The sequence below is a fragment of the Candidatus Protochlamydia phocaeensis genome (genome assembly GCF_001545115.1).
Lineage (GTDB): Bacteria > Chlamydiota > Chlamydiia > Chlamydiales > Parachlamydiaceae > Protochlamydia_A > Protochlamydia_A phocaeensis.
In genome coordinates this window covers 1-115,343 of the sequence record NZ_FCNU01000022.1, presented here as the reverse complement: position 1 = coordinate 115,343, position 115,343 = coordinate 1, and the positions used below count along the sequence as shown (strand labels likewise).

Genomic DNA, 115,343 nt, shown 5'->3' with positions numbered 1-115,343 from the left:
CGAAGGCAGCTTGAATAAATGGATGATAAAGGCAATCGCTCCCAATCCATACAAACTTAAGAAATAGTACATGCTTCCTCCTGAAATACGATTGCTTAAATACACTGATTTTGAGATTTCTTTAAAGCTCTTTTAGCAACATTTTTTTTAAACGCAAGGCGTCTTTAATTGCATAGCCTTTTTCATCATTATCAAAATAGCAATAGACTGTTAAATGCGAAGCCCATTGAGCGATTTGATGTTGCCACTTTTCCAATTCTTGCGCGCTATAAGAGCCTTGATAAGCCTTATGAGGCCCGTGTAAGCGGATATAGGTAAAAGGGACCGTTACTTCCTTAGGCGTACACTGACCGTTAATTTCCGAAATGCATAGGGCCAGGCGTCGCGTATGCAAGATTTCATAAATATCATCGGCGAACCAAGACGGATGGCGAAACTCAAAAGCATAGGTGAAAGGTTCTGCTAAAGAACGAACAAATTCTTCTAACCGCTCCGCGTTCTTTTTAAAAGCAAAGGGAAGCTGAAAGAGCAAAGGTCCCAGCTGTTTGCGCAAAGGTCGAATGCTATCAAAAAAACGGGCTGTACTTTCTGCCGCATCTTTTAACTTTTTGCTATGCGTGATAAATTGACTAGCCTTTACAGAGAAAATAAAGTCGTTAGGAACTTGTTCGATCCAATTCTGCAGCGCTGTTGCTGCTGGAAGCCGATAGAAGGTAGAATTGACTTCTACTGTTTTAAAGTGGTTAGCATAAAAACGCAGGCTTTCTTGCCATCTCACATTAGAAGGATAAAAAACAGCCTTCCAATGGGCATAGTGCCATCCTGATGTGCCAATTTGAATATGAGGAGGAAGTTCCCGCTTATCCGGCATGCCCAGCTCGGAAAAAAGCCAAGGCCCTTGTTTGCTGCATTGATTACCCGCCTGTTAATATTTTTATTTTTTTGTTAAATTAGGCGAATGGACGAGCTTTTTTCAAGCACAAAACACGGATGGAATCTGCCTAGCCGTCTCTTAAAACTGTAAATGGCCTAGCTAGGAGCTCACGTAATATAGTGGATTTACATGCAATTAATTATCATTTACTAAATAAATAAGGATAAATAAATGATGCAGACTACCTATTCTTCCCTATCGCCTGCCCAAGCCCCCATTCTCCCCGACGTTTCTAAAACGTCCTATTCCCACTTCTTTTCTGCATTGCCTTCCGCCTTAATAAACAATATTAAGGCAGCGAGCCAAGAAGCCCTTTCCCAAACCGCTGATTTTGTCGTATCTGAAAGCATGTACCTAGGTTCGCAGTATCCTACAACAGGCAAAATAATTAGCGGAACGATTTGTACAGCCACGGGCGTCTATTGCATTGTTAAAAGCAACGTCCCTTCCCGTCTTTTCTCTTTTTTCACCCGCTCAACTGACCCCTCTTCCACTCCGCCGGCTCAAGCCTCTTCCAAACAAAATTTGGCCGTTTTCACTCTTGGCGTACTGTCTGCCACATATGGAGCGTATAATCTCATTTCTGCCTTTAATGACTTATTTGATCTCTATTCTGAAGACTCTTCTCCTCATCCGGATTTTAATCATAGCCTCCATGCTTCCGACACCCCTCGTCAATTAACTTGCCGCCCTGGAGAAAAAATTATGAATCTCACCGAAGCGCTGGCTGCCATTCAAAACTGTCCCGCCAGTCAGGCAGTCCTTAATGAGATACACCAGCGAGGAGAGGGAATGATCAGGGTTCGAGAACTGCGTGAAGAGCATTTTCCCTATGACAATTTCTATGGAAAATGGGTGCCGGAGGCAAGAACCATTTTCGTCAGGCAAAGCCTTTGCAAGCAAAAGATTTCTGTCATCCTATTTGAAACATTAAATGCTTCTAACCAAGAAGAGCTCTTATATATTTTCGATCAAAGTGATCAGGGTAGATTAAACCGAGAAACGTATGCCAGACGCCTAGAGCAGCTTGAATTTGAAAATCGACTCACTCATCATCGCATTGTCAATGCCTGCATGGGAAGCAGCGGATGGGATCCTGAACTTGATATCTTTGCTGAAATGATCAAGGATTTTAAATCATTCAATGCATTTTGGAAAGCTATTAAAAATTCCCCACATGTCGATTTATTTAGAGAGCAGTGGGATAAAACAGCTCGGCCTGCCTATTGCCAGCGCTATCCGAATAATAAGGTATGCGGGTCCGATTATAATCCCCGGTATCAGCCAGGCTCAAGCTATTATTGGACTGCCGAAGATGTAGAAAAAGATGAACTCTAAGAGCTTGTCTTCAAATTCACAATGCGGATAAGATTTCCAAGGCCGATAGCCAAAAACTGTCTTGCCTTGGCTTATCTTCACCGCATTGCCTTCCCCTGAACTTTAGATCCGGAACTGATCACAAAGCGCTTGATTTGCTGTCTTCCGGGAAGCGCGGCGTCCACTTATGGCAATAGGGCTGGTGGCCGGTTTTGTCATAATAATCTTGGTGATAATCTTCTGCCCGATAGAAAACGCTGGCTGGAACAATTTGCGTGACAGCCTTGACTCCCAGATCAATCAGCCTTTGCTTGAGAGCTGAGGCTATTTGCTGTTGCTCTTTGGTTAAATAAAAAATGGCGGAGCGATACTGATTGCCTATATCAGGGCCTTGCCGTTGCTCTTGGGTAGGATCATGCAATTCATAAAAATACTTAGCCAATTCTTCATAGCTTATTTGATGCGGATCAAAGATTATTTCTACGGCTTCGGCATGTCCCGTTTCCCCTGTGCAGACTTCTTTATAAGTGGGATTGACGACCGTGCCGCCAATATAACCGGAAGTCACCTCTCGGACACCGGGAAGCTTTTTCATTAAATGCTCAACGCCCCAAAAACATCCTCCGGCAAAAATGGCCCGCTCATTTCCCTCTTTGGTAAAGGCGGGAATGAATCTGAGAGAGATGGAATTGACGCAGTGCCTCTGGTTTTTTTTAGTAAAGCCTTCCCCCATAAAGACATGGCCCAAATGCGCGCCGCAACGGTGACAAAGAATTTCCGTCCGCTCGCCGTCCTCATCCAGCTTGCGATCGACGCTTCCCTTCATTTCATCATCGAAGCTTGGCCAGCCGCAATGAGAAGAGAACTTATCTGAAGATAAATAAAGAGGCGCATCGCACCGGCGGCAGGCATAGATTCCCGGCTCCTTTGTCATATTATATTCTCCTGTCCCAGGCCGCTCCGTCCCTTTCCAGTTAATGACGTCATTTTCTTTGGCGGATAGTTCATGATATCTTTGCATGGCCAGCTCTCCTCTTAAAACTTCATCTTGCCTCAGCCGCTTTCTTTTGTTCAATGAAAACTCTCTTGCTCAAGTCTTTTCACAATTATTTTATTTTAAAATTTTTCTGTAAGCTCTATAACTAATTCTTTTTCATAATGGCTGCTTGCCAACAGTGGCGTTTAGGAATATTGCGTGCATGTTAGAAAAAGGAATCAATCTCATCGGTTATTTTGATAAGGCATTCGGCTTAGGAGAAACAAGCCGGTTATTTATCAAAGCCTTACAAGCACGCTCTATCCCGTTTGCCCTATTGTCTGCCGATGATTTAGCCCCCTTTCACCAATCCGCTTTTTTTCAAGCCGATCTGTCAAAAGATTTCGCTTTTCCCGTTAATCTCTTTTGCATCGATCCTCACCACATCGCTCCTTTTATTGAGAAATTTCCCTGGAAAAAAGTAAAGCATTGCTACAATATTGCCGTCTGGTTTTGGGAAACGAATTTGATTCCCGAAAGCATGAAAGACGGCTGGTGTTACTTAGATGAAATGTGGGTGACAAGCCGCTATATTCAAGAGCATTTATCCTCCCATACCTCTCTTCCCATTCATTGCCTTTGCCACCCTTTGCAGCGATCTGCTTCTTTAGATATCCCCAATAAACAACGCTTTAATCTGCCCAATAAGTTCACTTTTCTTTTCTTTTTTGACTTCTATAGCGTCTTTGCTCGCAAAAATCCTTTAGCGCTGATTCAAGCTTTTCAAAAAGCCTTTCCAACTCAGCAAGATGTGCAACTCGTTATTAAATCTCAAAATGGACATCAGTTTCCGCATCAACTCGAACCTATGCGAGAATTGACCCGCTCCGATCCCCGCTTGATCTGGATCGACCGTTCTTTAGAATCCAACGAACGCTATGCCCTCATGAATGCCTGCGACTGTTACATCTCTCTTCATCGTTCCGAAGGATTTGGATTAACCATGGCAGAAGCGATGCTGTTGGAAAAGCCCGTCATTGCAACGAGGTATTCGGGTAACTTAGAATTTATGTCCGATCAAAACAGCTTTCTTTGTTCTTATCAGTTAACTCAAATCGGCCCAGGCCACGCTCCCTACCCAGAAAATGGCTTATGGGCTGACGTCGATATTAATCATGCCGCTCATTGGATGCGCTATGTGGCTTCCCATCCCCACGAAGCCTCCCAAAAAGCGCAACAAGGCAAAGCAACAATCCTGCAAAATTATTCCTGCGAAAAAGTAGGGCAGCAAATTCAGGCGCGTTTGAATGCCATTTACTCTCATCCTGTTTCGAAGCGCATGCCTGTGCGTTTTATGAAAAAGAAAATGAAAGACGCCGCTTATGCCACCCTTTTTTTCTTGCGCCGATCTTTTTGGAAATCGTTAATCAATAAAATGCTTCCTCTCCCAAAACCCTATAAGAAATAAAATAAAATTATGATCCAACTCATTCTTTGCGGAGGAAACGGAACACGCTTATGGCCGCTTAGCCGGGAGGAACATCCCAAACAACTTCTTCAATTTTTCTCTCAGTCTTCTTTACTGCAAAGAATCCTTCATCACAATCAGGCTTTCTGTTCAGAATTTGTTGTTGTCTGTAATAACAGTCATTTCACAGCTATAAAAAAACAATTGAAAAAAGCCGCTCTTAATCCAAAAAGCTATTTATTGGAGCCGCTTGCAAGAAATACCGCCGCAGCCGTTTGCTTGGCGATGCTCTCCCTCGATCCGGAAGAAATTGTTCTCATCACGCCTTCCGATCACTATATCGACTACTCAGAGGATTATGCCAACGCTCTAGAACAGGCTAACAAGCATGCTTCTCAAGACCGCTTAGCTCTTTTCGGCATTTCTCCCTCTTCTCCAGAGACAGGATTTGGCTACATCCAAGTCGATTCCTGCTATCAGATCAAATCCTTTCATGAAAAGCCCTCTTTAGAATCTGCCAAAGAGTATTTAACAAAAGGAAATTATTATTGGAATGCAGGAATGATCTGCGTTAAGCCGTGGGTTTTCTTAGAGGCCATGCAATGCCACGCGCCGCATATTCTGGCCCCTTCCCAATTAGCCTATCAAAAAGCTAAAGTGCTGATGGAAAATCCGGAGACCTATCAGATTTTCCTAGAAGACATGTTATCTATTCCGGCAGAAAGCATTGACCATGCGCTCCTTGAGAAGATGCCTCGCATTCATTGCGTTCCGTCTTGCTTTTCTTGGAGCGATATGGGGAGCTTCGCCTCTCTTTTTTCCCATTCTCCTAAAGATGAGAATGGAAATGCTATTCACGCGAATCAATTATGTGCGCTTAATTCAAAGAATAATTTAATTATCGGCAAAGACCGCCTTCTTTCCCTAATTGATATAGAAGGCTTGGCCATCGTGGACACGCCCGATGCTTTGCTCATTTCGAAGCTAGACAGCACGCAAAAAGTCAAAGACCTCGTTCATCAAGTCCAGGCTTTAAAGCCAAACTTAGAAGACAATAAGACAAAGGCATGGAAAGCGCCACAAGATCTCTCTTTTGGCTATATGGAACATTGCGAGGCTACACGTTTTATCCTCCTTCCCGGCAAACAAGCAGAGATGGAAAATCCTCATTCATTTCCTGAAACTTGGATTGTTTTGGAAGGCACCGCCTTAATAACCACGGATCAAGACAAGCAGATGGTATATGCGCTTCAATCTATCGCTATTTCCCCTCAACAATCTTTTACGTGGACTAATCTTGGCATAACTAACTTAGTCCTTTTAAAACTTTCTTCTAACCAGGCCGGCCAAGATCATTCTCTTCTTATGTCTTCTAATTCATCCTTAAAAGATTCCAATCCTCCTTCAATTAATTAAGGAAACCCTATCCTTTCTGCTTTCCCGGATTGGCTAGGCCTTTGATTTCCTGCTTAGAATCTTCCCTTAGAGGGTTCTTAAAACCCATAATAGCCTATATTTGAGCTCTTTTCCCCTACAAAAAAACAATCTTAAATCCAGACAATTAGTAATTCAACAGTAGTCATCAACACTAAATAAAAACAAAACAAATAAATTAACAAAAATTAACATGACTAAAATTAAAACCTATATATAATTAAAAAACTAAAAATAAATTAATTAAAAACAAACTATTTATTAGGAATTAAAATGACATTGAAATTTGTTGGAACAGAAGATCTTCGCCTCATTCATGCCAACGCCTCTTTGACTCATTTAACTTCTATTTCAGATTCTTCAGAAGCGGCTAGTGCAGAAGAAGTGGAAGAGGCACCTGCCTTGGAAAAGCTCAAGCAAGCAATAGCCGATCCTGACGATGAAACCTTAAAACATTCTTGCGAAGTTGCGATTGCCTCCTATTTAAAGCAAATTGAATCAACCGATCAAATCGAAAATCCCTCTGCTATCGAAGCGCTTGAATCTTTGCAACGAGCCGTCGTTGATGCCATTGAGAAAACAGTTTCTTATGGCGGACATGAGATCCGTAAGCTAGACGATTGCCGGCATCCTTGTACGTGTTGCTACGTGATTCCTTCCTATATCCAAGAGAAAGTGCATCAAATTGACGCCATACGCAGCGATAGCCTAAACAAGGATTTGATCCGTCCGCAATCAGATCTTAGTAACAAGACCTTTACTATTTATGCCGGCAATCCCAATAAAGAACCGCTTATTAGCGTTTACAATGCTCAGAATAAAGCAAAACTGCCAGGCAAGTTTGTCGCTTCCAATCAAAATTCGCATTCTGCTTCAATGAGCCCGACAGCAAGCAAAGCCTTAAAAGCCGCTCAAGATGTGTATCAATTTTGGATGAAAACCTATGGTTTAAACTCTTTTGACGGCAAAGGGACTGAAATCCGTTCGACCGTCCATTTCGATAAACTTTATGCCAACGCCTTTTGGAACGGCGAGCAGATGGTCTATGGCGATGGTGACGATATCTTTAAAAATTTTACCGAGCTCTCAATCGTTGGCCATGAATTTGGACATGCGGTGACTGGAGATAAGCTGAACTACGAGGGAGAGGCCGGAGCATTAAATGAACATTTGTCGGATGTCTGGGGATCTTTAGTCATTCAATACAAAAATAATCAGACAGTCGATCAAGCCAGCTGGTTAATCGGAGAAGGGACCATTCAATTGGGAGGAAATAGCTATGCCCTGCGTTCTATGAAAGCACCGGGAACGGCTTATCATTCTCATATCCTAGGAAAAGACCCTCAGCCTGATCATTACAGTCAGCGCTATTTAGGAACGGAAGATGAGGGCGGCGTTCACATTAATTCGGGTATTCCCAATAAAGCTTTTTGTTTATTTGCACAGGCGCAAGGAGGCTATGCGTGGCAAAAAGCCGGCCTTCTATGGTTTTTGACTCTTAAAACAGACGGATTGATCAAGCCGAATTGCACCATGCCTGAATTTGCCTATGCCACACTTTGCACGGCCCTTAAGCATTTTCCCACAGACTATAAAATGCATTATGATCTTATCAACGCCTGGAAGGCGGTTGGCTTGGCCTAAAATTTTAACAGAATGTATTACCCCCTAAGGAGCCCATATGTGCGATGCCTTTTGGATAGAAGCAACAGACCTATCATTCTTTCATGCTAACCATTTCTCTTGCCATATGGAAAAGTCCATCTGCGATCTAGAAACCCAAGACGCGTCCTATTTTTACTATGAGGAATGCCCTTGTTCAGCCGATCAGCCCACCATTTTGAAAGAAGAGAAAGAACAGGCAGGCCTAACTAGCAAGCCTGCAAAGAATACGCGTCAAATTATTCCTGATTATCTGCTGAAAAAAGTCCAAGACTATCATGAAAGAGAAGGCGCAGAGCCCGCTCAGGTGGAGAAAGACCGGCATGACCGCGAAGAATCTGAAAAAATGCGCCAATACAGGCAGCAAATCCAACATCCAGCTGAAGCGCTCTTAATTAAGAATAAGGATTTTGACGATGATCAATAATTCTGACAGAGATTCCATTAATAAATAATAATAAAAAGGCCAGCGGGAAAAAGACTAGAATCCAAAAACAAAGCCAGAAGCGCGAGCCATTATATTGAAAATCATAAGTCGTTTGATTGAGTTCAAAAGCACTTGCCGTAAAGAGCAAAACGAGAGCAATGGGAAAAAATACGATTAGCCAGAAAATAAGCCAAACCAATGACCCGCGATATTGAAGCTTAGCACGTCTTGTATCCATAAATTACCTTATCCGTCCTATTTTTTTTATTGGGCCAATTTCCATGCCACGCATTAACTTGACCCTTATGCTCTTCATTATAAAGGAAAAAGGCTTTTGTATCCAGGGCGTGCTGACAATTAGGCAATAAACGTATAGGCGAATTCTTTTCTGTTTGGCGGCACGCCTTGGGTGTGTCCCTAGTCTCCATCACCCGTCCAAGGAACTAACCGGCTCTTGTAAGCGACGAGGATCCAAGCAAAAAAGGTGACAGCTAAATCAAAAGAGACTAAGGGCGATAGAAAATCCATGTGAAAATGAGATAAGAGAGCATACGTTGCCAAGGTATAGATGCCAAGTGGGAAGACGGCAGCCCATAGAGAAGGATGATAGCGAAAAGGCATATTAAAATAGCCGTATTTCCAGCCTCCCATTATCAACAAAATGGGAATCCAAGCCGATCCCCATGCCCATAGAAGGAGAATCATTCCTTCAATGAAGGGCTTTGCCACTTGGATAAAAACCGGCATATGTTCAACCAAAATTAATTGGCTCCCATCAAAAACAGCAATTGCTGCCGCTCCCATGCACGTCCAGTAGGCGGGATGAAGATCCTTCCCTCCAAAAGGTAAAAAGAGCATGCGGTAGATATTCAAGGCCATAAAAATAATGTAAATAAATACCCCGAAAGACCAAAAACTGAACACAAACAACAAAAAAAATGGATGAGCGAGAGCCCCGTCCATCCAAAGGGCTGTTAAGCTTATTCCGCAAGAATGACAGGCAATCGCCATGAGAAGCCAAATAGGACTAATCTCTTGGATCGAGGCTTTTCTATGGAAAAACATGCGGCAAAAAATGGCATAAATTAGTCCAAGACAAGAAATAATCCCAATAAATGCCAAAATGAAACCACTTTTCACATAGCCGTCTATCACTAGACGCGTCGCTAAAGAATTTGAACCGGCGCTAAAAGTCAAATATTTGAAAAGAGGAGGAATTGCGGATATTTCGGATAGGACAAGTTGGGAATACGCAATTCCCCGCCAGCTAAATAATCCAACTAAAAAAAGATAGCCCAAAAGAGCAAAGAGCAAAAAGATATCTGAAAGAACAAACCAACCCGTGACATATAGAGCTGTGGAGAGCGCTCCTGTCGCCATGACATAGCCAAAGCTGACCGGATTTAGCCTTGCTAAGTGTTTGTGAAACAGTTCTTTTATTGGATGTCTTTTTATGATCATCGCCTATCTAGTAAAAAAATTATTCATTTTAAACTCTCATTAAATGACAGATGACTAAAAACCTGTCCATTACTTATTTAACGCGTTAATGAATTCAAATAGGAGAAATCCGAAACTAGAGGCTAGAGGAGATTCAATAGCTTTGAGAAAGCGCCGTCGAATTGCTATATTCGAGTAAGAAAATAATATATCCCACTTTAATGAAGTTTTACCTTCTCCTTTATCTACTAGAACGTATCGTCACTTACATTTGGAATAACTCGCCAAAGAAGCCAGTTGCCTTTCGTGTAAAGGTTAATGGTCTAGAATATCCATCTAAAAAAATTTGTCGCCTGTGAAAAATGTCTAGGCTTTTTAAGGCAAGTAGACAGGATGGATCTTTGCATTACCTTCTATTTTTTCAACTGTCTTTTTCAGCAGTTCATAAATGTCTTGATTTGCTTTCTTTTTGGACTTAAATTTTTGCTTAAATAAATGAGGATGCGAGATATGCAAACAATTATTTTGTTAACCCTTTCGAATATTTTTATGACATTTGCTTGGTACGGCCACTTGAAATTCCGCCAAGCTCCCCTTATTCTAACCATCCTAGCCAGTTGGGGAATTGCCTTATTTGAATATTGCCTTCAAGTGCCAGCCAATCGCATAGGCAGTTATCAGTTTTCGACGGTCCAGTTAAAAACAATTCAAGAGATTATCACGCTTATCGTCTTTTGCTTTTTCTCTTATTTTTATCTTAACGAGGGAATCAAGCTTAATCATCTGATTGGATTTATTTTTATTGTGCTGGCCGCTTTCTTCATTTTTAAAGGCTGAGCAAAGCGGATAAGGGCACTTTCATCGAAAGCTGCCCTCCAATTATCTGCCACTCTCTTCTTTAATCGCTCATTAAGCCTTTTCAATAATCCAATAATCCTCATCCCAGTCCGATTCAGACAGGGGCTTCATCATGAGATATTCTCCAAAAAAATTGGCGCGCTTGCTCAACCTTGCCGGAACATACTGGAATAAATCCAAGTACACATGGTTCTCCAAATAGATGCGGTCGCCGCCCTGAATAGGAGCGCCTACATACGGATACTCCATGCTTTTGACTGTCCACCATTGCCCGCTTGATTGCTTTCTTTTATCGTACACGCAATCGAGATGGCTCAGTAAGGCCTCCAGCAGATTTGAATTGCCAAGCTTTGGATCATCGGCCTGAATAAACACAAATGAGCCATGTGTCACCTTGCCGCTTCCGCCAACAAATTCAAGAGCCACTCTGTCTTCAATTGATCCTAATGGCGCTTGCTTCAGCCAGCCATTTCCCGTCTTTATCAAATAATGTCCGTCTTTATCGCGCAAATAGAATTTGTTTCCCATAGAAATGGCCTGTTGCTCATCGTCAATGCGCTGCGGAGCCGCACTGGGGATAACCGCGCTATCCTCTCGCGCTTGTGTTAAGGTAATCACACTGCCGAAAGTGGGCGCATTGTCCACACGTCTGCCCATATTCCATTTTCTTTTATTAATTCCCTTCCATTGCAAGAGGGTTGAAATGAAAGATGTATGATCAAAAGGCACGTCTGGATTTTCAGAGCGGATGACCGTTCCTTTGCTGATTTTAGGCGAAATGAAAAGAGCCGGCACTCTTACCCCATAACGATCAAAGCCAAATCCATTTTGCGCATGTTCATCCGGCGGGATCGCTTTAGGAGGCGGAACGTGATCAAACAGGCCGCCATGCTCATCAAAAGTGATAATCAGTAAGGTTTTGCTCCACGCTTCCGGATTGGCAATCAAGCTCGTGTAAATATTGGCTAGCAGGTTTTCTCCTGTCCGCACATCTCCCGGCGGATGCAAATCATTCCCCTGCAATCCAATAAGAAGGGATTGAATGCCTAGTTCGTCCATGAACTTAACTTTGGAATCCAAGTCAATGGAGACTGTCCATTGCGGCTCTATAAAGCTAAAATCAGGCAGCTGGCCGTTTCTAGCCATCTCATGAAAGCGGTCTATTTTAAGATAATGTTGATCTAAATTGGGAATACGCCTCAGGCTTGCAAACGTATTTTTTCCACTATAGGGACCGCGGATAATGCCTGGAAGGATATCGGATTGCCAGAAAATCATCCAAGTCGTCTCGGGCGATTCTTCTGCGAGCCTATTCCAGATCGTATCCGCACGGAATAAGCTTTTTCCCAAAGGTCCGTTGATCACTTCTCCTTCCGATGTTCCGCAAATCGAAAAAGCGCGGTTTGGATTTGTCTGAGTCGGGACGGAGGAAAACCACAGATCGCTAACAGCATAATGCCTAGCTAAGCTATATAGCACAGGCATTTCCTCATCGGTATACGTCTCCATGATCGCACAAATATTAGCCTTTTGATTGAGCCATTCATGCTCCCACCAAATGGAAGCAAAATCTTGCAAAAATCCGGTCATATTTGGTGTCGATCCATTTTGATCTTCGCCAAATATTTGCTTCATGACATGCAAAAAAGGCTCATGTGGATCAAACTTGGGGGAATTACGATAAGGAGTGGAAGAGACAGAAGGAATCCCTTTGATGGGAGGGCAGCTAAATAAAACTTCGCCATTAGAGCTTTTAAGAACATTGGTGTATTGATGCAGCGTATCTTCTGATAATCCATAGTAGGCTTCGTTTTTTTCTTTCGGGATGAAATAAGCGGGGGGATTATCTTGGTTGTAAAGCCAAGCGAGCACATTATCAAATGAGCGATTCTCAAGCATAAGGAAAACAACATGCTTGATTTCACTCGCCATTAAATCATCTTCAATTGTTTTGCCATCGGCAAAAGCAGCCGTTAAGCTAATCGCACTCGCTGCAGTCCAAGTCAGAAAGCGGAACCATTTTCTCATTATCAAAAACCCCTCAAAAATTGTTTTGCTTGCCTAGTGTTTTTTTTATAGGATTTTTTGACAATCTTTTTTTTAGAAAATGCCTCCCTATTGGATCGCAGGATGCCCCAAGCCAGGCAGCCGCTCAGCCGGGTCGCCAAAAAGATAATTAAAGTAGAGTCGATCAAATGGCCAATCCACACCAAACAAGATCATAAAAAGAGCGGTCAAAGACGAAGCAAGCGCCATCCAATCCAGCCTGCAAGCGTTAAAGCTGCAACCCCCGTTAAACTTATGGACAGATCCTTTGCCCTGCAATTTTTGAATCAATTGCCCCGAAAACAGGCTAACGATAGAAAAGATGCCAAAATGCAGCCTTGATGAAAAGTATACAGCGGCGTGGCTGCTAATAGCAGTTCTCTGGATGACACTTAATTAAGAGCGCTTTAATTACTTTCTGATGGGTTTCTAGCGCTTAGCTTTTTACTTTTTTAAAATCAGTCGGTTCATAAGCAAACTTTCTTAAAAAAAACACTTAGCTAATTTCTGCGCGCGTCGCATGCGCTTCTTCGATATCCAATTCGCGTTCAAGCTGAGTAAATAGATGGTCGCCCACTTCTCCGCTTTCCCACAGTTGTAAGAGAAAACGGCGTTGAGCTTGAATAATCTTAATTCGAGCAGACTCCAATTTTTGTTTTTTTTCATCGACCGTAGAATGAGTCTCAAAAATGTGATGATGAGCGATGAAGTAGTTCATTAAAAAATTTTGTTCTTCTTCAGTTAAATGATTAGTTTCATGCAAATAATTAATTTGCTTAGAAGCTGCCTCTAAGAGTTTTTTTCTAATTTTTTTCACCATTATTGCTTCAGAGCCAGGGTGAATGTGCAACCAGCGAATGAGAAAAGGCAAAGTCAATCCAGGGATTAAAAGACTTAGCAAGATGACAATGAAAACAATAAATATGGCAATTTCACGGCCTTCTACCAAAGAACCATCGCCATGAGTAATAGGCAAGGCCAGGGCAGCAGCTAAAGAAACAATTCCCCGCATTCCCGACCAGCCAATAATAGCGGACTCTCGAAAAATGTATTGGCACTGTGCTTCCTTTTTAGGATCTTGGCGTGCCTTAAAATAAGCATAGCTTTTCCGGGCATAGACCCACACTAGGCGAAGAACAGTGAGGACTCCCATGATCAATATTCCATAGCTCGCATAAAGAATGATTTGTTTTCCCGTCATGCCGGCTGTCAACCCCCTAAGCTGAGAACCGATCAAAATAAAGACAAAACAGTTTAAGAAGATAATAAAAATATCCCATGTTGTATAGCCAAGCACGCGCCTAAGCGAAGAAGCATGCTTAATAATAATGCGTGCGCCCATTAGGCCATTTACAACAACAGCTAGAACGCCGGACACGCCTAGCGAATCGGCAAGAATATAGGTCAAATAGGGAACGATAAAAGAAAATAAAAGCCCTACAACAGGATCTAAAAATTGTCTGGAAAATATTTGAAGCGCTAAGCCTGTAATTACGCCTATTAAAATTCCTCCGCTGGCAATGAAAAAAAATTGCTCGACCCCTTCTACAAAAGAAAAAGAACCGATTAAAAGCGCGTTAACAGCTAAGCGATACAGAACTAAAGCCGAAGCATCATTGACCAAGCTCTCTCCTTCTAGAATCGTAGACAAGCGCGTGCCTATATTAAAATGCCTAAGAATGGCGGTGGCAGCCATGGCATCCGGCGGAGAGATAATCGCGCCAACGGCAAAAGCCAACGACCAGGAAAGCTCAGGAAAAAGCGCTTTAAAGATGATTCCAATGACAATTGTGGTAGCAATGACTAAACCAAGCGCCAAGGAAAAAATTTCTCTTAGATTTTTCTTAAACTCCCTAAAAGAAATCCAATAAGCCCCATAATAAAGAATAGGAGGAAGAACCAAGACTAAGATAGAATTGGGATTTAAAAAAACGGGATTCAAGCCCGGAAGAAATCCTAAGCATGTTCCACCTAACACTAAGGTAATCGGATAAGGAATGCGAAACCTCTGCGCCACATCGACAAGCAAAGCCGCAATTGACATCATAATGACAAGACTAAGAAGGCTATTCATGCGACTTCATTACGCTTAATTCTTTTTCACACACTTATTGTGACTAGAGACGGTAAGATAGAGCTTTAAATTCAAAAACTCGCTTAAATCAAATCCTTAACACTTTAAAGATACTCTCTTGTATACGGTCAATCCTTCAAACATTCAATTATTTTTTAAAAATTCTTTTCCATTTATCACCTGCAAATAGTTGAAAAAATAAAACGCGGAAAATTATAATTTTGAGTCTATCACTGAAATTTAGTCAGTAAACAATCGTTCCTTATTCAATAAATCAAACCCAACTAATTTTTAATAAATGCAAATTAAGGTATTCTTTTGAAACGCGATAATTATTTATACCAACTAAAAGACGTTTACTTCTCTTACCAACTCGGTTCGGTAAAAATGGAGGCGTTACGGGGAATCTCTCTTACTATTCCAAAGTATGAATTAGTTACTCTCTCGGGGCCCTCCGGATCCGGCAAGTCCACCTTGCTTAATGTTTTAGGACTGATCGAAGACAGCCAATCCGGACAGGTGTTATTTTTGAATGAAGATCTGTCTACAATAAATGAGAAGCAAAAAAATCACATTCGCAAATACCAGATCGGATTTATTTTCCAACAATTCCATTTAATTCCTGTTTTTACAGCGGAAGAGAATATTGCTTATTTTCTGGCACGCCAAGGGCTTTTTAAAAATGAAATTAAGCAAAGAGTTCAAGAGGCGCTCGAAGCGGTAGGCTTATGGGAACACCGCATGAAAAAGCCCGGGGAATTAAGCGGAGGGCAAAGACAGCGGGTGGCCATCGCCCGGGCTATTGCAAAAAAACCAGAAGTCATCATTGGAGATGAGCCGACGGCGAACCTAGACCAAAAGACCGGCCGGGAAATCATGGATATCTTTCATCATTTAGTGGAAAAAAAACAAGCTTCTATCATTTTGACAACCCATGATGCCATGGTCCAATCATTTGCTAGCTGCAATTTTCAGATTAAAGATGGAGCGTTGTCTTCCATTTAAACGATTTCTATTGAATGCCATTTCATAGGCTAAAAATAGCTTTTCTATTCAACAAATTAGGAAACAGACATGTTATTTCTCTCTTTTATGAATCTCTTTCGCAATTACCGCCGCACCTTGGCTATTTTGCTAACGATTGCTTTGGGAACGGGAGTCTTGTTCTCGTTCAAGGGCTTCATTAATGGGGTGCTCAATCAATACAGAGAAAGCACGATTCATTCTCTTTATGGCCATGGCCAGATCAATACCAAGCATTACCGAGAGACTGTTCAAGAAAAACCATGGATGCAGTGGATGGCAAACTGGGAAGATCTGCAAGCTTATTTATCTGCACAGGAAGAGGTTGAGCACGTATTTCCCCGCATTAATTTTCCGGCCTTACTGAAAAAAGACAGCCAAACGGTCAGCGGTTATGGACAAGGCGTCGATGCCGGACAAGAAGCGACTTTTTTTTATGAGCTCAATATTGTCTCGGGCGAGACATTGTCCTTTCAAGAAGATGGAATCCTGCTGGGAATCGGACTGGCGCAGGCCCTGAACGTTCAACCGGGTGATTCCCTAACCGTATTAGCCAATTCAATCGAAGGAAAGATTAATCAAGCGGAACTTAAAGTAACCGGTATTTTTAATACAGGCTCTATCGATTCCGACAACCGCCTTTTTCGCATTCAACTCAAGCAAGCGCAATCCTTGATGCAAACCTCTCAAATAGAATTGATCGCTTTAGGTTTAAGAAGCCATTTGGATTGGGATTCATTTGCATCGAATTTTGAAAAAGCATTTCCCGAATTGGAGGCCACTTCTTTTGCGGTTTTAGACAAAGTCTATTATCAGCATTCAGTCGATTGGCTGCATGCGCAATATAAAGTTGTGCAGGCCATCATTCTCTCCATTGTTCTACTTGGTATTTTTAATTCCGTATCTGCTGCAATTTTAGAGAGAAAGCAAGAGATCGGAAATTTCCGTGCAAATGGCGAGTCAATTGCGGATATCATGATCCTCATTATCGCTGAAGGATTATTTCTAGGTATAATAGGAAGCGCGTTCGGCATTGCCTTTACTTTTTCGATCTTAAAGCTTTTCCTAGACAATCAATTACTGATGCCTCCGGCACCGGGAAATACGCTTCCTTTTTATATTTCATTCGAATTTGAGTGGCAGATGGTATACTTTACTATGCTATTAAGCGTGACGGCATCTATCGCCGCCTCCTTGCTAGCCGGTTTAAAAGTCGCCAAAATGCCAATTGCCAAAGCATTAAGAGCCGCCTAGCCCTATAGGCTTCTTAAGGCATTTTCTGACTGCACATACTTTTACAAAGGCTGTCAACAAAATGCCTTGCTCCTCTCGTTTGTTTTCTTGCTATAAATTAAATTTATTTCTATTAATTAAATCAAGCCGGCTTGCCTCTAAAATCTTTGATTTTCACCACCCACACTTGTTTCACGCTTACACCGGTTATTTCAGGCAGGCTTATGCATGCGTATAAAATCATAACTTTTATAGATGAATAGCATGGATATTCAAACAGAAGAGCCTTCGCGCTTAAATATGGAAAACCATTCGTCTGTTAACATTTCCCAACCAAATCAAGTATTGGAATATCTTAGAAAATGGGGAGGATCGACTTCTGACGCCATTCTCGATCCGGCGACTCAGACCTTTAGCTTGCCCGCTATTCAGGGATTGATCGGTTATCGCATCAAAGCTGGCTGTGCCATAGTCTTTGGGGAACCGGTCTGTGCGCCTTCCGCTCTTCCGACGCTAGTCCCCGCTTTTCATCTTTATTGCCGGCAGAACGGCTGGCCGGTCATTTATATCATTGCATCGAAAAACTTTGCGGATTGGGCCCTTCAATATGTTTGCAAGGCAAAAATTGAATTTGGAGAAGAAATCTGCATCGATCCTCATTCAGACCCTAGATCGCATGAAGGAGTAAATGGCAGTTTAGTGCGAAGAAAGGTCAGACATGCCCTTAAAGAAGGGATGACTGTGCAAGAATATACCACACCCGATCCGAAATTAGAAAAAGCCATTGAAGAAGTAGGAGTAGCGTGGTTAAAAGGACGCAGAGGCCCACAATTTCACATTTCACACATCCATCTTTTCGAAAACCGTCCAGGAAAGCGTTGGTTTTATGCTAGGCAAAATGATCAAATAACCGGCGTAGCCATCCTCAATCAGTTGCAAGCTAAAAATGGCTGGCTCCTTAATCATCTCATGTTTAAACCGACTGCTTCACATGGGACTCCGGAATTGCTTGTCGTAACAGTCTTAGAGGCGCTTAGCAAGGAGAATTGTTCATATGTCACTTTTGGCGCCGTACCTTCCCGCCATCTCGGCGAAATCGTCGGACTTAGCCCCTTTGCCGCATGGATTGCGCGTCAGACATATAATGCCGTAAGGGGAATTTTTCATTTGGATGGCCGCAAGAAATTTTGGGAGAAATTTCACCCTTCCTCTCAAACATCTTACGTCTTATTTAGTGAACCTAAAATTGGCTTCCGCGAAATAACCGCTCTTTTAAAGGCCCTTAATGCGCTTTAATTCACTAAAATTTGCGCGCGGGATTAAACACTGAAACCCGGACCGCATAGAGAAACGCCTAAAGAAGTAATAAGCAGCAATTATTTTTGCTTCGGCTAAGGGGCGTCCTTAGCGAAAGCCAAAGAGTCTTGAAAAAAAGCTGGCAATTCCCCTAAAAAAGGCCTTTACATGCTGAAAAAGCGTGACAGGTGCTGTTGAAGGATTGCTAGGTCTCGAAGCAAGAGGAGCAGGCGTCCTATTATCTTCCTGAGATAGGGAGCCTATGCCGGAAGCGGGAATGGACACAGAGCCTGTCTGCAAGGCAGACATCGCTCGAGCTCGCACCCTCTCTCTTGTTGCCATTTCTTGGGCCGCTTGGATTGCTCTCTCCAAATCCTCTCTCAACATTTGTCTTTCACTCGCTGTCATCAATAACGTATCGACGTATTCTGCAAACTTTTGCCGGATAGTCGGCAAAAAAGGATTTGCATTCGCGCATTGGGTTAAGATTCCGTCTAATTTTTCGGCAAAGCTTTTCTTTGAGCCAGCATCCCATCCTGTTACGGAGAAATGGCTCATCATTTTAGCCCTAAACGATCTATTCGGCTGTGTATGCTGAAAAGGAGCTGAGATGACCTGAGAAAGCGTTGACGGAAGCGGATTATTCGACAAGACTGTCGCTTGAAAGTTCAATTGCGTTGCCAGCAGCTGATGGTCACTGACAGGAACAGACGGATGAGGAACGGCAAGCGAAGCCAGCTGAGCGGAAGAGCGAACCCAAATCCAATCAATATGCCGATTTTTACCCGGTTCAGTCGGACTTAAATTGCCATCGAATGCGTAATTTGCCTGTTTTAAAGCTTGAAATTTTGAGTTCGTCTGGTTCAATTGCTTTTCATCCGCATTAAAATCTCCGACAATAATGCGAGCATCAATGGGATGATTAGCCTCTTTATCGACCTCTTTAACCAGTGCTTCTATCTGTTCAGTTCCTTGATTCGACTTTGGCCCTCCCAAAAGATGGCAATTTGCAACGCGAATCATCTTTCCCGTTGTCTGATCTTTTAAATCCACATAGCAAGACTCTAATCCATGCTTTGATAAAACGCGAAAATCCTTGGGCTCTAATTTTCCTTTCTTATATAGGATGGCCAAGCCATCTATTCTGCCTGAATGCGGAACATGGACGATTTCATATCCTTGCGCTTCAATCGCCGCCTTCATATCATTCAAAGAACGCGCGCTTATTTCTTGCAGACAAATGACATCTAAATGGGAACTTTGAATTAATCGAACGATTCCCTCTTTCCGGCTACCCCAATTACTTTTCCCCGGTGCTGATAATCCTTCTGCCTGATTATGGCTCACGGCAAAATTTGGATCCAAGATATTAAATGTTCCAACGCTAATTCCCATAAAACCTCAATTCAAAAAAAAACACTCTTTTATTATAATTATTATTTAAATATAATATAAAACTAAAATAAAAAAAATATTAAAATTACTTAAATAAGACGTTAACTGCTCGTTTGAACAGCAACTCCCAAACTTAACAAATTATATTGCACAATTAAGTCTTTTATTTATCCTGTAATCGGAGATAACTCTGTCTGTCTCAGACTATCTAGAAATTTTAAAGGACCTTTAAATCTTTAAGGATTGATAATGACGGCTATAACAGGCGCTTCTAGTCAGTTGGTAAACATGACGATTAACTTGGACGAAAATTGTCTAAGCAATGTTTTTGAAAAATTTTTCATAAAAGATTTATCCTCTATTCGTTTGGTATGTAAGTTATGGAATGAGACACTCAATAAAAATAAATCTAGGATTTATAAAAATGCTGCCAAAGCCACTTTCTTTGATACAAAAGAATGGAAAAAATTTATACAAGCTTTAGAAGGACAAGAGATATTTAAAGGATGTGATTTCGATTCAGAATGTGAAAAAATGCTTTCAGATGATGAAATCTTAGCTGTGCTACAAAAAGTATTTCAAGGAGAGGAAAATAAAGGAATAACATTTTTAAAGATTCCTAAAGGTCTTACAATAAACACATTGAGAAGTATTGAGCAAATCTCTACACAGCATTTAGCTTCTTTATCCGGTCCTTATCTTCATATCCATGTCGGTTATTGCGATATCCCTATTCAAGAAACGTATGTAGTCGCTATGCCCCATTTTGCTATGAAAAATAGTCAAAAATTATCTTTTGAGCAGCAAAAGGCATTGATAAAAGAGCGTAACAGTTCTTTGCCAAGAATAATAGAGATGATAGCCTTGCGATTTTTAACCCCTATTCCGCATTCTCTGCCTGGGTTCTCCCGTGTTTCAATGTTTACACGGTGTGAAGAAACCGTACGTGATGTAGGAGGGATTGGCTCCGAAGAATCCCGTCATTTTAAAGCGTCTATTCTTGATGTGCATCCAGATAAAAAGTATCTAGTTATAGTAGAACCGACCCCTGATCCCCATGCTTCGGAAAGTTTAGGAGCAATGGCCGTTCAAAGATTTGAGCCTATCAATGGAAAGAAAGCTTAAATTTATCTTTAAAGATCTCATCAGCCTGAAAACGGAAAGTGTCATGGGTCAGTAAGTGTATCAAAAGTGTTTTTCAGTATTTTTTAATTTCACTCAGGTTATTCGTCTTCACAGACAGGTAAATCGGCAGGATTGCAAAATCGCCTACCGGATTCTAATTGAGCGATTTGTTGCCGATCCTCTGCGGACAACTCAAAATCAAATAAAGCTAAATTATCTTTAAGATGCTTAGCTGAAGCCGCTTTGGGGATAACGACGATATCCTGTTGAACGAGCCAATTTAGAGCAACCTGCGAGGCTGTCTTTTTATATTTAGCTCCGATTGCCTTTAAAATTTCATTTTGTTCGAACGCTCCTTTTGCTAAAGGGCGATAAGCGGTAAGAGAGATTTCGTGTTGGCGGCAATAATGGACTAAAGGCCTTCTTTGCAGATAAGGGTGCATTTCAATTTGGTTGACTGCAATGGGAAAGCGATAAGAAGCCAAGCATTCGAAATGCGAGCGGACAAAATTGCTGACTCCAATTTTTCGCACAATGCCTTGCTTCTGAAAGGCCTGCATAGCGAGGAGCGTTTGGTCTAAAGAGACGTTCGGATTCGGCCAATGAATGAGAAGCAAATCGAGATAATTGACATGTAAGTCTTCTAAAAAGCGTGGTACCGCAGCCTCGACCTGATGAGGCAACAGGCTATCTATCGAAAGCTTGGTCGTAAGGAAAAGCTGCTCGCGCTGGGGGCAGGATTTGATCACTTGCCCAATTGCCAAATGGTTCTGATAGGTATCGGCCGTGTCAATATGCCGGTAACCCAATTCTAAAGCCGTATGCAGAACCTGTTCACATTCTTTCCCATTTAATTTCCATGTTCCGAGTCCAATAAGCGGCATTCCTGTTTTCTTTTGCAAAGGGATATTAGGCATACAGTCTCATTTGTTGCTTTATGGCGAGCGGCCCTTTCCTCGCACCCACGCCTCTTCTTCTTGTAAAATGCGTACATGCAAGGGGCCAATCTTACGATAGACGTCTTTAAATTCTAATGTTTTTCCTTCATATTCGAGCAAACGCGCAATCGGAATATTAAAAAGACGGAAATTTTCTTCCAAATAAAGTAAAATAAGTTCCCAATCATGGTTGGTCATCTCCTGGAATTCGCCTCCGTTAAGCTGTTCTTCGCCCACTTTGCGGCCCGGATCTCGCAGATAAATGGCGCCGCCTGACGCTAGCGAAAATAAATTGCTTCCCGCATAAGGCGTGTCTAGTTCCGTAATCCCCCCTTCTTCATTTAGCAAAATTCCGTTGATAATGACAAAGCCGCCACCTTTTAGCGGATCTCCGGCCATGAAAGACTCGGCCAAATAATCCAAACAAGTGCCATTAATGACAACGCGCGGTTTTCCAACAGCATTTATTAAGGGGCGTCCCGCTGCGTTGCCTCGCACGAACGCCTTACCTCCTTTTGCCCCATACATGAAAGTCTGCCCGATATCCCCATGCACGACAAGCGTTCCTTCCTTCATAATTTGAGCAAGCTGATCTTGAGCAGATCCGTGCACGAAAATGGTGGCTCCATCAATGCCGGATGCTAAATAGTCTCCCGAGGAGCCATACACATCTATTCTGATTCCTTGCGAACCGGCTCCTAATCCATTGCCTATGAAGCGCTGCCCTTGGCAATGAACGATCATAAATCGCTTGAATCCCCTTTTAACCATTTTAACAATTTCCAAGGCAAGCGAGTTCTCTCCCTCTGCCGGAAAACCGCGGGCATCGATAATCAACGTTTGCGTATCGATTAATGGGTAGGGACGCTCGCTTTTAAAATTTAAATATGCATAAGAAAAAGTCGGCTGGCGGGCAATTGTCTCAATCAGATCGGACAAGCTCTGATGAAACAAAGCCTGAAGACAGCTTTGCCGCATGTATTGGGTTGAGCCCGCATAATCAATAAGCTTTGAAGTGACTTCTATTGCCCGCTGAATATGATAGTCGTCAACCGCATTTTGATTTAAAGCGGCAAGAAATTCCATCATTTGCTCATATGTCCATTCAAAAGACTTTTGCTTGACCCAAGCAAAAAGCTTATCGGAGGGAAGATCTATAAAGGCTTGAGTAGGAAAACGCGAACCTAAAATGGCTTTAAAATCGGCATAAGGTTTTTCCTGACGCTTATAAATCGCACGTCCAAATTTATCTGTACAAGTGAGCGTCGCCTTGCCATTCGGCTGAGGTTGGACGGTAAAAATAAAAGCGCCTCCATCTGTATAGCTCCCTCCTCTTGCATTCCAGTAATAGTCTGCACAAGGCCAGAACCGGCCATCTTCTTCAGCTAAACTTTTTAATGCCGCATCAATGGCTTGCTTTTCTGACGCAGCCAGTCCAATGGACACCTCTCCTTTCTGCAAGGCGAACACCTGCGGACGAAGCATGCTGGTATCTGTAATCCCAATAAGCCTGTAAAAGGGAGTGGCGTTCTCGATTAGCGACTGGGCAATCAAGAAGAACCACGGACCGTCCGGAGAACCGTGAATATGCGTTTTTTGGATCATTTCATAAATGACCTGCTTTTCTTGAGACAGGAGAGCGAAGTCGCGCTCTGTTGTAGGGGCCAATGCTTCAATGACATATTCTAAGGGATAATTGTAATTGCGGGCAAAGAGATCAAAAATAAGCGCGGCGGCTTCCGTATCTGTTAAGAAAAGAGGATGAATGTTTCTTTGCGCTAAATATTCGCACATGGAGAAATAATTGGCAAAGTCGCCATTATGGACAAGCGCTTCGTTTAATCCGACAAAAGGATGGGCTCCTCCAGGATGCCAAACCCGTCCTTTAGTGGGATAACGGTGATGGCCGATCCAAACATGAGCCGGAAACTCTTCAAGCTGATAATAGCGGATGACGTCGTCGCCATAACCAACCATCTTTAACACCAGCAAGTTTTTGGCATGTGAAAGGACAAACGCGCGCTTTTCTCCTATCGAAGCATAAAAGGCCAGATTTAAGCGATAAGAGTTCTGATAGACCATCTCATCTTCAATCGCGGATTGAGATAAAGAAGCCAAATTATGCTGATCGCGAAACACTTCATAAGCGCTGGATTTGACTCTAACAAAATAAAGACAGACCTCAGGCGGAAGGATATCAATGCCGGGAATGCCTTTAAAGTCTTCGACGTGCGGCATCCCATGCATATGATCAATTTCAAATAAGGGATGAATGTAGTCCCGTTCGACTTCCACTTGGCATTGTTTATCTAAATAGGCGATGGCCAATAAGTAATTGTTATCTAAGATAGCTTGGGTTGTGCCTAAATGCTGGGCGGAAAGCCCCACGGCTGCAATCCCCCCTCCCTTGCCATTTCCTCGGTTGCGCATTTGATATAAAGCGCTCAGCAAATGCCTCCCCGGGAGTCTTTCTGTTGAAGCCAATCCGATCACTCCACAACCACCCTCGGCTTCGACTTTGCGGATCTCCGCAGAAGAGAAGGGACTAAGAGCCGCTTTGGAATTTAATAATTTTTGAATTTTATCGGACTGGCTGTTCATAATGAGTTGGTTCTTTGGCATAAGTCAATAGATCTGTTCTTCCCCTCAGCTCTTGAATGGACTTCAGTCCCAATTTTCTGAGGATGTCCTGTAGTTGATGGGCAAAAGATGCATAAAGGTTGCTGATACGTTCGGCCCCCCAGTCGGGATCAACCAACTGCATGAGTTCGGGATCCGTCGTCGTCAAGCCAAAAGGACAGCCGCGCCCTCTTTCGCAATTCGCACATCGTGTGCAGCCAAGGGCGACTAGCTCAGCCGTCCCCAGCACACATCCATCAGCTCCCAATGCGATGGCCTTGGCTATATCATAAGCTGTTCGAATGCCGCCGCTTGCCATTACGACAATTTCATCGCGAATGCCTTCGGCAACCAGATAGCGATGAACTTTGGGGATAGCCAATTCAATTGGCATGGCAATATTCTTTTTTGCAATCTGCGGGGCCGCGCCCGTTCCCCCATACCCTCCGTCAATTTGCAAAATATGGGCATTGGCATAAAAGCTTCCGACCGCCACCATATCGACATCAATGGGAGTAGAGACTTTGACAGCAATAAGGGCTTGCGGATTAACCGTTTTGATCCAATCGATATGTTTTTTATGATCTTCTACCGAATAGACGCTATGAAAAGGAAAAGGGGAAAATAAGCTAACCCAGGGGACAGCCTCTCGCATTTTAGCGACAGCCACGGTTGCTTTATCTCCCAATAAATGTCCGCCTAAGCCAGGCTTCGCACCTTGTGCATATTTAAATTCCACGATAGGGGCATATTGAATGGTTTCTTCCCGTACACCAAACATCCCCGTCGCCACTTGGGTAATCACATGATTCTTATATGGAACTAAGCTATTCGGATATCCCCCTTCGCCTGTACAGGTAAAGGTTTGCCATTTTTGGGCGGCCTTTGCCCGCGCAAGCATGATATATTCGCTAATTGATCCATAAGACATGCCGGCCCCATAAAAAGGAATGGGAATGTTCATTTTTTGATCATATGAGCGCCGATTTAAAGCCAGCGAAAGAGAAGGGCTGAAGGAAGAAGGCAGCCATTGCTCTTTTGCAAGAAAGCGAAAATCTAAACAATCAAAGCCTCCTCCTGAAGCTCCTTTTTTATAATCCAGCCCTCCCAGTGGCGGATAGCCCGTCTCCGCCTGTTTCCAAGTTGCCAGAATCAAATCCGTTGTCCAGCGGAAGTCTCCCATAGCCGGCATTTTTCCGTATTTCAAAGTCGGCCAGGCATGAAAGCCTTGGCGCAAAGCAACAGTATGCTTATCGATAATAAGCTGTTCATTCGAAGGTTTATCTGTCATAGCCGGCAATTCCTGAAAAAGCCTCTTTTTCCAAATCCTCTTGAAACATCGCTCGTCCTATTTCCCCGCGTAAGCGCCTAACCTCGCGAATGCCCATGGCGCCTAGGATTTCCAAAAGCTGGTCCCGCCAGGATTCTATTAAGTTAATCAAGCGCTGTTTTCCCCATTCAACATTCAAAGAGCCGGGAAGTTGAAAATTGCTCTCTTCTCGATTTAAGCAACACCCCTGAAAGCGCGCTTGTAGGGCTACTAGTATAGGGGTGTCTAGGGCAATGGCGTCTAAACCGCAAATGATAGCCTTGGGAATATGCTCAGCCGCAATCATTCCGCCGCTTCCAATAAAGGACACTTCATCTCTGCATTTGGCCTGTACAAAAGTTAAATGAGCTTGCCGAATTAAGTCTTTAATAAATCCGCCTTTCCGCCCTCGTCCATGATAATCTGCCGTTAGATGAAAATTGCGTATGCCCGCTTGGAAATAATGCAGCAAATCTTCCCCTTCGCCGTTTATTCGCAAGACAGGCAAAGACCCCGGAAATTCTTTTTGAATGGTTTGATAGAGAGTTTCATCCCAGGCAGAAAGCTCAATCATGCAAGGATCAAATTTCAGCTCTTTAATCGCCGATTCTTCGCCAGGATGAATAAGAGGGATGAGATGCCGTCCTTTTAAAGAAAAGTTCAATAAGGACATCAAAGGCAAAATGGCCAGGGTTTGGAGTTGATGCGCCGCGTCGCTTAAGAGGCGGCATACAGACTCTTGCGCAAGTGTATTGCCAGGTAAAGCATCAAATAGAAAAGGAACAGGAAGGCTAATTGTCTTATGAGGCGTATCGACCGGGAGGCCAGATGGATTAAAGGTCAAATAAGGTTTTTTGCCGCCAAGATCAATTTCCGTAGAAATGAACTCTCGTCCATGGATTCCATCTCGCGTCGGCCTGACAATTTCCGACATATCCGTCCACATGGCATCCCAACCCGCACCTCCGAATTTCCCCCTATATCCCGCTCCTTTAACAGGCACTCGTCCGCTCTCGGCCTCATAAACGACCGTATCCACAAATTCCGGCGTAAAATAGCCATCGCCCAATTCTTGGCGAGCAGGGTTTGGCAGAATGTGCACCATTTCTGGATATTGCGTTGTACAGCGCAAACAACCGACACATAGATGTTCGCGGGGGGCAAAGCCGCCAACAGGCCCTGAAAAGACGCCATAGACGCAAGGCCGACTAAGGATAACGTCTATCTTGCCTCGATACAGCAAGATCTCTTTTAATAAAAACTTCGCCAGCTCCCCTCTCTTGACTTTGACTTGGAAACGATAGGGATGAGGAATGATGTTTGGAGCATGCTTGGCTTCAATGTGGTATTTCTTATAATTTTTATAACCTTTCACTCGCTTTTCCTAATACATCGATTCTAAAGTAAGCTCCCAAATATCCCTTCCTCATCAAATAACCGACGATGAGGCAATCTGATATTATGCCTGGTTCACTTCCGTCATTTTTATAAAATACTGATCGAAAAAGCGGCCTAATTCTTCCTTCGGAAAACCTCGCTTGAAAAAAGCAATATATTGGTCGGGCCTAATTAAGCATAGGCCGGGCCCATTCGCTTGATAGCGTTGGTGAATGGAAGATTGTTCATCTAAAATGACATTTTGCAATCCTAAAAGGGAGGAGCTCGGACTGACGACAAAGCACTTAATGAGCGAAGAATACTCTTGCTCTATCCAATGCTGAAGAAGTTCTATCTCCTTTAACTCATCCCCGCTTGGATTGCGCCCGGTGAAAATCAATAAATTGTGCTGGAGATTTCTTAAATAATCGTAGAGCCGCTTCGATGATGAGCCGATGACGACATCCGGGGCTCTTTCTCCCGGATGGGGAGCTTTAGAAGGAATATTGGTTTGATAGTGAATAAAGGGACTTTTTTTATATCTAATGCTTAATTGGGCCATCTTCATGGCGATTTTATCTATAATAAAGCGCTTTCTCAATAATGTTCGCGCTAAAAAGTTCCGCAGCTTAAATAAGAAGATATTCTTAACAATAGCAGCTTTGGTAATCCCTTCCGTCATGCGGACAATTTCCTCGATGACGGGATGCCGTTCATCTTGATAACTATCAAGCAAAGAAGGTTTCGCCTGTCCATGAATGACTAAGGCCAGCTTCCAAGCTAGGTTATAGGCATCTTGAAATCCCGTATTCATTCCCTGCCCGCCAGCCGGAGAGTGAACATGAGCCGCATCGCCTGCAATAAAAACGCGCCCCTTATGCATAGTCTTAGCAATCATGCTGTGAATCCAGAAAGGCGCGGACCAAAGGACTTCCTTCGCTTGCAATTGGTGATTGGAGCGCTCTTCAATAATTGCTCTGATTTCTTCTTCAGGGATTGTTTTCCTCGTATCTTTAGCGCCAAGATTGGCTACAATGCGGTACAAGCCATCTCCTAAAGGGAAGGCCGCAAAGATTTTTTGGCTGCTAAAATAAGCTTGCATTTCCTCATTGGGAAGCCGGCTTTCTATTTTTACATCAGCCACTAAATACGTTTGCGGAATATCTTGTCCGATGAAAGGAATATCGGATTTCTCTCGGACAAGGCTTCTGATGCCATCACAGCCGACCAGCCAATCAACAGTCAAGGTCTCTATTTGTCCATCGGCATGTTTAAGCGTCGTTTGGACTTGTTGATCAAGCTGCTTGAAATCCATCAACTCAACTTGCCTTTCTATATGCCCTTGCAACTCCTGCAAGCGTTCCCGTAAAATTCTTTCTGTTTCATATTGAGGAAGCAAAAAGATAAATTTATAAAAAGAATCCAAATGATCGAACGAGATTTTGTTTAAAACCTCTCCCTCACTGTGCAGACAAGCTGAACGGCATTTTATGCCAATTTCAAGAAACCGGTCTATTAATTCAACTTGGTCAAATAGTTCGAGCGTCCGCGTTTGAATTCCTACGGCATTGGTTGTTTTGATTCCTTCCGGTTTACGATCGATTAAACGGAACGAAATTCCCCGTCTCGCCAACTCGCACGCCATCATTAATCCTGAAGGGCCTGCGCCTACAATTAAAACGGAGGAATTTTTATTCATAAGATTACTTTGTTAACCAGTCTGTTTATTTAAATATTCCCACGCCTTTTTTTCAAAAAATTGCTTATTTGTCAATCAAAGGATAAGTAGTTTTTATTTTATTTTTTTAATTTGCATCAAGATTTCCGAGTTGCTAAAATAACAAAATTAAAATTTAAATCACCAACCCTTATTAGGTTAACGATATGAGGCTATTTAAGTTTATCTTAAGCATTTACTGGATTATTCTTATCGGCCAATCGCCTCTTTGCGCCCAAGACAGCCTTTCACCTAAGCGAGTCCTTGTAGCAGGTGGAGCCGGTTTTCTAGGATCTCACTTATGCGATTATTTGATTGATCAAGGCTGTGAAGTGATTTGTATGGATAATTTATATACCGGCAATCTGGGCAATATTTCCCATTTGATTTCCAATGAGCGCTTTACGTTTATTCATCATGATATAGGCGATGCGATGCTTGATCTGCCTTCCATCGATGAAATTTATAATTTAGCTTGCCCGGCTTCTCCCCAACATTATCAACGGGACCCTCTTTTCACCCTTAAAACGTGTGTCATCGGTTCTTTGAATTTATTGGAACTGGCTTGCAAGAATCAAGCAAAGATCCTTCAAGCCTCTACCAGCGAAGTTTATGGAGATCCTTTGGAACATCCTCAATCAGAAAGCTATTGGGGGCATGTCAATCCCATTGGCATACGGGCCTGTTATGATGAGGGAAAACGATGTGCCGAAACCTTATTTTTTTGCTATCGCCAGCAACATGGTACACGCATTAAGGTTGCACGCATTTTTAATACCTATGGCCCCCGCATGAGCATAGAAGACGGTCGCGTGATTTCCAATTTTATCGTCCAAGCGCTCAATCATGCACCCATTACTATTTATGGGGATGGAGAGCAGACACGCTCGTTTTGCTATGTCAGCGACCTCATTGAAGGCTTAGTCAGATTGATGGCTTCCCCCGAGGAGGTGACAGGCCCTGTCAATTTAGGAAATGATCATGAATTTACAATTGCAAGCCTAGCCCATACAATTTTAGAATTAACCGGTTCACGCTCGCCTCTTTGCTTTAACCCGCTTCCTCAAGACGATCCTCGCCAAAGAAAGCCTAACATCTCTTATGCTCGCAGCCTATTGGATTGGGAACCTAAAGTTTTTCTAAAAGAAGGCCTCGCTAAAACAATCGGATACTTCGCACGCTTAGCCGATCCCGTAGATGAAAAACTGACCGTCGAGCAATCTCCCTCCCATTAAGAGGGGGGCGAGCATGCCAAATCTGATCTATACGATAGGACATTCAAATAGAAGCTTGGATGCCTTTTTAGATTTATTAAAGGCATATGAAATTGAAATGCTCATTGATGTGCGGAGATATCCCTATTCCAAGCACAACCCACAATTTAATCAGGACTGCTTAGCGAGCAGCCTTCCTCTTGCGCATGTGCTTTATACCCACCTTATTCAATTAGGAGGCCGACGCTCTGCCCACAAAAACTCTTTGAATAGGGAGTGGCGCCATCCGGCTTTTCGAGGATATGCCGATTATATGCAAACGGATGGCTTTAAAGAAGGATTGGAGCAGCTGGAAAAATTAGGAATAGCTTACAAGTCCGCCATTATGTGCTCTGAGGCCTTACCCTGGAGATGCCATCGCTCGCTTATTGCGGATGCGTTGACCATTCGCCATTGGCAAGTGCTCGATATTTTTAGCTCGTCTCAAGCTAAGCCGCATCAACTGACTTCTTTCTTAAGAATGAAGGAAGGAAAATTGTTTTATCCTTCTTTAAAAGATCAAGATTAAAGCCTATTCAAGTTTGGAAGACGAAAAAGATAAAGAAAGCTCTCTTATCTGAGAGCTTTCCCGAAGATTACTGCAAAAATGGCGGAATAACAGGCGCTCCTGTATTGGGATCGAGGATGAGCTGACGCTCTTTAGAACGCCTAAAATCAAACATATTTAAAAGAGTGCCGGCAAATACATCGAATGAAAAATTGCCAATTGAACCTAATTTCCAATTTTCCTCAATAAAGCGTAGAATAGACGTTTGGTCGATTAATGTGTGATCGACATAATTTTCTTTTGCCCAGGGAGAAATCAGAATGAAAGGAACGCGGAAACCATAAGCAGGCCGGCCCTGGTATCCCCCAAATGGCGGAGATGTCCCTGCATTTCCAGGCCCTATCAAAGCATCTTCGGGGATTTGCGATTGATTAATAATGGGAGGCAACTCGTGATCATACCATCCCCCGGAATCATCATAGGCAATAATGATAGCCATCTCTTTCCATTGAGGAAGCTTTTGCAAAGCGTTAATAGTGGAAACAAGAAATTGCTGCTCTAAAAAGGGGTTCGAATAGCCGGCGTGCCCATCTTGATAAGCAGGCGCTTTTAAAAAAGACACGGAAGGAAGGTTGCCATGCTCAGCAGATGCCCAAAAATCGGACAAGTCATAATTGTGATTGGCCTGGTCTGTCTTGCCAACCATATGGATAGAAGAGGGAGGAAGATGTTGAGGATTACAGGTGGATAGATAGTATTGAAAAGGATTATGGTGAGGAATATAATCCGTAACTAGTTGGCCGCCAGCTCCAACATGCATGGAAGCACAGTTGGCAAATCCCCCTTGAAACCATCCCCACGTTACCCCTTTGGCGTTTAAAAGGTCTCCAATATTCATTCCTGTAAATGCGACAGCTTGCGAAGGGGTGGAGCACTGGTCAAAAACAGGATCGGCGTCATTAATCAATGTGCCTTGAACCGCAACAGGTGTCGAGCCTATGGAAAAATTTTCAGGAATTACGCCATGAGATTGTCCTGAAATCAAATTAATCGCCCCTACAGTGGAAGCTCCTATATTCGTCGTATGAAAATTATCGCTCATGGCAAAGCGCTGCGCATAGTTCCAAAGCGCTGTCACGGTATTTCCATCGAAATACCCCATAACAAGATTAGGGGGAACAACGCCTATTCCGGTCGTCTCAACAAACCTATCCATCAACCCAGAATCGCAAGCAGCTTGAAGAGCGGTATATTCATGGTCTGGATCGCTTATATTTAATACAGCATCCAAAGGAGATAGGCGGAAAGGCTGGCTAAGATTTTGATTCAATGCCAAAAGAGCCCATGAGAAACCATTAACAGAAGGCGTATTTTTCTTAGCTATAAAAGGCGTCTCTCCCGGATTATTTTGGGCATAGGGGTAAGAGCCAAAGTAATGATCGAAAGTGCGGTTTTCTTGGAAAATGACAACTAAATGCTTGATCGGCGTGGTAGTGGACGGCCCCTTGGCCATCGCATTGAATGCCGAGCATAGACATAAAAAGCAGGTTGCCAAAATTGACTTATTAAAGATCTTCATTTGAATCTCCTAATCTTAAATGACGAGGGATATTAAAACTGCTAGACCCGAATTCCGTTTTCCAAGAGAAATAATCTCAAATATAGGTTATTACGCGTTTAATACACCCTCTGAGAGCATCATGCAAATGCAAATTTTACATCCCACTATTACCATTATTTTTAATTTCAAAGTGCATAAAAAACACTGCTATCAAAAATATTTTTACTCGCTGTACTTAAGGCTTTTGATAAGCTTTCTCAAAAGCCTCTATTAAAACAGGATCAAAAAGGCATTCTTGGAATTGCTTGATCTTTTCTATGTATTCGATCTGTTTTTCAAGAAAAATATCCCTAACAATTCCTTCGGCTAAACGGGAAGCTCCTATGCTAATACCTGGAATATCTCCAGTAAGCAGGCCATGACTAAGAAAGGCGCCATAATTAAAACAATAAATTCTTTTTAAAAAAGGCGCTGCGCCCGGCTCTTTTTCCATCAATTGAAAATGAAAGCCTAAATAAGGAAACAATCCTAGCTTTGGCCGTTGTTGGAGATAATGATCCGAAATGCAATGCTTCCATAGCAAAATGTCGTCCTTGATGGCAATCAACTCGGGACGGCACGATAAATCCACTTTATAGCCAGTCGCTAAGACAACAAAATCACAAGCAAGCCTTTTCTGGGGAGTCCGGATAAATATCTGCTCTCCATTGTCCCATATTTCGCAAATGGGATGATTTAAATGGAGGCGAAATTGATGATAGCCTTGAAGGCGCTTGATTGATGCGACAGGAGGCGGAATGCCGGCCTCGGCTGCATCTAAAAATAGCTCAAAGCGAACAGAATCGGGCAAATAATAATACCCTTTTGCCATGCCTGGATAAGATAGCTGCGCAAATTTAGACACTCTGGGAATTTCAGAGCGGCGAACGATCATTTCTACGGACTCAGCTCCATTTTCCAAGGCAACGGCTGCCGCATCAAAAGCGGAAGGACCGGCCCCTATAACGGCAATTCGCTTATTTGCAAACCGAGCGGGATCGATGCTTTCGCCTGTATGCGCATAGACCGTTCTAGACACATGTTGCATAAACTCCGGGATTTCCATTCCGCCTGCCCCCTCGCGTCCTGTGGCCAATACGACTCGGCGGGCATAGATCGCATGCTCATCTTGTCCATCTTTAAAAATCAGTTCAAAGGCCTCTTCACAAGGGTTTAATCGCATTAAATGCATGCTATTGGCAATAGGTAAATTGAGAACTTGGCGATACCAGCACAGGTAGTCATTCCACATCTCTTTTGGAATGGTTTTCAAAGATTCCCAGCTTTCCCTACCATATTGCGCTTCATACCAACTCCAAAAAGTCAAGCTAGGCAAGCCAAGGGCTGGCCCCATATATGTTTTGCCCGATCTCAAAGCATGCATTCTAGCGCTTCTCATCCAAGGCCCTTCAAGTCCCGGCGGATTTTCATCGAAAATGCGAATATTGGTTATTCCTTCCTTTATCAATGCAAAACCGGCGGTTATTCCGGCCATCCCTCCGCCAATAATCGCTACCTCAAGCCTATCCGTGTGTTCGGAAGAAGGACATACAATCCAAGGTTTTGCCGGAGCGTTGATTTTTTCCAGATCTGTGTTTAATTGATGCTCTAATTGACCAAGCCCGTTAATTTGTGCAATTTGATCCGGCCCACTTTTATTGTTGACCGTCCCTGCCTGCCCTCCATTTAAAAAAGAGGCAGTAAAATGACAGACAAGCAGCACATATCCCGTCCATTTAGATGCCATCTTTCCCATGAATCCCCTCATCTGCTTCGCTATTCGTTCATCCGGTTATTAAATATTTGTTCCGCACAATTCAAAGCAAAGGCCATTTTTTTTCAACTTATTTAATGATAAACGCTTGAAATAAGTGGATTAAACTTATTTCAACCTTATGCTAACTAGGATGAACGGGAAGGGGTTACGCATAGCTCGACTATCAAATTAAGAGCGATTATTAAACGGCTAGATTCATTTGAATTTAATATAATCCCAATAAAAATTATAATCCCGCTCGTTCATTTTGAGATTAGCAAGCCTGAGTTAGAACCTATTTACAAAGGATAGATTTATGTTGAAATTGCTATTTTCTATGGCCTTGTTTGCCACTGCTTCTTTAGCTGCGGAAACCAATGTTTTAGTTTTATCCGGCAGTACAAGGGAAGATTCCACGAATAAAAAGCTTGCAAACGATGCAGCTGAAATAGGGCGTCAGATGGGGGCTAAAGTAAAGGTCATCGATCTTCGCGATTTTCCTATGCCTTATTACGATGCCGATGTCGAACAGCGCGGCATGCCGGAAAACGCTAAGCGTTTCAGAACCTTATTGACTGATAGCCAGGCTATCATTATTGCTTCTCCTGAATACAATAGCTCTGTTTCAGGCGTCTTAAAGAATGCCCTTGACTGGGCCTCGCGCAATGAAAAAGGCGAACCTTCCAGAGAAGCCTTTCAAGGGAAAAAATTTGCCATTATGAGCGCTTCTCCTGGCGCTGGCGGCGGCGTCCGCGGTTTAGGGCATCTGCAATCCATTATCCAAAATGTCGGCGGAGAAGTCGTTGCCACGCAAGTATCCGTGCCTAATTCCTATACAGCTTTCGATGAACAAGGCCATTTAAAAGATCCCGCTTTACGGGAAAAATTAAAACAAGAAATTCGCCAACTTCTAAGCCAATAAGATTTGCCTCATTTATTTGCCGCCTTCCTTTACTAGCTGACAAATAGCTAGAAAAGGAAGGCTTATTCATTTTGTCTTCTCGTCAAAAAGGCAAATCGGGCAAATCGGCAAGTCTCCACAAAACAAGACTTTTATCGCTAAATATGCCATTTCCTTCCGTGCAATTTTCATTAATAATGGCCAACGGCTGAGGAAAATTAAAAGGAGCTAACATGAAATTAAGCGGCCTCCAGCTACCGGTCGGAATATCATAATTGAAGGGTAAAGCTGTAAAAGATGTTGTGAGGAGATAAGTCGTTCCGCTTTGCTTAAAATGCTTTATAGCTCTTGCAATATCGGCATAAGATAAATGCACTAAACAGTCCCGGCACAAAACCAGGTCTACCTTGGGAATGCTTTGACGAGTAAGATCCAATTGGATAAAAGAATAAAATTCATTGCCAAATTGGCTTTGATTATAATCAATCATGGCTTTAACGACATCTACGCCAATATATTGCCTTAAAGGCAAGTCCACATGCCGCATCCAATAAAAATCCCCGCAGGGGGCATCTGCCATCGTTTGGCATTGATATTCCTGTAAAAGAACCGGAAGCGCCTCTCTTATTGTAGCCGTCTGAACCAGATCCGAACCTGCCCCTGAAAGGGAAATTCCTCCCCACGTATTATTGAGCCAATAATCCGTAAAAACTTTTTCACAATCATTTTCTTGTTGAGAATAGCATCCTTGAGATAAAGCAGCGAAAGCTGTTAATAAATAAGCTAAAACTTTTTTCCTCATTTTACTCCCTTCCTAAAATATTTTAATTAGCCGCATGCCATTCCAAATGAAAGGCAAAGCGGATCAAAATTTTCAAAGAACTATTTATCAAAATAGAACGGAAAACCTAGCAGTCCTTCCCCTGTTTCAAATTGAATCCGGCAGCGGCCTACTTGCGCATAGTCTTCAAAAGAAATGATAATTGTCCAGCTAGTTTTCCTTGCTAGAAGCTTAGAAAAGAGTCAATGCGGATAGAGATTAAAAAGAGCAGTGACTCAGATTTATTTGAAACAGGGACAAAAAATTTGATTAATAAATGACATGTAAATTTTAACTTGATTTTTATCATTTTTTTCTACAAATCCTAGTTAAAACTCAAACTAGAGGAATCATGAAACGCGTCTCTTCTTTTTCTTTTTTGTTTTGCCTATTTGTATTAGGCGCTTGTGCAACTAATGCTAATCATCCAGCTGATGATAATGCTAATCATTCAGTTGATGATGCAGTTCATTCAATTGTTTGGAAAGGAGAAGTGAACTCCGATGGAACGCCTAGTAAAGTGATTAAATTAGAGCTAGGCAAGCATTATCAAATTGAAGTGAGCAAAGTCGTCAATTTGGGAAAGTGGTGGCAGCAAGGGGAACCTTTTGCCGAAGATGCTTGTTACGAATTTAATCCAAAGATTCCCCCTAAAAAATTGAATACTTTACGAAATAGCATGAATATTACTATTGGGGACGGCCAATACCATCCCGATCACGTCTATACCTCTCCTGTTTTTACGGCTTCTCAAACTGGAATTCATTTTTGGGTGTATGATTCGGATTACAACGATAATTCGGGGTCCTTTCAAGTCAAAGTCTTTAAAATTAACGTGGACCCTTCCAATGGAACTTTAAAAGAATGAGGAAGTAGTTAAATCGCATGCAACATGGAAAATCCGATAGCAATTAGCGCCGTTCCGAATATTTTCCTTAATACTGCCGTTGGCAACCAATAAGCCAACTTGGCTCCATAGGGAGCGGCAAAACAAGAAGACAAACCAATAAAAATAAAGGCAGGAACATATAGATAACCTAAGCTGTCCGTCCCCGTTTCTTTACCTAGCCCTGAGTAGAGAAAAGATAAAGCGCCAACCAAAGCAATCACAAATCCGGTTGCCGCAGATGTGGAAACAGCATTTTTTATAGGTATACGCAAGGCTGTTAAAAAAGGAACCGTTATAATTCCGCCTCCTATTCCCAAAATAGAGGAAATGGCTCCAATGATCATTCCCATTAGGAGAAAAAGCCATGCGGAGCTATATGTCGGCATATGCTCCTTTTTTTGCGCTTTTGGAATTAAAAAGTAGAAACCGATCGTGCACTCACAAATGCCAAAAATTGCTTTTAGTTCTTTACTCGGCAGATAGGAAGCGATGATAGCGCCTCCTATTGCCCCTATTGCCATACCGGGAGCAAGCGAACGGAAAAAATGCCAATTGACTCCTTCCTTTTTATAATGGGCCCAAGCTGAGGCAGCAGCTGTAAATACCATCGCTCCCAAGGATGTTCCTATCGCAAGCTGCATCCGATAAGCAGAAGGAAAATCGAGCAGATAGTAGACGACCAAAAGCGCCGGCACGGTGATAAGTCCACCCCCTATACCTAATAATCCGCCAAAAAATCCCGCTGTCAATCCAATAAAAATATATGAAATAAGAGCAAGAATATGCATGAAACCCAGAAATAAAAATTAAAAGCTAGGCGTACCCGTATCGTCTTTGCCTTTTTTCAAATTTTTTTGCACCTTAGTCGCTAATTTTTCATAGCGTTTATGCAATATCTCCAATTCGTCATCCGTCAGTTCTTCAATCTTTAAGAGTTGATTATGCGCTCCTTGGATAGAACGAATAATTTCATCTAATTTAAGATGTAACGCTACCGTATCGCGATTTTGCGTATTTTGAATAAGGAAGACCATTAGAAATGTCACGATGGTTGTGCCTGTATTAATCACTAGCTGCCACGAGTCGCTAAAGTTAAAAAAAGGCCCTGTCACTGCCCAAATAAGGACAGTCAAACAGGCTAATAGAAATGCTTTTGAATTTCCCAATTTAAGTGAAATCCATCTTGCTATTTTTGAAAACATACACTCCCCTTATCCGCTGATTTCCAAATAGACGCTTCCCAAAGGGAATAATACCTGCTTTTTTTAGGCATTTATTTGTATAGCGCAAGGAGAAATAATCAAAAATAAAGATTTTTTATTTAGCCGGGAAGGCTAAGCCTATTTGACCAATGCTCGATAGGATTTAAAGGTAGGATTTTTATATAATTCCGGCCATTGATTTTCAAAATCATCTAAGACCTTTGCCAAAAATTGAAGAGAAGCCATTTTCATCTCTTCATAATCCACTTCTATGCTTTTTTCCAAGGGAACTGTCGTATACTTAAAATCAATCTTTAAAGCAGAATCGACTAATTCAAATCGGATTTGATCATCGGACTCCGTAAAGATATACTCATCCGTTTGCGTTTCGGGCAAATCCTTCAGAATGGAATAAAGCGTTTCGGCAAAACCCAAAATGGGAATCCATCCCCATTCAGCATCAAAAACGGCTTGGTTAATCCGGAAGAAAATATCCCCGCAAAATAAATAATAGAGAAAGCTTGTCTCATCTGCAGTAGTTAGATCTACTTGCTCAATTGATTCAAATTCTTCTTCATTTAATCGGTAATCTAATCCAATCATTTTATTTATTCCTTTTTCGCTTAGAGGGCGTATTAAAACCGCTCAGACAGGTTTTGAAAAAAGTTTTCATATTTTCTGCAACCAACTTAAGCGGCGCCACTCACGTGGCTTACTTAGCCTAGCAGGCCCTTTTCTTATCTATGCCTGTCAAATTTGAGTTTTAATGCCCCTTTCCTAAACCCTTGTTTCTTCATTTAGCATTGTAGTGCAAGGAGACTAAATGATCCATTATTGAATAGGAAAAGCTGTTACAACTTCTCCAACTGAGTTTGTCACGACGCGTAATGTATTGACTTCTTTTCCGCCATTCGTTGTTCCAATAGATTCCGAAAAGGTATATTCCTTGACACTATTGGCTGGATTGGTTGACTTGCCAGGACGGCCTTGATTAAGGGTTGTTCTAATCATGCCCTCTAAGCGTTCTTCATTTGTGGCAGGAGAAAATTTAGATGTTTTTTCTTTGCTGTCATGCCAATGCCGTTGCTTAATATGCTCTATTCCCTGGGCCGTATATTTCACACCTGAGCTTGGCTTTGACTGAGAAGAAGGAATAGAGGCCGGTACGCTGGGATGAGCAGGAGCTGAAGCCGGGGTGACCGCTGGAACAGAAGGGATGGTAGGAATGGGAGCAGCAGGTGCGGGAGCGGTAGCCGGAACAGGCATTAAACCAGGATTAGAATGCGGCCTCTTCCCTTTTTTATTGCCCCCTTTTCCATACTTATGCTTAGGCCGGCTTTGCTTGATTTTTTTATGTTTGTTGTGAAGCTTATGGCTGCTTTTCGACTTGCTCTTATGAGACTTCTTACTTCCTTTTTTTGAGGATTTTGTTGCCTTATGCGACACTTTGCGCTGTTCATGCGCTTTGGTTGAACGATGCCGCGAATCTGCCCGTTGGGAATGAGATTTTTTTTCATGGCTACGATGTGAAGAGTGATGAGCGGCTTCTAAGGAACCAAAAGAAGAAAAAGAGAAAACGCATAAAACAAGGATCGTTAATAATTTTTGTATATATTTCATATAGATATTCCTATAAATATTTAAATACAAAAACCATTCTAATATTTAATAAAAAACAAAAATTAAATATTAATTTAAAATGCAATTAAAGAATTTTAGATAAAAATTGTAGATTTTGAGAATTTTTTGTTAAGAAGGAAAGGAATTTGAATCTCGGTTATTAGCCATTTGAAGACAAAATCTTAAGACTCTTTAAAAAGATCATCGAACGAGCGCTTCGCATTTTGCTTAGGAGGCGCAGGAGGTTGGCCAAGAAGGGTGAAGTCTTCACAAAAATTATTAGCTTCCCGATCAGCGATATAATCGGTGCCGGGCACTGCGCAGTCATTGGGCAGTCCCGGCCTATAATTTTTACAATTTCTGCAGCAATGTAAAGAAGATCCGCACTTATCGCAAACCTCTCGAAATGAGAGCTTTCCATATAAAGGATCTGAAAGAGACGCTCCGCAATGCCAGCAATACAAATGATCACCTCTTTTTTCTCTATCATAAAAGGAAAAAGGGGTTTAAGTCGAGCAATCCGTTTGATTGGCATGATTTTTGTAACAGATAAATAGCCTGATATTTTCTATTGTCATTCGATAAAGGCCTTACATTTATTTCCATTTTGATCTTAGCGATAGGGAAAGGTCTTACCGGTGACGGTTGGGATTAATAATTTATCTAGAACAAACTGTCTTTTTAGGAGGCACTATGGAAAATGACGTAAACTTATTCAATGCAACCGTTATTGCAGAAAATCCCGATTCTTCTTTTATAATTTTAGAAGGAGACCGGCTGCACGCAGTTGAACCAAGCGTCGCCAATTTTCGAAAAGAGCATATTGATCAAGAGCATGTCGTTTCTTTAATGTGCGACGGGCTAAAGGCTTTAATTGAATTTGCCCAAGGCAAGGCCGAAGCACACTTCTTAGAAGTAGATTGGGATGCCCTTGCCTCGCGAGATGATGAACAAGCGATATTGATTAATAAAATCCATCATATCTTTTCCCATCTTCCCCATCATTTTCGGAATGACTTATCGAGTTTAATCCATCATAAGCAAGCGATCTCTTAAAACGTTCTTCTCTTTAAACAGGAAGCCCTATAAGAATAGGGGCTTCCTTATTTTTTAGAGGTTTTCTTAAAACGCCTAAGATTGCTTCTTGAAAAGAGGGGTTTCTCTTTTCCAGGCCAACTCTCCGCCAATATAGCAAGCGTGCACTTCAAGTTGTTCATCTAATACAATGAAATCAGCATCTGCTTCTATTTGCAGGGTTCCTTTATTTTTTTCTATTCCCAACACTTGAGCCGGCTTTAAACTGGCCGCTTCTAATGCATCAGCAATCGAGCATCCGCTGCTCTCAAAGAAAATGCGTACCGCTTGGTCTAAGCCAATGATACTTCCAGCCAATGTTTGAGTGCCAGAAAGGCGCGCGCTTCCCCCTTCTACGATGACACTAGAAGCTCCCAACTGATAAGAGCCCGGCGGTAATCCAAAAGCTTCCATAGCATCGCTAACTAAGATTAAGCCTTGGGGCTGGCTTCTCCATGCCAGCTTGATTGCATCTGCATGCACATGAACTCCATCGGCAATTAAAGAGTAAAAAAGTGAATCGTGCGTCAGCACTGTTCCGACCACTCCAGGCTCGCGGTGGTGAAAAGGTGCCATGGCATTGAATAAATGAGTAATCATCTTTACTCCTGCCTCTAGAGCCTTTTCCATGTCTTTAACAGTTGCCTGCGTATGGCCGGCAGCAACCACGATATTTTGACTTTTAAGCTGGCGAATAGCTTCCAATGCCCCCGGCAATTCCGGCGCTAAAGTGACCATTCGCACACCTTTCAGGCTTCCATAACAGCCCTCGAGCGAAGTCAAGGCTTGATTGAGAAAGGATGGAGAATGAGCGCCTGCTTGTTTCGCATTGAGAAAAGGCCCTTCCAAATGGATGCCCAAAATAGCCGCTCCCTCTATTCCCCCAAGGGTAGGCTGCAAATAAGGCAAAAGAGACGGATACTCTTCGGACGGCCTAGAAATAAGGGTGGGAAGAAAGGCTGTTACACCGAAACGAGGAAGCTGCTTGGCTACTTGATGCACTTGACTTGGCGCGGTGGCAAAATCAATGCAAAATCCACCATTGACCTGTAAATCGATATAACCAGGAGCAAGGATAAGACCTTGAGCATCTATTTCTTCGTCCGCCTTCGCCTGCGGCGCAATAATTTTGCCGTTGGCCACCCAAATCTCTCCCAGTTTAATTTCATGGGACTTCAGCACTTGGGCATTATAATATCGGCTAATTCTTTGTCTTCTCATCGTTCAATCCGTGAATGGGGTAATCATGACTTTCTTCCCTTGCTTTGCCGCTCTTTATTCCCCTTTTCATTGAAAAGATTCTTTAAAATGTGTAAAAAATTATTTTAGATAATACATGAATTAGGAGGGACAGTTGAAGGGATTTTATTTTTTATTTTTACTGGCTGTTTTAGTTGGCGGCTTTACTCTTTTTCAAAGATTCCAGAATGTCTATCTTACTCCGAATAACTTAAGAGAAGGAAAGACATCCCTTTCCCTGATTGCCAATCAAGATATCTATCCGTCTCCCTCAACTATTGATTATGCCTTATATGCCCATCCTTTAGGAGCTTTTGGAAAAGAGCTTGCTAATTATGTAAAAAAAGTTCAATCCCTCAATGAGGGAATAGAGATCGCTCGCTCTCCCTCTATTGTTCTGATTAATTCTTTTCAATCCCAGTATTCAGAGACAAATTGCATTGCGGCCTTGAGAAAAGCCTTGGATGAAATCGCCTCAGTTCCGCGGCACGTGCATGTCGAAGCCCTCTATCGCACCCCTAGCGGATATGATTATATTTCGATTGAATCCCCTTTTTTTCACCAATTGGCCCAACAATTTGCTTCCCTTTTGAATTTGGATAACCGTTTAGTGAATCCAGCTTATCAGCTTCCCTTAAGCCTTAAGCCTTCTGATGACGATAAAATAAATGCCCTTATAGATCAGTGGCAAAATGACATCCAATTGGGAGCGTCTGCCAAATGGGCCATCATTTTGTACCGTAGGCAAAATGGAAAGGTAAAAGCAATCAAACGCATTTATTTATAGCTTATCTCGCTTCATCTATCGTCTCTAGAGGCGATGCAACTGATGAAGCGTCCGCTCCATTTCTAAGACTAAATGCTCTATTAATTGGGCCGCTGACAATTGTCGGATCAATCCTGCTGCTTGACCGGCCCATATAGAGAGAAGATCAAAACGCCCCTGCTTGACAGCCGCTTGCCTGATTTCCTTTGTCAATGCGTTTTGAATGGGATAAGGAGGAATGTCTGCTTCATGCTCTTCCATTTCAATAATAAAGCGGTTTTTAATTCCCCTGGCCGCCCGTCCGGAAAACGCACGCGTCACCGCCGTCTCATACGCTTTCTTGGTATTTAACAGTGTGCGGTAGCCGGCATTGGACCCCGATTCCGGACAAAGTAGAAAAGCAGTTCCCATTTGAACGCCCGATGCTCCCAAAGCTAGAGCCGCAACAATTCCCCGTCCATCCATAATCCCTCCCGAGGCCAAAACCGGAATGCGAACAGCATCGACAAGCTGAGGAATGAGCGATAGCGTTCCTATCAAAGCATCTTTAGCTTCACCGATGAAGGTTCCGCGGTGCCCGCCCGCTTCTCCACCCTGCGCGCAGATAATATCAATCCCGGCCTCTTCCAGTGCTTGCGCCTCTTCTATGTGCGTAGCCGTACCAATTAGGATGATGCCAGCTTCTTTGCATTCCTTAATGATTTCTTTCGCGGGAATTCCAAAAGTAAAACTAAAAATAGGAGACTGTTCAGATAGAACAGCCTCTATTTGCTTCTCATAATCTTCAGCAAATGGTTGAGGGAAAGACAGGGAATTTGAAAGACCCAGTTCTTTTTTATAAGGATCTAAAAGATGAAGAGCTTTCTCAAGCGGTTCGTCCTCTATTGCTATTTTATTAGGTTGGATGAAAAGGTTAACGGCAAAAGGCGCCGAAGTCAACGTGCGCGTTTTCCGGATTTCTTGCCGTATGTCTGCCGGACTTAAATAGCCGACTCCCAAAGAACCTAGTCCGCCTGCATTGGAAACAGCAGCAGCTAAAGCAGGAGTAGAAGGCCCACCGGCCATTGGGGCTTGTACGATAGGATATTTAATGTTTAGTTTTGAGACTAAATGATTAGCCTTAATCCCCATTTCTTATTCTCCTTTCTTAGAGAGTATATTTAAACTCATAATCGCTCATATTTGAGGTGATGTTCTTCCTAAGGCAAAAAGAACTCGAGTCTCGGTCATTAGCGGTTTTAATATCCCCTCTAAGAAAAGCTATCTACGCGCTTAAATAAGATGGTTTGCCTGCTAAATTGAGTTATAAATGCGGAAAACTTTTTCGTCATATTAAAAATATGGCTAAAATTTTTCCGCATTTCTGACAAAATTCAGTAGCCAAGTATTCTATTTTTAAGACCGAACATAGTCTCTAATCTTTATAAATTTAGTATTTTTTTAAACCTTGTCTTTAAACCTACAAAATCATAAAATATTTATTTAATTAATAACCATTTTTAATCTCAAAATTACTTTATTAAAATTATGACAATAAAATTTATTGATATTATAGAAACTCTTAATCCTTTACCTACAGCCTGTATCCAACGCGAAGAGGCAAGCAGCCTCAAAGAAAAAAATCACGAAGGCCGCCTCTATGTTAAAGTAGGCACCACACTTACTCAGCATTCGCTTTTATCTTGGTGGCGAGTTTCGCATCTCGTTAAAAGTGTCGCCGCAACCGCATTTGCGCTTATTGGCATTCCCTTGATTTTTTCTTCTTATCGTCATTTTCTTGTGCATAGTTGGAAGCAAAGTGTAACTGGTCAAGAATTGACCAAGCTTTATTTACTAAAAACAGTTTACTTAAATTTTTTAGAATCAAGCCGTCCTCAAAATCCGGTATCGGTTCCCCTTAATCCAGTTTTGCCCCACCCAACCCCTTCCGATCCGGGACCTGAGCAATCCTCCCCTTCCAGCTCTCAGCCTTCCGAAAATCAAGGTACGCCTACGTTCGATTTAGATCTCACAGATCCAACGCTCACTCCAGACCAGATTAAGGCAGCTTTTATCAGCTTTTTGCAAGCCAATCCAAACAATGCCGATGTTCATGCCCAATATGCCTCTTTTTTACATCGTAGCGGAGATTTAAATCTGGCAGATGAAGAATATAGACGGGCAACAGAGCTTAATCCCGACGATCACTTGATTATAGAAAACTATCTTAGATTTCTTGTTAGCCAAAACAAAATGGAGGAAATAAAACAGTTTCTTCAAGAAAGGTTAAGCCAACAGCCCAATCATTTATTTTGTCTAAGTATGTATCTTAGCCTTTTAATCCACCTCGAAGAATGGGACGTTTGCGATGATCTTTGTCAAACAATTGCAGCTTTAACGCCTAATGAAAAGGATATCTCAGACTATGTCGAGCTTGTCCAAATGTGTGCTAAACATTTAATAAAACGAAATAAAGAAGAAGAGGCTGAGCGGATTTATCAAAAACTGGTCGCTTCATTCCCCCATAATAGCCATGCTTTGGCCTATTACGCTAGATTTTTAGAAATTGAAGGTAAGGCCGATTCCGAAAATTTAAATCTCGATCAGTTAAATCAAGCCCTTGCCCTTTATAAACGAGCAATAGAGACAGAAGACGCTTCATCCACTATCAAAGACAATTATTTCGATCTCATAAAAGACCTTGGAAAAGAAAAGGAAATTGAGCTTTCTTATCTCGCTCAATTAGAGCATAACCCAAATGATGTCCAGGTTTTGGCTAATTACGCGTATTTTTTAGAAAAACAGGGAGAGGACAGATGGGAAGAAGCTGCTCAGCAATATCAGAAGCTGCTAAGTATCACCCCTCAAAATTTTGATGCCTCAGAAAACTACGTTGCTATTCTAGAGCAGCTAGGGCATTTTTCCAAAATAGAGCAATATTTCCAAGAGCAACTGCAGCGCAATCCTCAAGATGAAGAGCTTTTATACAATTTTATCCATTTTTTAAATAGATATGCACAAGTATTAGAAGACCGAGGCCATACAGAAGAAGCAGCCCAAACATATAAAAGGCAGCTAACGCTTTATCCTAACCGCGATAACTATGATTATGATTGGACCTTAAATAAATATATGAATCTCTTAAAACAGATAGGAAAAGAAAATGAGATCGAACAATACTTTGAAGAGTTGCTGAGGAGCAATCCAAGCGATGAAAAAACTTTAAATAATTTTAGCCATTTTTTAGATTATTATGCCCAGTCATTAAAAGACCAAGGCCATACAGAAGAAGCGGCCCAAAAATCTAAAAGGCAGCTAACGCTTTATCCTAACCGCGATAGCTATGATTATAAGTTGACCTTAGATAAATATATGGATCTCTTAAAGCAGATAGGAAAAGAAAATGAGATCGAACAGTACTTTGAAGAGTTGCTGCAGAGCAATCCAAGCGATGAACAGATTTTAAATAATTTTAGGCGTTTTTTAGATTATTATGCCCAGTCATTAAAAGACCAAGGCCATTTAGAAGAAGCAGCCCAAAAATATAGAAGGCAGCTAACGCTTTATCCTAACCGAAACAGCTATGATTATGATTGGACCTTAGATAAATATATGGATCTCTTAAAACAGATAGGAAAAGAAAATGAGATCGAACAATACTTTGAAGAGCAGCTGAGGAGCCATCCGGAAGATAAAGTTCTTTTAAATTACTTATCCAACTTTTTAAGCAACCAAGCATGGTGTTTAGAAAGAGAAGGCAATGCAGAAGAGGCGGTTCAGCAATATAAAAAATTATTGGCGCTTAATGTTGATTATGATGAGTGGCCTTATATTCAACTATTAAAAAATTTGAATAAGCTGGACGAGATTAATCTCTACTACCAAGAGAAACTCAAAAAAGATGCTAAGAACGAGCGAATTTTATTCCGTTACGCGGATTTCTTAGAGGATATAGGCCAAAAAGAACAAGCGATTGACATATATAAAAAACTATTGGAGATTGCTCCGACTTATGAACGGGCTATCCGTTCTTATATGACTCTCTTAAAAGAGTTAGGTAAAGAGAAAGAAGCCGAAGCATTCTGCTTATCCGGGTTGCAAAAAAACCCTAGCAGCGAAGAACTTTTATACAACTACGCCAATCTTTTAGAAGAGCAAAAACGACCAGAAGAAGCCATCCAGCATTATAAAAAATTATTGGAGCTCGTTCCCGATCATCATTCTGTAAACACCTATATTCGCCTCTTAGGGCAGTTGAAGAGATGGGATGAGGTCGAACGCTACTATCAGGACAAGCTCAGCCAAGATGCTGACAATGAAAACATTTTATCCGGCTACGCTAATTTTTTAGAGGAAAGCGATCAAACAGACCGTGCGATTGACATATATAAAAAATTATTGGAGCTTAAACCAGATGATGAATGGACGATGCACTCCTATATTAACCTTTTAGGAAAATTAAATAAAGAAGGGGAAATCGAACGGTTGTGCCAAGCAAGATTGCAAACAAATCCGAATAATACATGGTTTTTACATGCGTATGCAAAGGTTTTAGAAAAGCAAAATCGCTTCGTAGAAGCGGCCAAGCATTATAAAGACCTGTTAACAATTGATCCCCTTCACGGTTATGGCTGGACTTTACAATCCTATATTGACGTTTTAGATAAATCGAATCAATTTGACGAAATTGAACGCGTTTATGAAGAGCGGCTGCAAAGTGATTCTCGAAATGAACATTTTTTAGGAAATTATGCCCGTTGGCTAGAAAAGCAGAAAAAATGGGAAAAAGCTCTGGAGTATTATAAAAAATTATTAATTGTTAATCCAAGCCTCTCCCACATTCAAAATCGGTGCAACAATCTGATCAAGCGTTTATCGTCCAAACAGTAGAATAAGAAAGACTCTTAAAAGCGGCCGTTTATTCCCTAAGCGGTCGCTAGATAGCGCCTTTCCACTCCCAATAAAAAAAGAGAAACGGATAAAAGAATACATGAAACTGGGCAAGCGCACTTGCCCAGAAATGAAGGGATTTGGCTAAAAGCCCGATTAAAGACCCAAGAGGAATTTGCCATATTTAAGCACTAATTCGAATTGCTCTTTCGTTTGCACAAATACATCTCCCGCCTGTTCTCTCAGCTGCGGAATTAACTTAACTAATTCCGACTCTAAATTTCCCTGATGAATAATCTTGCGTTGGATAAGCTCTTCTAGAATAGCAGATGCAATAATGGCGCCTGTTCTGCCTTGTCCAGCCCGACAGTGAATAATTCTTTGCTTATCAAGGTTATTCTTTAAATGCGAAACGCATACTTGCAACTCCTCTATGGAAATGACGCCTCCATCCGGCCATTGGGTAAAATGTCCCCTTTGCACATTCACGGCAATTTCAGGCTGATTTTTATTGCAAAGAGAATAATGATAGATTTTCAATTCCTTTAAATCAGGATCTTCTTCTTCCTTGACCATTTCCACTCTCATATGCTCAAATTCCGCCGCCTCTTCGCTTATCGGATAATAAGGAGTCACGCCTAGCTTCTGATCCCTGGCATTAGTTAAATCAAGAATGAATGTCGGCATACTAAAGGCTAACTGCCAGAAGAAAGGTTTCTCAAAAGAAGTCGGGGCTTGGGAAGCAATAAAAGAGCTAGCGCTTATTCCTTCACCCACTCTATTGGCATGAAGAGTCATGGAGCAAACCTCAATAATCGTCTTTTTAGGGCAATGTACATCGGAAAACCGATCCCAATATAAGACTTGAAAATGCTCAGGATGCGCGTCAAAAGAAATCGTACTTTCCCGCACCATTCTCCATAATTCTTGAATGGAACTTTCTGCTAAGGGATCTCTTACATGAGTCGCTAAAGCGTTTAAATTTTCTGCTTTATTTTCACAAATCTCTTTCTTTTTTTTATTCATCTTGCCGGGAAGCGGGCTCATTAAATGCATCTGAAGAGAAGGAACAAAGCTTACAAATGGCTCGGAATCGATAGGTTCAGTTAACTCTCGTGACCCATCATTCTCTAAAGCTTCTTTAAATAATTTCGTCTCTTTGGCCATGGGGCCGGATTGCAAGCTTAATTCACCGTCTGTTCTTCTTTCCATGTGCGAATTAGTACTTAAACAGTTTGAATTACAAATTAAACTAGAAGTAGAAAACATAAATCTCCATAAATAAAATTAAATAAATAAATCAAAATTTATTTAAAAAAAACAATAAATAATATAATATAAAAACGCAAATTAATTATTAATGGTTAAAAAAATGCATACTTTTGAAATTTCTAAAGGATTTAATTTATCTAAATTAACTACCATTCAATCTAATGTTCCCTCTTTTATTAAGGCGGGGCATGCAATTTTAAATATTCATCATTTTGGTTTAAAAATTTTAGAACGACTAAATCATAACAAACCCTCTTTATCTTTGTCTTGTCTTTTTGGCTCGTCTTCTTTGCAAAAGACATGGAATCAGGAATTCAAGCTTCTTTCCTCTTCTGATTTCGCATCTGTCAGTAAAATTGCCAATTTGCATGCAGAAAATCCGGTCAATCCTATGCAGGATTTTATGAAATCTCTATCCGCCAAAACACAAGATAAAGGCCAAATGATTCAGAGCATTGAGAAAAAAGATCTTTCAACCTATCAATTCTCTTCTCAAATTTTAGATGTTGTCAGTGAAAATGGCGAATTTCGGACAATTCGGCTTCAGCGTCCCAAAGACTGGGATTTCCAGCCTGGACAATATGTGGAGATAAGAGGCAAAGAAGGCAGCAAGCCGGCTATTCTAGCGATTGCTTCAGGGATAGGAGACGATTACATTGAAATTACGGCTAAACCAAACATTAATCCGGACCATGCGAATTATTGCCTTAATCGCATTCCTGGAGAAGAGCTTCTTATTACAGGACCATTAGGAAGCAATTTCCCCGTTCATCTGGTCTCTTCCGAAGCCCCGGTTCTTTTACTTGGCGGAGGTTCCGGGTTGACGGCACTGAGAAGCGTCATGGAGAGTTTGCCTATGGATGCAAATGCCAAACTGATTTATAGCACAAAGAATGCTCAAAACCTTCTTTATCACGATGAAATTGAACAATGGAAATCGGAGGGGCATATTATTAGCTTAACACAGGATAAGCAGGCTGATTTTGCTGAAGGCCGTATTACCGATCACCTTAAAACTTACGACTTCAAACCCAATACCCTTATTTTTATTTGCGGTCCGAAAGAAATGGTCTTGGAAACAGCCAATATGCTGGCTGCGCAAGGCATTCCTCGGGAATATATTTATGGCAGCTTGCCTGCCACTGCTAAAGATGGGGGACCTGTCTACCGAGGCGATCACCCCAAAATGATGATGGTTTAAAGCGAATCGCGTTGCAAAGTCAGCCGCCTGTTAAGCAGCCGGCTTTGCAACCAATTGTGCCAATCAACTGTTAGGGAGGGCTTTTAAACTGCTAATCGCTTAGATTCGAGTTTTTTTTCCTAGAGACACTTCTAGGGAAAATAATCTCCAATACAGGCTGAGTTTAATACCCTCTCTAGCTCTGTCCTAGACCCTGTAAGAAATTTATTGGCCGCAAGAAGTCAATATATAAAATAATTCTCTCTTGATCGGAATTATTCCAAGCGCTGTGGATTAAATTGTCATTGAAGATGATGGCTTCTCCCGCCTCTCTCCAGATATGCGTTTGCTCGCCGACCTTTATTCCACAGGTTTCTCCCGGAGGAATGATCAAGCCCAAATGAAAAATCAAAGAAGTGGGATTGTAGTGGCGGTGAGGAGCTAATGTGCTTTTGGGATGCAGACGGGAAAAACCGGCAAAGTTGATTCTAGGAAAATGCTTTAATAGCTCAGTAGAAGCCGGAAAGCGCTCTGGAAGGGAAGCCATTAATTCTTTTCTCTGTTCATTCGTCAATTGCGCCTTAACCTCCATACCCTCGCTTGGATAATTGCCAAAATAAAGAGGACAAACGGTCCAATCTCCATCTAAAAATTTGCAATGTCCGCTTTGATCGTAATCATCGCTTCCCCAGTGAAGCCATATTTTATTTTGACTGAGTTCCTTTTGAATAATCAAATAATTCTGTTGAATCTCTTTCATGTCATAAAAATCGGCTACATTATAAAACGCCACACCTTCATTGAATTGAAGATAATTCATATTTAACTCCTACATTGACCAAGGAAATTCCTTTATTTTTTATTATACCATATCTCTTTCTGAAGTTTAAATTTTTATTTTAATTTATAAAACCGACCTAAAAAACGCCCTTTTCCTTTAAAGACCTCAAATTCATAACGGCCTAATTCGATTTCTTTTCTGCGGCAAAATAATCCGCAAGGATGAGTTTTAAACTGCATTTTTGGGAGGCAGATAAATCCGCCTTTACTGCCAAGCGGATGAAATTAAGCCTCTCAGTTTGCATAAAACCGTCAAATATTTGAACAAATCCTCTCTAGCATGCTATACTTGTTAACCTAAGTAAAGACTCCGGTTATAAACCTGAGTGTGGAGTGTTTTTTGCCCTTTGGACTAACGGGAAAGCTCTTACCATTTGTTCATCTCCAAGACGTTGACGCGGTCGAAAGGGTAAAAAACACTTCAAACCAGGTTATTAATTAAAACAACTTCTTTTCACCATTGAAGGTCTTGTATGGCAAGAATATTAGCCTCTGATTTATCGCATTATCTGAATCAACCTGTTGAGTTGCGGGGGTGGTTGAATAATGTCCGCGCCTTTGGAAAACTCAATTTTCTTATTTTGCGCGACCGTTCCGGTTTTGCCCAAATTGTCATAGAAGACAAGGCAGAATATCAAAAAATTGCCTCTCTCCAAGCCGGGTCTGTTTTAAGAGTAAAGGGAACGGCCGTCCCCTCTTCGCATGCAGAACTTGGCGTAGAAGTGATTCAACCGTCTTTGGAAGTGGAAGTTCCCGTTCAAGAGGCTCCTCTTGTGGAATACTATAAGCCCGAGATCCCTTCCGATTTAGAGTTTATTTTAGACCACCGCCCCATTGCCCTGCGCAATCGGCAGCTGCAGGCTGTTTTCAAAATCCAAGCCGAAATGACCCACGCCTTCCGTCTCTATATGCATGACGTCGTGAAAGCTGTAGAATATTTTGCTCCCAATATGATTGGCGCATCGTCTGAAGGGGGATGCGAATTTTTTAATGTCGACTTTTTCGGCTATCCCGCCACTCTGGCGCAAAGTAGCCAGCTTTATAAACAGATTATGGTCGGCGTCAATGAGCGCGTGTATGCTTTAATGCCTTTCTTCCGGGCCGAAAATTCCAATACGACACGCCACTTGACAGAAGGCAAGCAGTTTGAATTTGAAATGGGTTTTTTTGAAGATTGGCATGAAATCCTCGATGTGCAGGAAGGCTGCTTGAAATTCATGATCAACCATCTTCAAACAACATGCGCGCCTGAGATTAAAACGCTTGGCAACCAGCTTGTCAGAGCGCCGCTTAATGTCCCCTTTCCCCGCCTGACTTTTGCCGAAGCGCAGGAGATCTATTTTAAGAGAACGGGTATCGACGAACGCCAAGAGCCGGACTTAAGCCCTGCAGCGGAAAAAGAGCTTTGCCGATACGCTTTTGAAGAATTTGGTACGGACCTTATTTTCATTACAGACTGGCTGACAAGCAAGCGCCCTTTTTATGCTTATCCGACAGATGGCCACCCTATTTTAAGCAATACCTTCGACTTATTATGCGGCGGCACGGAAATTACCTCCGGAGGACAGCGCCGCCATATGTATGATTCCATGATTGAAGGGATTAAATCCAAAGGAATGGATCCTGCGAATTTTACGGATTATCTAAGCATATTTAAATATGGCATGCCTCCCCATGGCGGTTTTGGTATGGGCCTTGAGCGCTTGACCATGACGCTTTTAGGATTGAAGAACATCCGGGAAGCTTCCCTGTTTCCATCCGATCCGAAGCGCATTGCAGGCAATCGCATTAAGGCTAAGATCTTTTTTGGCAGTGAAAATATTCGCAATGAGATCATTCGCTTAATTAAAAAGAACGAAATGGAATTTCAACATCTCGTTCACAATCCAGCAGCAACCGCAGAGGCATCGACAGCTGCTAGCGGCGCTGCAAGAGAAGGGGGCATCAAATCACTCATTTTAAAGGGAAAAAATACAAGAAAGAACTACCAAATCAGTATTCCTTCCACGCTCAAATTAGATATGAAGGTTGTCGCCGAAATGGTCGGGGAGAAATGCGAATTTGAAGATCCTGCGATTGTCAGCGAGCGCTTCGGGCTGATCGTAGGAGCTGTTCCTCCCTTTGGACATCTGCTCAATTTGGATACCTTCTTTGACGAGCGCATTTCTCAGGCAGAACATGCCATTTTCAGTTGTGGACTGCAGACAGAGTCCATAAAAATGAGATCCAAAGATTTGGTCGCGCTTGTCCAACCCAAATTTGGACGCTTGGCCAAAGAATAAAGGAGAGACAAATAGCAGGCAGCTTTACAGCTGTCTGCCGTTTATTTGAATAAAACCTTTGGCCTCTTACGTTTCCTAAAAGAATGAGTAAATCCTAAAAATAATCAAGGCTTATTTAAACGTGATTTTCCAGCAGCGATGGATTTTTTGATCTTGAAAATCGATGGGAATGGTCTGATGGGAAATCTCCGCAAACGAACAAGCCGGAAAGCGTGTTTCATCCAAAACAAATTTGCGAGAATTTGTACTAAAGAAAATTATTCCCTCTTTAGATAAAAGCTGAAGCGCTTTAGAAATGAGAAAAACATAATCTTCTTGAATATCGAACAGCTGGTCCATCTTTTTTGAACGCGAAATAGTCGGCGGATCAATGATGATCACATCATAGTTTATTCCGGTCCGCACTTCTTCTTCCAAAAACTTTAAGCAATCGGCGCGAACCACCGGATTGTTTTTTAGAGAAAGCGAATTAAGGGTAAAGTTTTCCCTTCCCCATGCTGTATAGGTATTGGACATATCCACGCTTTTAGTGAAAATTGCTCCAGCTGCTGCTGCCTGAACGCTAAAGGAACACGTATAGGCAAAGAGGTTGAGCACCCGCTTTCCTTGCGAAACAGACGCGACCAGCCGACGGGTTTCTCGGTGATCAAGAAAAAGACCTGTATCCAGATAATCGGTTAAATTAATGTAAAATTTAATGCCATATTCATATGCGGTAAAAAATTCCTTAGACTCGCCAATTTTCTCATACTGGCGTGTCTTTTTATGCTTGGCACGTATGCGCCAATAAATTTCATCGCCTTGAATGCCAAATACCATTTGCAATGCTTTTGTGATTTCTTCTACTAATTCTAAGGGAGGGTCTTCCTCTTCTCTTTTAGGAGAAAAATAGTTGACGCTGAAACGCCCAGCATAAAAATCAATGGCCACCGGATATTGCCGAATGTCGCGATCATACAAGCGAAAACAGTCTGTATTAGAGCGCTTGGCCCATTTACGCAAATGCCGGTAATTCTTTCTGAGGCGATTGGCAAGGGGCGAGCTTTTATCTTCTCCATCCGCAATCCCAGGTAAAATCAAATTAACTTCGTTCATAGCAAAAATAGATCTCTTATTGATTGAGAAAAGAAAACATCTTAACACATTTATTGATAAGAACCTATTGTTTCATCACCCTATCGCAGACATTAAAACCTTATTGACTCGCAACTCTTATCCATATATTAAAATTTTATTTTAAAAGGAGAAGGAAATGAAAGCTCTCGTTTTTCATAGCCCCAAAAAAGTTAGCATTGAAAATGTTCCGGATCCCACTCTACTCAAACACGACGATGTCATTGTAAAAGTTACCTCTACCTCTATTTGCGGAACAGACCTTCATATTTTTAATGGATTGCTTCCTCAAAAAAGAGATCTGATTTTAGGCCATGAATTCATGGGCATTATCGAAGAGGTGGGAAAGGGAATTACCCAATTTAAGAAGGGTGATCGCGTGATCGTTTCTTGCATTATCTCTTGCGGCCATTGTTTTTTCTGCCAGCACGGGCAGCCCCCTCAATGTGAGAATTCAAATAAAGACCACTATGGACCAGAAGGACGTCCACCCAATAGCGTAGGAGGCGGCGTATTTGCCTATACGGATCTCTATGGCGGCTATGATGGCGGTCAGGCTGAATATGTTAGAGTGCCTTTTGCAAATCACGGATTGCGTAAAATAGAAGAAGGCTTCAAGGACGAGGAAGTCCTCTTTCTTACCGATATTTTTCCTACCGGATGGGCAGCCATTGACCGCGCTCAGCTTAAAGGGGGAGAAACTGTCGTTGTATTTGGCTGCGGACCGGTCGGCATTATGTGCCAGAAAGCTGCTTGGCTGAACGGAGCCGGTCGAGTGATCGGCGTAGACCTTCTTGATTACCGGCTTGAATTAGCTCATAAATGCGCTAGAGTAGAAACATTGAATTTGAACGACGTCAATGTCATTGACGTCATTCGGGACATGACTGGCGGAAGAGGCGCCGACGTCTGCGTAGATGCCGTTGGGATGGAGGCCAATCGAAGCATATGGGAAAAAGCGCTCGATCTCGCCCATGCCCAATCCGGGACTATTAACGCCCTTAAAGCCTGCATCAGTGCTGTCCGCCGCGGCGGCACAGTCTCCATTATAGGCGTCTATGCAACTGACTATTCCAATTTTCCACTAGGACAAATTTTCGACAAAGGCCTTTCTATCCATACAGGCCCCGTTCCTTTGCAATTTTATCTGGATCACCTTATGCAACTTGTCAAAGATAAAAAAGTCATTCTGGATGATATTATTACGCATAATTTTACTCTCGAACATGCCGCACAGGCTTATGACCTCTTTTGCCACAAAAAAGACAATTGCCTCAAAGTCGTCCTAAAGCCTTAAAGATTTAAGCTTGTCAAAGCCTTTTGCTGCTTGCAAAGGCTATATTAGAGGGCGTATTTCCCCCTAAGAACGGTTCTTGAAAAAAGCATTGTCCGCGGGTCCCCTGCTGTGCCTTCACCCCGGCAAGTGCCCATGCGCCACTCACGTGATTTGTCTAATTCAGCAGGCTTTTTTCTTATCTATGCCCTACAAAATTGAGTTTTAAGCAATACTGCCGTCAAATTCATAATGGTCCAGATTTCAAGACTATTTAACCTAAGTTTGGAGTTTTTTTTGCTCTTTCAACAGCATCAAAGCCTCGGAGATGAATAAATGACAAAGCGGTCAAATTTAAAAATAGGGACCGCCTAGCCATTTGTTCCTCTGCAAGCGCGTTCACGTCCGTCCAAAGGGCAAAAAAAACTCCAAACTCAAGTTATTTATTATTTCGCTTGATTCTATCCTTAATTTACACTATTATCTCCTGATTATTTATCTATTATAAAGCTTTAAATTATGTTAGCTATTAATTCCTATTTCCCCGCTAGTACATCTATCTTTAACACATTAAATCAACAGAATAAAAAATCCATTTTTATTATTAAACCTAGCGATCATTTCTTATTAAAAGGTTTAAAATATATGGGAAAAGGAGCAGAAAAGGGCGTTCTTATTTTAGCCTTTTCTGTTATGGCTGTGGCTTTTCCTTTATTTGCTTCGATAGAAGGGGTTATAAGAGGAGCTGTGTGTTTAAGCAAAAAGGTTTGTTCTTTATTTAATCAGAAAGCGGATGCAAGCTCGCTTCGAACCAATGAGCAAGCGGCTCCTCAACCGGTTGCCCTTTCTTCTGAAAAGGCTATGCCGACAGAAAGCATGGTCTCTTATCTCTTTAGTGGGGGAAGGTTTGGAGATTGCTTGATTACTTATCTGCATGCGAAGTGGCTATCGTATAAGTATCATTTACCTTTGGCTTATGTACCTTTTGAATATTCCGACCAGCTTTTGATAAGCGACATAGAGAAAGAATATGACTTGACCAAATTTACGGCTTGCCATGCGCATGGGGATGAAGCAGCATTTACACAATTGAGTGAACAGTCTCAAGAAGAAAGAGAAAGAAGAAAAGAACTTCATTCCATTTATTATTTTCCGGAATCCCCATCCGAGCGGGGCCCCTTCTACAGAGGCGCCTATGTCGCTATTGATTGGAAAGACCTGAATTTTAAGGCACAAATCCGTGAAATTATTAAACCCAAACAAGATTTAAATCTTATTGTCCCTCCAAAAGACCGCGTTTCCGTTGCCATTCATTGGCGCGCAGGATCAGGACCGGATAATGCCACATCGCAAAACTACTATCCTTGCAAGCTTCCTCCAGAAGATTATTATATTGCGCAAGCTATTCGAGTCTGCCAAACCTATGCTGATCAACCGCTTTATTTTCACCTTTTTACGGACGCGCGCAATCCAAAAGCCCTTCAAGAAAAAGTGCTAAGAAAAATTAGAGAGGCTGGCTTTAAACAAGATATTATCTTTGGAGACGATCATCCAAATCGAACAAATCCCGTTCTAGAAGATTTCTTTTCGATGTCGAATTTTGATTGCTTAATTCGTTCTGAATCCCATTACTCGATAGCTGCTCAGCTGATCGGAAATCACAAACTGGTCATTGGGCCCAAGCATTTTCACTCCGAAATCAATTATGGAGTAAAGAAAATGGATATTGTTATCGATCAATTAGCCATTTTTGAGAATGGAGCGGAGCGGGAAGAAGAAACAGAGATCCGCTTCCCCTATATTCTTCAATCCTCTCCTATAGAAAAGTATCTATGGCATCATGTCGATGTTTTCGGACTACCCAAAATTTTTCCTTAGAGAGTATTCCTCCTCTGAAATAGGAGGAGTTATCTGTTGAGTTCAGTTAGAAGCGTGTAAATGTTTTTTGCCATATAAAAAAAGCTAAAATTTTTCCAAATTTCTAATAAAATTGAGCATTCAGAAAGGTTAAGAAAAGCCCACTTGAAAAGAGGCTATTCAACAGTTCTAAATTTGAATACCCTCTCTTCACCAGTTAAACTCTATTCACTTTATTGTAAAAATTATTGATATCCTGATTGTAAGAACTATTGATATCCTGTCGGAATTTCATTTCAGACGGATTGGATGGCTGAAAGGACCGCCTATCGTCTTCTTGAATAAATGAATGCAATGTTCCTGCCTTATTTTCAGAAGGGATAGAAGGCATTATTTCCTTTCTCAGTTTGTGGTGGGCTTCTTGATTTAGCATAGGAAACAATTCATTGAGTTCTGTGTTTATTTGATTAGTCAAATTTCCATACTCTTGCTCAAATTGCTGCTGAACTTGCTTGTGGATATCTATGACTTTTCTTATTAAAGCACGCATATTATAGTGCAAATCTTTCTCTGCAAGCTGATTGACAAGCACCTCTTCTTTCATAGACATTTGTAAATACATTCGCGTCTTTTCGGGCATATACTTCCGAATAAACATCCTCGCATCTAGCTTTGTCACATACGGAAAATGGAAGGAAGGAGGTTCTATATAACTTGCTTCTTCCTCTCTAAGATCGCTCTCTAAGAAGGGTAATTGCTCCTTATGCTTTTTGATTTTTTCATTACATTCCCAAAGATTAAGAATGAGCTTTTCTAAATAGTCAGGCATCAAGATAATTTTCTTATCTGGCTCCCGATTCTGAGTAGCCGGCATAAATCCCGGATGAGCCGGTTGATTAAGCGGAAAAGAGGAAGCAGGAGCATAAGGATTATGATCAAGCGTAGACGGTCCATTTCCCTGATGGTCAGGCAGATTAGAATAAAAAAAGCACATTATTTCTCCATACCTAAATTAATTGAGAGATCGCTTTAAGAGGGTGTAACCCCCTCATAATCGATAGTTGAGATTATTTTTCCCCTAAGGAAGCAAGAGGAGATTGCGGTTTTTAATATCCCCTCTTAGAGTGCTTATAAAGATTTAATATTTTAAATTTCACTTCAAAAATAAAAAAATAATTGATATCCCTTAATTTCATCTCTTACAGAAGATATCAAAACGTATAATAGCGGTTTTGATATACGCCCATTATTATTAAGGAAGATTGACCATGCTAGGCCGACCTCTTTTATTTTCTTTGTTCCTCTCCTTCATGCCAGGCCTTTTTTTAAAGGCTTCCCCTACACCGACATCTTTGCCGGAGCCTATCCTTAGCCTTATGCACCAACCTAAATATCAACATGCTTTTTGGGGAGTATATGTAAAGGACTTAGAAACAGAAGAAATCGTATTCAACCTTAATGACGACCGGTTTTTCCTTCCTGCTTCCACAACAAAAATGTTTTCCGTTGCTGCCTTGTTGCATACTTTTGGAGATGATTATCGCTTCAAGACTCCGGTTTTTGCCATCGGCTCCCTTAAAGAAGGACGCCTTACGGGAGATTTGATTCTTGTCGCTCAAGGAGATTTGGCTTTTGGCGGAAGATCTAAAGGACCAGATGAACTCTCTTTTACCAAACTAGACCATACATTAGCCAACAACCTTCCCGGCGTCCTTTTGACACCTGAAGATCCCTTATATGGCTTAAATGATTTAGCCAAACAGATAAAGCAACAAGGAATCCATGAGATCAATGGCAATATTCTCATTGACGACCGTCTCTTCGAGATAACGGAAAAGCGGGAGATGACCCTATCCCCTCTTTTCATCAATGAGAATGTAATCGATTTAATCCTTAATCCAACCGCAGAAGGTCAAAAAGCACAAATAGATTGGCGGCCCAAAGTCGAGGGATACACCATCATTAACGAAGTCCGAACAGTCGGCGATAAAGAGGCGCTTGATCTACAAATGGATTCGGATGAATCAGGAAAGCAAATCACCATTAAAGGCTCTCTGCCTATTGGCGAGAAGGATATTATTCGCACGTTTGCCATTAAAGATATCAATCAATTCGCGCAAACGGCTTTCATCCAGGCGCTGCGCTCCCAAGGCATCGCAGTTAATCTTGACCGGCATCACGCCCCGTCTCTTCCTCCTTCCGACATTTTGCAAAAATTAGCTCCTATCGCCGTATGGACATCCCCTCCTCTTTTCGAATATGCCAAGCTGATTCTTAAAGTCAGTCATAACTTAGGGGCTGATTTGATTCCCCTACTGTTGGCTGCCAAGAAGGGGAAAAAAACCTTTGATGACGGGATGGAAGAATTAGGACAATTTCTCATCCAGGACGTAAAAATCTCTCCCGACTCTTTTGTCTTTATTGACGCAGCAGGAGGAGATGGAAACCGCCTGACTCCCCTTGCAGAAGTCCAGCTATTAGAATATATGAGCAAGAAGCCACAAGCTCAATTTGAGCATTTTTTTAATGCCTTGCCCATTCTCGGCGTTGATGGATCATTGGCAGATGTGGCCAAGAATACGGCCGGAGCAGGGAAAGTCTGGGCTAAGACAGGATCCGGACTCTCTTTTAATTTAGCGACACGGACTTATTTTTTAACAACAAAAACATTTGCAGGCTACATTAAAAGCAAGAACGGTCATCTGTTAGCCTTTATGGTGTCTGTCAATAATGGGACAATGCCGGCATTGAAAGATGTCTTTGCCATTATGGAAGATGTTGGGCAAATTACCAGCCTTATTTACGAAGCAGCTCCTTAGCCCATCATAATCGATAGTTGAGATATTTTCCCCTGGGAGGTATTCGTACTCCCTAGGAGAAAACAATTCAAATCTAGGCCACTAGTCGTTTTAAGCCCTCCTCTTAGGCGACTAACAATTTAGTCATCGGAGTGAGTAGGATGCGCCGTCCATTATCCATGTCTTTTGACAGCATATCCATATTGCATCGGCCATTTTGGCTCTTTGTTCAAGGCTTGCTCGGCCTTTAGCCCCCAATAAGGCTCTCTTAAGAATTCCCTGCCAATAAAAACCAAATCGGCTTGGCCGGCTGTCACGATTTCATTAGCCTGTTGGGGATCTGTAATTAGTCCAACAGCACCTGTTAGGATTTGCGCTTGCTCTCTGATTGCTGCGGCAAAAGGAACTTGATAATTTCGTCCGACCGGAATTTTTGCATGCTTAACAGATCCTCCGCTAGACACGTCAATTAAATCAACACCTAAAGGTTTTAGTTGTTTGGCCAGCTCAATTGATTGTTGGATCTCCCAGCCGCCTTCTACCCAATCTGTCGCAGAGAGGCGGACAAAAAGAGGCATCTGTTGAGGGATCACAGAGCGAATCGCTTGCGCAATTTGGCATACTAGACGCATGCGATTTTCCAAGCTTCCTCCGTATTCGTCCGTCCGTTTATTGCTAAGAGGAGAGAGAAATTCGTGAAGCAAATATCCATGAGCCGAATGGATCTCAATAATGTCATAGCCCGCTTTCACTGCGCGAATGGCCGCTTCTCGAAAAGCTTGGATGACTCTTTGAATGCCCGGCTTGTCTAAGTCTTGCGGCATTAAATCCAAAAAAGGAATAGGGCTTGGCGCAACGAGATCCCATCCTCCTTGTCCCTTGCTTAAGCTTTCCCCTCCTTTCCAAGGCACATCGCAGCTCCCTTTGCGGCCGGCATGGGCTAACTGAATGCCAGCCTTTGCGTCCATGCGATGAATAAAGTGTGTAATGCGCTCAAGAGGCTCAATATGTGCATCATCCCATAGACCGAGATCTCCCGGTGAGATTCTTCCTTGCGCCGTCACAGCGGTCGCTTCAGTAAAAATAAGCCCAGCCCCTCCTACTGCCCTGCTTCCCAAGTGGACAAGATGCCAATCATCTGCAAATCCTTCTTTAGCTGAATACTGACACATGGGCGAGACGGCTATGCGGTTGCGCAAGCATAGTCCTCTAATCGTTAAAGGGCTTAGCAAATCAAAATCAGCAAAGCTACGGTCATGATCGTCATGAGCTAAACAGCCCGCATGAGTAGCCGAAGTCGTGTATTCTGTTCCTTTTTCTGCGCTCATGCAACCTCCTAATAAAATGTTAAGGTTTGATGCCAGGCTTTAAACATTTCAATTCTAAGAGGATGTATTAAAACCCTCATAATCGATAGTTGAAATGATTTTTCCATCATTGTTAAAACAATTATCAATTTCCTATTTGAGCTTATAAAGAACCTCTTCTTTTTAAGTAAACAGTCTTAGAGCTTATCTTCAAATTCATAATGCCTATATTCAAAATTATTTCTCAGTCAGGAAAGAACTAAAACCTAGGCTAATAGCTTGAGTTTGGAGACAAGCTTTTATGTACTACCTTTTTTTTCAAAAGATCGGTATAGGTGGTATTTAACGGGAAAAGTGAGACAAATTTTATTCCACAGACAGTCTTTAAAAAGACCTTTTGAATTTTTCAAAGAGCAGATGCCTTGGCATAGCCAAAAGAAGGGTCTAAATATAAACAACAATAGGAGCTATTATGCTGAAAAAACTCTTATGCCTTTATTTCTTCTTTTTATTCCCCTATATGTGCCTTCAGGCAGATCTTTCCGGAGCTTACGAAGTATCGGGCTTCGATCCGTTTCTTGGCCAACGGTATACGGGCGTTGCCATATTAGAAAAGCAAGAGGAGACTTATGCGATATATTGGACATTTAGCGATGGCACCTATAATGTAGGAACAGGTGTGCGTGATGGCGATCAAATCTCGTTTATCTTTAGAGGAGTAGAAGATCCCAATTATCTTGGCGTGCAAGTCTATGAATTTAAACGTGGCCGTTTAAAGGGCCCGTGGACCTTATTAGGCAGCTCTGTAGTAGGCATTGAAAAGCTTAAAAAAATTGAAACGCAATAATTTAACTAATCTTTAAATTGCCGGCTAAAGCCCGAGGGGCTTAAGAGAAAATGTTAAAACCGCTAAAAACCGAGATTCGATCTTTTCCCCAGGAAGCAATAGAGATAGCGGCCCCTCTTTACTCAACATTGTCCGCTATCTCCTATCGCCTCTTAGGGAGAAACTAATTTCAACCATCGATTATGATGAATTTTAATCCTCTCCCTCTAACAGCCGGCAATTTTCCCTTGCCATTTATCGTAAAAAGCTAGCTTAAAGACGCTGCCAAATTTCATACACTTGATTTTGCTCGGCAGCAAATTCTTTAGGACGAGCATGGTCGGGAAAGGAAAAATTGGCTTTTAGAATATCGTGATCTAATTCGAAGATTCCCTTTAGCGTTTGCCCGGCATAAGGTCCAGTATCTGGGACTAAATCCATTTCATTGGGCGTGACATTGGTATTGATGGAAATGCGGCCGGTTGGACTTTTAGGAAAGCCTCCGACATATTTAGGAAAGGTCAAATCCGCCCAGTCCAGTTTATAATGCTCCTTATCCGGAAAGCTATAAATAAAGTTCTCGAATATAGGAGAAGGAAGCCAAACTGTATTTAATTGACAACCGATGACCCGCCACTTACCTTCTAAGCGTGCGGTAGATTTTTTATTCATTCCATCTCCTTGTTCTATAATTCCGGGTGAAAGGGCTGGATCTTTCGATTGGGCAAAACAACTTAGCGAGCAGAAGCTGAGAAAAATAGCAAACGAGGCGATCTTGTTAATCCCTCTCATAACGGCCTCCTATTTAATTACTTCATTAATTAAGCTAGAAAGAGCATGGGCCATTTTTTCCAATATCTCTTTATTCTTTTCAATGTGATAGCGGTCTTTTAATACACTAGGATCTGTATAGGCAATTTGAGTCGATCCGGATGCATCTTTCCAAACTAGTACTTTAAGCGGTAAGTCAAATCCAATGGCAGGGTTTTCCTGCATCAAAAACGTCCCCACCTTAGGGTCTCCAAAAATCAATAATTTTTCATCCGCTAAAGAAAGCCCAACACGGCTGGCCTCTCCCGAATGATCAATTAAAGCAAATACAGGCGTTCCTTTCGCTCGCAGGGCAGCATCCAGATGCTGCACCGTCTCCGCAACTGAATAAGGACTCCAATGAACACTAAACGGATAAGTCGCTTCCATTACTCCTCTAAAATAAATAACTTACTTTTTCTTTAATAAATTAAAAAAAATAATACAATAAATTTATTTTAGACCTATAAACGAAAGAGAGCGGAAAAATGGAAAAGAACGCACGTTGTGTGCTTGCAAAATTAGAGTGATTTAAATTTGAGATTCTTTTGTTTTAAATCTCATTTAAACATACACATGCCTTGCTAGTCTAGCAGAGCTTTAAAAGGAGGGATCATGCCAACAAGAAAGCATCCAAGCGAGAAAAAAGAGGCGCTTGTTCCAACAAAGGAAGAAGCCACTGGGAAGCCCCTAAAAGTTACTTTGACGGGACAAACAGATAAGCCAAGAATTAACGCTTTAGCTACATCTGGCAAGAAAAAAAAACCTAAATAAGCTTCTATTCTTTAAGGATCGAATTGTTAAAAGGCATTCATTAATGAATGCCTATCTTATCAGCCAAAATTCTATCACCTTAATAGATGCCTAGACTCTTTTTAATGTCAAAAATGGATTTATTTTTCCAATATTTAGCGTAGTTGTCTTGCGTCATAAGCGTTCGTGCATGTGCGCGATCAATGAAAAGCACTCCATTGAGATGATCGATTTCATGCTGCAAAATACGTGCATACCATCCTGTCGCATTGATGACAACTGGCTGAGCCATTTCATTTAAGCACTCCACCCTTACTGTTTTTGCCCGAGGCACTACCCCTATTAATTCCGGAATGCTTAGGCATCCCTCAAAAAACTCGACTTTCTCTTCCTCAATAATATGAAGACTGGGATTGATAATCACGTGGAAGGGCACAGGTACCCGCCCTCTTTCTGCAAGCTGCAGAGTTGTTAAGGACGTATGGTAGTCTGATTTATCTTCTATGACAATGATCTGCAGGGCCTTTCCAATTTGCGGAGCTGCCAAGCCCACTCCTGGAGCTGCTTCCATGGCCGCTTTCATTTGTTGAATCAGATCTTGAGTGTCTTGGCTGAGAATATCTTCTTTAGATAGCGGCCGGGCAAGCTGACGAAGCACGGGCTCGCCGACTTGTACAACCGGCAAAGACTTCAGATCATGTTTCGCTTGCTCATTTCTTCTTTCAATGAAGCGCGATTCAGTGACAGCGTCAAGAGGAATCGCCCCATCGTAAAGGTGATAGTAGCGATTAATACCGCCCGGATTGGCCTCAAAAACCATTCTTCCTGGCAATTTTTGCGTATCCACTTTTAACATGACAAAAGACAGAACATCTCCCCAATACTTATCTATGATCTTATCGAGCTGATCGTCTGTAGAAAAGTGAATAAAGTCCTTGTCAGCAGCCGACAATTTGACAAAAGGGCTGGATTTGCTGACTTTCCAATCTTGGATTGAAAGCATTTTATAGAGATAACGCGGAGTGGTTGATTGTTCCATTGTTCCCTGCCTTGATAAGGATTCTTCACCATAGCTGCATAGAGCCATTAAGCTCATAGAAAGGATAAGAAAGAATTGGCGCATTTTTCTTCCCGAATAAAATTAAGGAAGGTTAGCAGTTGAGGTTTTTTTTAGGAATGGGAAGATCAGCGCGGGCGATTCGCCTTTTCAATGACTACTAAAAAGCCACCTGGGAAATACGCATTAGCTTCATCTCAATTTTCAATCCTATTCCAACGAAAAATGTAACAAGCGTATGCCATTTAGAATTACTTTTATCACGACTCATCGCTAGGGATTTTTGGTTAACATAAGCTTTTGGCTATTCATCAATATAACATTGTCCTTCTGCGACATTGCGAAGAGCAATTAAGTCCCTTCTTCGCCTTTTAAACTCTCTTCTAAAGCAGCATCTAAATAGGCGATCGCCTCATCCTAATTCTTAAGCTGCCCTCTGTGAGAAATCTTGAAACCTCCTTCTTTTTGCCATGGCCTAAGTCTCCAGGTTGAGCATCCTGTCAATTGTTGCTTTTTCGCAGCATTCCCAGAGTCTTTTATCAAGCAGCTTCATTTCTTAAAGTCCTTACAACAAGTTCCAGAACAGAAGAATTTCACACATATAAAGAATGAGGATCACAAGCGTTCCCATGAGAGAAACTGATCGCTGCTTTCCTTGTTTTGGAGACAGCCACCAACCTAAAAACCCAATGGCAATCGGCATGAAGGGCCAGGAAATTAATGCCACGCTAATGGCATTGCCTATAAAAGTGGCAACCGAGGAATTCAACGAACGTGTCAGAGGCGAAAGAAATTTAAGCTCTAACATGACAATGGGAAAAAGCACCAGCAGCACAACGCATGTTTGCTTCCACACAGGCGGCAGGCCTTCCGTTGACACTAAAGACGAAAACCAGCCGGCATAGGGAGAGATGACGCGATGGCTTTCAAGTAAAGAAATAAACCCTTTAGATTCTTCCAGAATCGCTTGTCGTTCCTGAGAAGAGAGCCAACGATCCAAATTTTCCGTTGTATCAAATTGCAAGAAAGTCACCCAATTTTGTCCTTTAATTTGCCGGGGCGATTGGATATACATTCCCCTAAAGCCCGGGAACTGCGCTTCGACCTGATGGATTTTTGCGACCCATTTCCGAAAAGCGTCTTCTTGATCAGGACTGATCTGGGTAACAAATACTTCCGTTACTCCGCCTTGCAAATCCGCTGCTTGCACGACTTTTTCTTGCACGGCATCCAATCGTTCGTCCGCTAGCAGTTCTCTAACTGCAGCTATTAACTCTTCGTAGTCTTTAGAAGAGCGCCAAACAGAAAGGCTTTCTGCATCACAAAAACGCTGGACAACTGTCCACAGCTCTCCCTTCTCTTTTGGAGACAAAACCTCCAAGCTGATAAAGCCAGGACTAGCCGTAATAAGCGTATTGAGCTTGGCTAGCCAAGCCGTAAATTCCGCAAGAGCTTGAGGATGAACATGCATGTTAAGAAGCAGCATGGTTCCATTATCTAAAGGCTTTTGCACGATCTCCACTTTTGTCTAATCCCTTCGATTCATTATTCGCGTGCCTTGTGAATTAATAACGGGCGCGATCCGGCATTTGCGAAAATGCTTTCCAGACTTCTACAGCTTCGGGCCGCATCATTTCTGTAAATTGAATTTGCCTCTCTTTGGGCTCCTTGCGGATTTCATCTAAAATATTGACATCTTGAAAGTCTCCATATTTCAACGAATCTTCCACGCGGGCTCCATAAAAGATGTGGTCGATGTGCGCCCAGTAAGCGGCCGCCAAGCACATCGGGCAGCATTCAGCACTCGTATACAGAACGCATCCCTCCAAATGAGGAGAACCCAGCTTTTTACACGCCTCTCTGATGGCTTGCATTTCGGCATGCCACGTAGGATCCTGATGCTTGATGACTTGATTATATCCTTCCGCAATGATTTTTCCGTCTTTGACAATCACCGCTCCAAAGACCCCTCCCGTCTTTTCAATAATTGCGCCTTGCCTGCTCAGTTCAATAGCCCTGCGCATGAACGCTTCTTTATACTCTTGCTTGAAATCTTTTTTCATTTTTCCTCCTAGGAGTTAAATTTCTTCTAATTTTTGCATTTAAAGAAATTTATTTGTTTACTCTTGAGCTTTTAAGGAATCGAGCTGGGCCAATTCTTGATTAGTCAAATCGAGGGAAGCTGCAGCCGTGTTTTCTTCCAAATGGTGTATAGAAGCCGTTCCGGGAATTGGCAGCATGACAGGAGAATGGTTGAGGAGCCAGGCCAAGGCGATTTGAGCCGGAGTGGCGCCCTTCAACTTAGCTAGCTTGTCTAACGCTCCCCCTTGGCGGGCAAGCTCGCCGCTTGCGATGGGATACCAGGGAATGAAGGCCAATTGATGCTTTTCACAATAGCGCAGCACACTTTCCGATTGGCGATTATCTAAATTGTAGAGATTTTGCACTGAAACAACTTCAACGACTTTTCGCGCACGCTCTATTTCCGATACAGAAAAATTAGAAACGCCAATATAGCGAATTTTGCCTTGCTCCTGCATAGATTTAAGCACACCTAACGAATCTTCCAATCTGACCAAGGGATCAATTGCGTGAAATTGATACAGATCAATGCAATCTAGACGCAAACGCCTAAGGCTCATTTCTACGCATTGAATGAGATATTCCGGCCGCCCAACCGGAGCCCATTTATTGGGCCCTTGTCTAGTCAATCCCCCTTTGGTCGCAATAACAAGGCCTGAAGGATAAGGATAAAGGGATTTGGCAATGATATTTTCAGACACTTCCGGTCCATAGGAATCTGCGGTATCAATAAAATTGATTCCCAGCTCAATCGCTCGCCGCAAGACTGCTTGAGCCTCTTTTGAATTCTTCGGATTCCCCCATATTCCTGCACCGGTCAGACGCATGGCACCAAAACCAAGGCGATAGACGGGCAGCTCTCCACCTAAGGAAAAAATCCCGGATAACTTAGCCGGCAGATCAATCGTTTGTTTCATTTTTATCTTCCTTTGTTTATCAAAGCTTTTGAATTGATCCGCTTAATTCATTCATGCGAAAGCCCTTTTGAAGTCCATTAGCTTCAAATCCAATTAAAAAGCAAAATTTTAATCATTCTTAGATTGATAAGAGGCTATTCAATCAGCGGCAAAGAATGGTTATAGCGATATTTTGCTTGTATCATAAAAAATTAATTATTGTCTTCCCCTCTTCCCGAAAGCGTCTTTTTTCATTGATTTAAAATTTAAAATATATTTTTTATAGCAAATATGAGAAAAATCAAATTTGCTATAAGCCTTTTTTTTCTATTGAGTATAGGGCTAGTCATTTTTTTCATTTTAAAAGATGAAAATGCTTTAGTCGCTCATCCTAAAGGGATAGTTGCGCGCAGCGAGTTGAATCTCATTGTAACAAATATTCTTCTCATGCTTTTGATTGTCCTGCCAACGCTCATTTTGCTTTTCATAGCGGCCTGGAAATATCACGGTAAAAATTTAAAAGCAAAATATGATCCGGAACAAGCGCTTGGCATTTTTGGAGAGCTGCTGTTATGGATTATTCCTTCCATTGTGGTTGCAGTCATGGCAGTCATCACGTGGAATGCGACGCATGAATTAGATCCTTATCAACCTATTCGTAGCGAGCGCAAGCCCCTCACCATTCAAGTGATCGCACTTGATTGGAAATGGTTATTTATCTATCCGGAGCAAGGAATTGCCACTGTCAACTTTGTTCAATTCCCCACTCAGACTCCCATTCGCTTTGCTCTATCGGCTGATGGCTCTCCCATGAACTCATTTTGGATTCCACAGCTGAGCGGACAAATCTATTCCATGACGGGAATGGTTACGCCGCTCCACCTCATGGCCGATGAGCCCGGTGAGTATAGGGGAAGGGCGGCGGAAATCAATGGACAAGGCTATGCCGATATGACTTTTATTGCAAAGTCTACTTCGCAACCAGAATTTGAAAATTGGGTCTCTTTGGTCAAGCAATCTCCTTTACGGTTGACTGATCCCCTTTACAATGACCTTGTCAAACGCTCCCAAAATCATCCCATTACCTTATATTCATCCGTTGAAAAAAATTTATTTAATAAAATCGTGGAAAAATACATGCATCCCCATTCAACAAAACAATGAAAGACTTCATCTTTGGAAAACTCACTTTAGATGCACTGCCTCATCATTGGTATACAATAGGGGCGACCGTTTTTATTGTGCTCATGGGAATCGCAGCAGCAATTATTCTGACGAAAACTAAGCGATGGGGCTGGCTCTGGAAGGAATGGCTTACCTCGACCGATCCCAAAAAGATTGGAACGATGTATATTCTCTTTGCCGCTCTCATGTTCTTTCGCGGATTGGTCGATGCCGGGATGATTTGGCTTCAGCAAGCGATTGCCGCAGATTCGCAAGGCTATCTTAGCGCGGATCATTTCCAACAAATTTTCACGGCGCATGGCGACATTATGGTCTTCTTTGTCACCATGGGTTTTTTCTTTGGGCTAATGAATTGGATCGTGCCGCTTCAAATCGGCGCTCGCGATCTCGCTTTTCCCTTCTTGAATTCGCTCGGCCTTTGGCTGACTATTGCCGGCGGCGCTCTTATCAACTTGTTTTTTATGATCGGCGGAGATTTTGCCAATACAGGCTGGCTGGCGTTTGCCCCGCTATCAGAGCTAGAATTCAATCCAGGCGTTGGAGTGGATTACTTGATTTGGAGTTTGCAGCTATCCGGACTTGGCAGTCTGCTTGCAGCCATCAACTTTATTGTGACGATCATAAAAAAACGGGCGCCTGGGATGACGTTGATGAAAACGCCGCTTTTCATTTGGACATCTTTCTGCGGCATGATTCTGATTATCTCCGCCTTTCCTGTCCTCACTGCAACGACACTGCTCCTTTGGCTTGACCGCTTTTTAGATATGCATTTTTTTACGACCGGATTCGGCGGAAATCAAATGATGTACTTTAATCTCATTTGGATGTGGGGCCATCCCGAAGTCTATATTTTGGTCTTGCCGGCCTTCGGCATGTTCTCGGAAATCGTCGCTACTTTTTCGCAAAAGAAAATATCCGGCTATGTGTCCATGGTATGGGCAGCGCTTGCCATTACCTTTCTTTCTTACTTGGTCTGGCTGCATCATTTCTTTACAATGGGGGCCGGCGCCAGCGTGAATTCCTTCTTCGGAATTGTGACCATGCTCATCGCCATTCCGTCTGGAGTGCAAGTCTTCAATTGGATTTTAACCATGTTTAAAGGCCAGGTGCATTTTGCTTCCCCTATGTACTGGTTTATGGGTTTTATTGTTCTTTTTTGCATAGGCGGCATGGCAGGCGTATTGATGGCCGCTCCGCCTGCCGACTTTCAAGTTCATAATAGTTTATTCCTGATCGCCCACTTCCATACCATGATTGTCGGAGTCGCCTTGTTTGGAATCTTTGCAGGGATCACCTATTGGTTTCCCAAAATCATGGGATTTAAACTCGATGAGCGGCTAGGCAAGCGTGCTTTTTGGTTATGGCTGATTGGATTTTTCGTGTCCTTCCTTCCCCTTTATTTATTGGGATTCATGGGAGCGACGCGGCGGCTTGACCATTATTCCGCATCGACCGGTTGGCAGCCTTTATATCTTACAGCCCTGTTGGGATTTATCCTTATTTCATGCGGAATCCTGACACAAGTCATTCAAATTATTGTCAGCATTAGGGAAAGAAAACAGCTGCGAGACGTAACTGGAGACCCTTGGAATGGACGGACGCTTGAATGGGCGACCGCTTCCCCTCCGCCATTTTATAATTTTGCCGTGATTCCAACTGTTACAAGCCGCGAAGAATTTTGGAGCATGAAGAAAGAAGGCCGCAAACCATCAAAGCAATATAAAGATCTTTTATTGCCCCGCTATACGGGCATGGGAATTTATATTTCAGGCTTTGCTTTCTTACTGGGATTTGCTCTCGTTTGGCACATTCTCTGGCTATTCATGGTTGGCCTTGCAGGCGCAATTGCCTGCGTGATTAGGATTTCCTTTGATGAAGAGATGGAGTACGTGCTACCCGCCGCAGAGGTTGCACGGATTGAACAATCAATGGGTCGGGGGGCCTGATGGAAAGCGAAGCCAATTTGACAGAAGACACAAAAGTCTTCGGGTTTTGGATTTATTTAATGACCGATCTCATTATTTTTGCAGTTCTTTTTGCCGCTTTTGCCGTTTTACGCAATAGCAACTTTGGCGGCCCTTCCGGACGAGAGCTTTTTCATTTGCCATTAGCGCTTGCAGAAACGCTTATCCTGCTTACCAGCAGTTTTACCTGTTCCCTTGCCATGATTGCTGCTCAGCAAAAACAGAAAACGCCGGCTATTTTCTGGTTTCTCATGACCTTTGCATTAGGGATGGCTTTCCTCTTTATCGAGATTTCCGAATTTTCTCGCTTGATAGATGAAGGAGCCGGTTGGCAGCGAAGCGCATTTTTGTCTTCATTCTTTACGTTAGTGGGAACCCATGGATTGCATATATCTATAGGATTGTTGTGGATGATCGTCGCGATGGTCAGAATTGCGCTGCGCCCCCTTATTGCATCCAGCCTTTCCAGGATTTTTCGGATGGCCCTTTTCTGGCACTTTCTCGATATTGTCTGGATTTTCATATTTACCGTTGTCTATGGAATGGAATATCTTACATAAAGAGGGAACCCTATGCAAGGAATACTCACCTGGCGCATCACCGGATTTGTCCTATCTCTTATCCTCACCTTCGCCACTTATTTTATCGTCCTTTATCCCGACTCTTTTTATTTAAAGGCTCGGCAGGCAGCTATTGTGATTTTTATCCTAGCCCTCTTTCAGTTGACGGTTCAACTTATCTTTTTTCTCAATCTATGGCGCGAAAAAGGCCCTCTTTGGAATTTGGGCTTTTTCCTCTCCACCGTTTTTCTCATTTTTACCATTATCTTCTTCTCTATTTGGATAATGGATAATCTCAATTATAATATGATGCCCTCATTAAGCAGGTTTGCGAAATAGCAAAGAACAACTTGAATACAGCCTCTGCAAGATGGATCAATGGCATAAAGACGCTTATCAAAAAGCATATTTTTTTTTGATTTAAATAATCACTTAACCGTTCTTCGATCAATCCCTAAATTGACAAACTTTCAGTAAGTTGATAAAGCTTATCCATGGGAATAACTAAACAAAGGAGGGTAAGATGGAGAGAAAACTTAAAGATTTAAGGGTAGCCATTCTGGTTGCCGATGGTTTCGAACAAGTCGAGATGACGGAACCCAAAAAAGCGCTCGATCAAGCGGGAGCCAAAACGACTATTATTTCTCCTGCAAAAGGTAAAGTCAAAGGATGGAACCATAAAGAATGGGGAAATGAATTTACAGTAGACAAAGAGTTGAATCAAGCTAAGGCCGATGATTACGATGCTCTTTTGCTGCCCGGCGGAGTGATGAATCCGGACACTTTGCGCATGGATCCTGCTGCTGTCAATTTTGTAAAGGCCTTCGTTGAAGCAGAAAAACCTATTGCCGCTATTTGTCACGGTCCGTGGACTTTAATCAATGCGGAAGCTGTGGAAGGCCGAACATTGACCTCTTGGCCTTCCATTAAGACAGATCTCATCAATGCCGGCGCTAATTGGGTTGACAAACAGGTTGTCAAAGACGAGCTCTTGGTCACAAGCCGCAAGCCAGATGATATTCCGGCTTTCAACACGGCAATGCTTGAAGTATTTTCCCAAGCCCAAAAAGTCGGCCAGAAGCATTAAATAACCTGAGTTTGGAGTTTTTTTGCTCTCATTTCATCTCTTGTAGTTTTAAAGGACTACAAGAGATGATCCAGAGGTTAAACTTCCATGTCTTTGAAATCCATTTGCACCTGCATAACTTCTTGCAAGTTTGTTTGCTCGGCGCTCATCACTAATGCAACTGGAGGAAACTCGGCACCTTTTTGCGGAAGAGCTTGGAAATAACGCGCATAATCTTCCAAGGACTCTCCCTCTTCAGGCGCCCGCATGCTCAAAAAAACCATCGCCGCTTGCGAAGAGAATTCTTTCAGGATAGCCAATTGCTCTTTTTCCGGATCGGAAGCGACAAGCACTGTTGTCTCAATTTTTAAGCGATTATGCTTAATAAGTTCTTGGAATTCTTGCAAACGCTTAGCGCGCAGCTCTTCATTAGACACGACGCTGGCCAAGCAAATGCGAGTGCGTTTCCAATCAGGATTTTTACGCAGCATGTAAGCCAAAACAAGCATCAGTTCAACATTGCGGTGCAATTTATCATCCCACCAAATGTGAATATCCCCTTTGACTTTTTGCCGATAAGAATGGGCGGGCGAAGCTTTTTGCTCTTCATTGACAATGACAACATTGCGCCCGCGCTTATGCGCAAGCGTAATGACTTCCAAATAATTCATTAGATTTTCTTCTTGCGATGTTCCTCCGCAAACAATCGTGTTAGGCATCAAAGGACCAATGCCATAATGAGCGATCATTTGCTTCATGCCCGAAGCGACTGTTTTGGCCTGATGAAGATGAACTAAAGCCTCAATCTTATGATGCTTCAGCAGGGTTTTAATAGTATGATCCTGTTCGGAAATTTGCTCTTGAGACGCTTGATCGGGCGAGAAAAAGGACGCGACCGTCAAGAATCCTTTTGTCTGGGTAATAGCCGTCGAAAAACTTAGAATATGATCGGATACCTGCGAAGGCTTGCCCGTAAAGACCAAAAAATGTGGTCGCCAGGAGCGTGAAGAGGGAAGCGCATGGGCTAGGCGGTAAATAGCGAAGCGGGAGAAATACATGAGTATGCCATAGCGAATATCTTCCCAGGTCGCCTGGAGCTTTTTTCCCTTTAAAACGGCATAAATGACCAACACTAATAACAACGCTAAAATGGCGGCTCCAGAATTAATCATGAGCATGGCAATTAAACATAAGACCGTTCCCGTAAAAGAAATAGCCCAAGGCATGGGGAAGGTTGGCCGCCAGCTCGGATTAGCCATTAAATCTTCTAATCCAGCTGCCAGATTAAGCATGGCATAGCAGATCAAACAGACCATTGTCAGTAATGGAGCAATAATATTAATGCTTCCAAAACAAACTCCCACAAGAGCCAAAGCAACAGTAAGAGCTGTTGCCAGCCTAGGCTCACGATAAGGCCCATACTCTTTCGCTAAAAATTTTGGCAAAATGCCGTCTTCTGCTAAAGCCTGCAAGGTACGAGGGGCCCCTAGCAATCCTCCAATCGCGCTAGAAAGCGTCGCTCCCCAAATTCCCAGGATGATCAACGATTCGAATTTTGCAACGTGTTGGATGACCATAGGATCGGAAATAAGCTGTTCTTGAGAAATATGCTGCCAAAGAAAAATAGAAATGGTCATGTAGACCGCATAAGCCGTTAGTACTGCTGTAATGGTTCCAAGAGGAAGCGAACGGCTAGGGTTTTTTAAATCGCCAGATAGGGATGCGCTCGACTCAATTCCCGTTAGAGCCGGAAAGAAAATGGCAAAAATTCCCCAGAAAGATGGCGAAGCTGTATTAACTGGCGTATAGGAATGATTAGCCAGCATTCCCTCTCCTCCGGCAAAAAGGGAATAAAGAGAAGCTATGATAATTCCAAAAATCACCATCTGTATCTTTAAGGCAAAATTCGTAGAGACATAAGCCAATATAGTTAAAACAGCGAGAGTCACAACACCAATGGCCGGCAATGAAAATTGGGGAAAAAGATCATGGAAGGATTCTGCAAATCCCACGATGCAAAAAGAAATACTGACACTTTGCTTCAAGAACAGAGGCAACCCAATCGCGCTGCCCACTTCAATCCCAAGAGCCCGCGAGATCATGTAGTAGGCGCCGCCTTTACCTACTTTAATATTTGTGGCAGCTGCAGACATGGACAAAATGGTAATCAAGGTAATAAGCGAAGCGAACGTTACAATGAATAAAGTTGAATAGAGGCCCGCACTACCCAAAATCCATCCTAGTCGAAGGAAGATAATCACCCCAAACATCATTAAGATGCTTGGAACATATACACCAAAAAATGTACCAAATTTCGGCTTTTGATCCACGCCGGTTGCTTCAACAGGCACCGATTGGAATTCTTTTGCAAGCGTAAAACTCATAAGCCACTCCTATTTAATGACAAAGTTGAATGAGTGTACGGTTATTCCCTCTTTTTATCGCTTTACTCTCCTTTCTTTTAAAAAAAGGAATACGCGCAAAAGAGCGGTCTTAAACCAGAATTATTTGCCGACGCCATTCAACAACGTTGTTTATGAAAATAGGGAGGAAAGAAAAAGCGAAAACGCTACTTTAGCTAAAATGGCTTTAACTCTAAACTTTGGATTTAGAATCTTAGAGCCTTTCTTTGAATAGCTAACAGCCTATATTCGAGATTATTTTCTCTAGGAACTCGCTCTGTAGACTAAGAAATAAGGAGGCCATATTTCAACCAATATAGCCTTCTTATTTTTGCGAACTTCTAGAACACGGATCTAGGCCATTATGATTCAAAGAATGGCTTCTTTGGAGTTTTTTTAAAACTGCTATGCGTTTAAAAAAATCCCCTTAGCAATTAAGCTAAAATTCGCTTTCCTGTTTCATCCCCGCTAAATAGATTGAAGAAGATTCACCTTGTTCCTTGCTAAGGAAGCTTGAACTGACGATGGTCAGACAAAATGGGATGAAAACAAAACCCTATCTAGTTAGCATCGCATATATCTTTTTTTTAATGCAAGCAACATTTTAGTTTGACTTAAATTTTAGCTTAATTCGTTGATCTGCTGTATGAGATAAGCAGTCAAGTTAAAGAAGATCCACGCAACCGCTATTGGATTAAAATGGTTAATCAATCGGATTAAATTTCACATAGATTCGGAAATGCTGATTCGCTATGCTAAATTTTAAAAGTTTATTGAGTAAGTTATGACAACCACACCTTCTTTTATCAATCCTTTAATGGATGTCAATCGATCCACTAAAATAGCAGAATCCTGTATCTTAGTCATTTTTGGCGCCACGGGAGATTTAACTGCGCGAAAATTGGTACCGGCGCTTTATAATTTAGCGCGCGAGGGCTTGCTCCCTGCCCACTTTGCCTGTGTAGGCTTTGCAAGGCGCCCCAAATCAAATGAGGACTTCCGCAATGAAATGCTGGAGGCGGTCAATAATTTTTCGCGCTCCAAGCCTGTCGACCAACAACTTTGGAAAACATTCAAAGAGCAGCTCTACTATCATCAATCCGAATTCCATGAAGATGAGGGATATGAACGACTAAATGCGTTCCTTCATCAGCTTGATTCTCAAATGGGAACTAAAGGCAATCGGGTTTTTTATCTTTCGGTTCAACCAAGCTATTTTCCCACTATAGTGGAAAAACTTAGCCAGCATCATTTAATTTATCCGGTTGATTCTGTCAAAGACAAATGGAGTCGGATCATCATTGAGAAGCCCTTTGGGCGCGATTTTGAGTCAGCCAAGCAGCTTCAGCAAGATTTAATCAAGCATTTAGACGAAAGCCAAATTTATCGCATTGATCATTACTTGGGAAAAGAAACTGTTCAAAACCTTCTCGTCTTGCGCTTTAGCAATCCCATTTTTGAATCCGTTTGGAACAACCGCCATATTGATAACATTCAAATTACCGTCGGCGAAGAAATTGGCATTGGAACCCGAGGGCGCTTTTGGGAAGAAGCCGGCATGCTGAGGGATATTGTTCAAAACCATATGATGCAGCTCTTAACGTTGGTCGCTATGGAACCTCCAACTAATTTAGGCGCCAATGCCATCCGCGATGAAAAAGTCAAAGTGCTCGAATCCATCCGTCCCATTCCCCTTCATTCCATTGATGAGGTTGTGATTCGCGGGCAATATGGCCCTGGCTTTATTAATGGCGAGCCTGTCAAAGGATATCGCCAAGAGGAAAACGTTAATCCGGAATCTAATATAGAAACATTTGTGGCCATGCAACTCTCGATCGACAATTGGAGATGGGTCGATGTTCCTTTTTACCTGCGGGCAGGCAAAAGGCTGCCGAAACGGGCAACAGAAATTGCCATAACCTTTAAACGGGCGCCCGGCTATTTGTTCGAAGGAGCTGCCTCCCAAATTGATCCAAACGTCTTAGTGATTCGCATTCAACCGGATGAAGGGGTTTCTCTTAAATTCAATTGCAAAGTGCCGGCTCTTGATACGGTCCAGCCTGTCAAAATGGATTTCCGCTATGGGTCTTATTTTGGCTCGGCACCTCCCGAGGCTTATGAAAGGCTTATTTGTGACTGCATGGCGGGAGACAATACGCTTTTTGCCCGAGACGATGAAGTCATCACCTCATGGAAGCTCTTAACGCCCATTTTAGAACATTGGGAAGCCACGCCACCTAAAGAATTTCCCAATTATGCATCCGGTACTTGGGGGCCTGAAGAAGCCGAAAGCCTACTGCAGCGCCAGGGACGCCACTGGAGGCTCATTTAATCCATGCCTAGGTATTTAAATTTTATTTAGCGAGCCGATATGGAAACAAAAGAAAAAATGTCATCAGCAAACATCCAAGCTGAATTAAACCGCTTAAGCGATGCACAGCCTGGCGCATCCAAAGCCTGCCTATTTACATTAATTGTCTATACTCAAGATTCGCATCGGATCGATTATTTCAAAGGCATTGTCAACCTGATTATGCAGCAGTTCCCCTGCCGCCTCATTTTTATTCAAGGCAATCAGATGACAGATTCTCCTTATTTGCACGTTCATGTTTCAACCGGTATTGAGAAAAAAAAGCACGAGATCACAAGCGATCAAATTTTTATTGAAGCGGGCGGCAGCGACCTTGCGCGTGTTCCTTTTCTTGTGTTGCCCTATTTGATCCCTGATTTGCCCATCTACTTGCTTTGGGGTCAAGATCCAATCACGGAAAGAATTATCCTTCCCCATCTTCAAAAGTTTGCAACCCGCCTGATTTTTGATTCTAAATGCACAAAAGACTTAGAGCATTTTAGCAAAATGATGCAAAGCCTTCTTTCTTCCAATTCAAACCAGATTATTGATATGAATTGGGCGCGCATCGGAGGGTGGCGAGAAGTCGTGGCAGAAACCTTTGATACGAAAGAACGATTGGAGCAACTAGCGACAGCCAGCCTTATTAAGATCGTCTATAATGACCGCCCCAGCCCCGGCTATTTTCATTTAGAAACGCAAGCCATTTATTTGCAGGCTTGGCTTGCCTCTCGTTTAAAATGGGAATTTGTCAAGGCTGAAAAGCAAGAGGAGGGCTATCTGCTGCATTATCACAGCCAGCATGGCCCTTTGCAGATCCGCCTTTTGTCGGAGACCCGCCACAATTTATTGCCTGAAGAAATTATCGAGTTTGAAGCTTCCGACCAAGAAAATTATGTTTGCAATTTGAAGCGCCAAGACAACAACCAAGTCGTCGTGCATTCCTCTAACCAATACCAATGCGAACTGCCTTTCACGCTTGTCCTGCCGACTTTGCGCTCGGGAAGAAGCTTCATGCAAGAGATTTTTTATCAAAAAGTGAGCGAGCAATATGCCTCAATCCTTAATTTGATCAGCTTAGTCAAATGGAGATAGCATGGAAGACTTTCAATGGCGACAGTTTATTCAATCTTTTGATGAACGCCGGGATATTATCATTCCGGGCGATGCCCAACAAACAATCTCTTTTTGCGCTCAGCAATTTATCGAGATTGGACAACAAGCCATTGCAAGTCATGGTTTTTTTGCCGTCGCCTTATCGGGCGGCCAGACTCCACATGCTATTTTTAAAGAACTCAGCCAGCCCGCTTACCGCCAAAAACTAGATTGGAAAAAAGTGCTTTGCTTTTGGAGCGACGAGCGCAGCGTCCCTCCCGACCATCCGGAAAGTAATTACCTTACAGCTATGCAAGCCGGGCTAGCCACCCTCCCTATTCCAAAAGAACACATTTTCCGCATGCAGGCAGAGATGGATATAGAGGAAAATGCAGCCAACTATGAATCTTTAATCCGTCAGTGGATCCCTTCATGCAGCTTTGATCTTGTTATGCTCGGAATGGGTGAAGATGGGCATACCGCTTCTTTATTTCCACGCACGCATGGCCTTCACACAAAAGATCGCTTGGCAATCGCAAATTACGTTCCGCAAAAGCATACCTGGCGGATGTCTTTGACCTATGAATGCATCCACGACGCCAAAGTCATTTGCATTTATGCCTTGGGAAAGAGAAAAGCGGCAATGGTCGCAGACGTGTTAATGGGCCCCTACGATCCAGATAATTATCCCGTGCAAAGAGTCGGCACATCTGCACACAAAGCTCTTTGGATTCTGGATAAAGAAGCTAGTGAAAAGCTCGTTCAATCTTTAGGCTTGAAGTCTGAGGTTTAAAATCCAAGTTTGAAAGAAACATCCCTTCCCTTTCAAAAAAAAATCCCTACTTGGATCATCCAAGTAGGGATTTAACAAATAAATAAGCGCTGTTAATCAATCAATTGATTAAACAACCTCAATCCTATCGGCATACAAAGCCAATTCAACTTTTGCCTCTTCGCCAATTGTTTGTACACGACGATGATTTTTCTCTTTCTTGACAGAGACAGCCATTCCATCTATAGATGCAGCCGTGCGATGGAACCTAGGCGACACGGAAGCGGAAAGCGCTTGCTTGATCACATCGGAAGAGACGCGCGCATGCCCTTTGTTCTCTTCTTTTGCTTTTTCTGCCTGAGAGGTTGGATTAGTCTTGGCAAATTCTTTTAAGAATTTTCCGAGTTCCCTGACATAGTTAATCTCTTTTTGATGCTTATTAATATATTGCATTTCCACTTTTTCGTTAGATTGAGGATTATCTATATATTTTAAATACAAATCCACCTTGCCTTGCAATTCCTTGAGCATCACTAGATCCGGGTTATTTTGCTCGATTGAGTCCCTAAAGGCTTGCTCTGACTCTATGATTTCCTCATAGGCCCGGCCAAATTGATGGTATACAACAACAGCCTTGATCGCTTTTGCAGCCCATTCAACCTTTGTTGATGGAATCTTGGTAATGAAATTATTAATCTCGTCAATTGCCTCTTTCCGCGAATGATCTACTTCTTTAGGAAGAAGGGCGTCATATTTTTTAAAAGCAGCTTCAACAGTTTTTTGACTTTGCTCCAAGCACGCCAAATCTTTTTTTAAGGCTTCTTTATTCTTTTCAAAAGCCGCTCTTTTTTCATTAAATTCTTCATCGCCCGGTACGGCATAATTCGGATTAAAAATATTAGTCATTTCATCTTGAAGCGTTTTAGACACTTCAATGCGTTGCATGGCCGTTACATAAATTTCATGAGCTTTTCTTACAGTTGAAGAAAATGTATCCAAACTTTCCTTTTTCAATTTCTCTTGTAAATTTTCAATAGTTTTTTGAGCTTGCTCTAAAGCTTCACTCGCCTGTTTGCGAACATCGGCTGCATAAGCTTTTAGCAAAGGAGCCTTTTCTTTTTTCCCCATCTGCAGCTTTTGTTGAAGGGCCTCCAATTGAGCTAAACTTTCCCTTAAATCAAAGACAGAGGATTCCAATAATTCTTCTAATGCTGGATTAGAGAACCCTTCTAAAACACCTATCAAGGATTCAATGTTTTCAGACCTTTGCTTTACAGTCGCATCAAGATTCTCTATATCCTTAGAGTGCAGAGTTAAACAATCAAACGCGTTCTGCTCAGCCTGATAAGCGGCTATTTTCTTGTTTATTGTTCTAGAAAGCAGAGAATTATCAATTCCCTTGAAAGGATCGACATATGCGTCTCGCTGAGCAGCAACCTTCAGATTTCTTTCCACCAACTTATATGCCCTTTTCTGAAGTCCTTTAAATCGATGCGCATAAGCAGCAGACCCTTCTTGAATATCGGTACCCGGCTGCAAAAGAAGATTTTTAACCTTTTCATCTATTTTCGCAAAAATCGTCCCATCTATTTTAGCCTGCCCATTTAGATAAGAATAAGACTTGGACTGAACCCACGATTTAACTTCTGCTGTCCTTTCCTGAATAGATCGATTGAATGACCCCACTACATTGGTTAAAGAGAATCCAACTGCAGTATTCATGATAATTTTCCTTTAAATTTGATAAAAAAATTAGCTTTTTATTAAAGCTATAGCTAAAAAATTTAGCTTAGCTAATTGATGATAAATATTCAACCACCATTTAATTAATAAAAACTTTACACATTCTTAATATAAAAATTCCACCCAACAAGTAAATTTAAAAAAATTTAAAAGCGGAAATTTTATCAAATTATTTTTAAAATAAATTATCATCCAAAATAAAATAATTATCAATCAATAAAAATGACAATTCAAACCGAACTTACATTTTTTAATTATTACATTCTTTTTCCTTACCAAGCCCCAAGCCCTCGGCTAAGACAAGTGTATTGGATTTCATCGATAGCAATTGGTATTTTAACGGCAGGTATTGTTCATGCTGCGTGTGCACTTGTTTATACAATAAATAAAATGCGACGATGCGTATCTTCCCCTGCTCGCGTTCAACAGCAAGTCCCTCTTCATTTGGCTTTTCCTTCTCAGCCGCCCAATCCGATAAATCATATTTCACGCCTATTAGCGGATAAGTGGGCCCTTTCTCCTTTCGATGAAGAAGCAAAAACGGATCAAGAGATCAGACGCAATAAGCCCTTTAAAGAATGGATTCCTGCCGAATACAAATTCGCCCAGTCGCCTATTAGGAAAAACCTAGAGGAGCTTCTAAATGATAGACCGGCCCTTAAGCAGGCGCTATTTTTAGGAATCCGAGGAGATGGAGACTGCACCTCTCGTGCTTTAGGCATCGGTTTATTATTACAGCAAACAGCTCTACAACCGTCTCCATTAGCTAGCCTACAGGCTTTTTGTCAGCAATTGCAAGGCATTCGATCTTGGCTAGAGCTGGAAGCTCAATCGCAAGACAATGCGTTAACTGCGCAAGTCCGCTCTCAGCTTCAAGCTCGCCTCCCGCAATTTTTTGAAAGGATAGACCAGCTGCTTGCTCGCTGCACCGCCATTAATGTACAAGAAGAAATCCTGGCCTGCTGCCAAGATGAAGCGTTCAATCGCGCCTTCATCAGCTTCTTAAAAACGGCAGCGGCCTTGTACGTCTTCACCAATCGAGATAAACTGCCCAATAGCTGCTCCAATACCTTGCTCATAGAAAGCGAGGGACACGGGAATGAAGAGGCTTATCTTAGAGACAAAGTTGAGACGGATCAGCCTTTTAATCCAGCTTTATTTGGCAATTTGACAGATGCCTATGCGTTAAGCCAACTATTTAATCAATCCATTCATTGGATTCGCATTCAACGAAACAGCGGAAGCCCGGAGCATCGCCCGATTATTGCTTTTAATGCAAAAGAAAGCCCGCAATCTCCGCTTTATATTCTTAATCGACCTGGGCACAGCGATCTATTGCTTTTGTAGAAAAGAAACATCAAAAGAAAGCCTTCAAAAGGCAAGTCCTCACTCACTTATCATCCGAGTATTTTTGAAAATTTATTCTTCAAGGATGTGAAGAGACCTTTATCGAATTGCTAACGTCCTATATTTGAGATTATTTTATTCTCTCGGAAGGCCGGATAAGGGGAAATAGCGTAAATCTTGGCCATTATGAATTCAAAGATTGTCTCTAAACTCCCTTATCTGTAAAATTATTATGTTTATTAAACTAACCGATTGATTTTAATATGCTTGTATTAGGAATTGAAAGCACTTGCGATGAAACGGCATGCGCCGTGGTGCGCGAGGGAACGCACATTTTATCTAACATTGTCGCCTCTCAAATTGATCTGCATAAAGAATATGGAGGGGTGGTTCCTGAGCTTGCTTGCCGGCGCCATATCGATCTTATTATGCCTGTCCTTCAACAAGCGCTGCAGCAAGCTCAAGTGAGTATGGCCGAGATCGATTTAATTGCAGTTGCCCATGGACCAGGCTTAATAGGCGCTCTTTTGATAGGTTTAAATACCGCCAAAGCCTTGGCTTTTGCTCATCAAAAGCCCTTTATTGGCATCAATCACATCGAAGCGCACCTTTATGCAGCTTTAATGTCGCATGGAGAACCTGTCAGCTTCCCTTGTTTGGGAGTTGTTTTATCGGGAGGGCACACGGCTTTGGTGCTTATGAAAGAGATAGGCGTCTATCAGTTGATCGGACAGACCGTTGACGATGCTATTGGAGAGGCCTTTGATAAAGTTGCGAAAATGCTCGGCCTCCCTTATCCGGGCGGTCCCCAGATTGAGCGGCTTGCGCGAGCGGGCAAAACAGGCGTCTATACTTTCAAAGCCGGACAAGTAAAAGGAAGGCCTTTCGACTTTTCTTTCAGCGGTCTAAAAACAGCAGTGCTTTATACCTTAAAAGGCCCAAAAGGACAACAGCCGCTAGAGAATTTATCTATGCAAGAGGCATGCAATCTGGCAGCCGCTTTTCAACAAGCCGCTTTAGAAGACGTAGTCAAAAAGACCTTGGCGGCTGCAGACCGGCACCAGGTTCGAACGATTCTTTTTGGAGGAGGCGTAACTAATAATCAACGCTTAAGAGAATTATTTAATCAAGCCAATCCGCATCAAACTTATATTTGGCCTTCCGTCGGACTCAGTTTAGATAATGCGGCCATGATTGCCGGTTTAGGATATCATCGCTATGCCAAGCAAGGCGCTGGCGATCCTCTTTCGCTTGAGCCTTTGGTCCGCATTCCATTTGTTTAATTTGCCAATAAAGCGAGCTTTCGCCTTGTTTTAAGAAAACCTCTAATAATCATTGAAATTAAATCATTTGTTGGATTATTATAGTGCCTTTTAAGAAAACCCCTCTTGATGGAGCTTATAAATGGCTAGCAAACGTGAAAAAATTAAAATGAAAAGTTCTAAAAGCCACTTTCATTATTATACAACAAAAAACAAAACAAAGACCCCAGAGCGTTTAACACTAGTTAAGTACGATCCTGTTATACGCGAAAGAGTTGAATTTAAAGAAACAAAGTAATTTCTCTTAATTATTCTGCGTGGGGCTATGTTTGAGCTTTCTGTCGCCTGCAAATATCTTATTCCCCGCCGGCGGCAGCTCTCTGTTTCCATCATTAGCCTCATTTCTGTTTTAGTCATTGCTCTTGTTGTTTGGTTGATTGTTGTTTTCTTCTCGGTTACAGATGGATTAGAAAAAAGTTGGATCCAAAAACTAACCGCGTTGACAGCGCCTGTCCGCATTACGCCAACAGAAGCTTATTACCACTCTTATTATTATCAAGTCGACAGCATCAGTGAAGCATCCGGCTATAGTCATAAGACGATTCGAGAAAAAAAAGACGCTTCAATAGCCGATCCGTATAATCCGGAATATGACGAAGAGATTCCCGCTTATTGGCCTGCACCCGACCGACAGGCAGACGGCTCTTTAAAAAACCTTGTTCAATTGGTCTATTCCTCTCTTGGCGAGATCACAACTATTCCGGGGCTAACTGCCCAAGACTTTGAATTGACAGCTAGCCATATCCGCTTGCGATTGATGCGCGAAATGCCTGTTTTGCATGCGCACAACCTCTTTGGGGGAACAACGCAATCGTCTTTGTCCTATCCGACTTATCTAGGGAACTTGGAAACCGATAATCCGCATTTAGAACGGACGCTGCTACCCATCGATAGCAAGGATTTAAACAATCTTCTTCAGCTTCTACCGTTGGCGACTGATGGCAAGGAAGAAACTAATGATAAGCTCTTTCTACCTCCTCCGCTCTTTCAAAAGAAGCTCAAAGCTTTTTTTACCCACATTATTGTCACTCGCTTGCAAGCGCGCTCTTTTGGCTGGACGATCCCTCGCTCATTATTACCTGAAGAAGGAAAATGGGTTGTCTGCGCAATCTGCAAAGACCAAACGCCCGTCCGCCTTGTCGTCCCAGGCGCAATTCAAGCGATTGGAGAGGTGCAAAAGTCTTTAGAAGAACAAGGATTATCTTCCATCCAAGGAGAGGTTGAATGGAATAAAGACCAAATGGCGCTTCGCTTGCCCGGTCAGGATCCCAAACCAGTCGCCCCGCAGATCCCTTTGACGCTGGCGGCAGGCACCTCTTTTTCCGCCCGCTTAATTCCCGCTTCCCTAGAGCAGGCCCGCCGACTGGAAGATGTCAAATTTGACATAGAAGCATCCATCCAAAATACCCTTTTGACAGGCCTCATCCCCTATCGCGGCGTGGAAATGGCTACAACGACTTTTTCAAATGCCCTTTCGACCGAGGCCTTTATCCCCTGGCTGCACCGCGAGGCAAGCGGCTATATCCTCCCTCGCGATCCGGATGTGGGAGAAGGCATTGTTTTGCCTAAAAGTTTTAAAGATGCGGGCGTTCTGATTGGAGACCGCGGCTTTCTCAGCTATTTCGCTGCAACGGCCAGTTTGTTGCAGGAACAGCTGATTCCTGTCTATGTAGCCGGCTTCTATGATCCCGGCATTATCCCTATCGGCGGAAAATTTATTTTAGCCAATCCCAGGGTCACTTCCTTAATACGCGCCTCGCATCAGCCGGACGACAAATCGTCTTTGACCAATGGAATCAATGTCCGCTTTGACCGTTTAGAACAAGCCGATGCGGTTAAAGAACAGCTCTTAAAGGCTTTTAAAGACAAAGGCATTAGCCGTTATTGGAATGTGGAAACGTATCGGGAATACGAATTTACCAAAGAAATTATCCGCGAGCTTCAAAGCCAAAAGAACATTTTCTTGCTTATTGCGATTGTTATTATTGTCGTCGCCTGTTCTAACATTATTTCCATGCTCGTCATTTTGGTGAATGACAAGAAAGTCGAAATTGGCATTTTACGCTCGATGGGAGCTTCTTCGAAAAGCATTGCCCTTATTTTCGGTCTAGCTGGCGCAGCCATTGGCATTATCGGAAGCGTTTTGGGCATCGGAGCGGCCATTTTCACCCTACAACATTTGGGCACTTTAATTAGTTTGCTGAGCCGTCTGCAAGGATATGATATGTTTAACGCCTCCTTCTATGGCGATGTGCTTCCGCATGAATTGAGCTATGAGGCATTGTTATTTGTTCTAGCAGCGACCTGCGCCATCTCTCTTTTGGCAGGCATTGTTCCTGCTGTGAAGGCCTGTTTGCTGCGCCCTTCGCACATTTTGAGATCGACAGGAGGATGAGAATGAATGCGTCCGATGAACAAAAGATCTTATTAGAAGCCTGCAACATTCATAAGGCCTTTTACCATCCTCTTCCTGTCAACATTTTGCAGGGCATTTATTTACGCGTCAGGGCTGGAGAATCCGTTGCCATTGTCGGACGCTCCGGTGAAGGAAAAAGCACATTATTGCAGATTCTTGGCACCTTAGAGCTCCCTTGTCAAGGCTCTCTTAGCATTAATAACCGGCAGGTCTCTTCTTCCAATCGCGCCTTCATCCGCAATGCTTGGATCGGATTCGTTTTTCAATCTTTTCATCTCTTAGAAGACTATACCGCGCTTGAGAATGTTTTAATGCCCGCCCGCATTGCCCGTAAAAGCGTGGCCAAAGGCAGCCTGGCCGAACAAAGAGGACTAGAGCTCTTAGCCAAAGTCGGTTTGGCCGAACGCGCCCACTTTCACACCAAATTGCTCTCCGGAGGAGAAAAACAGCGCGTAGCGCTTGCTCGTGCGTTATGCAACGACCCTCAAATTATTTTTGCCGATGAGCCCTCAGGCAACCTGGACCGGCAAACCGCTAACCTCATTCATGAAATGCTGCTGGGATTTGTCGAAGACAAGAAAGCCCTCGTGCTTGTTACACATGACAAGGAATTAGCGCGGCTGTGTTCAACCCAATACGAACTCATTAATGGCCAGCTTTTGCCCCTGTAACCGTTAAAATTAAAAACTTAGGCGATACAAAAACCTTGCTACAGGCTAAATAATCCACTGAGAAGGACCTCTTATGCCCAAAGCGACTTCTTCCTTAGTTTCCCTTCCAGCTTACACCCAGGCTTTAATCTTTAAGCCTGAAAAGCACATAAAAAAGAAAAAAATCTCGCTCAGATCAAGTAAAGTCTCCCACACCTCTCTCCAAGCCATCAAGAATCTCCATCACTGCCTCAAACACATGGTCCATGTTCGCTATGATTTGAAAAGCCGCATTCAACAAGAAGAAGGGACCTATCGCCAAGTCGTCAGCATGCAGAAAACCCTGAAAAAGAATGTGTCTTATACGCTTTCCTTGATCAGTAAATTACATTTAATCATGGAAGGATGCCGCAATGAAGCCCTGTTTAAAAGCTCTTTTTTTATCACTGAGAAAATGAAAGCAACGATTATTCGCTTGCACTATGCATTAAAAACGCATTTGTCAGAATTAAACCGTTCCCTTCAGGATCTTGAAGACATTAGCTTTTCTCTTGAAGATCTAGACTGGGAATTACAGCAAGAAGAGCAAACCCTTTTATTCCACCATAAAGGACAAGCCCGTCCTTTATCGATTCCGGAATTAATTGCCGCCGTTAGAAAATTGAGAAGACAGTATCTAAATTAAATTTAAAATCTTCATTAAGAAATAAGCGCAAATTATTTTTGCTTATAGCAATAAAATTTAGGAAAAGCGAGTTTTATCGCAATTAAAGCGGAGGCAGAAAAGAGCCAATTAATTTAGCTCGCTGAGGAACTGTAGAAACAGCATCTTTATCCAAATGCCCTGCCAAGCGATTGCAGAAATGCGCATATTTATAAAGAAGCGGAATAAATAAAATATTCTGAACAATGCCTTGGATAATGAGAAATAAAGGCACGGCTCCACGATTAGACAAGTGCAATCCCACTCGATTGGAAAATCGATAGGCAATAGAGAAGCTTATTTGATTCAAAATCGTATCCCTAAAAACAGACCAAATGCGAAAGCGGCACATCTCCAGAAAAGAGGCTTCTTTGACATTATCTTGCGTCACGCTATAAGAAGGGCGGATTCCCAATAAACGCGAAACAGCCTCGTCAATGCGCCTGACAAGACCCTGATAAGATTGAATGACTTTCCAAGCATAGACGCGCAACCTATCCTTTGAAGAAAGCACCGATGAATGCTGAAGTTGTTCAGCTTCAGCTATATAATCCAATCCTCTTTTCCCTAGCCACATGCAGCTTTGTTTAATTTGATAAGCGAGCACAAAACAGGCAGCATAGCTTAAAGGCGCCCAATTATTTTGGGAATAAAGGACGCGGACACCCAATCCATATAAAGCCCCTGCTGCTGCGGCCATTCCTATTGATTGGGCAGAGGAATAAACATGATCCGGAGCGGGGAGAAAACGGACTAAGGGTGAATTTAAAAGAGCCGTCCACATAACATTAGCCTACCCTGCATGCACAGGACGGCGCTGCATAAAGGCATCAAAGAACTGCTCTGGATTAAGAAATCGAATCTGTCTATTCATCCTATCCGGCAATCTAACAGTCTGCAGTTCTTCAGCTACAGAAACTTGTTGCGGCTGTTGCGCAGGCTGTTCTTGATTATTGACCTGCTCGATCAAAGGAGGCCCGGCGGCTTCTTGGGCTCTTCTCTCTAATGCGGCATATTCTTCATCAATTTTTTCATACACTTTTTGGATTTTAGACAAGAATCCATTTAAGAAACCAAGCCCTTGCAGCACTAAGAATATTTGCGTTCCGGGAACCGTATACCCCAAGGACCCTGCCAGCATAAATCCTAGCTGCTGAGGCACAGAAAATTTCATCATATCCCCGATTTGATTCCAAAACTCCCTTCGCGCAATTTCTAAGAAGTAAAGATCTATGTCTCGAATGTGCTGAGCCTCAATTTGCCGGGTCGTCCGAATGCCCAAAGCCCATGAGAATACTGCATCTACCCGTTTGTTAATATTTTCAACTGTTCTTACGACGCTCCAGCTACGATGTCTTAACTTATCGCTGAGATAAACTTGTTGGCCAACAGGCATATTCTCATAAACAGCCCGCTCTCCCATCGCTTTGAGCGCTATAAAATGAACAAGCTTTGCCGTCTCAACAATAGCGGCTCCAACCACGCCTGCAAAAATATAAGGAAAAGAAGAGGGGGGAGGAGAACCGGCGAGGCCAATCCAAGAAAAAACCCGCTCCATCCAATAAAGCCCGTAGCCAATAACACCGCCGACCGTCAAATTTAAAATTCCCTCAACGACAGGATGAGGAGGAGGAAGCTCCTCTATCGGTTGAGATGTTTGATTTTGGTCGGAAGCGCCGTTTGTTTGTATTGAGCCAATACCCATTTTTCTCACAAAAAAAAACAGTTAATTTAATTCATAAAATAAAGAATTTTATTTTAGTTGTAATTAATTGTCAATTAATAACAAATTAAATTTAACCCATTTCAACTCAACAAAAAATTTCTTGACAGATACATCCTAAATTTAAAGAATTACTAACAACTTGGGTTTGGAGTTTTTTACCTTTGGACTGCGTCAAAGCCTCGCAATGAAAAAGTAAGAACAGGTTCATTTTTAATTAGCCTGTTTATCATTTTTTCATCTCCGAAGCTTTGACGCAGTCCAAAGGCAAAAAGCTTCAAACACAAGTCAATGACGCAAGTTCCCTTGTGTATGTACCTAAAGTTAATCAATCAACTTCTGAAAGGCGCTAATGAACCCATCATCTTCTTACTCTAGAATGGAAACCACATCGAAATTTCAATGGGGTTTTTGGATTATCAACATAGCATTGCTGGCAGGTTTTATTTTATCTATTTTATCTTGGCTGGAGATTTGCGTAGAGCATTGTTCGGCTAATCAGGACTATCGTTTATTCAGTTTCCCCTTTTCTTATATAGGAATGACATTTTTTTCCACTTTGCTCGTCCTGCATTTTTTTTCCAGGCATTCGGTTTTTCTCACACAATTAACAGGCTGGCTGATTGCTTCTGCCTTAGGAGCCGAAGGGGTGTTTATCGCTGTGCAAAAGTATCAAATTGGCCATTGGTGCCCAGTTTGCTTAAGCATAGCTCTTTCGGTTGGCATAGCCGGAAGCGTTTTTTTTATTAGGTACATGAAAACTCTTTACACAGCTTTTCAACAAAGCAAGCGAGGTAGCGTTATGAATCAAATTAAACAAGGGTTGATGTCTGTTTCTTTTATTTTTTTGGGTGCCATCATGGCCTTCTTTGGCGTCGCAAAGGCTAATACAGCGGAAGCCGCTATCAATGATATCAAGAGCCGCTTAGCGTTTGGCTCGAAAAACAGCCCCGTAGAGGTCTATTTTGTGACGGATTGGTTTTGCCCCGCTTGTAAGAAGGTGGAGCCTGAAGTGGAAAAGATTCTCCCATCCATTGAATCTAAAGCAACTTTATATTTTATCGATTATCCCATTCATAAAAAAAGCCTCAATTTTACCCCTTATAATTTGGCTTTTCTGATTAATAACAAATCCGACTATCTTGAAGCCCGCTATGGCTTAGCTCAATTGACGCAGCAGACCGAGGCTCCAACGGATGAAGATGTCATGGCAATGGCAGAAAAATATCAAATTCCGTTTAAAGAATTGACCTTCTTGGACGTTAAAACTGGGATGGAATATTTTGAGAGCATTATCGATAAATACAATTTAAATTCGACGCCTACAGTGATTATCACTAATCCGAAGAAAAATAAAGTGATCAAGCTAGAAGGCCGTGATGAGATCAGCAATGAGAAGATTCTAAAGGCGATCAAATCTGTCAGCTAAAGGCCATTTATGGAGTTTGCAACTCGAGCGATTCATATCGGATGGGAGCCTGATCCGCTTACAGGATCTGTCATGCCTCCCATTTATATGACATCTACATTCGCTCTAGACGCTCCAGGGCACAGCAGAGGATTTGAATATACGCGGGCCAATAATCCCAATTTTGTCATTTTAGAAAAGACGCTAGCGTCCCTTGAAGACGCAGCCTATGCAACAGTCTTTTCTTCCGGCATTGGGGCTCTAATGGCCCTTGCTTCTACTTTATCAAAGGGAGATAAAGTCCTCGCCATCGATGGCATCTATGGCGGGACTTACAGGCTTTTTAACCAGATCCTCGATCAATTTGGAATTGAGTTTATTACCCTATTTTCCACCTCTTTTGAAGAGATCGATCAGGCGCTAGCCGTCCACAAGCCCAAATGGCTGCTTTTTGAGACGCCTACCAATCCTTTAATGAATATTTTCGATATTGCAGAATTGGCCAAGCTGGCCAAGCGGCATGGCGCCTTATCCGTTGTCGATAACACATTTGCCTCCCCTTATTGCCAGAATCCCTTCAACTGGGGAGCTGACATCGTTTGGCACAGTACCACAAAGTATATCGGCGGACATTCGGACGTGCTGGGAGGGGTCGTCATGTGCCAAGACGAAAACTTTAAGAAGAGAATGGACTTTGCCAGAAAGACCTTAGGCGTCAATCCAAGCCCTTTTGATTGCTGGTTGATCACGCGAGGCGTTAAAACACTGAAGGTCCGCATGGAGCAGCATCAGAGAAATGCCTTAGCCATCGCTCAATTTTTAAAGCAGCACCCCAAGGTGAAACAAGTCAATTATCCAGGCCTTCCTTCTCATCCCAATCACGCCTTGGCAAAAAAGCAAATGCGCGCCTTTAATGGCATGCTATCGGCCGAGTTTCACCTTTCCTTAGACGATACCCTTAAAATGATTGCTTCCTTTCGCTATTTTACCTTAGCTGAGAGCTTAGGTGGCATTGAATCGCTTGTCAGCCATCCTGTTACCATGACCCATGCAATTATCCCCAAACAAGAGCGCGACCAATTAGGCCTTCGCGATGGGCTGGTCCGTTTTTCCATTGGGTTGGAAGAGGCGTCCGATCTCATTGAAGATTTAGAGAACAGTCTAAAGCGTATTGGTTGATAAATGAAATAGGACTCGCTCTCTTTCATTGGGGGCCGATCACAAAAATTGGTTGATAAAAACTCATTCCAAGCGTTCTAATAGCCTAAGTTAACCATCCGCAACAACTTCCTAACCCCTCTTAATTTATGGACAATACATTTTTACAATTTATGGAAGATCAGTTGGCTGATCTAAAAAAGCAAGGGCTCTATAAGCAAGAACGAGAGATTACCTCTCCGCAAGATGCGTCCATTACAATAGCCGGCGGCAAAAAAGTCTTAAACTTTTGCTCGAATAATTATCTTGGCTTAGCCAATCATCCCGATATCATCCACTCAGCTATTAAAAGTTATGAACATTATGGATTCGGGCTCTCCTCCGTTCGCTTTATTTGTGGAACACAAACGGTCCATAAACAATTGGAAAAGAGTTTATCCCGTTTTTTAGGGACGGAAGAGACCATTCTGTATTGCTCTTGCTTTGATGCCAATGGAGGTCTTTTTGAGACCATTCTAGGTCCGGAAGACGCCGTGATCAGCGATGCGCTCAACCATGCCAGCATTATTGACGGCATTCGCCTATGCAAAGCCAAGCGTTTGCGCTACGATCACAACGACATGAAAAGTTTGGAGGCACAGCTGCAAGAGGCCAAAGATGCCCGCTTCCGTTTGATCGCAACAGATGGCGTCTTTTCGATGGACGGCACGATAGCTAACCTAAAAGCCATTTGCGATTTAGCCGATCAATATAATGCCTTAGTGATGGTTGACGATTGCCATGCCGTGGGCTTCTTAGGAGATAAAGGACGGGGAACGCCTGAATATTGCGAAGTCCTGGGAAGAGTCGATATTATTACGGGAACGCTTGGAAAAGCTCTTGGCGGCGCTTTAGGAGGATATACCTCAGGGCGTAAACCCATTATTGACTGGTTAAGACAGCGCTCGCGCCCTTATCTATTTTCTAATACATTAGCGCCAAGCATTGCGGCCGCTTCACTTAAAGTGTTGGAATTGATCGAGGGCTCCGATGATCGCCGCCAGCGCTTGCAAGAAAATAGCCGCTATTTCCGCGACCGCATGACACAATTGGGTTTTAACCTTGTCCCCGGCAACCATCCCATTATCCCGGTTATGCTAGGAGATGCCAAGCTTGCTCAAGAGTTCGCCGCTCGCATGCTTGATGAAGGCGTTTATGTCATCGGATTCTCTTACCCTGTCGTTCCCCAAGGCAAAGCCCGCATTCGCACGCAAATGTGCGCCAATCACTCGCGCGAAGATTTGGATAAGGCTATCCAAGCCTTTGAAAAAGTAGGTAAAGATTTAAAGGTCATTCCTTGATTGCCCTTTTCCATTTGAAAGCCCCTTTCTTAAACAGAATGGGGCTTTTTCTATTTAGTTAGATTCCCTTTATTCCGAATTGATAAAAGCACTGCCATCGATGCCGGGCGAATAAACCCAGAGTCGTTTAAAAACAAAATTTACAATAAGATGTGCAAGCTTTTAAGAGAGGCCTGAAGGTTCGGGTCCGATTTCTTGCAAGTTTCCCCTTTGTATTCTCCGGGATTTTACTCTCTTAAACTATATTTTGAGCACTTATCTATTACAAAAGAAAAGACAAACTATAGAGAACATGGAGAAACACTCAACTCTCTTGCTAACTCACAGAAGAAGTAAAAAGGATGCCGGCCCACCTCTTTCATCGACTGGGTTTTTCTCTTAATTTCTGGCAAAAATATCATTTTTTAATTAAAATTAGCCATTAATTATTGTCTAATTCATTTAATTTTATAAATTAAAAAGGTTTTTATGAAAGGCTTAATGAAGAAGGAGCGGGCACCTGGCTTATGGATGGAAGATGTGCCTATGCCAACAGTCGGAGATCAAGAGGTCTTAATTAAAACGCGCAAGACCTCTATTTGCGGAACAGATGTGCATATTTATAAATGGGACGCATGGGCTCAGAAAACGATTCCTGTTCCAATGGTTGTCGGGCATGAATTCATGGGTGAAGTGGCCGCTTTTGGCAAAAACGTAACTGGTTTAAAAGTTGGCGATCGGGTATGCGGGGAAGGACATATTGTATGCGGACACTGCCCCAATTGCCGTATGGGCCGCAAGCATGTCTGCATGAATACAAAAGGCTTGGGCGTTAATCGTCCCGGATGCTTTGCCGAGTATTTTACTATTCCGGCTGAAAATGTCTTTAAGCTTCCCGCAACCATTCCGGATAACCTCGCAGCCATCTTCGACCCCTACGGTAATGCGGTTCACACGGCTTTATCCTTTGACTTAGTGGGAGAAGATGTTCTTATCACAGGCGCAGGTCCAATCGGCATTATGGCTGCTGCAGTGGCCCGCAAAGCAGGAGCCCGCAGCGTTGTCATTACAGATCTCAACGAGTATCGCCTTGATTTAGCAAAGAAGATGGGCGCCACACAAGCAGTCAATATTCAAAAAGAATCATTAGATGCCGTTATGAAATCTATCGGCTTGGAATATGGCTTCACAGTTGGATTGGAAATGTCAGGCCATCCGAATGGATTATCCACCCTATTGGAAAAAGTCCAGCATGGAGGCAAAATCGCCCTATTAGGGATCCTTCCTCCCCAGACGACAATTGATTGGGATCTTGTCATTTTCAAGATGCTGACGCTTAAAGGGATTTACGGAAGAGAAATTTTTTCAACTTGGTATAAGATGGTCCATCTGCTCGAAAGCGGTCTAGACCTTGCTCCCATCATCACGCATCAATTTGCCGTCGATGATTTTGAAAAAGGCTTCGAGGTTATGTTGTCCGGCCAATCAGGCAAAGTGATCTTGAACTGGGATTAAATGCAGGCTAATAATTGGCTTCAATTAAAGAGGATCTTTCTCCTCTTTGAGGGGATCTATAAGATCTTTTTAAGTCCTGAATAAAAGAAGAGAAAGCCGCGTAATGCTTTCTCTTCTTTCTTGTGATCTCAATGATTTGTCGATGTAAATAGTTTTTGAATATTGATTAAATTATTTCTAGATACGCGTTTATAGCTAATTAGGCTGTCAATGGTATAAAACCCTTCTAGGCGGAATTGCTCCCATGCCTGTTTAAGAGCTTCCCCTTGCCGGCAATAGAACTGCAGGCAAACAAGCGTATGCCGTCTACGAATGATTTTCAATGCATGCTTAATAATGCCATTGCACATAGAGCAAGCCTCGATAGGGCTTCTGCATTGGCTTAAATTTAGTCCTAAGGTTTCTAAATTTTTGCGTTGAATAGCAGTCAAATTATCCAGGCTTAGTAAATCTTTGATCAAGCTTTGACAAATCAAAACAATGTGGGAAGGATTTTGTTCAGGGATCTCTAAAAATTCAATCAATTTATCAATGCAAAGAGGAACTTTATCGGAAGACGTACGAAGAGTAAACAGCTGATGCCACTGGTCTTCCCATTGTTGAATAAGCCTTCGCCTTGTTTTCTCAATGGGATCTTCTTCCTCCATGGCATCCGTATGTTTTTCCTGCATTTCAGTGCCGACTAAGCTTTCCGCTTGTTCTAAATGTCTATGCAATAGATTTTCAAAAAGAGGCTTAAATTTTGCGCATTGCTGGTCTAAAAAGGCTTGCCTCTCCTTCGCTATCGATAAATGAGCCAAATCTTTGTCCGTCTTAATTCCGATCAGCTGAAGCTCTCCTATATTTGGCACTCCAATTTTGCTTTCCGGCCCAATATCTAAACATTCGACTTCTTGATTTTTTAAACAATTCCAAAAGCCTTCATAAATAGTCGCAAAAGGATCATAATCTTCTTCTAGCTTGCCAGCCTCTTTTAAGAACGATTTTAAGGTTTCCAATGCACAGAAAACAAGCGAGCGGCTGCCTTCAAGCAATCCTTTTTTGGAATCAAAATTTTTAAACGTTTGATTTAAAGTCGCAAGCGTCTCCTCTGAAAGCGTGCAATCTTTTCCTTGCGATTCAATGAAATTAACTAATTCTCTCATACTTAGGCTAAGGGATTGCCGAGAAAACCCCAATAAATTTGTAGCCTCTTGATAATAATGCTCATAACTTTCAGGTTGAGTGGAGGCATTGTATTGAATGCTTTGCAAGTTAAGCAGCAAAGTGGACAAGCGATCCAAAAACGTATCGTATGCCTGCTTAAAAAGCAGGACTTTATGATCGGCATAATCGTCTAATTGTTCTTTAGAGCAGGCGCCCAAAATGACCCGCAGCTGTCCACTTCTGAGCTTATGTGTCAATGGTTCAATGACTGCAAAGACTTGATTATTTGGAATAGATAGAACTAAAAATCTAAGCTGCTCATCTGTCAAATAACGAGCTAATTTTAGAAAGACAGCTTGATGGACTGGATCTTGACAAGCGATTCCCAGTAGAAATGGCGGCAGTTTGGCAATTGTTTCACAATAAACCGCTTCTATCTCCTCTGCCTGGGCCAAGCTATTAAAGTGATCATAGCTCACTTTTACAGACATCAACTCTGCCGGAACAAATGCCGTACTTAAATCCACAAGCATATTGTCATAGAGCAATCCCTTCCCCTCTGAATCTGCCAGCACCTTGTCCATCAATTCTCTAGTCGAACCATTCCACATATAATGAGAAAACAACCTAGTACGCAGAGCGGCGGCAGAATGACCTTCATACCAGGCAAAATCTTGAATGTCTGTTTTTTTGGCGCAGATAAACAGAAAAGGAATGGCGGGGGCTTGCTTATCGTCTAAAGCCTGCCAGAATTCATAAATTTTATTTTCTCGAATACAAGAATAAATCGCATTAAAGATCGCCTGCTTTCTTTTTAGATCCACATCCATTAAAAGCAATCCGCTCATCCACTCAACCATATGCGTTAAATCATTGCGGTAGCGCCGATAAATGTCCCTTTGTTTTTCAATGGACATCGAAGCTAATAGATAAAGGCGCGCTTGAGGGCTTAAAGACAAAAATTTGCAAATAATCGTATCGTAACGCTTGTTCAAATAATATTTTTGTAAAATTTTGTCTAAGAGATAGTGCATTCCTTCATCAAAAGGGAAGTGATGAGAAATTGCATTGATTAACTTTTGCATTCCTCCTTCAAAATCCCCTCGCGTCAGGGGGTTTTGTCGAATAAAGCGATTTAAGGCTAAATTAATTTCCGCATTGTTTAAGTTATATAGAACAAGCGCCAGACAATCCGTGGAAAGATGCGTCGCGCAAAATTTGATAAATGTCTTTCTTTGTTTTTCCGACAGGAATTCAAGCAATAGGGTGCAATCTTCGGCTAGATCGGGATAAAGAGGTAATTCCTGCTGAAGCTTGTTCTCTTTCATTTTCTCTATGACTTGTGCCAGGCACTCTTTCCAACGCGGATTGCGTAAAATCGCTTTGTTCAGGAAGTTCTCTACCCCTTCCTCATCCAATGCCATCAGAAGATGCCGCCACTCCAAAGGATGCTGCTCAAAAAACTCATGAAAGATAGGCAGATCCTCTATCTCTTTTGCACATGCTCTTTGGCAAGCTTGAATCACTGATCCATCAGCTGGATATTGCCGCAAATTTAAAAAGAATTGAGCTAATGCATCGGGACTTTGCGGTTGATCGAGCACTAATTGCATGATAGGAGGAATAGCAAGAGGATTGCGGACAATGCTTTCTACCATATCTGCAAGAGACACGCTTGTCGGGGGCAAAGATTGTACTCCTATCTGAGAATGGGAAGTTAAAGTACAAACAGTAGAATCAATGCCGGTCAATAAAAAGCTCATAGCACCCTCCTTTACGAGTTTAAATACGATTATGGTCATGGCTTAATTGAGCCCTACATACGGACGAGAGAACTTGCCGGCCATAAGCTAAACTTCACATTTCCATCAGCCGTCATTCCTTCATGCATAATTAGGCGTTATTTAATCGCTGATCCCTCCTTTGGGCAATACTAGAGTCGCTTTTATTCGCTGAGCATTAAACAGGACAATCAGGCTGCTCACCACCATGGCAAAAGCGGCGAATAAAGGAGAAAGCGCTCCTGCGGCTGCCAATCCCAGCCCCAAACAATTATAGAAAAAGGCCCAAAAAAGATTTTGCTTAACAATGCGGTGTGCCTTCTTTGCTAGCTGGCGCAGAGAAGATAGAACTTGCAGGCGATCTGTAGTCAGCAGTAAATCAGAAACCTGGATGGAGATATCAGTCGCCGAGATAACGGCTATTCCCACATGGGCGGCCGTTAAAGCGGGCGCATCATTAATGCCATCCCCTAACATGGCAACGATTTCTCCGCTTTTCCTTAAATTATCGATTAAATCTCTTTTTTGCAAGGGATGGAATTCGGCCTTCCAAGCGTCAAAATGGCATGCTTGGGCCACCTTTTGTACGGCATGAGATAAATCCCCCGATACAAGCATAGTCTTCACCGGCGCCAAAGATTGCACAAGAGGCTTAGCTTCCGAACGAATGCGGTCTCCAAGCAAAAATGCGGCCAGGCATGAGTCATTACGGGCAAAGAATACCCATGTATAGGCCTCGGCGGCGTGTTTTTGCTGATGCATAGGCAGATCGATTCCTTGTTGTGTCAGAAACACAGCCGATCCCAGAAAATAGGTACAGCCTTGTTTTTTTCCCCTTATCCCTCTTCCGATGATTTCTTCGATTTGATCAAAAGGCTTTGCCGGACATAAAAGAGCTTGATTGAGGGCAACAGCCACCGGATGGTTAGAACAAACGACCAATCCTTTTAAAAGGCATTTCTCTTCAAAAGACAACTCCTCTAAGCCTTTGAGAACACTATATTTTCCTTCTGTTATCGTCCCCGTTTTATCAAACACGAAAACGGTCTCTTTACCCAAAAAAGACAAACAGGTTCGATTGCGGACAATAACCCCCCATTTGGCCAGCGTGTTTAAAAGATGTGATTCAGCCAATGGGACGGCTATGCCGATAGCGCAAGGGCAAGAAATGAGCAAAACGGCAACAGCGCGTAAAATGCCTGTTTGCAAAGGGGTATGTTGATTATCCTGGACGCCAAACCACAGGCAATAGATCAGGATTGCTAACGCTAAACTAAAAACAAAAGGTACAAACCATTTGACAATCTTATCAACAGGCCTGACTTCTTGCGTTTTATGTTCAATATCTTGCCCGACCATATCGATAATGCGCGCAAGCGCCGTCTCTTCAGGCTTTGCCGTCACTTTAATGCACAAATGTCCTTGCTGCAAAAAAGTTCCGCCCAAGACAGTTGAGCCCGGCTTTTTAGCGATGGGCAAGGCTTCTCCCGTCATCAGCGATTCATCGCAAGCACCCTCTCCTTCTTCCACAACCCCATCTAGAACAATTTTTTCCCCGCTTAAGACAATAATCGTGTCTCCAATTTGAATATCCTTTAAGGGGACAAATTGACTTTCTCCTGTCTCCATTCTCTTGCGTCCGCGGCGGGGAAGCGCCCGCGTCAAATGAATGAGAGAATCCTTGGCTGAAAATTTGGCCTTCGATTCAATGATCTTGCCCAAAAGAACAAACACGATGATGACAGTCATGGAGTCGAAGTAGACATACGGGCTTCCCTTCCATAATTCATATAAAGACAATCCCGTTGCCGTTGAAACACCCAGAACGACCAAGGCTTCCATTCCCCAAATTCCCACTCGCATGCCCGTATAGAACCGGCGCCAAATCGGCCATGCGCTATATACCAAAACAGGAATGGAGCCTAGGAAGGACAGCCAGGCGAACAGGGCCGGATATCCCTCCATGTCTTGATGGAAATAGCTTACATAAATAGGATAGGCAAACATCATGATATTTAAGGAAAAAAATGCTGCGACAATAAAACGGATGGAAAGCGTATGGCTAATGGCTTGTTGCCGCGGATCCTGCAAAGAAGCTGGCCGATATCCTAGACTAGAAATCAGACGGACAATTCTTTCCTTGGAGATAAGGCGCGGCAAATATTCAATGACGGCCAAATCCGTAGTATAGTCGACAGCGCAGCGACGAATCCCTTTTTCTTTGAGCAAAATCAAACTGATTACTTGCGCGCAAGAGGGACACCACATCTCTTGAATGTCCAAGTGCAATTTCTTCACTTCTTCTTCTACAACTTCTTCTTCTTTCTGTTTAAGCTGGTCCAATAAATGCGGATTCGCAATTAAACCGGATTGGACGGCTTGCTGAAAAAGAGGATGGTTGCGGAAATTCTCTAATGCATTTTGACTGGAAAGAATTTGATAGACAGCTTGGCATCCGGCGCAGCAAAACGCAAGATCTTTGTCCCGATAAGAACGCGCGGAAACAGGGCTCTGGCACAAGCAACAAACAGAAGAAACATCCTGATCAAGAAGCATGTTAAATGGTCCATTTTTAAATTGACCAATCTTTTATCGCTTACGCTTTTATTAACCAATTAAAATCTTGTTTTTTGGTAACTTCTAATGATATCATTTAATTGAAGGCCTGTTCCTGTTTACAGATTTATAACTATCTATTTTGTTAATAAGAGTTTTATTTATGAAACTTCCTTTGGCTTATTTTGGAGATTCTGTTTTAAGAAAAAAAACTTCTCCTGTTGAAGAGATTGATGACACGATTCGTCAGCTTGTCGCCGATATGGCTGAAACAATGGAGGCCAATGATGGCTGCGGCCTTGCGGCTCCTCAAGTCCATCAATCCCTATCTTTATTTATTACAAGCATTCCCCATTATGTTGATGAGGACACAATTGTGCCGGGCGAACTGAGGGTCTTTATCAATCCTAAAATCGTGGCATACAGCCAGGAGACCTGGACGTGCCAAGAAGGATGCCTTTCCATTCCTGGATTGCGCGAAGATGTGAGCCGCCCCCTTAAAGTGACCATACAAGCCACTAATCTAGATGGAGTGACTTTCACCGAAGAATTCGTCGGATTTGATGCGCATGTCATTATGCATGAAAATGACCATATCAATGGCGTTCTTTATGTCGACCGTCTTCCACCCAGACGAAAAAAGGAAATAGAGAGCGTCTTAAGAGAAATTAAGAAGAAATATAGCAAGCATAAATAGCGTTTCCCTATCTTAAAGGGTTTCTTAAACTGTTAATGGCGCCTTTATTCGAGGTTATTTTCCCACCTGTTTACAGGGCAAATGAATGGGCCGTACACCCCATTCAGGTTGCACACAGCAGGCAAAATCGAATGATCGGCCATTAGCAGTTAAGCCGCCTCAGCCGTCTCCATTAGATGGAGTTGAAGAGAGCCGTCTGAATGGCGAATGACATCGTAAGGAAGATGAAGCATATCTTTATAAAAGATAAAATTCGTCTTTAAGCCTTGAGTAAGGGAATCCAACAGCTGATAAGCGGGCTCTATCTCGTCTTTATATTTCACTTTATCTTCCACTTCCCAGTCATCTATCAGCTCCCAAAACTCCCTGATATGCGGGTAGATAAACTCAAAAAATTCATCTAGCTCCTGATTGGAACAAGGATTATTAAAGTAAATTTTGGGAGTGGAATAAGGCGGAACATCAGCGCAGCAGATATACATTTGGATATTAGCGCAATTCAAATGATTATAAGCGGCTCTAAAAGGCTCAAAGGCATAATAAGCTTGCCCATGATGGCCAATGAAAACGATCCCTCCGTTTTCTAAAATTTTTAATAGATAGTTTTCAACCCGTTTTGTATATCCGTCATCTGGGCTTTCTGGAATATATTCATTAAAATAGTGGATGCTAATATTATCTTTTCGAAAATTCATCCCCCTCATTCTCCCACCCGCTCAAAAAGAGATACTCGCTAGAGTTCGGATCTTCTGATAAGCAAGAGTCAATCGCGATGACCTTTGCTTGCACGGTTGGATTGCGATTAGCGATTTGACGAAAATAACGTGGCAGCACCTGCTCTTGGCAGCTCTTTGGAAATTGATCCCCAATTCCAGGAGCCAGGCTAAATAAAACCAGCTACTCCCCTTCATATGTATCCCAACTTCCAAAAAGCCCCTTTATAAATAAGATGGCCAATAGGCCTAAACATTTCTTCATCGCATTATACCAAAGTGAAATATCGTTAGAGGAAAAAACAGGCCATCAATCTTAGAGGAATTTTATCAAGTGAATCTAAATTTAGGAAGGCAGGCGCGCAGAAGGTTAGGCAAGGGCAAATTTTAGGTGTGGCCTAAAATTTGCCGCATTTGATGGCTTACGACTCTATATGTTCCATTGTAAAAGCAGGCGCATTTGTTTTAGTGCGTCCCATTGCAGTCGTCCACAACGAAAGCAAAATGCAGGAAATGAAAAAAATCAGAGCCAGCCAAGCTGTAAATTTTTTTAAGACATCGGCCGTCGAAGTTCCAAAAAGCGATTCTGTCGACTCTCCTCCAAAAGAGGCTCCCAAACCAGAACTCTTGCTTTCTTGCATGAGAATGACAGCGCATAGCATGACACATAAAATCATGAAAAGGGCGATGGTAAAGAAATAAAGAAATGACATAGGAACTAAACCTTAAGATTGAATTTTTGACTTACTATCATTCACAATTTGACTAAAAGATTCAAGAGAAAGTGACGCCCCTCCAACGAGGAGGCCATCAATATCCGGTTGGCTTATCAAATCGTTTGCATTGGCCGGATTAACAGATCCGCCATATTGAATGACAATCTGCTGGGCAAACTCGTCAGAGAATAACGTTGCCAAGTATTGACGACAGAAATGATGGACTTCTTGCGCAATTTCAGGGGTTGCATTCCGGCCGGTACCAATCGCCCAGACGGGCTCATAAGCCAAAATGAGGGATTGAATCTGTTCTGAGCTAAGATCTTTCAAGCATTCCGCAATCTGGCTCTGAAGGATTTCATGCGTCCTTCCCTCTTCGTATTCCTGCAGTGTCTCTCCAATGCACAAAACAGGCCGCAGCCCGACTTCAACCGCACGCTTAACCTTGCGATTAATACAGGCATTGTCTTCATTGTAAAGCCGACGACGCTCTGAATGTCCCAGCAAAACGAATTTCGCTCCCGCTTCTTTCAACATCTTCCCTGCAATTTCTCCGGTAAAGGCCCCCTCCGATGCGTCATTCATATTTTGAGCCCCAATAACAAGCGGGGATGCATCGGCGTCTTGAGAAAGCGGATAAATCATGGTAAAAGGAACAGCTAGCCACACATCCGCTTGATTATCAATAACGACGGGAATAAGCTGCTCAATAAAAGACCGAGCTTCTTCGATCGTCTTATTCATTTTCCAATTTCCAGTCAAAATTAAAGCCCGTTTAGGCTGATCCATAAAAGCTCCTCATCCATGGCCTCTTCACTATCTTCTTGGATTCCCCCATCAAACTTAAAAGTAGTTTTTTAATTTTTTTCTAAAAATAGCTTCTGGAATCCTAGAAGAAAATATTAATCCACTCCGAGGAGAAATTCAAGAGAAAATGACAAAATTTATTATCTATTCCAAATAAAAAAAGAAAAACCAACAAATTTTACAAAAGAGAATATTTTTAACATGAATAAATATTAATCATATAACATTAAATAACATTATTCAACCAAAACAAATTTATGATTAATTTTCATAATAATTTAGGCTCGCTTCTTTCTTATCCTTATTCTTTTTCCAATTTAGCCGTTTCTTGCGCTCCTTCTTCTACTTGCTCTGTTTCATTGGCTTTAATGGATCCAAAAACACTCAAAAATCTAACTTTATCGGCTCAGCAAGAGACGTATCAGGACATCTATCGTCCCCTCCCGGCTTTCTTGGAGGTTGTTCGTTTAGTTGCTTCTTATGTTCTTAGTTTTTTTAACCAGATGGTAAAGGAAAAATCAGAAGACCCCTTAACGTCGACGACCCTTGCGACAGAATCACAAATGGAATGTTACAGAAGACATTTTAACCAAGAAAACCCCTCTGTTTATTTTTTCCCTTGCTTTAATTCCATCATAGAAGCGTCCTTAAATTCTTCCCTTTCCCTCCCTATTTTTGCGGATAAGCCTCAAAATTCAGTCATTGGCAAAATAATGGAAGAGCTTATTATCTATGAAAATGAGGGATGGAAACTCCAAATTCCTGAAGGAATTTCTCTCCTCGTCCTTCCTTTTAATTTATCTTATAACCATTGGACATCTATTCAGGTCAATTTAAAAACCAAACAAATCTATTTTTTGGATAGCAACGGACCTGGAAATCGTTTCCGTCAAACGCTCCATCCCCGCACCCAGCAACTTGTCAATTATTATGAACTCATTTGGCAAGAATTGGAAGGTGTGAAAGCTTTAATGGAACAGGCGACACAAGAGGCATTCCACTTTTATCATCCGGGCTTGCAGGGTTCGGCTCCCTCATCTTCGCAAAGGTTGTCTCTTTCGCCTTCCATTATTAAAGGACGGCAACAATATGACAAATGGAATTGCGGAATGTTTACCTTTCATTACGCTTGGTTGGTTAGCCAGCAAGACGAAGTTTGTCCGAACTTTTTAAACCAGCAAAAATTTAGCCCGATTCAAGCCCATATTTTATCGCGGCGAAACCATTTCATTCGCGTTTTACGCTATTTTGGTTTTAGAGAGTAATGTCTTAATCGCTAGCATGGAGCGATAAATGCCAGGGATAGAGGGCGCAAGGCAAATCCCCTTGCGCTTAGAGGGTGTCAAAGGACGTTAATGAATAAAGCTTCCCCTAAAAATTTCTCCGTTACGAAAAGTCAAGACCCCTTCGCCACAGCGGCAATCCTCTTTAAAGTCCCCTTCATAGCTGGCTATTTCTCCTTGCTTATAGGTTATTCTTCCTTTGCCATGCCTTTTTCCTTGGAAAAATTGCCCTTTGTATTCATCACCATTTGCAGTCAGGAGCGTCCCTTGCCCATGCATCTGATCATTGGCTAAATCGCCCTTATAAATACTCTCATTGGTGAATTTGATTGTTCCATAGGTAGGATGCAGCCCGTGTGTAAATTGGCCTTGCAAGATATTTCCACAAACTAAGATCAATTGCCCTTCTCCATGCTTGAGGCCGTTTTCAAAGTCGCCTGTATAGACTTCTCCTTTAATGGTAAGAGTGCCTTTTCCGTGATACTTATTTTGTTTAAAATAGCCTTCATAGCGAGTTGTTTCGCCAAAAAGCAACACGCCCTTTCCTTCTGCCACTCCGTGGGAAAATTCCCCTTCATAGACAGTTCCGTTTTTGCACTCCATGATTCCTTTTCCATGTGGACAACCGTTTATGACTTCCCCTACATACACATTGCCATCCGGATAAAAGAGCGTCCCTGTCTTTTCAGGCAGATCTTGACGAAATTCTGCTTCAAGAATAATTCCATTGGGATAAGTCAAGCGGCCCTTTCCGTGTTTAGCCTCTCCCTTTAATTCTCCCTCATAAAAATGGCCATTGGCATAGAAGACTTTGCCTGTCTTGCCCGGCTTATCATCAACGAATTCTCTTTCATAACGATCGCCATTGGGATAAAGGATTTCTCCCTTGCCGTGCTTTAAGCCATTCTTCACTTCCCCCTTATAAACAATCTGACTAGGATAAGTGAACTCTCCTCTTCCATTTGGCTGGTCATTGGCAAACAGCCCTGCAAATACCGTTCCATTTTTATAGATACATGTCCCCTTTCCTTCTCGACGTCCATTGAGCACTCGTCCTTCATAACGGCTCACACTATGCTCTTCTTTGGCAAAGGTAAATACGCCTATGCCGGTCAATTCATCATTCCAGAAATCGCCTGCATAGATATCGCCATGCCTAAAGGTTATTTGCCCTTTGCCATGTCTTCTCCCTCGCTCAAACGTTCCGGTATAAACAGCTCCATTCAAATAATAATACGTTCCTTGCCCATGGATTTTGCCCTTGCTAAATTCACCCTCATAGCGATCCCCACTCTTAAAAAACATTTTTCCCTGCCCATGGCATTTATGACTCTCGAGAGGTCCTATATACGTATCTCCATTGCTAAAATGAAGGGTCTGAATGCTAGCCGTTCCCTCATCATATGCCACCCGGGGGAGAATCTCAAGAGAAGTGGGCGTATGCCGAAAAGTCGAGCCTTGCTCAGAGATGTGGCTTGCGTCTTCTTCACATGCCGGAGCAGAATTAATTGAAGACGGAAAAATAGGCTTAGCTGTTTTATCGGAAGTTAAATCCCTGGATTTTTGAGCGGAAGAAAAATGGCGCGCTATTTTCTTTTTAGGAGGACTGACATCTACTTGTTGTTGGGAAAGAGAATTTAACGCAGGGACGACGCATCTGTTCCTGTCTTCAAAGCTTCGTTTTGTTGAACCTGCCGAATTCATTCCATCGTTCGAATTAACTCTGGGATCAACGGAGTAACAACCAGATCTGGATACCATATTAAATTTTTCCTTATAAATTATAAATTAATCTTCTTTACAAAACCTTAATATTTAAAAATTAATATTTATTACTAAACTTATTCACTTCCATTATTACACTCAATAAAAAAAAGCAAAGAGGCAAACATAAAATATGAACTATATACTATACCTATCGTCCAAGCTTTCGCTGCCCACTTAATGCGTTTGAAAAATTAACCTGAGTTTTTTTGATTTAGTACAAACTGCATTCCTGCTAAGATTCTCGCTTCAAGTTTTGAAAAGAGAAAAGGCGATAGCATTTGAAAAACATGCGATAATTTTATGGATAGCCAAGCCCCGACTTCCCCGCTTTTGACAGTTACCCAGCTTACGCATGCCATTAAGTTGAGCTTGGAATCCACCTTTCCCTTTGTTCATTTGCAAGGAGAAATCAGCAATTTTAAGCTGCAAACGTCAGGGCACCTTTATTTTTCCTTAAAAGATGCCAATGCGCAAATTACAGCTGTCATGTTTAAAGGAGATGCCTCTTCTTTAAAGGTCATGCCTAAAGCAGGCGATCACGTGGTGGTCAAAGGAGAGCTGAATGTCTATCCTCCAAAGGGCAACTATCAGCTTATCATCCGTGAACTTGCCTACATGGGCTTAGGCGAGCTGTTGCAAAAGCTTGAGCAGCTCAAAATCAAGCTCCACCAAAAAGGTTGGTTTAAGACCATTCATAAAAAGCCGCTTCCGCATCTGCCGCGCCGAATCGGTGTCGTGACAAGTCCGACAGGCGCCGTCATTCAAGATATTCTCCATGTGCTCACTCGCCGTTTTTCCGGCTTCCATCTCATTTTGAATCCGGTCAAAGTGCAGGGTGAAGGAGCCGCACAAGAAATTGCGCAAGCCATTGAGCAATTCAACCGCTATCAATTAGTGGATGTCATGATTGTCGGCCGCGGAGGAGGCAGCCTAGAAGATTTATGGGCATTTAATGAAGAAAGGGTTGCCGAGGCCATTTTTAATAGCCAGATTCCCATCATCAGCGCAGTCGGACATGAAACCGACCATTGCATTGCTGATTATGTCGCCGATGTGCGCGCCCCGACGCCGTCTGCGGCAGCAGAAATTGTCATCGCTGAAAAAGCGCAACAATTGGAGCATTTGCGCACGGTCAGGCGACGCTTGCAGCAGACTGTTCAGCATCTTGTTCACCAGAACCGCTACCGTTTAGAAGCGTTAAGCCGCCATCCTTTCTTTACCCAGCCTCGCCTTTTATTAGAGTGGCGCATGCAGAAGCTAGATGATTGCCGTCAAGATATCGACCAAACCATGCAGCAACAGCTTCAACTCAAGCGGCACCGTTTAGAGTCTTTTACTCGTCAGGCAGTCGCTTTAAAGCCAACCAATCAATTAATGCATTTGCGCAATCGGCTAAGAGATTGGGAGAAAGCCTTAACTCAGCGCATGCAAAATCAAATATGGCAAGATCAAAAACATTTGCACCAAAGCTTTTATAAATTGCAGCAAATATGGATGAATAAGCATCTTCATAGACGTCATGTATTTGACGGAAAGCAATTTTCCCTTCGAATCGGACAATTGGCTAAAGACCATCACTTAAAAAATCAGCAAAAGCTTTTGAGCCTCACGCGTTTATTAGCGGCCATCGACCCAAAGACTCTTCTGCAAAAAGGGTATAGCATTCTATTTGCAGAAAAAGATCCTTTCGTTATAAATTCAATACGTAAGCTTAGGAAAGGACAGCAAGCTAAACTCCTATTATCCGACGGTGAAGCCTTAATTACCATTAATGAAGTGATCCCCAGTGAATAACGATACTCTACAAGATCTGAACACTATTAGCTTTGAAGCTGCCTTAGCACGTTTAGAAACTATTCTTGAGCGCATGAATAGCGGTACGATTAGCCTTGACGAATCCCTTAAGCTCTATGAAGAGGCTGATCAATTAATTGCGATTTGCAATAAACGCTTAAATGAGGCTGAGCGCAAAATTGAGATCCTTGTAAAAAATAGAAGTGGCGAACTGATGCTCGGAAGCGACGACAAACCTTTGACCCAAGATTATAAAGTAAATCCTTCTAATTAGATTAATTTCTTTCCTCTTTCTCTCTTTTTTGCATTTCATTAATCACCTCACACTGTTCATTAAATTATTTAATTTCAAAATAATTACAATTTTTTATTTGAAATAAAATTAATGGGTTGTTTTATAGCTAAGATTTTGGAAATGCTATATGATTTAACTTTATTCCTGATGAAATTAGGATCAAATGATTTATTAAAGGACTTTTAGAATGACGCAACTTCTTTCCTCCATTCATTCACCACAGGATATCAAAGAATTCTCGTTGGCAGAATTGAATCAATTAGCAACTGAAATTCGCCAACGGATTATCGAAGTTCTTTCTGTCAATGGAGGACATTTAGCTTCCAATCTGGGAGTTGTTGAATTGACACTGGCCTTGCATAAAGTATTCAGTTCGCCAGAAGATAAATTCATTTGGGACGTCAGCCATCAAACTTACGTGCACAAGCTTTTAACAGGGCGCAACAATCGTTTTCACCAAATTCGTCAATTTAAGGGATTATGCGGCTTTTGCCATCCCAAAGAATCCATCCACGATCATTTCCATGCCGGCCATGCCGGGACGGCTCTTTCCCTTGCACTGGGAGTAGCCAAAAATAGGGATTTAACTAAGCGCCAGGAATATGTCATTCCCATTATTGGCGATGCAACACTTACCTGCGGTTTATCTCTTGAGGCGCTTAACAATATTTCTCGAGAACTCAAGCGCTTTATCGTGATTCTCAATGATAACGCCATGTCCATTTCAAAGAATGTCGGAGCGATCACCCATATCCTTAGCCGTTTATTGAGCAACCCGACGACGAACAAGATTTATCAAGAATTGGATACATTTGTCTCTAAAATCCCCAGCTATGGGCCTATCCTTTCCCAGCAAGGGCACAAGATCACAGAATCCTTAAAGAATTTAGTAAGCCCTGCCGCTTATTTCGAGCAATACGGCTTGTCTTATATCGGCCCGATTGATGGGCATGATGTCAAAAAATTAATCGACGTTCTAGAAGGCGTCAAAGATTCAAGCTGGCCGGTTGTCATTCACGTATTGACAAGAAAGGGCGAAGGAATGGACGAAGCTATTAAAAATCCCGTTTCTTACCATGGCGCCAAGCCTTTTAGCCGCGACACAGGAAAATTTTTACCCAACCCGACCACGAAACCCACTTTTCCCAAAATTTTTGGCACCCATCTCTTAAAAATGGCTGAAAGGGACCCAAGCGTGGTTGCGATTACGCCTGCCATGTCGGCCGGATCTTGTTTAGATGAATTTATGAAAGCCTTTCCCGACCGCTGCTTAGATGTTGGAATAGCAGAGTCGCATGCCATCACTTTTGCAGGCGGCATTGCTTACGGTGGAAAAATGAAGGTAGTGGCCTCGATTTACGCCACATTTCTGCAACGCGCGTTCGACAATCTTTTCCATGATGTCTGCTTGCAAGAGCTGCCGGTCGTCTTTGCTATCGACCGGGCGGGAATTTCAGGCCCTGACGGATCGACCCACCATGGCATTTATGACATCTCTTTTCTTAATGCCATGCCCAATATGATCATTACGCAGCCGCGCAACGGGCAAGTATTAAAGGAATTAATGGAATCCGCTTTTTCCTGGAAGCGTCCGACAGCCATCCGCTATCCCAATCTCGCCACAGAAGACGCGGACGAGCCTTTAAAAGAACGAGAGCTTGGCAAGGGAGAAGTTTTAGTAGAAGGCAAAGACATTCTTATCATCGCCTTAGGCCATATGAATGCAACGGCATTAAAAACCCGGGCCCTGCTCGCAGAAGAGGGAATTGATGCCACTGTCATGGACCCCGTATTCATCAAGCCTCTAGACACCGATCTGTTATGCCGTTTATTGCTGACGCATAGCAAGATCGTGACCATTGAAGAGCATTCAGTCGCTGCAGGAATGGGATCGATTGTAAACAACTTCTTGATGCGCCAAGGGTTCAACAACGTACAAGTGTTAAATCTAGGCATTCCTGAAGCCTTCATTGACCATGGCAGTAACCAAGACCTATTGAACGAAGTCGGTTTGACACTTGATAAAATTGCCAAGCAAATTTTGTCCCATTTTAACTTGAAATCTTCCAAAGCTCTTCAAGTATAAACAGTGGAGCTAATTTAAACTTATGATAATTGCCTTATTCCCCAATGAGAGCAAAGCCCCTTCTCTTGGCATTGCGGCGGATATTTGCCAATTCTTCTATGCTAAAGGCATTCAAGTGGTAGCTGAGGATAGGCATGCAGCAACAATTGGGGCAACGCCTTTATCTCAAGTGGAAGAAAACAAAATTACTTTCCGCATTTCGTTGGGAGGCGACGGAACAATCCTGCGCCTCATTCATCGGCACGCCAATTTACGAGCTCCCCTGCTCGGAATTAACTTAGGAAGCCTAGGCTTCTTGGCAGACATTCCTATCGACGACATTTATCCAAGCTTGCAAGACCTTTTAGACGGCCGCTATAGCTTGCAGAACCGCCTTATGATGGAAGGGCAATCCACCACAGGCAACACCTGTTTTGCTGTAAATGAAGTCGTCATTCATCGAGCGCAAAACCCCTGCTTGATCGATCTGGCTATCTATGTCGATGGGGTTTATCTCAATACTTTTTCTGCCGATGGAATCATTATTTCAACTCCAAGCGGATCGACAGCTTACTCCTTAGCTGCCGGCGGCCCTATTCTCACTCCGGAACTCGAAGCATTTATTCTGACCCCCATTTGCCCTCACACAATTTCTAATCGCCCTATTGTCCTTATGCCAAGAAAAGATATTCAGGTGAAATATATAAGCTCACATTTGCCTGTTGAAATCTCTTATGATGGCATATCTAGTTTTAGTTTATCTACAAATGAGATTTTTACAATTACTCGCTCCTCAAACGACTTCTGCTTAGTCAATTTATCTCGTCACGAGTACTTTTCAACTCTTCGCGAAAAATTAGGCTGGCAAGGCCGACTTAAAATCTAATTCATCTTTTAATTCAAGTTTTTTTCACTAAATTTTATTTAAAATTTTTTCTCTCCTCTAAGCATTTCATATCATATTGGTCATTAAGATCTTAAACATTTTTTTATTCAAAAACTTAACTTGATAAAAAAAATCTTCTGGAAGAATTATTTCCTAAGGGTTATGTAAAGGAGTTAAATCCTTTTTTGTTAATCGACTCCTGATCAACATGTGCTGCATGAGGAGAAAGGTCGATCTAGAAAGAGGTAAACTAGAAATGAAAATGAATAGTTATCCTTTAAACTCTAAAATTAACAGGAGTATTGTATGAGAAAATTTTTAGGTTTCGGTTTTATGGCAGCCCTCGTTCTTTCTTTAACAAGCTGCTGCTGCGATCAAAACGATTGCTGTGAGCCATGCGCGCCAAAGCCACGTTGCTGCGAACCAAGACCATGCTGTCCAAAGCCTTGCTGTCCACCTAAGTGTGAGCCAAGATACTACGACAACAACTGCTGCTATTAATATGCAATTTGCATGCCATAGCATGCGAAACCTAAAAGCGGGGGAACGTAATGTTCCTCTGCCTAGCAAATCCAACTTGCCTTCATAAGAAGCAGCAAGAAGACCTGTGTGATGGGGAGAGTCGGACGCTAGCTCACATTAGACAACTGATGAGTCCTATGTGAATGCGAAGTATTCAAGCGAACATGACACCTGCTAACTGTTTCGCAATCAAATACGAGTCATGAGTGGAATAATGAGAAGCTAAGAAGTGTCTTAAAAAATCTGCAGTTCCCTTCGTTAAGCCATTCATGAGATGTATAGGGCATGTAACCATACTAGCCAAAAGATTAAAAGTCAAAGAGAATTATCTATAAAATCTTCGTACAACCAAGACCTTAACACAAGGAGTCTTTAATGAGAAAACAACTAGGAATATTAGCCTCGTTGATTTTTTTAGGTGTTTCGGCACTGCTTTGGACAGGCTGTTCCGGTTCTGGCCGTTACAGTGACGATTGTTGCGAGCCTTGCGAGCCGATCTGCGAGCCTTGCAAGCCCGTCTGTCCTCCACCATGCAAGCCTTGTCCAGAGCCTTGCAAACCCGTATGTCCTCCGCCATGCAAGCCTGTTTGCGCTCCTCCATGTGCGCCACCATGCCCACCTCCATGTGCAGAGCCATGCAGACCAGCATGTCCGCCTCCATGCGCTGAGCCATGCAAACCTTTATGCCCTCCACCATGCAAACCTGTTTGTGCTCCTCCATGCCCAGAGCCATGCAGACCAGCACCACAACCTTGCAAACCTGTTTGCGCTCCTCCATGTGCGCCAGCCCCTTGCAAGCCTGTTTGTGCGCCACCATGCCCACCTCCATGCCCAGAAGATTGCCCACCTAAGTGCGCAGCTCCTCTGAAGCCATGCAAATACGGTCCAGCAGGCGAATGCTGCTGCAATGGTGTAACAGTTAGAGCAAAAAATCCCAATATGTGCATTCTCGGCGATCAATATCCTCTTGATCTCGAAATCACAGCTTGCTGCGATGTTTGCGAAGTTCTCATTACAACGACTCTTCCAGAAGGCGTGACTTACATGAGAAGCCAGCCAGAAGCTAGGGTAGAAGGCCGCAATCTCGTTTGGCAATTTGGCCATATCAATAAAGGACAAACTGTCCCAGCCAGAATTTGGTTAAAATGCGAAAGAGAAGGCGATCTATGCACATGCTTCTGCGTTAAGGCAACACCTGTTGCTTTCTGCGCCCTCTTGTGCGCTAAACCAGTCCTTGTTTGCGAAAAGTGCGGTCCGGCTGAAGTTTGCCCAGGCGATCCAATCAACTACACGATCACTGTCACAAACATTGGAACATGCACAGCTGAAGATGTTGTTGTCGTTGACAACCTTCCAGAAGGCGTTGAGCATCCAAGCTGCCAAAAATCTCTTACTTTCAAGCTTGGTTGCTTAGAGCCATGCCAAACAAAGAAAGTGAACTTTACAGTTACTGCTTGCAAACGCGGCAAAATCTGCAACACAGCCGTTGTATCAGCATGCAATGCTAACCAAACATCTTGTGAGTTCTGCACATGTGTTTGCTGCTGCGCAATTGAATGTCAAAAAGTTGGACCAAAAGAAGTTCCAGTTGGCCAAAATGCTGATTATCAAATCACAGTTGTTAACACAGGTGACAAATCCTTGCATGAAGTGGTTGTAACAGATACAGCACCTTCTGCAACAAGCATCGTTGCAGCTCCAGGCGCTAACATTTGTGGAAAACAAGCTGTTTGGAAGCTAAGAGAACTGAAGCCAGGCGAAAGAGTGAACTTCAACGTTACGTTGACAACTTGCACTCCTGGTTACTTCGTCAACAGAGTCAATGTAACAGACTGCGAAGCATGCAATTCTTGCTGCGAGTTTGGTACACACTGGAAAGGACGTCCAGCTCTTGATATCTGCATCACAACTTCAGATAACCCAATTTGCGTCGGTGAGACAACACGCTTTAAGATCACTGTCGTAAACAAAGGTCAAGAGTACGATTCAAATGTTAACGTAACCATTAACTTCCCAGCTGAGTTAGTTCCAGTCAATGCATCTGGTGCATCTGCAGCGCAACTTAATGGTCAAACCGTTACATTTGCTCCGTTCCCAAATCTTGCTCCTCGTCAAACACTTGAGTACTATGTCACTGTGAAGGCAAATGGCCGTGGTGACTTACGTCCAAAAGTACAAGTAAGCTCGGATTTCATTAAGAATCCAATTACACAAGAAGAAAGCTTGATTGTGAACTAAGACGTCTCTTACCTCGGTAAGAAGTCTTAAAAGGCAGGCCGCAAGGTCTGCCTTTTTTATTTTAGGCTTTCTTATTCCTCCATAATCAATAGATATTAAGATCTGCTGTCGCCTCTAAAAAGGAGATAAGAACCGCTTACGCTCTATTTAATCTATTTTCTCAAAACAGGGTCGTTTTTGGCATAACTTTTGCATAGAAACAGCAAAAATAGGAGATCACAATGCTCAAACATGCGCAAGCGACTCACTTTCAAATTTATGCCTGTTTACCGTTTGTCGAATTGGCCCAAGAATCAAGCATTCAGTTCGGATCAGTCATTTTTTGGCCAGCTTCCAAGTATAAAGACTATATTGAAGCTGATTATCAGGAAGCTTTTCAGGCTTATCTTCAAACAATCGGACAAATTAAAGCTAAGATTAAGCAAGAGCAGCCGACTTGGATTAATACAATGAAGCTGAGTCCGGAAGGAACGACTTGCTTATCCATTGCCAATAACATTCCTCATGATCAAAGAGAAAATGTTTTAATTGACTCGCTTTATCTTTTATATTTTGCCTGCATTTTTAAAGATTTGTATTACAGTAATGAAATTCCCTCTTTTAATGCCTTCCGTAAAATTATTCCTGCGTCTTTAGAATTTATTCAATCTAGGCAAAATTGGGAGCACTTGCATATTGACGAGAATTACCGAGAAGAAACGGTTTGCATTCATCTATTTGATCCAGAGATTTGCAAGGGATTAGGTAAGACGCTCTCAGCAATTTACGAAGATCCGCCTACCCACTCCGAATCGACTATCCACGCTTATAAGCGTCTTATCCGCTCTGTCCGTTATTTAGTCGATCGTTTTTTTCAACGTTTTGTCAATTTATTTGAAAAAGGGCTTCATTTTTCCGATGAGCTGTTTGAGCCGGAAGACGTCATTTTTTTAGCCTCCAGCTTTGAAGCCCTATTTGACATCAACGATAAGCAAACGGTTGCCGATTTTAAGCATAAGCTACGCCCTCTGCTTCACTTGAAACATAGCAATCCCTTGGAAATATTTTGGAAATGGGTAGACGATTTCTATAATGTACGGCGCAAAATCGTTCATGGAGGCCCCACCCCTGACCCTCTTTTTCGCCTCAATCCCAATTTCGAAATTTCGCATATTCTAATCGGCATTAAACTTCTTATTTATGCGCTGTATTATACCCTCTATAGCTATAAACTTCTGCCTTCCACTCATACGGATCCTTACACCCCTCCGGACTTTAAATGGATTCATCCAGAAGAAATTCTCTTGTTTTTTTGGACAGAAGCCAAGCTATTGCAAAAATTAAATATTTACACAAAACAAGCTCTGCAAGAATTTAAAGAAGAACTTTATGCAGATATTCATTTATTGACCTGCTTATTTGTTTCCATGTACGAGCGCTATTTTCTCCATCCCGTTTGCAATGGCATCCGTTTTATTCCCACTCCCCTCTCGGAGATTCAGCACCAGGGCCAGCACATTTTAGAGATGTTAAAAAAAGAGCAGGAAGAACATCCACGAAGCAAACTTTTGCGCGCCCTATCGCCCCACTTTCTAGCTTGCCTGCATCAACGCATGCAAGCGTCTTAAGTCTGTCTGGATGAAATTCTATCAGGTAAAATAAGAAGGTTCAGCAGATAGTGCTAAACAGGTAAGGCTCTTAATTGCCTATTATAGTCACAAATAAAATACTTTATTAATCCAATATGATCGGCTAGCTTCTTAGAGCCTGTTAAAAAACCTTATTTTCAATTATCCTTTATGAGGATTCATGAGAGGATTTTGAATGAGAAAGAAATATTCTAGCGATTTATCGGATGAGGAGTGGCAACTAATAGAACACTTATTTCA

General features: G+C 42.4%; 95 protein-coding genes and 2 pseudogenes (1 of these 97 running past the window's edge). 50 read left to right on the top strand and 47 right to left on the bottom strand.

Translation table 11 applies throughout. The features are described 5' to 3' along the window. Together BN3769_RS07970 and BN3769_RS07965 are read right to left on the bottom strand one after the other, a co-directional pair. Positions 1–72, bottom strand: the 5' end (the start) of a protein-coding gene (locus BN3769_RS07970) for a DUF6790 family protein (RefSeq protein ID WP_068469343.1). Its footprint begins 441 nt before the window's first position; only the first 72 of its 513 coding nucleotides appear in the window; it begins with the start codon at positions 70–72; its stop codon lies off the left edge, out of view. A 49-nt stretch (positions 73–121) separates the two neighbouring features. Next, the gene (locus tag BN3769_RS07965; RefSeq protein WP_068469340.1) at positions 122–871 is read right to left on the bottom strand and encodes a DUF72 domain-containing protein; all 750 of its coding nucleotides are present in this window, start codon (positions 869–871) and stop codon (positions 122–124) included. Positions 872–1,105: 234 nt separating this feature from the next. On the opposite strand from BN3769_RS07965, the gene BN3769_RS07960 reads away from it, so the two are divergent. Further along, entirely contained in the window at positions 1,106–2,272 is a 1,167-nt protein-coding gene (locus BN3769_RS07960; RefSeq protein ID WP_068469339.1) for a hypothetical protein, read from the top strand. A 118-nt stretch (positions 2,273–2,390) separates the two neighbouring features. On the opposite strand, the gene BN3769_RS07955 is transcribed toward BN3769_RS07960, so the two are convergent. Then, on the bottom strand, positions 2,391–3,272 hold the full coding sequence (locus BN3769_RS07955; RefSeq protein ID WP_068469336.1) for a bifunctional methionine sulfoxide reductase B/A protein: 882 nt from the start codon (positions 3,270–3,272) through the stop codon (positions 2,391–2,393). 178 nt (positions 3,273–3,450) lie between these two features. On the opposite strand from BN3769_RS07955, the gene BN3769_RS07950 reads away from it, so the two are divergent. From BN3769_RS07950 to BN3769_RS07935, 4 genes are all read left to right on the top strand, one after another. Further along, on the top strand, positions 3,451–4,695 hold the full coding sequence (locus BN3769_RS07950; RefSeq protein ID WP_068469334.1) for a glycosyltransferase family 4 protein: 1,245 nt from the start codon (positions 3,451–3,453) through the stop codon (positions 4,693–4,695). A gap of 9 nt (positions 4,696–4,704) precedes the next feature. Continuing rightward, the gene (locus BN3769_RS07945; protein WP_068469332.1) at positions 4,705–6,111 is read left to right on the top strand and encodes a mannose-1-phosphate guanylyltransferase; all 1,407 of its coding nucleotides are present in this window, start codon (positions 4,705–4,707) and stop codon (positions 6,109–6,111) included. Positions 6,112–6,402: 291 nt separating this feature from the next. Continuing rightward, the gene (locus BN3769_RS07940; protein ID WP_068469330.1) at positions 6,403–7,773 is read left to right on the top strand and encodes a M4 family metallopeptidase; all 1,371 of its coding nucleotides are present in this window, start codon (positions 6,403–6,405) and stop codon (positions 7,771–7,773) included. Between the two features lie 37 nt (positions 7,774–7,810). Beyond that, on the top strand, positions 7,811–8,218 hold the full coding sequence (locus BN3769_RS07935; protein WP_068469328.1) for a hypothetical protein: 408 nt from the start codon (positions 7,811–7,813) through the stop codon (positions 8,216–8,218). Here BN3769_RS07935 and BN3769_RS07930 read toward each other — a convergent pair. After that, positions 8,187–8,456: a hypothetical protein gene (locus tag BN3769_RS07930; protein ID WP_068469326.1), complete on the bottom strand. Its 270-nt coding sequence runs from the start codon at positions 8,454–8,456 to the stop codon at positions 8,187–8,189. The genes BN3769_RS07935 and BN3769_RS07930 overlap by 32 nt on opposite strands. 179 nt (positions 8,457–8,635) lie before the next feature. Further along, a complete protein-coding gene (locus BN3769_RS07920) occupies positions 8,636–9,679 on the bottom strand; it encodes a tellurite resistance/C4-dicarboxylate transporter family protein (RefSeq protein ID WP_068469322.1) in 1,044 nt (347 codons plus the stop codon). Positions 9,680–10,168: 489 nt separating this feature from the next. Here BN3769_RS07920 and BN3769_RS07915 point away from each other — a divergent pair, with 489 nt between their 5' ends. Further along, on the top strand, positions 10,169–10,495 hold the full coding sequence (locus tag BN3769_RS07915; protein ID WP_068469320.1) for a DMT family protein: 327 nt from the start codon (positions 10,169–10,171) through the stop codon (positions 10,493–10,495). Positions 10,496–11,263: 768 nt separating this feature from the next. Here BN3769_RS07915 and BN3769_RS15255 read toward each other — a convergent pair. The 3 genes and pseudogenes from BN3769_RS15255 to BN3769_RS07900 form a co-directional block, all read right to left on the bottom strand. After that, positions 11,264–12,544: pseudogene (locus BN3769_RS15255) on the bottom strand (alkaline phosphatase family protein); the annotation flags it as partial. Positions 12,545–12,631: 87 nt separating this feature from the next. After that, a complete protein-coding gene (locus tag BN3769_RS14730; RefSeq protein ID WP_154017858.1) occupies positions 12,632–12,853 on the bottom strand; it encodes a hypothetical protein in 222 nt (73 codons plus the stop codon). A 205-nt stretch (positions 12,854–13,058) separates the two neighbouring features. Beyond that, positions 13,059–14,636: a Na+/H+ antiporter gene (locus BN3769_RS07900; RefSeq protein WP_068469314.1), complete on the bottom strand. Its 1,578-nt coding sequence runs from the start codon at positions 14,634–14,636 to the stop codon at positions 13,059–13,061. 318 nt (positions 14,637–14,954) lie between these two features. Between BN3769_RS07900 and BN3769_RS07895 the strand changes: the two genes are divergently transcribed. The 3 genes from BN3769_RS07895 (at position 14,955) to BN3769_RS07885 (ending at position 18,188) form a co-directional block, all read left to right on the top strand. Further along, the gene (locus tag BN3769_RS07895; protein WP_068469312.1) at positions 14,955–15,641 is read left to right on the top strand and encodes an ABC transporter ATP-binding protein; all 687 of its coding nucleotides are present in this window, start codon (positions 14,955–14,957) and stop codon (positions 15,639–15,641) included. Positions 15,642–15,710: 69 nt separating this feature from the next. Beyond that, on the top strand, positions 15,711–16,913 hold the full coding sequence (locus tag BN3769_RS07890) for an ABC transporter permease (protein WP_068469310.1): 1,203 nt from the start codon (positions 15,711–15,713) through the stop codon (positions 16,911–16,913). Positions 16,914–17,156: 243 nt separating this feature from the next. Then, positions 17,157–18,188, top strand: a complete 1,032-nt coding sequence (locus BN3769_RS07885; RefSeq protein ID WP_068469308.1) for a DUF2156 domain-containing protein — start codon at positions 17,157–17,159, stop codon at positions 18,186–18,188. A 108-nt stretch (positions 18,189–18,296) separates the two neighbouring features. On the opposite strand, the gene BN3769_RS07880 is transcribed toward BN3769_RS07885, so the two are convergent. Next, the gene (locus tag BN3769_RS07880) at positions 18,297–19,583 is read right to left on the bottom strand and encodes an endonuclease/exonuclease/phosphatase family protein (protein ID WP_068469306.1); all 1,287 of its coding nucleotides are present in this window, start codon (positions 19,581–19,583) and stop codon (positions 18,297–18,299) included. 249 nt (positions 19,584–19,832) lie between these two features. Between BN3769_RS07880 and BN3769_RS07875 the strand changes: the two genes are divergently transcribed. Next, positions 19,833–20,708, top strand: a complete 876-nt coding sequence (locus tag BN3769_RS07875) for an F-box protein (RefSeq protein ID WP_068469304.1) — start codon at positions 19,833–19,835, stop codon at positions 20,706–20,708. A gap of 98 nt (positions 20,709–20,806) precedes the next feature. On the opposite strand, the gene BN3769_RS07870 is transcribed toward BN3769_RS07875, so the two are convergent. From BN3769_RS07870 to BN3769_RS07850, 5 genes are all read right to left on the bottom strand, one after another. After that, the gene (locus BN3769_RS07870) at positions 20,807–21,625 is read right to left on the bottom strand and encodes an aldo/keto reductase (RefSeq protein ID WP_068469302.1); all 819 of its coding nucleotides are present in this window, start codon (positions 21,623–21,625) and stop codon (positions 20,807–20,809) included. 18 nt (positions 21,626–21,643) lie between these two features. Then, the gene (locus BN3769_RS07865; protein ID WP_228840653.1) at positions 21,644–24,268 is read right to left on the bottom strand and encodes a GltB/FmdC/FwdC-like GXGXG domain-containing protein; all 2,625 of its coding nucleotides are present in this window, start codon (positions 24,266–24,268) and stop codon (positions 21,644–21,646) included. Beyond that, the gene (locus BN3769_RS07860) at positions 24,228–25,556 is read right to left on the bottom strand and encodes an FMN-binding glutamate synthase family protein (protein ID WP_068469298.1); all 1,329 of its coding nucleotides are present in this window, start codon (positions 25,554–25,556) and stop codon (positions 24,228–24,230) included. Before BN3769_RS07860 ends, BN3769_RS07865 begins: the two co-directional genes overlap by 41 nt. After that, a complete protein-coding gene (locus BN3769_RS07855) occupies positions 25,546–26,949 on the bottom strand; it encodes a glutamate synthase-related protein (RefSeq protein WP_068469296.1) in 1,404 nt (467 codons plus the stop codon). The genes BN3769_RS07860 and BN3769_RS07855 overlap by 11 nt, the downstream gene beginning before the upstream one ends. Before the next feature lie 84 nt (positions 26,950–27,033). Beyond that, the gene (locus tag BN3769_RS07850; RefSeq protein ID WP_068469294.1) at positions 27,034–28,650 is read right to left on the bottom strand and encodes an FAD-dependent monooxygenase; all 1,617 of its coding nucleotides are present in this window, start codon (positions 28,648–28,650) and stop codon (positions 27,034–27,036) included. A 185-nt stretch (positions 28,651–28,835) separates the two neighbouring features. Between BN3769_RS07850 and BN3769_RS07845 the strand changes: the two genes are divergently transcribed. Both BN3769_RS07845 and BN3769_RS07840 read left to right on the top strand, forming a co-directional pair. After that, positions 28,836–29,903: a UDP-glucuronic acid decarboxylase family protein gene (locus BN3769_RS07845; protein ID WP_079989479.1), complete on the top strand. Its 1,068-nt coding sequence runs from the start codon at positions 28,836–28,838 to the stop codon at positions 29,901–29,903. A 13-nt stretch (positions 29,904–29,916) separates the two neighbouring features. After that, complete coding sequence (locus tag BN3769_RS07840; protein ID WP_068469293.1) at positions 29,917–30,450, top strand: DUF488 domain-containing protein; 534 nt, start codon at positions 29,917–29,919, stop codon at positions 30,448–30,450. 67 nt (positions 30,451–30,517) lie between these two features. Here the strand turns inward: BN3769_RS07840 and BN3769_RS07835 are convergent, their stop codons facing one another. Continuing rightward, the gene (locus BN3769_RS07835; protein WP_068469291.1) at positions 30,518–32,008 is read right to left on the bottom strand and encodes a phospholipase C; all 1,491 of its coding nucleotides are present in this window, start codon (positions 32,006–32,008) and stop codon (positions 30,518–30,520) included. A gap of 217 nt (positions 32,009–32,225) precedes the next feature. Beyond that, entirely contained in the window at positions 32,226–33,785 is a 1,560-nt protein-coding gene (locus BN3769_RS07830; RefSeq protein WP_068469289.1) for an NAD(P)-binding domain-containing protein, read from the bottom strand. Positions 33,786–34,101: 316 nt separating this feature from the next. Here BN3769_RS07830 and BN3769_RS07825 point away from each other — a divergent pair, with 316 nt between their 5' ends. Continuing rightward, entirely contained in the window at positions 34,102–34,707 is a 606-nt protein-coding gene (locus BN3769_RS07825) for an NADPH-dependent FMN reductase (RefSeq protein WP_079989477.1), read from the top strand. A gap of 82 nt (positions 34,708–34,789) precedes the next feature. On the opposite strand, the gene BN3769_RS07820 is transcribed toward BN3769_RS07825, so the two are convergent. Beyond that, positions 34,790–35,488 carry a class I SAM-dependent methyltransferase gene (locus BN3769_RS07820; protein WP_068469287.1) on the bottom strand — a complete coding sequence of 233 codons (699 nt, stop codon included), beginning with the start codon at positions 35,486–35,488 and terminating at the stop codon, positions 34,790–34,792. Between the two features lie 370 nt (positions 35,489–35,858). Between BN3769_RS07820 and BN3769_RS07815 the strand changes: the two genes are divergently transcribed. Then, positions 35,859–36,374: a hypothetical protein gene (locus BN3769_RS07815; RefSeq protein WP_068469285.1), complete on the top strand. Its 516-nt coding sequence runs from the start codon at positions 35,859–35,861 to the stop codon at positions 36,372–36,374. Between the two features lie 8 nt (positions 36,375–36,382). Here BN3769_RS07815 and BN3769_RS07810 read toward each other — a convergent pair whose 3' ends face one another. The 5 genes from BN3769_RS07810 to BN3769_RS07790 all read right to left on the bottom strand — a co-directional run bounded on the left by BN3769_RS07810 (position 36,383) and on the right by BN3769_RS07790 (position 39,681). After that, entirely contained in the window at positions 36,383–37,183 is an 801-nt protein-coding gene (locus BN3769_RS07810) for a sulfite exporter TauE/SafE family protein (protein ID WP_079989476.1), read from the bottom strand. A gap of 18 nt (positions 37,184–37,201) precedes the next feature. Continuing rightward, positions 37,202–37,597 carry a low affinity iron permease family protein gene (locus BN3769_RS07805; protein ID WP_068469283.1) on the bottom strand — a complete coding sequence of 132 codons (396 nt, stop codon included), beginning with the start codon at positions 37,595–37,597 and terminating at the stop codon, positions 37,202–37,204. Positions 37,598–37,735: 138 nt separating this feature from the next. Next, a complete protein-coding gene (locus BN3769_RS07800) occupies positions 37,736–38,200 on the bottom strand; it encodes a hypothetical protein (RefSeq protein WP_068469280.1) in 465 nt (154 codons plus the stop codon). Positions 38,201–38,428: 228 nt separating this feature from the next. Continuing rightward, entirely contained in the window at positions 38,429–39,217 is a 789-nt protein-coding gene (locus BN3769_RS07795) for a hypothetical protein (RefSeq protein WP_068469278.1), read from the bottom strand. Between the two features lie 182 nt (positions 39,218–39,399). Beyond that, complete coding sequence (locus tag BN3769_RS07790) at positions 39,400–39,681, bottom strand: hypothetical protein (RefSeq protein ID WP_154017857.1); 282 nt, start codon at positions 39,679–39,681, stop codon at positions 39,400–39,402. 229 nt (positions 39,682–39,910) lie between these two features. On the opposite strand from BN3769_RS07790, the gene BN3769_RS07785 reads away from it, so the two are divergent. Continuing rightward, positions 39,911–40,273 (top strand): hypothetical protein, encoded by a 363-nt coding sequence (locus tag BN3769_RS07785; protein WP_068469274.1) that lies wholly within the window; start codon positions 39,911–39,913, stop codon positions 40,271–40,273. A gap of 75 nt (positions 40,274–40,348) precedes the next feature. Here BN3769_RS07785 and nagA read toward each other — a convergent pair whose 3' ends face one another. Next, positions 40,349–41,512, bottom strand: a complete 1,164-nt coding sequence (nagA, locus tag BN3769_RS07780) for an N-acetylglucosamine-6-phosphate deacetylase (RefSeq protein ID WP_068469272.1) — start codon at positions 41,510–41,512, stop codon at positions 40,349–40,351. A 133-nt stretch (positions 41,513–41,645) separates the two neighbouring features. Here nagA and BN3769_RS07775 point away from each other — a divergent pair, with 133 nt between their 5' ends. Then, positions 41,646–42,317: a hypothetical protein gene (locus BN3769_RS07775; protein ID WP_068469270.1), complete on the top strand. Its 672-nt coding sequence runs from the start codon at positions 41,646–41,648 to the stop codon at positions 42,315–42,317. Between the two features lie 24 nt (positions 42,318–42,341). Here the strand turns inward: BN3769_RS07775 and BN3769_RS07770 are convergent, their stop codons facing one another. Next, on the bottom strand, positions 42,342–43,427 hold the full coding sequence (locus BN3769_RS07770) for an NAD(P)H-dependent flavin oxidoreductase (RefSeq protein WP_068469268.1): 1,086 nt from the start codon (positions 43,425–43,427) through the stop codon (positions 42,342–42,344). Positions 43,428–43,823: 396 nt separating this feature from the next. Here BN3769_RS07770 and BN3769_RS07765 point away from each other — a divergent pair, with 396 nt between their 5' ends. Further along, positions 43,824–47,165, top strand: a complete 3,342-nt coding sequence (locus BN3769_RS07765) for a tetratricopeptide repeat protein (protein ID WP_068469266.1) — start codon at positions 43,824–43,826, stop codon at positions 47,163–47,165. A gap of 156 nt (positions 47,166–47,321) precedes the next feature. Here the strand turns inward: BN3769_RS07765 and BN3769_RS07760 are convergent, their stop codons facing one another. Beyond that, entirely contained in the window at positions 47,322–48,434 is a 1,113-nt protein-coding gene (locus tag BN3769_RS07760; RefSeq protein ID WP_079989475.1) for a protein-tyrosine phosphatase family protein, read from the bottom strand. A 103-nt stretch (positions 48,435–48,537) separates the two neighbouring features. Here BN3769_RS07760 and BN3769_RS07755 point away from each other — a divergent pair, with 103 nt between their 5' ends. Further along, complete coding sequence (locus BN3769_RS07755) at positions 48,538–49,638, top strand: FAD-dependent oxidoreductase (protein ID WP_068469262.1); 1,101 nt, start codon at positions 48,538–48,540, stop codon at positions 49,636–49,638. A 175-nt stretch (positions 49,639–49,813) separates the two neighbouring features. Here the strand turns inward: BN3769_RS07755 and BN3769_RS07750 are convergent, their stop codons facing one another. Beyond that, positions 49,814–50,437, bottom strand: coding sequence for an aspartyl/asparaginyl beta-hydroxylase domain-containing protein (locus tag BN3769_RS07750; protein WP_068469260.1), 624 nt, complete (start codon positions 50,435–50,437; stop codon positions 49,814–49,816). A gap of 493 nt (positions 50,438–50,930) precedes the next feature. On the opposite strand from BN3769_RS07750, the gene aspS reads away from it, so the two are divergent. Then, complete coding sequence (gene aspS / locus BN3769_RS07745; protein WP_068469259.1) at positions 50,931–52,739, top strand: aspartate--tRNA(Asn) ligase; 1,809 nt, start codon at positions 50,931–50,933, stop codon at positions 52,737–52,739. A gap of 111 nt (positions 52,740–52,850) precedes the next feature. Here the strand turns inward: aspS and BN3769_RS07740 are convergent, their stop codons facing one another. Further along, positions 52,851–53,834 (bottom strand): class I SAM-dependent methyltransferase, encoded by a 984-nt coding sequence (locus tag BN3769_RS07740; RefSeq protein WP_079989473.1) that lies wholly within the window; start codon positions 53,832–53,834, stop codon positions 52,851–52,853. A 157-nt stretch (positions 53,835–53,991) separates the two neighbouring features. On the opposite strand from BN3769_RS07740, the gene BN3769_RS07735 reads away from it, so the two are divergent. Both BN3769_RS07735 and BN3769_RS07730 read left to right on the top strand, forming a co-directional pair. Further along, positions 53,992–55,149 (top strand): alcohol dehydrogenase catalytic domain-containing protein, encoded by a 1,158-nt coding sequence (locus tag BN3769_RS07735; protein ID WP_068469255.1) that lies wholly within the window; start codon positions 53,992–53,994, stop codon positions 55,147–55,149. 495 nt (positions 55,150–55,644) lie between these two features. Next, positions 55,645–57,003, top strand: coding sequence for a hypothetical protein (locus tag BN3769_RS07730; protein ID WP_068469253.1), 1,359 nt, complete (start codon positions 55,645–55,647; stop codon positions 57,001–57,003). Positions 57,004–57,199: 196 nt separating this feature from the next. Here the strand turns inward: BN3769_RS07730 and BN3769_RS07725 are convergent, their stop codons facing one another. Continuing rightward, positions 57,200–57,976: a hypothetical protein gene (locus BN3769_RS07725; RefSeq protein ID WP_068469251.1), complete on the bottom strand. Its 777-nt coding sequence runs from the start codon at positions 57,974–57,976 to the stop codon at positions 57,200–57,202. Positions 57,977–58,250: 274 nt separating this feature from the next. Here BN3769_RS07725 and dacB point away from each other — a divergent pair, with 274 nt between their 5' ends. Continuing rightward, positions 58,251–59,801 carry a D-alanyl-D-alanine carboxypeptidase/D-alanyl-D-alanine endopeptidase gene (gene dacB / locus BN3769_RS07720; RefSeq protein ID WP_068469249.1) on the top strand — a complete coding sequence of 517 codons (1,551 nt, stop codon included), beginning with the start codon at positions 58,251–58,253 and terminating at the stop codon, positions 59,799–59,801. Between the two features lie 152 nt (positions 59,802–59,953). On the opposite strand, the gene BN3769_RS07715 is transcribed toward dacB, so the two are convergent. Continuing rightward, the gene (locus BN3769_RS07715; protein WP_068469246.1) at positions 59,954–61,108 is read right to left on the bottom strand and encodes an NADH:flavin oxidoreductase/NADH oxidase; all 1,155 of its coding nucleotides are present in this window, start codon (positions 61,106–61,108) and stop codon (positions 59,954–59,956) included. A gap of 451 nt (positions 61,109–61,559) precedes the next feature. Between BN3769_RS07715 and BN3769_RS07710 the strand changes: the two genes are divergently transcribed. Next, the gene (locus tag BN3769_RS07710) at positions 61,560–61,934 is read left to right on the top strand and encodes a hypothetical protein (RefSeq protein ID WP_068469244.1); all 375 of its coding nucleotides are present in this window, start codon (positions 61,560–61,562) and stop codon (positions 61,932–61,934) included. A 252-nt stretch (positions 61,935–62,186) separates the two neighbouring features. On the opposite strand, the gene BN3769_RS07705 is transcribed toward BN3769_RS07710, so the two are convergent. Both BN3769_RS07705 and BN3769_RS07700 read right to left on the bottom strand, forming a co-directional pair. Next, positions 62,187–62,705, bottom strand: a complete 519-nt coding sequence (locus BN3769_RS07705) for a TIGR03067 domain-containing protein (protein WP_068469242.1) — start codon at positions 62,703–62,705, stop codon at positions 62,187–62,189. Between the two features lie 9 nt (positions 62,706–62,714). Further along, complete coding sequence (locus BN3769_RS07700; protein WP_068469241.1) at positions 62,715–63,113, bottom strand: DUF302 domain-containing protein; 399 nt, start codon at positions 63,111–63,113, stop codon at positions 62,715–62,717. Between the two features lie 225 nt (positions 63,114–63,338). Between BN3769_RS07700 and BN3769_RS14725 the strand changes: the two genes are divergently transcribed. Next, positions 63,339–63,497, top strand: coding sequence for a hypothetical protein (locus BN3769_RS14725; RefSeq protein ID WP_154017856.1), 159 nt, complete (start codon positions 63,339–63,341; stop codon positions 63,495–63,497). 79 nt (positions 63,498–63,576) lie between these two features. On the opposite strand, the gene def (BN3769_RS14475) is transcribed toward BN3769_RS14725, so the two are convergent. The 4 genes from def (BN3769_RS14475) to BN3769_RS07680 form a co-directional block, all read right to left on the bottom strand. Further along, a complete protein-coding gene (gene def / locus BN3769_RS14475; protein ID WP_079989472.1) occupies positions 63,577–64,599 on the bottom strand; it encodes a peptide deformylase in 1,023 nt (340 codons plus the stop codon). Between the two features lie 499 nt (positions 64,600–65,098). Continuing rightward, a complete protein-coding gene (locus BN3769_RS07690) occupies positions 65,099–66,046 on the bottom strand; it encodes an antibiotic biosynthesis monooxygenase (RefSeq protein ID WP_228840652.1) in 948 nt (315 codons plus the stop codon). Positions 66,047–66,098: 52 nt separating this feature from the next. Continuing rightward, positions 66,099–66,596 (bottom strand): nucleoside deaminase, encoded by a 498-nt coding sequence (locus BN3769_RS07685; RefSeq protein WP_068469239.1) that lies wholly within the window; start codon positions 66,594–66,596, stop codon positions 66,099–66,101. Positions 66,597–66,653: 57 nt separating this feature from the next. After that, positions 66,654–67,532, bottom strand: a complete 879-nt coding sequence (locus BN3769_RS07680) for an aldo/keto reductase (RefSeq protein WP_068469237.1) — start codon at positions 67,530–67,532, stop codon at positions 66,654–66,656. Between the two features lie 270 nt (positions 67,533–67,802). Between BN3769_RS07680 and BN3769_RS07675 the strand changes: the two genes are divergently transcribed. The 5 genes from BN3769_RS07675 to BN3769_RS07655 all read left to right on the top strand — a co-directional run bounded on the left by BN3769_RS07675 (position 67,803) and on the right by BN3769_RS07655 (position 72,307). Further along, a complete protein-coding gene (locus BN3769_RS07675) occupies positions 67,803–68,675 on the top strand; it encodes a COX aromatic rich motif-containing protein (RefSeq protein WP_079989471.1) in 873 nt (290 codons plus the stop codon). 8 nt (positions 68,676–68,683) lie between these two features. After that, positions 68,684–70,642 carry a cbb3-type cytochrome c oxidase subunit I gene (locus BN3769_RS07670; RefSeq protein WP_068469632.1) on the top strand — a complete coding sequence of 653 codons (1,959 nt, stop codon included), beginning with the start codon at positions 68,684–68,686 and terminating at the stop codon, positions 70,640–70,642. Continuing rightward, a complete protein-coding gene (cyoC, locus tag BN3769_RS07665) occupies positions 70,642–71,220 on the top strand; it encodes a cytochrome o ubiquinol oxidase subunit III (protein WP_068469235.1) in 579 nt (192 codons plus the stop codon). The genes BN3769_RS07670 and cyoC overlap by 1 nt, the downstream gene beginning before the upstream one ends. Before the next feature lie 12 nt (positions 71,221–71,232). After that, entirely contained in the window at positions 71,233–71,559 is a 327-nt protein-coding gene (locus tag BN3769_RS07660) for a cytochrome o ubiquinol oxidase subunit IV (RefSeq protein WP_068469233.1), read from the top strand. Positions 71,560–71,743: 184 nt separating this feature from the next. Continuing rightward, positions 71,744–72,307, top strand: coding sequence for a type 1 glutamine amidotransferase domain-containing protein (locus BN3769_RS07655; RefSeq protein WP_068469231.1), 564 nt, complete (start codon positions 71,744–71,746; stop codon positions 72,305–72,307). A 77-nt stretch (positions 72,308–72,384) separates the two neighbouring features. Here the strand turns inward: BN3769_RS07655 and BN3769_RS07650 are convergent, their stop codons facing one another. Further along, positions 72,385–74,670 (bottom strand): amino acid permease, encoded by a 2,286-nt coding sequence (locus BN3769_RS07650; protein WP_068469228.1) that lies wholly within the window; start codon positions 74,668–74,670, stop codon positions 72,385–72,387. 835 nt (positions 74,671–75,505) lie between these two features. Here BN3769_RS07650 and zwf point away from each other — a divergent pair. Genes zwf through pgl form a run of 3 tightly spaced genes read left to right on the top strand, consistent with a single transcriptional unit; the run spans position 75,506 to position 78,926 of the window. Next, positions 75,506–77,020: a glucose-6-phosphate dehydrogenase gene (gene zwf / locus BN3769_RS07640; protein WP_068469630.1), complete on the top strand. Its 1,515-nt coding sequence runs from the start codon at positions 75,506–75,508 to the stop codon at positions 77,018–77,020. 39 nt (positions 77,021–77,059) lie between these two features. Continuing rightward, a complete protein-coding gene (locus tag BN3769_RS07635; protein WP_068469224.1) occupies positions 77,060–78,133 on the top strand; it encodes a glucose-6-phosphate dehydrogenase assembly protein OpcA in 1,074 nt (357 codons plus the stop codon). A gap of 1 nt (position 78,134) precedes the next feature. Further along, positions 78,135–78,926 (top strand): 6-phosphogluconolactonase, encoded by a 792-nt coding sequence (pgl, locus tag BN3769_RS07630; RefSeq protein ID WP_068469221.1) that lies wholly within the window; start codon positions 78,135–78,137, stop codon positions 78,924–78,926. A 108-nt stretch (positions 78,927–79,034) separates the two neighbouring features. On the opposite strand, the gene BN3769_RS07625 is transcribed toward pgl, so the two are convergent. Continuing rightward, the gene (locus BN3769_RS07625; protein ID WP_068469219.1) at positions 79,035–80,627 is read right to left on the bottom strand and encodes a hypothetical protein; all 1,593 of its coding nucleotides are present in this window, start codon (positions 80,625–80,627) and stop codon (positions 79,035–79,037) included. 243 nt (positions 80,628–80,870) lie between these two features. Here BN3769_RS07625 and BN3769_RS07620 point away from each other — a divergent pair, with 243 nt between their 5' ends. The 6 genes from BN3769_RS07620 to BN3769_RS07595 all read left to right on the top strand — a co-directional run bounded on the left by BN3769_RS07620 (position 80,871) and on the right by BN3769_RS07595 (position 87,068). Continuing rightward, on the top strand, positions 80,871–81,995 hold the full coding sequence (locus tag BN3769_RS07620) for an OTU domain-containing protein (protein WP_068469217.1): 1,125 nt from the start codon (positions 80,871–80,873) through the stop codon (positions 81,993–81,995). A gap of 263 nt (positions 81,996–82,258) precedes the next feature. After that, on the top strand, positions 82,259–83,278 hold the full coding sequence (gene tsaD, locus BN3769_RS07615; protein WP_068469215.1) for a tRNA (adenosine(37)-N6)-threonylcarbamoyltransferase complex transferase subunit TsaD: 1,020 nt from the start codon (positions 82,259–82,261) through the stop codon (positions 83,276–83,278). Positions 83,279–83,399: 121 nt separating this feature from the next. Next, on the top strand, positions 83,400–83,555 hold the full coding sequence (gene rpmG, locus BN3769_RS07610; protein WP_068469213.1) for a 50S ribosomal protein L33: 156 nt from the start codon (positions 83,400–83,402) through the stop codon (positions 83,553–83,555). A 27-nt stretch (positions 83,556–83,582) separates the two neighbouring features. Beyond that, on the top strand, positions 83,583–85,712 hold the full coding sequence (locus BN3769_RS07605; protein ID WP_068469212.1) for an ABC transporter permease: 2,130 nt from the start codon (positions 83,583–83,585) through the stop codon (positions 85,710–85,712). A 2-nt stretch (positions 85,713–85,714) separates the two neighbouring features. Further along, complete coding sequence (locus tag BN3769_RS07600; RefSeq protein ID WP_068469209.1) at positions 85,715–86,404, top strand: ABC transporter ATP-binding protein; 690 nt, start codon at positions 85,715–85,717, stop codon at positions 86,402–86,404. Positions 86,405–86,477: 73 nt separating this feature from the next. Then, on the top strand, positions 86,478–87,068 hold the full coding sequence (locus BN3769_RS07595) for a hypothetical protein (protein ID WP_068469207.1): 591 nt from the start codon (positions 86,478–86,480) through the stop codon (positions 87,066–87,068). 82 nt (positions 87,069–87,150) lie between these two features. Here the strand turns inward: BN3769_RS07595 and BN3769_RS07590 are convergent, their stop codons facing one another. Together BN3769_RS07590 and BN3769_RS07585 are read right to left on the bottom strand one after the other, a co-directional pair. Continuing rightward, on the bottom strand, positions 87,151–87,870 hold the full coding sequence (locus BN3769_RS07590) for a hypothetical protein (RefSeq protein WP_068469205.1): 720 nt from the start codon (positions 87,868–87,870) through the stop codon (positions 87,151–87,153). 9 nt (positions 87,871–87,879) lie between these two features. Next, a complete protein-coding gene (locus BN3769_RS07585) occupies positions 87,880–88,791 on the bottom strand; it encodes a hypothetical protein (RefSeq protein WP_068469203.1) in 912 nt (303 codons plus the stop codon). 370 nt (positions 88,792–89,161) lie between these two features. On the opposite strand from BN3769_RS07585, the gene BN3769_RS07580 reads away from it, so the two are divergent. From BN3769_RS07580 to tdh, 4 genes are all read left to right on the top strand, one after another. Next, positions 89,162–90,238 (top strand): thioredoxin domain-containing protein, encoded by a 1,077-nt coding sequence (locus BN3769_RS07580; protein WP_079989469.1) that lies wholly within the window; start codon positions 89,162–89,164, stop codon positions 90,236–90,238. A 9-nt stretch (positions 90,239–90,247) separates the two neighbouring features. Continuing rightward, a complete protein-coding gene (locus BN3769_RS07575; RefSeq protein WP_068469199.1) occupies positions 90,248–91,396 on the top strand; it encodes a trans-sulfuration enzyme family protein in 1,149 nt (382 codons plus the stop codon). Between the two features lie 128 nt (positions 91,397–91,524). After that, the gene (locus tag BN3769_RS07570; protein WP_068469197.1) at positions 91,525–92,715 is read left to right on the top strand and encodes a glycine C-acetyltransferase; all 1,191 of its coding nucleotides are present in this window, start codon (positions 91,525–91,527) and stop codon (positions 92,713–92,715) included. 468 nt (positions 92,716–93,183) lie between these two features. Beyond that, positions 93,184–94,209: an L-threonine 3-dehydrogenase gene (tdh, locus tag BN3769_RS07565; protein WP_068469195.1), complete on the top strand. Its 1,026-nt coding sequence runs from the start codon at positions 93,184–93,186 to the stop codon at positions 94,207–94,209. Positions 94,210–94,337: 128 nt separating this feature from the next. On the opposite strand, the gene BN3769_RS07560 is transcribed toward tdh, so the two are convergent. Continuing rightward, positions 94,338–97,118, bottom strand: a complete 2,781-nt coding sequence (locus tag BN3769_RS07560; RefSeq protein WP_068469193.1) for a hypothetical protein — start codon at positions 97,116–97,118, stop codon at positions 94,338–94,340. Between the two features lie 141 nt (positions 97,119–97,259). Then, positions 97,260–99,692: a heavy metal translocating P-type ATPase gene (locus tag BN3769_RS07555; RefSeq protein ID WP_068469191.1), complete on the bottom strand. Its 2,433-nt coding sequence runs from the start codon at positions 99,690–99,692 to the stop codon at positions 97,260–97,262. A gap of 163 nt (positions 99,693–99,855) precedes the next feature. Here BN3769_RS07555 and def (BN3769_RS07550) point away from each other — a divergent pair, with 163 nt between their 5' ends. Further along, positions 99,856–100,389, top strand: a complete 534-nt coding sequence (gene def / locus BN3769_RS07550) for a peptide deformylase (RefSeq protein ID WP_068469189.1) — start codon at positions 99,856–99,858, stop codon at positions 100,387–100,389. A 149-nt stretch (positions 100,390–100,538) separates the two neighbouring features. Here the strand turns inward: def (BN3769_RS07550) and BN3769_RS07545 are convergent, their stop codons facing one another. The 3 genes from BN3769_RS07545 to tpiA form a co-directional block, all read right to left on the bottom strand. Then, positions 100,539–101,084, bottom strand: a complete 546-nt coding sequence (locus BN3769_RS07545; RefSeq protein ID WP_068469187.1) for a hypothetical protein — start codon at positions 101,082–101,084, stop codon at positions 100,539–100,541. A 440-nt stretch (positions 101,085–101,524) separates the two neighbouring features. Next, a complete protein-coding gene (gene secG, locus BN3769_RS07540; protein ID WP_068469185.1) occupies positions 101,525–101,815 on the bottom strand; it encodes a preprotein translocase subunit SecG in 291 nt (96 codons plus the stop codon). A gap of 12 nt (positions 101,816–101,827) precedes the next feature. Beyond that, positions 101,828–102,607, bottom strand: a complete 780-nt coding sequence (gene tpiA, locus BN3769_RS07535) for a triose-phosphate isomerase (RefSeq protein WP_068469183.1) — start codon at positions 102,605–102,607, stop codon at positions 101,828–101,830. 275 nt (positions 102,608–102,882) lie between these two features. Here tpiA and BN3769_RS07530 point away from each other — a divergent pair, with 275 nt between their 5' ends. Next, complete coding sequence (locus tag BN3769_RS07530; protein ID WP_068469181.1) at positions 102,883–103,890, top strand: Ulp1 family isopeptidase; 1,008 nt, start codon at positions 102,883–102,885, stop codon at positions 103,888–103,890. Between the two features lie 87 nt (positions 103,891–103,977). Here the strand turns inward: BN3769_RS07530 and BN3769_RS07525 are convergent, their stop codons facing one another. Next, a complete protein-coding gene (locus tag BN3769_RS07525; RefSeq protein ID WP_068469179.1) occupies positions 103,978–105,669 on the bottom strand; it encodes an MORN repeat-containing protein in 1,692 nt (563 codons plus the stop codon). A 306-nt stretch (positions 105,670–105,975) separates the two neighbouring features. Between BN3769_RS07525 and xseA the strand changes: the two genes are divergently transcribed. From xseA to BN3769_RS07505, 4 genes are all read left to right on the top strand, one after another. Beyond that, the gene (gene xseA / locus BN3769_RS07520) at positions 105,976–107,469 is read left to right on the top strand and encodes an exodeoxyribonuclease VII large subunit (RefSeq protein ID WP_068469177.1); all 1,494 of its coding nucleotides are present in this window, start codon (positions 105,976–105,978) and stop codon (positions 107,467–107,469) included. Next, the gene (locus tag BN3769_RS07515; RefSeq protein WP_068469175.1) at positions 107,462–107,743 is read left to right on the top strand and encodes an exodeoxyribonuclease VII small subunit; all 282 of its coding nucleotides are present in this window, start codon (positions 107,462–107,464) and stop codon (positions 107,741–107,743) included. Before xseA ends, BN3769_RS07515 begins: the two co-directional genes overlap by 8 nt. Positions 107,744–107,951: 208 nt before the next feature. Continuing rightward, positions 107,952–109,850: a 1-deoxy-D-xylulose-5-phosphate synthase gene (locus tag BN3769_RS07510; protein WP_068469173.1), complete on the top strand. Its 1,899-nt coding sequence runs from the start codon at positions 107,952–107,954 to the stop codon at positions 109,848–109,850. A 22-nt stretch (positions 109,851–109,872) separates the two neighbouring features. Continuing rightward, positions 109,873–110,715, top strand: coding sequence for an NAD(+)/NADH kinase (locus tag BN3769_RS07505; protein ID WP_068469171.1), 843 nt, complete (start codon positions 109,873–109,875; stop codon positions 110,713–110,715). A gap of 983 nt (positions 110,716–111,698) precedes the next feature. Here the strand turns inward: BN3769_RS07505 and BN3769_RS15040 are convergent. After that, entirely contained in the window at positions 111,699–112,184 is a 486-nt protein-coding gene (locus BN3769_RS15040; protein ID WP_228840649.1) for a hypothetical protein, read from the bottom strand. Here BN3769_RS15040 and BN3769_RS07500 point away from each other — a divergent pair. Both BN3769_RS07500 and BN3769_RS07495 read left to right on the top strand, forming a co-directional pair. After that, a complete protein-coding gene (locus BN3769_RS07500) occupies positions 112,177–113,475 on the top strand; it encodes a COG1470 family protein (protein WP_228840648.1) in 1,299 nt (432 codons plus the stop codon). The two genes, BN3769_RS15040 and BN3769_RS07500, sit on opposite strands and share 8 nt — an antisense overlap. A 221-nt stretch (positions 113,476–113,696) precedes the next feature. Then, positions 113,697–115,082, top strand: coding sequence for a hypothetical protein (locus BN3769_RS07495; RefSeq protein ID WP_068469169.1), 1,386 nt, complete (start codon positions 113,697–113,699; stop codon positions 115,080–115,082). A 53-nt stretch (positions 115,083–115,135) separates the two neighbouring features. On the opposite strand, the pseudogene BN3769_RS14720 reads toward BN3769_RS07495, so the two are convergent. Continuing rightward, positions 115,136–115,228, bottom strand: a pseudogene (locus BN3769_RS14720) (IS1 family transposase); the annotation flags it as partial. Positions 115,229–115,343 lie beyond the last annotated feature (115 nt).

Excerpts from the sequence above, each read along its gene's own strand:
- BN3769_RS07965 (WP_068469340.1), bottom strand. The coding sequence starts at position 871 with ATGCCGGATAAGCGGGAACTTCCTCCTCATATTCAAATTGGCACATCA.
- BN3769_RS07960 (WP_068469339.1), top strand. The coding sequence starts at position 1,106 with ATGATGCAGACTACCTATTCTTCCCTATCGCCTGCCCAAGCCCCCATT.
- BN3769_RS07955 (WP_068469336.1), bottom strand. The coding sequence starts at position 3,272 with ATGCAAAGATATCATGAACTATCCGCCAAAGAAAATGACGTCATTAAC.
- BN3769_RS07950 (WP_068469334.1), top strand. The coding sequence starts at position 3,451 with ATGTTAGAAAAAGGAATCAATCTCATCGGTTATTTTGATAAGGCATTC.
- BN3769_RS07945 (WP_068469332.1), top strand. The coding sequence starts at position 4,705 with ATGATCCAACTCATTCTTTGCGGAGGAAACGGAACACGCTTATGGCCG.
- BN3769_RS07940 (WP_068469330.1), top strand. The coding sequence starts at position 6,403 with ATGACATTGAAATTTGTTGGAACAGAAGATCTTCGCCTCATTCATGCC.
- BN3769_RS07935 (WP_068469328.1), top strand. The coding sequence starts at position 7,811 with ATGTGCGATGCCTTTTGGATAGAAGCAACAGACCTATCATTCTTTCAT.
- BN3769_RS07930 (WP_068469326.1), bottom strand. The coding sequence starts at position 8,456 with ATGGATACAAGACGTGCTAAGCTTCAATATCGCGGGTCATTGGTTTGG.
- BN3769_RS07920 (WP_068469322.1), bottom strand. The coding sequence starts at position 9,679 with ATGATCATAAAAAGACATCCAATAAAAGAACTGTTTCACAAACACTTA.
- BN3769_RS07915 (WP_068469320.1), top strand. The coding sequence starts at position 10,169 with ATGCAAACAATTATTTTGTTAACCCTTTCGAATATTTTTATGACATTT.
- BN3769_RS07900 (WP_068469314.1), bottom strand. The coding sequence starts at position 14,636 with ATGAATAGCCTTCTTAGTCTTGTCATTATGATGTCAATTGCGGCTTTG.
- BN3769_RS07890 (WP_068469310.1), top strand. The coding sequence starts at position 15,711 with ATGTTATTTCTCTCTTTTATGAATCTCTTTCGCAATTACCGCCGCACC.
- BN3769_RS07885 (WP_068469308.1), top strand. The coding sequence starts at position 17,157 with ATGGATATTCAAACAGAAGAGCCTTCGCGCTTAAATATGGAAAACCAT.
- BN3769_RS07880 (WP_068469306.1), bottom strand. The coding sequence starts at position 19,583 with ATGGGAATTAGCGTTGGAACATTTAATATCTTGGATCCAAATTTTGCC.
- BN3769_RS07875 (WP_068469304.1), top strand. The coding sequence starts at position 19,833 with ATGACGGCTATAACAGGCGCTTCTAGTCAGTTGGTAAACATGACGATT.
- BN3769_RS07870 (WP_068469302.1), bottom strand. The coding sequence starts at position 21,625 with ATGCCTAATATCCCTTTGCAAAAGAAAACAGGAATGCCGCTTATTGGA.
- BN3769_RS07865 (WP_228840653.1), bottom strand. The coding sequence starts at position 24,268 with ATGCCAAAGAACCAACTCATTATGAACAGCCAGTCCGATAAAATTCAA.
- BN3769_RS07860 (WP_068469298.1), bottom strand. The coding sequence starts at position 25,556 with ATGACAGATAAACCTTCGAATGAACAGCTTATTATCGATAAGCATACT.
- BN3769_RS07850 (WP_068469294.1), bottom strand. The coding sequence starts at position 28,650 with ATGAATAAAAATTCCTCCGTTTTAATTGTAGGCGCAGGCCCTTCAGGA.
- BN3769_RS07845 (WP_079989479.1), top strand. The coding sequence starts at position 28,836 with ATGAGGCTATTTAAGTTTATCTTAAGCATTTACTGGATTATTCTTATC.
- BN3769_RS07840 (WP_068469293.1), top strand. The coding sequence starts at position 29,917 with ATGCCAAATCTGATCTATACGATAGGACATTCAAATAGAAGCTTGGAT.
- BN3769_RS07835 (WP_068469291.1), bottom strand. The coding sequence starts at position 32,008 with ATGAAGATCTTTAATAAGTCAATTTTGGCAACCTGCTTTTTATGTCTA.
- BN3769_RS07830 (WP_068469289.1), bottom strand. The coding sequence starts at position 33,785 with ATGGGAAAGATGGCATCTAAATGGACGGGATATGTGCTGCTTGTCTGT.
- BN3769_RS07825 (WP_079989477.1), top strand. The coding sequence starts at position 34,102 with ATGTTGAAATTGCTATTTTCTATGGCCTTGTTTGCCACTGCTTCTTTA.
- BN3769_RS07820 (WP_068469287.1), bottom strand. The coding sequence starts at position 35,488 with ATGAGGAAAAAAGTTTTAGCTTATTTATTAACAGCTTTCGCTGCTTTA.
- BN3769_RS07815 (WP_068469285.1), top strand. The coding sequence starts at position 35,859 with ATGAAACGCGTCTCTTCTTTTTCTTTTTTGTTTTGCCTATTTGTATTA.
- BN3769_RS07810 (WP_079989476.1), bottom strand. The coding sequence starts at position 37,183 with ATGCATATTCTTGCTCTTATTTCATATATTTTTATTGGATTGACAGCG.
- BN3769_RS07805 (WP_068469283.1), bottom strand. The coding sequence starts at position 37,597 with ATGTTTTCAAAAATAGCAAGATGGATTTCACTTAAATTGGGAAATTCA.
- BN3769_RS07800 (WP_068469280.1), bottom strand. The coding sequence starts at position 38,200 with ATGATTGGATTAGATTACCGATTAAATGAAGAAGAATTTGAATCAATT.
- BN3769_RS07795 (WP_068469278.1), bottom strand. The coding sequence starts at position 39,217 with ATGAAATATATACAAAAATTATTAACGATCCTTGTTTTATGCGTTTTC.
- BN3769_RS07785 (WP_068469274.1), top strand. The coding sequence starts at position 39,911 with ATGGAAAATGACGTAAACTTATTCAATGCAACCGTTATTGCAGAAAAT.
- nagA (WP_068469272.1), bottom strand. The coding sequence starts at position 41,512 with ATGAGAAGACAAAGAATTAGCCGATATTATAATGCCCAAGTGCTGAAG.
- BN3769_RS07770 (WP_068469268.1), bottom strand. The coding sequence starts at position 43,427 with ATGGGGATTAAGGCTAATCATTTAGTCTCAAAACTAAACATTAAATAT.
- BN3769_RS07765 (WP_068469266.1), top strand. The coding sequence starts at position 43,824 with ATGACAATAAAATTTATTGATATTATAGAAACTCTTAATCCTTTACCT.
- BN3769_RS07760 (WP_079989475.1), bottom strand. The coding sequence starts at position 48,434 with ATGTTTTCTACTTCTAGTTTAATTTGTAATTCAAACTGTTTAAGTACT.
- BN3769_RS07755 (WP_068469262.1), top strand. The coding sequence starts at position 48,538 with ATGCATACTTTTGAAATTTCTAAAGGATTTAATTTATCTAAATTAACT.
- BN3769_RS07750 (WP_068469260.1), bottom strand. The coding sequence starts at position 50,437 with ATGAATTATCTTCAATTCAATGAAGGTGTGGCGTTTTATAATGTAGCC.
- aspS (WP_068469259.1), top strand. The coding sequence starts at position 50,931 with ATGGCAAGAATATTAGCCTCTGATTTATCGCATTATCTGAATCAACCT.
- BN3769_RS07740 (WP_079989473.1), bottom strand. The coding sequence starts at position 53,834 with ATGAACGAAGTTAATTTGATTTTACCTGGGATTGCGGATGGAGAAGAT.
- BN3769_RS07735 (WP_068469255.1), top strand. The coding sequence starts at position 53,992 with ATGAAAGCTCTCGTTTTTCATAGCCCCAAAAAAGTTAGCATTGAAAAT.
- BN3769_RS07730 (WP_068469253.1), top strand. The coding sequence starts at position 55,645 with ATGTTAGCTATTAATTCCTATTTCCCCGCTAGTACATCTATCTTTAAC.
- BN3769_RS07725 (WP_068469251.1), bottom strand. The coding sequence starts at position 57,976 with ATGTGCTTTTTTTATTCTAATCTGCCTGACCATCAGGGAAATGGACCG.
- dacB (WP_068469249.1), top strand. The coding sequence starts at position 58,251 with ATGCTAGGCCGACCTCTTTTATTTTCTTTGTTCCTCTCCTTCATGCCA.
- BN3769_RS07715 (WP_068469246.1), bottom strand. The coding sequence starts at position 61,108 with ATGAGCGCAGAAAAAGGAACAGAATACACGACTTCGGCTACTCATGCG.
- BN3769_RS07710 (WP_068469244.1), top strand. The coding sequence starts at position 61,560 with ATGCTGAAAAAACTCTTATGCCTTTATTTCTTCTTTTTATTCCCCTAT.
- BN3769_RS07705 (WP_068469242.1), bottom strand. The coding sequence starts at position 62,705 with ATGAGAGGGATTAACAAGATCGCCTCGTTTGCTATTTTTCTCAGCTTC.
- BN3769_RS07700 (WP_068469241.1), bottom strand. The coding sequence starts at position 63,113 with ATGGAAGCGACTTATCCGTTTAGTGTTCATTGGAGTCCTTATTCAGTT.
- BN3769_RS14725 (WP_154017856.1), top strand. The coding sequence starts at position 63,339 with ATGCCAACAAGAAAGCATCCAAGCGAGAAAAAAGAGGCGCTTGTTCCA.
- def (WP_079989472.1), bottom strand. The coding sequence starts at position 64,599 with ATGCGCCAATTCTTTCTTATCCTTTCTATGAGCTTAATGGCTCTATGC.
- BN3769_RS07685 (WP_068469239.1), bottom strand. The coding sequence starts at position 66,596 with ATGAAAAAAGATTTCAAGCAAGAGTATAAAGAAGCGTTCATGCGCAGG.
- BN3769_RS07680 (WP_068469237.1), bottom strand. The coding sequence starts at position 67,532 with ATGAAACAAACGATTGATCTGCCGGCTAAGTTATCCGGGATTTTTTCC.
- BN3769_RS07675 (WP_079989471.1), top strand. The coding sequence starts at position 67,803 with ATGAGAAAAATCAAATTTGCTATAAGCCTTTTTTTTCTATTGAGTATA.
- cyoC (WP_068469235.1), top strand. The coding sequence starts at position 70,642 with ATGGAAAGCGAAGCCAATTTGACAGAAGACACAAAAGTCTTCGGGTTT.
- BN3769_RS07660 (WP_068469233.1), top strand. The coding sequence starts at position 71,233 with ATGCAAGGAATACTCACCTGGCGCATCACCGGATTTGTCCTATCTCTT.
- BN3769_RS07655 (WP_068469231.1), top strand. The coding sequence starts at position 71,744 with ATGGAGAGAAAACTTAAAGATTTAAGGGTAGCCATTCTGGTTGCCGAT.
- BN3769_RS07650 (WP_068469228.1), bottom strand. The coding sequence starts at position 74,670 with ATGAGTTTTACGCTTGCAAAAGAATTCCAATCGGTGCCTGTTGAAGCA.
- zwf (WP_068469630.1), top strand. The coding sequence starts at position 75,506 with ATGGATGTCAATCGATCCACTAAAATAGCAGAATCCTGTATCTTAGTC.
- BN3769_RS07635 (WP_068469224.1), top strand. The coding sequence starts at position 77,060 with ATGGAAACAAAAGAAAAAATGTCATCAGCAAACATCCAAGCTGAATTA.
- pgl (WP_068469221.1), top strand. The coding sequence starts at position 78,135 with ATGGAAGACTTTCAATGGCGACAGTTTATTCAATCTTTTGATGAACGC.
- BN3769_RS07625 (WP_068469219.1), bottom strand. The coding sequence starts at position 80,627 with ATGAATACTGCAGTTGGATTCTCTTTAACCAATGTAGTGGGGTCATTC.
- BN3769_RS07620 (WP_068469217.1), top strand. The coding sequence starts at position 80,871 with ATGACAATTCAAACCGAACTTACATTTTTTAATTATTACATTCTTTTT.
- tsaD (WP_068469215.1), top strand. The coding sequence starts at position 82,259 with ATGCTTGTATTAGGAATTGAAAGCACTTGCGATGAAACGGCATGCGCC.
- rpmG (WP_068469213.1), top strand. The coding sequence starts at position 83,400 with ATGGCTAGCAAACGTGAAAAAATTAAAATGAAAAGTTCTAAAAGCCAC.
- BN3769_RS07605 (WP_068469212.1), top strand. The coding sequence starts at position 83,583 with ATGTTTGAGCTTTCTGTCGCCTGCAAATATCTTATTCCCCGCCGGCGG.
- BN3769_RS07600 (WP_068469209.1), top strand. The coding sequence starts at position 85,715 with ATGAATGCGTCCGATGAACAAAAGATCTTATTAGAAGCCTGCAACATT.
- BN3769_RS07595 (WP_068469207.1), top strand. The coding sequence starts at position 86,478 with ATGCCCAAAGCGACTTCTTCCTTAGTTTCCCTTCCAGCTTACACCCAG.
- BN3769_RS07590 (WP_068469205.1), bottom strand. The coding sequence starts at position 87,870 with ATGTGGACGGCTCTTTTAAATTCACCCTTAGTCCGTTTTCTCCCCGCT.
- BN3769_RS07585 (WP_068469203.1), bottom strand. The coding sequence starts at position 88,791 with ATGGGTATTGGCTCAATACAAACAAACGGCGCTTCCGACCAAAATCAA.
- BN3769_RS07580 (WP_079989469.1), top strand. The coding sequence starts at position 89,162 with ATGAACCCATCATCTTCTTACTCTAGAATGGAAACCACATCGAAATTT.
- BN3769_RS07575 (WP_068469199.1), top strand. The coding sequence starts at position 90,248 with ATGGAGTTTGCAACTCGAGCGATTCATATCGGATGGGAGCCTGATCCG.
- BN3769_RS07570 (WP_068469197.1), top strand. The coding sequence starts at position 91,525 with ATGGACAATACATTTTTACAATTTATGGAAGATCAGTTGGCTGATCTA.
- tdh (WP_068469195.1), top strand. The coding sequence starts at position 93,184 with ATGAAAGGCTTAATGAAGAAGGAGCGGGCACCTGGCTTATGGATGGAA.
- BN3769_RS07560 (WP_068469193.1), bottom strand. The coding sequence starts at position 97,118 with ATGAGCTTTTTATTGACCGGCATTGATTCTACTGTTTGTACTTTAACT.
- BN3769_RS07555 (WP_068469191.1), bottom strand. The coding sequence starts at position 99,692 with ATGCTTCTTGATCAGGATGTTTCTTCTGTTTGTTGCTTGTGCCAGAGC.
- def (WP_068469189.1), top strand. The coding sequence starts at position 99,856 with ATGAAACTTCCTTTGGCTTATTTTGGAGATTCTGTTTTAAGAAAAAAA.
- BN3769_RS07545 (WP_068469187.1), bottom strand. The coding sequence starts at position 101,084 with ATGAATTTTCGAAAAGATAATATTAGCATCCACTATTTTAATGAATAT.
- secG (WP_068469185.1), bottom strand. The coding sequence starts at position 101,815 with ATGTCATTTCTTTATTTCTTTACCATCGCCCTTTTCATGATTTTATGT.
- tpiA (WP_068469183.1), bottom strand. The coding sequence starts at position 102,607 with ATGGATCAGCCTAAACGGGCTTTAATTTTGACTGGAAATTGGAAAATG.
- BN3769_RS07530 (WP_068469181.1), top strand. The coding sequence starts at position 102,883 with ATGATTAATTTTCATAATAATTTAGGCTCGCTTCTTTCTTATCCTTAT.
- BN3769_RS07525 (WP_068469179.1), bottom strand. The coding sequence starts at position 105,669 with ATGGTATCCAGATCTGGTTGTTACTCCGTTGATCCCAGAGTTAATTCG.
- xseA (WP_068469177.1), top strand. The coding sequence starts at position 105,976 with ATGGATAGCCAAGCCCCGACTTCCCCGCTTTTGACAGTTACCCAGCTT.
- BN3769_RS07510 (WP_068469173.1), top strand. The coding sequence starts at position 107,952 with ATGACGCAACTTCTTTCCTCCATTCATTCACCACAGGATATCAAAGAA.
- BN3769_RS07505 (WP_068469171.1), top strand. The coding sequence starts at position 109,873 with ATGATAATTGCCTTATTCCCCAATGAGAGCAAAGCCCCTTCTCTTGGC.
- BN3769_RS07500 (WP_228840648.1), top strand. The coding sequence starts at position 112,177 with ATGTGCATTCTCGGCGATCAATATCCTCTTGATCTCGAAATCACAGCT.
- BN3769_RS15040 (WP_228840649.1), bottom strand. The coding sequence starts at position 112,184 with ATGCACATATTGGGATTTTTTGCTCTAACTGTTACACCATTGCAGCAG.
- BN3769_RS07495 (WP_068469169.1), top strand. The coding sequence starts at position 113,697 with ATGCTCAAACATGCGCAAGCGACTCACTTTCAAATTTATGCCTGTTTA.